Genomic DNA, 113273 nt, shown 5'->3' on the forward strand with positions numbered 1-113273 from the left:
CACTTGGTCGACAACAGAAAGTTTAAAGGCAAGAGAATAATCGCGCTGGGTGCGCTTACCATTTGATTTCATAACACCTCCCGATTTACTCATCGAAAAGTGTCAACGCTATTCAGGACGGGACACCAGGAAACAAAAAGCCGGCCTTGGAGGCCGGCTTTTTTGATGCCATCGCGACTTACAGCGTCGGGCCCGCAGCAACCAGGGCTTTGCCTTCGTCGGTGTCGGTGAAACGCTCGAAGTTTTTGACGAACATGTCCGCCAGCTTCTTGGCTTTGGTTTCCCACTCGCTGGCGTCTGCGTAGGTGTCCTGCGGGTTGAGAATGCCGCTGTCGCAGTCGTGCAGCGCCTGCGGAACGGCCAGATTGAAGAATGGCAGCGTTTTGAATTCTGCTGTTTCAATCGATCCGTCGAGGATTGCATCAATGATGGCACGGGTGTCCTTGATGGAGATCCGCTTGCCGGTACCGTTCCAGCCGGTGTTAACCAGGTAGGCCTGAGCGCCGGAGGCTTCCATCCGCTTGGTCAGGACTTCGGCGTACTTGGTCGGGTGCAGACTCAGGAAGGCGGCACCGAAACAGGAGGAGAAAGTCGGCGTCGGTTCGGTGATGCCGCGCTCAGTGCCGGCCAGCTTGGAGGTGAAGCCGGACAGGAAGTAGTACTGGGTTTGTTCCGGAGTGAGCTTGGAAACCGGCGGCAGCACACCGAAGGCGTCGGCAGTCAGGAAGATCACCTTGGTGGCATGTCCCGCTTTGGAGACCGGCTTGACGATGTTGTCGATGTGGTGAATCGGGTATGAGACGCGAGTGTTCTCGGTCTTGGAGTTGTCGTCAAAGTCGATCTTGCCGTCGGCCAGAACGGTGACGTTCTCCAGCAGAGCATCACGGCGGATCGCGTTGTAGATATCCGGCTCGTTTTCCTTGCTCAGGTTGATGGTCTTGGCGTAGCAACCCCCTTCGAAGTTGAACACGCCGTTGTCGTCCCAGCCGTGCTCGTCATCGCCGATCAGCGCGCGCTTGGGATCGGTGGATAGGGTGGTTTTGCCGGTACCGGAGAGACCGAAGAATACGGCTACGTCGCCCTCTTTGCCGACGTTGGCGGAGCAGTGCATGGAAGCGATTCCCTGCAATGGCAGCAGGTAGTTCATCATCGAGAACATACCTTTCTTCATTTCACCGCCGTACCAGGTGCCGCCGATCAGCTGCATTCGCTCGGTCAGGTTGAAGGCGACAAAGTTCTCAGAGTTCAGACCCAGCTCCTGCCAGTTCGAACAGGTGGTCTTGGCACCGTTCATCACCACGAAGTCGGGCTCAAAGCCCTTGAGCTCGTCCTCGCTAGGACGAATGAACATGTTCTTGACGAAGTGAGCCTGCCAGGCCACTTCAGTCACGAAGCGAACCTTGAGACGGGTATCTTCGTTGGCGCCGCAGAAGGTATCGACCACGAACAGGCGCTTGCCGGACAGTTGCTTACCCACAACTTTCTTCAGTTCGGCCCAGGATTCAGGAGAGAGCGGCTTGTTATCGTTCTTGCCTTGATCAGACCACCATACGGTGTCCCGGGTGGTATCGTCACGAACGATGAATTTGTCCTTGGGGGAGCGACCGGTAAAAATGCCGGTGTCTACGGATACTGCACCTAGCTCGGTGACCACACCGCGCTCATAGCCTTCGAGGCCCGCCTTGGTTTCTTCTTCGAACAGCAGTTCGTAGGAGGGGTTGTAGACTACTTCCAGGGCGTCGTGGATACCGTATTTGCTCAGGTCAAGATCCGAAGGGGTCATTGAAGTCACTTCCTCCTAGTGTGGACTTTATGAAACCGCGTCAATCCGGCTGGGTCTGGGAGTGGTAAGACACCGGGCGGCGGTATAGGCGCCCTGTTGGTCGGGCTTATAATTCGCTCTCGAAAGAGCCGCGGATTATATACTATTCGTGCGTTTCATCAATACAACGAAGCGCGTCTGTTGGTCTATGTGGCAGCGAATTCTCTGGCTTTGTAAGAAATCGAACACTAAGAAAAATATATTCGACACTCTGCCGTGTTCGATTGGCAACAATTGATCTTGTCCCCGCTGGGAGATCAATGATCAGCGCAATTTTACTGCGGACGGTGACAAGGTGACCTTGTCGGCTTTTAACAGGCGTCCAAGGGCTCGTTTATAGGCAGCCTTGCTGACGTTGTAGCGGGCGCTGATCGCTGCCGGCGAGCTTTTGTCAGTAAGGGGGGACTGGCCTCCGTTACGTTGCAGCTCTTCAAGAATTTGTTGGGTAAGATCTTCCCGGGCATCGGTGCCTTGACGCTGGAGCGCGACATCGATCCGGCCATCGGGGCGGATCTGTTTGATAAAACCGGGTAGTTGCTCGCCTATGCGAACCGGCTTGAACGCATCTCCGCGGAAGAGCAGCCCCAGGTAGGTGTCGTCGATAACCACTTTATAGCCGAGGTCGGTTCGGCCGCAGACCAGCAGTTGTACTGCCTGTTCCGGCTTGAGTTGTCGTGTTTCTTCGGAGAGAAAGTCGCGCAGACGGGTGGAACCGGTGAGGCGCTCGGTCTCTTGGTCAAGAAAAAGGTGTACCACGTAGGAGTAGCCGGCCTGCATCGGCTTGTCCTGTTCGTTGAAAGGCACCAGCAGGTCCTTGGGTAACCCCCAGTCCATAAAAGCCCCCACCCGATTGACATCGGCGACGCGAAGGTAGGCGCACTGTCCCAGCTCTATCCGCGGCTTTTCGGTGGTGGCGATCAGACGATCATCGCTGTCATGGTAGATAAACACGTCGAGCTGGTCATCGATGCTGCAGTTTTCGGGCACTAACCGGTTGGGCAACAGCAGCTCACCCAGCCCCTCTCCATCCAGGTACACACCGAAGCGTGATTCCTTGATCACGCGTAAACGATTGAAGGTTCCGATCTGTACCACGGTGGCAGGCCTCTCTGAGTAAACTCCCATTTTATCTCTTCAGCGTCGCCGGGGCGACCGCTGCAAGAGGAATGTCCGTGGTACTGCTATTTACAACGGCAGTCAGATTCATGACTATCTGTTGATCCGAACCGTTATAAAGGGTTAGAGGCGTGGATCTGTTGATGTATGGAGCGATGGTGGTGCTGGCAGGGGCTGCCGGCTATTTTGGTGGGCGCTGGCACGGTGCGCATTTGCTGGCGTCACTAAAGCAACAGCTTGCTCACGACACTGAGAAATTTATGGGCATGCTGGAAGAGCGTAATGAGGATTACACCCGCTACAAAAGTAATCATGCCGACCAGACCCGCGAACTGCGGCGATTGGAAGTGGAACTCGATAAAGCGGCACAGCGGCTGCAGAGTCAGCAAGAAGGTGAGCAGGCGCTGAAAGAGCAACTGGCCGAGCAGGATGAACGGCTACAGAAATTCAAAAGCGTGGCGGAAAAATGGAGTGAAGAGCGAGCCGATCTGCTGGCAACGCAAGGCAAGCTGCAGGCGGATATCGAACACCAGCAGCGCGAGTTTGCTCAGGTTCAGGGGCGCGTGCGGTCGCTGGAAGAGCGTTTTGAAACGGCGGTTAAAGAGAAGGCTACGCTGCAGGAGCAGTTGGTAAGTAAAGAACGGGAGGCGCGCGAACATCAGCGTCAGGCGCAAAAACTCGAGGATAGCCATGAGGCAAGCGAGTTTACCCTGTCGCAACTACGCGTGGCCAAAGAGGAGTTGGCCACACGCGTTGCCTACGCCGAGGGTCAACTGGAAGCGTTAAAAAATGTCAGGAGCGAGGCTCAATAGCAACGCGACTATCTTCTGCGCCGCCAACGGTGAGATAGCGCCATTTGTGGGTTAGCAGAAACTGCACGAAGGGCTTCGGGTCGGTCAGTCCGGTCAGGTGGAGGTAGCACTTGGTCGCAAAACGCTCGGGTGCGAAGGCCATGTATACTTCGCTGATGACATCGTTCACTTCCCAGGCTCCGACCCCTGCGGCGTCGATCACCTGCTGACGTTTAATGGTGGGTAATACCGCCATCTGTGTGGCATGCGCCAGGTACTCTTGGGCGGCATTGCTGATCTCCTCAAGACGGGTGTTTTGTTGCACCACCGCATGCGCGATTTCATGGGCAATGATCCCTAGATAATGCGCTTCATCAAGAGGTTGTTCATAGATGGTCGGTCGTGCCAGCGACCTCCTGATCGCGGACAGCGACATGATCCGTGCGATGTCGTCGGTGCGGTCATAGCTACCGTAAATCGGGTGCCCTTTGGTGGCCAAGGGGTGTTCCTCAACAGCAACCTTGATCGGCCGCTTGGCCGTCAATCCCAGCGATTGCAGGAATTTCAGTGCTGATGCGGCTCCGCTGCACAGGGCGCCGCGGTCTTCGCGGCGCACTTCATGCTGAAACAGGATCTTTGCTTCCGGACAGCTGATGGCTGCGGCCGTAACCATCTGGATCGGTAGCAGTATCAAGCTCATAGTTAAGCCAGTAGCTTGCATAAAGCGCATAGCATGGTGCCGGTTGACGGGTTATTAAACGAAGTATAGGGCTGGATGTGTGGTTATTGATAAAAGGCAGTTTTATGTCTGATAAGTTTTTGTTTGATAAAGATAAAATCGGGTATAAACTGAGTCTAATATTTGGAGTTGATTTAGAGTTGTTTCTCTGCAGAACATAAAAATGGGTCTATTCTTTCCCAGATGATAAATCTTGCACGATCTCTTTTGAGGGGTGATTTATGAAGATGCGCACCATCGTCGTCGCCATGTCTACAGTTCTGGTAATGGGTTCCGTACAGCCTGCTATGGCTATAAATGTTCAGAAAACCCTGCAAAAACAGGGTTGTCTGAAGTGTCACGCCATTTCTCGTAAGAAAGACGGACCCTCGATCAAGGAGATTGCGGAGAAATACCGCGAGCAGGAAAACGGTGCTGTTGCACTCCGGGAGCACCTTACCAGTGAGCCGGAGATCGAGGTCGACGGTAAAAAAGAGAAGCACAAAAAGTTTGAAGCTGACGAGCCGAGTGATCTCGACGCTGTCGTCGAATGGGTTTTATCCAAGTAACGCCGTCTTGTTGAGGGATTAGCTTATGTGGCGTAGGGCACGCGAATGGGTCGCTAAGTACGGTGTCGTACCGCTGCTTATTGCAGTGCTGGTGGGCGCAGGGGGTGTCGTTGCGGGTAACGCAGCGCTGGAATGGACCAATACCGAATCCTTTTGCATCTCGTGCCACGAGATGAAAGACAACGCTTACGCGGAATACAAAGAAACCATCCATGACCAAAACCGGTCCGGTAAGCGGGCCACCTGTCCGGATTGCCACGTGCCGAAAGAGTTCTTCGCTAAAATCTGGCGGAAAACGGTGGCGACCAAAGAGCTCTATTACCACCTGACCGGTAAGCTCGATACGCCGGAGAAGTATGAAGAACATCGCTACGAAATGGCGCTGAACGAGTGGAAGCGGCTCAAGGCCAATGATTCCCGCGAGTGTCGCAACTGCCATGACCAGAATGCGATGTCGGAAGACAAGCAGACGCCGGAAACGGTTGATCGTCATACCAAGGGCTTCGCAGAAGGAAAAACCTGCATCGACTGTCATTTTGCCATCGCGCATTTTGAACCGGACGGCGAGCTGGCACCGGAAGATTTGTAAAAGGTAAGTTTGTTCTAGGAAGTAAAACAAAGCGCCGGGGCCTATAGGTCGGCGCATAAACAGGAAGGGGATCTGTATGAAAACGTTGCGCGTTCGGCGAAGCTGGCTGAGCGGGTCGTTGTTGGCATTATTGTGTCTGTCGACGCTACCGGCCGTTTCATTTGCCGCAGAGGATGAACGGGGAGATTTGGTACTGAAAGAAGACGCCAAATGCACCCGTTGCCACGATGAATATGAGCTTTATCCGGTGCTTTCCATCGGTAAAACCAAGCACGGCACCATGGCCGATGGCCGTACCCCGTCCTGTACCAGTTGCCACGGTGATAGCCAGGCGCATATCGATGGTTCGGAAACCGAGTCAGAGCGCCCGCTGGTTGACGTTCAGTTTGGTGCCAAATCGCCTACGCCGGTAGCTGATCGAAACGCTACCTGTCAGAGCTGCCACAAGGGTGGTGAGCGAATGCACTGGGGAACCAGTACTCACAATGCCAATGACGTGGCCTGCACCTCCTGTCACCAGGTCCACACCGAGCATGACAAGGTGCGCGTTCGTCAGGACCAGGCTGAAGTCTGCTTCAACTGCCACAAGCAGCAACGGATGGACATTAACAAGTTCAGCCGTCACCCGGTCGAAGAGGGCAAGGTGGTTTGCTCAGACTGCCACAACGCCCACGGCTCCGCCGGACCCAAGAATATGGTTCGGGACAGCGTGGTTGAAACCTGTTATCAGTGTCATGCCGAAAAGCGGGGCCCCTTTATCTGGGACCACATGCCGGTGACCGAAGATTGCGGCAACTGCCATAACCCCCACGGCTCTAATATCGCCGGCATGCTGAAAGCGCGTCAGCCGATGCTCTGTCAGCAGTGCCACGAGGGTACCAGCCACCGCGGCCATGTGCCGGAAGTTGATGGGCGCTACACCGCCGGTCGTGGCTGCCTCAACTGCCACACCAATATTCATGGCAGTAACAACCCCACAGCGAACCGCGAATCGCGGTCGATGCGGCGCTAACAGGGAGGTTCCGGTATGAATACGCTAAGACCTATCATCGTATCCATGATGGCTGCAATGAGCGCATCCGCGGCCCACGCAGCGACTGACGAAGGCATGGAAGAAGTTAACAAACTCCGTACGCCGGTCAGCAGTGTTTCCGTGGGAGCGGGCTGGAGTAGCGACGACCTGCACGAACTGGCGCGTTACAACGGTCGCGACGAGAGTGGTATCTACGGGCTGTTGGATTTTGATATTAACAAGCGCGATGAAGAAACCGGCACCTGGACCCGGGTAGATGGTCAGTCGGTTGGATTCAGCAACCGCTCGCTACGCTATGAGCGCAATCGCCAGGGTTCCTGGAACTACTTCATCGAGTTCGACCAACTCGATAGCGTCAACCCCTACCTCTACGATACCGATTTGATCGGTTCCGGCACGAACGCGCAGGTGACAGGTGGTCCTGTTCATCGCGAGCAATATTCGCAGCAGCGCAAGAATGTCGAAGTGGGTATGAGCCGCTACCTCGACAAATGGTCGAAGGTATCGCTGCGCTACAAGCATGAAGATAAAGAAGGCAAGCGTGCCTGGGGAGCTAACGGCGAAACCAAATTCATGGTTGAGCCCATTGACTACCAGACTCAGGAGTTCGAAGCGCTGCTGGACTACAACCTGGATAAGCTGCAGCTACGGGCAGGCTATCTGTTGTCGCTGTTCGATAATCCGACTGAGTCGGTATCGCTTAGCGCAGAGCCTGACGATACCGCGACGCCACCCGACAACAAGTCGCATAACCTGTTTTTGAGTGGTGGTTACGACTTCTCGGACCGGACCCGGGCCACATTTAAGGTATCGCGGACTCGAGATCTTCAGGATGAGGAGTTTTTTGCGGTTAACACGTCGACGCCCTCGCGCACCAGTTTGGATGGCAAGATTGACACCACTCGGGTGAATTTTGGGTTGGTATCGCGGTTGTCGTCTCAATTGACCGTCAAGGCTAAGTACCGTTATGAAGATCGTGACGACAAAACGCCACAAACCATCTTCTACAGTTCGGAGCTTAATCAGCTGACCTCGCGAACCACGGTCAACGGTACGCTAGAGGGTACCTACCGCATGCAAGATGGCGTGTCGGTCACTGCGGGTGTTGATCAGGAAAACTGGAAGCGCATCGTTACCGATAATCCCAATATGGCCAAACGTCGGAAAACCGATGAAACCACGGTACGACTGAGTGCGAGAAAATCGTTGTCCGAAACGGTCAACGGCTCGGTGCGGATCAGCCATGCTAAGCGTGATGGCTCCGATTGGATTCCTGGCGCTGCCGATCCTGATATCTTTGTCAACCCGATCCAGTGGTCAGACCGGGATCGTAACGCTTTGCGCGGTATGCTGGATTGGTATCCCTCCGACCAGCTATCCATGCAGTTCGTACTGCAAGCGACTCGCGATACCTATGACGGGGTAGGATTACTGGGGCCGCAGGATGGTACCTCCTGGTTGGCATCGGTTGATTCCGGGTATGCGCTGAGTGACGAGTGGAGTTTGAATGGCTGGATAAGCTACAGCCAGGCTAAGCTGGATCAGTCGAGTCAGCAAACAGACCGCTTTGACCCCAATGAGTACATCCAGTGGGGTATCGATACGGAGGACACCTCTGTTGCTATCGGCGCCGGACTTAAAGGTCATCCGAGTGATGAGCTAGAAGTTGGAGCTAACGTCGAGTTGGCGCGGGATCGCTCGAAGTACCCGCTCTATACCATCGAAGTTGGCACCAGTGGATCGCCGTCGCCGCTGGCCAATGAGCTACCCACCATTACCTACCGTCGGGCGATGTTGAAGCTCTATGCCGAGTATGATCTGGATGAGCATACGGGAGTGCGGCTCGATTACCGCTATGACCGGGTGAAAAACGATGACTGGATGTGGAGTCAGTTTAACTACACCGGTACCACCGTTACCCAGTTGCCCCGTGAATCCAATCACTTTATCGGCCTGACCTATTACTATCGCGGTTGGTGATAGCTGATTAGGTAAACCTGTAACGGCGCAGCCTCAGGCTGCGCCGTTTTTATTTGGCGGTGCTGAGTCAGTTGCGCAGTTGGCAAGCGTCGGATAGCGGTGGATCGATGTGACAAGCTGGCCAGTGCCCAGGGTTCGGACCTGCTGTTCGAAAGTCGATGATGGACGAGTGTGGACTTACTTGGGTAATACCGCCTGCAGTTCGTCCATCGATATGCCCGCTTTCGCCATCAGCGAGCGCATATCCGAGAGTACGCGCTTGCCTTTGCGGTCCAGTTGCTCCTGAGCGCGAGCTTCTCGTTTGGCGTCAATCAGCTCCTGCAGGTTGGCTTGGGCATCCTGTAGTTGTTCCAGTGAGGCTTGGGATAAAGCGTGGCGGCAGTGTCGTGGGGATTGCAGCAGTGTTTCTAGTTCAGACATAGGCACAAAATATGACGGCTAGGTTACTCGGTGCGCTATATATCAGCGACTACGAATAAGCATAGACCAGTTGACCAAGAGAAAGTGCATTAAGGCCGACCAGTATAGCGCCTGGACAGCCCTGTGGGCAAAATTCGAGCAGAGGGGGGCGTAACCGCGAGCCGCTTAGCTAGCTACAGACTGAAGCCGTCTTTGGAAGGGGGAACAGGGCGTTTGAACTCCTGAACAAAGCTCTGTTTCTTCATGCCGCTCGATTTCTCTTCCGGCTCGGCGGGTTTCTCCTCGTCTTTCTTGTCGGAATCGGAGCTACTATCCTCGGCCTGATTAGCGCTGCTTGATTCTGCGGTGTCGCTTCCCAGCGCGGAAATCAACGCGTCTTTATGCTGGGCCAAGTAAAGGCAGAGATCAGTCCGTTGAGCTTCATCCATTTTCAACTCTGGCGGGTTGTCTTGCATCCAGGTATCAATGCGTTCGGCGGCTTCAAAGATGGCGTCCCAGCGGCTAGCTTCCTCCGGACTGGTGATGGTGACCTTTTCCTGGCCGTTGATCTCATAAATGTAGACCGTCTTTTTTTCGAACTTTTTCATTGTGATATCCGCCTTGCTTGCGACGCCGTTGGTAGGCGGCGCTCAGGTGATCAATGTCATTTGCCTCGTTGAGGCTCAGTATAGCTCTGATGTTGTGGGGATTGGTGGTGCGCCCCTGTCTAAATCACTCTGGTTTGACGCCGGGCAAGAAACGCTTGTTTGAATCAGGGCGTTATGGCGATCACCTGTGGTTCAGACGAACAAAAAAATGCTGTTGAAAACTGTTACTCTTGGCACGCTAATGACAGGAGATGCTTGATGACCGGCGAGACCAAACGGGGATTTACCCTGTATCTGATGTTTACCACCATGCTCTGCGGTGGGCTGGTGATGTTGCTGGAGTTGTTGGGATCACGGGTTATCGGCCCATTTTTTGGTGTCGGGCTGTTTGTCTGGACGTCCCTTATCGCGGTGGCGCTGGTGGCGCTGGCGCTGGGATATTCGGTGGGTGGCTGGTTGTCTGATCGATACCGAGATCCCGCCTATCTCTACGCGGTGATATCGCTGGCGGGTGTGTTGGTGCTCTGTATTCCTGTGATTCAGGCGCCGGTGCTTAAAGCCAGTCAGCAGCTGGGATTGCGTGGAGGGACCCTGTTCTCCAGCTTGGTGTTGTTTGGACCCTCTTTGTTTCTGCTGGGGTTCGTATCGCCCTACGTGGTGAAGATCGCTGTGGCAGAGCTGCGCGCGATTGGCAAAACCGTTGGGCGGTTCTACGCACTGTCGACCATTGGTAGCGGTGTGGGTACCTTGCTGACAGGTTTTTTTCTGATTCCGTGGCTCGGAGTAAAGGGGATTTTCGTGTTTGCCGGTGCGCTGTTGCTGGCGCTTGGCGCGGGATATTTTCTGTTGTTTGCGCGCCGTTGGGTCGCGCTGGCTTTGCTGCCGTTGCCTTTTCTGATCAGTGGTACCGACCCGGTACTGGAAAAAACCATGAGCGATGGCACTCGGGTTACGCTGGTCGAAGGCGAGGAAAGTTACTACGGCCGGCTCAAGGTGCTCGATTACAGTTACGGTTCGCAACGCATCCGTGAACTCACCATCGACAGTTTGGTTCAGGGCGGTGTCGATATGAGCAGCGGGTTGTCGATCTACGGCTATCCCTATGTGTTGCAGTTGTTGCCTCGCGCGCTGCACCCGGCTGGCGAGCGTGCGTTGATGATTGGTGTGGGGGCGGGGATCGTGCCTCGTTGGTATAGTGAGCAGGGGGTGTTGACTGACGTGGTCGATATAGACCCGGCGGTGGTCACCATGGCGGCAGAACACTTCGATTTTGCTACCAGTGGCGATGTTCACATCGAAGACGCCCGTTATTATCTTCGGCGAACGCGGGATCGCTACGATTATCTGCTACTGGATGTATTTTCCGGCGACAGTACGCCGGGGCACGTTCTCAGCCGGGAGGCGATGGCGTTGGTGGCGACGCGCCTGACTCCCGCAGGGGTGTTTGCGGCCAACCTCGTGGGTGATCTGGGCAATGATACCTTTGTTACCGCATCAATCGTAAAAACGGTGGCGGCCCACTTTGATCAGGTGGAGCTTTATCCGACATTTCGCGTCAGCACGGATAACCCCAGTGGCAATTACGTGCTGGTGGCTTATAACGGTGCCCCCCGTCATTTTGAGCCGCGTCGTGTGCTGGCGGGGGAGCCACTGCACCCGTTCGTACAGCGGGAGGTCGCAATGGCGCTAACACGCCCCTATCAGTTGCCGAGAGGTGCCGCTGGACTGGTGCTGACTGATAACTACAATCCGATCGAGTTCTACGACGTGGCGGTAAGAGAGCAGATTCGCCGCGATATTCTACGCGACTCGGATCCCGACATGCTGTTGTGAGCGCTGGCGCGTCAGCGCTCTGTATTTCCCAATCGCCGCGGACAGTTATCCCAGCGTTTATCGCTACAGGTATGGCGGGGGCAATCGAACTCGCAGGGAGCTGCTGTGCTCGGTACTTCCTGAACCAGAGCCGATTTAATCGAACGAAGCAGGTTATTGAGTGATGAGGGGATCTTGAGAGTCATGGTCGCTATCCTCAAAAGGCTTTGTATGAGACGCGTCCGTGTCACTTCGGAGTAGATTAGCAGGGGCTCATTCTGAGTTCATCGTCTGGTCATAAAAAAGGCGCCGGAGAGGGCGCCTTTTTTTAAACGATCGTTTATGCCAGTTACAATCCGAGTGCCTGTTCCGCCGATTGGTAGTCGTATCCCAGGTCTTGCGCCACCGCCTGGTAGGTGACCTTTCCGCGATGGACGTTAAGTCCGTTGCGCAGATGTGGATTATCCTTCAGCGCTTGCTGGTAGCCTTTGTCCGCCAGTTGCAGTACGTAAGGCAGGGTTGCATTGGTCAGTGCGAAGGTTGAGGTGCGAGCAACTCCACCGGGCATGTTGGCGACACAGTAATGAACCACACCGTCAATTTCGTAGGTGGGCTCCTGGTGGGTGGTAGCGCGCGAGGTTTCGAAGCAACCACCCTGGTCGATGGCTACGTCCACCAGTACGGCACCATCTTTCATCTGCTTGAGCATGTCGCGAGTGACCAGTTTGGGTGCGGCCGCTCCCGGGATCAGTACCGCGCCAACAATCAGGTCGGCTTCCAGGACGCACTTCTCCAGCGCATCGGTGGTGGAGTACAGGGTCTTCAGCGCCGGACCGTAAAGGTTGTCGAGCTCTTTGAGACGATCCAGCGAGCGGTCCAAGATAGTCACGTCAGCTCCGAGCCCGAGCGCCATGCGAGCGGCATTGGTGCCAACCACGCCGCCGCCGATAACGACAACTTTTGCCGGTGCTACGCCCGGTACGCCACCCAGCAGCGTACCATTGCCACCTTGCGCTTTTTCGAGCGCGTGAGCGCCTGCCTGAATCGACATCCGTCCGGCAACTTCGCTCATCGGTGCCAGCAGTGGCAGGCCGCCGCGTGCATCAGTTACCGTCTCGTAGGCGATAGCGACGGCGTTGGAGTTGACCAGCAGTTCCGTTTGGGTGGGGTCGGGTGCCAGGTGCAGGTAGGTGAACAGAATCTGGCCATCACGAAGCATGCGGCACTCTTGAGGCTGCGGCTCTTTAACTTTGACGATCATGTCGGCACGTTCGAAGATCTCATCTGCCGTGAGAACTATTTCAGCGCCGGCCGTGCGGTACGCTTCGTCACTCAGGCCAATGGCCGCACCGCCGTTGGTTTCGACCATTACACTGTGCCCATGGGCCACCAGTTCACGCACTCCGGCGGGGGTCATACCAATGCGGTATTCGTGGTTCTTGATCTCTTTAGGTACGCCGATCAGCATAACAATCTCCTCAAGTGCTTTTTGTAAGTTATAAGGCCTATGTTATTGCTGTTTTTAAAGAAATTGATCTTGAATTGTTTGTTTATTTGGTTTTTTTAGCTTTGTTTTTGTTTTTTTGTAGTGTTATTTTCTTTTGCGTTGCGGTAGGCGCTGTATTTGTCCGCCCGGCCGCGTACCAGATTCGCTGGGTACTTCTCTCTATTCTTGACCAGCTTGCGCTTCAGCGCATCACCAATATGGCAGTTGCAGACGTCCGCGAGGCAGAGCAGATAGGCCATGACGTCGGCCAGTTCATCTTCGATGGCGCTGCGCCCCTCCGGGTCATCGAGTTTGGCAGCAATTTGAGCTTCGTTGAGCCATAAAAACTGCTCCTGCAGTTCTGCTGCCTCGATGGCGAGTGCCGCAGCGAGCTGCTGAGGGGTATGAAACTGGCGCCAGTCACGCTCGTCGCGAAAGGCGGTCACCGCGCGTTGCAGTTCATTCAGGTTACTGTTGGCGCTCATCAGTTCAACCGTTGCAATAGCACCGAAGCCTGGTCCTGAACTGCCGAAGGCTCACTAACCAGCGCTTCTAGCAACGCCCGTGCTTCATCGGTTTGCTGGTTTTCCACCAGCGAGTGGGCCAGGTGATACTGCACCTCCTGATTCTGGGGCAGCGCTTGCGCTGCCTGGCGGAGCAGCGGCAGGCTCTCTGCTGCTTTGCCTGAATGCAGCAGAATCCACCCCAGCGTGTCCTGAATGTCGGGGCTGCCAGGTGCCAGACGGTGGGCCTCTCTGGCGTATTCAAGGCTGCGCTGGTTGTTGTCGTCAAGGTAGATCCAGGCGAGGTTGTTCCAGACCACCGGGTTTTGGGGTTGCAGGTCACGTAGGCGCTCGTAGTCTCTTACCGCCAGATCGAGTTTCCCCGACCCATGATGAAGAGAGGCGCGTTGCAGCAGTGCATAGCCGTCTTCTGGGTAGGCTGTCAGGTGCCGGTCAAGTAAGTTGATAACGCCCGCTTTTCCATGCAGCTGCTGCTGCGTTTGAATCATCAATAGCAGCATCTTGGGGTCGCGTTGGTCGGGATAAAGCTCGTCGATGTATCGCTGCGCGGTGTTCGGATCCTTGAGTGCCAGTGAGGCGGCAATCCGCAGACGTTTAATTACCGGAAGAGGCTGGCGCTGCTCTTGTTGCTGCAATAGTTTGTCGGCCTGCTGGGGGTTGCCGGTAAGGATCAGCAGCTCGGCGTGCAGGATTCCTGCGGGGGAGAAGATAGAGGTCTGCTTGGTCTGGGAGCTCGTGATTGCCAGGGCCGATTCAAACTCTCCCAGCTCTTTTTGCAGCTGCGCCAACATCAGTGCCAGTTGGGTGTTGCGGGCGTTCTGTTGATACAGCGGTTGCAGCACACTGGCGGCACGATCTGGCTGTCCGCTGTTGCGCAGCGCGCCGGCGTAGAGCATGCCTGCGGCAACGTCGTCGCTGTGCTGCAGGTGAAAGTTATGCGCTTCGGCTAAGGCGCGCTCGGGCTGTTGCCGTTTGACGAAATAACCGACCAGCAGGCGCACGGGGGCGATTGCATCCGGATGCTTCTGTTGCGCTTGCTTGAGTCGATCAACCACCGCTATCTGGTCGTTCTGCTGTTCTGCTGCAGCGGCCAGCCCCAGCAGGGCGCCCAGATGTTCTGGTTGCAGTCGCAAGGCTTGTTCCAGCAGCGTAATGGCACGCTCCGGCTGCTGGCGAGCGAGGGCCAGGCGTGCCTGGCCGATCAGCGGTGCCGGAGCGGAGGGGGCCTGTTGTGCAGCTTGCTTGAATACAGCGTCGGCGTCATCAAGTTGGCCTTGTTGCTGCAAGAGCAGCGCAAGTAACAAGGGATAGCTGAGCGCCTCGGGTTGCTCTTTGATCCGCAGATTTAGCAGCGCTTTGGCGTCGTCTGCCTGACCGTTACGCAGCAGTGCTACCACCTTTACCGTATCTGATTGCAAGGAGGCTGCGGTGCCCGAGGATTCCAGCAGCGACAGGGCATCGTCTCCCTGCCCTCGAAGGACACGACTCAGCGCCACCTGGTTAACGAGTGCGTTGTTCTCCGGCAGGGCTGCCATTGCTTCACTCAGCAGCGTTTCACCGGTTTCGAGGTTGCCGCTCATCAAATACGCGTTACCAGCCAGCGCTTGCAGTGCCGGATCGCTGACGCCGCGAGCAAGTAGCGGTTCGGCCAATGCGACTGCATCTGCTGCCTTATTCTGCCGCAGTAGAGTCGCCATCAGCAGCCTATTGGCGGCCAGATGATCAGGGTAGTTGTCCAGAACCGCTTGCAGCAGATTCTCGGCTTGTTTGAACTTCCCTTGATGGTAATTGGCGGTACCTGCCAGAAGCAGTCCCTGGGGATTATTGGGTGCCATCTGCAGCAACATTTGCGCCTGGGTGTTGGCGTCTTCGTAACGTTGTTCGGCTATGGCTGCCAGGGCGGCGAGGAGGCGGGTCTGCGGTGCCTGCGGTGCCTTTTCCAGAAGTACGTTGATGTCGGCGTTGGCGGTGTTGAGGTCTCCGGTTTCCAGCGCGGAACGGGCCCGCCCGACGCGGGCCGGCAGGTTGTCAGATTGCGCCGTAACCACTTGGTCAAACAGCTGTCGCGCCGGCTCCGGCTGGCCTTGCTGGAGTAGCAGTTCTGCTTCCAGCAGGCGTGCTTTGAGTTCGAGCGGGCCTTCTCCCACAATGGCCCGCAAGTGGGTTAAGGCCTCTTCGGCACTACCGTGCTGACGCGCAATCATTGCCAGGCCCAGCAGCGCGGTATTGTTGGGAGCCACTTCAAGGGAGCGGTAAAAGGCGTTCTCTGCATCCTGGAGCTGCTCTTTGCCCAATTGGGCGCGTCCAATCAGGGCCCAGCGTTGGTCCTGATTGGGGCCGTCACTACCCCAATCCAGGTACAGGGTATTGAGGCCATCGTCATAGCGTGCGGTGCCGATCAGCGCCTCTGCCAGCAGTGGCGCGATCTGTTTGCGGTCTACTCCGAGCTTCTGCGCGCGCAGAAGCTCTTTCTCCGCTTCAGCATAGAGGCCGTTCTCAACGTAGATCTTCCCCAGCAGCAACCGTCCCTGGGCATGTTCGGGGCTGTTCTGGAGCAGGTTTTTGAGCTGAATGATCGCCGCACGTGAATCGCCGTCGCGGTAATAATCCGTAGCCTCGTTAAAATAATCAGCGGCCCGTGTGGGGGTTACACTGATCGGGCTGACACTGATCAGCAGAGACAGCAGCATGGCTGTGAGGCCAGATTGACGGTGGCGCATGGCTCCTCCTTGAACTCTGTGGCGAATGCAGCGGTCAGTATGGAGCATGAACACCCGCGGCTCTAGTTTATTAGCGGGAAAACTCTACAATCACAGTTTTTATCACCGCTGCTCTCCGAGGATTGTCTATGTTGGGACGTTGGTTTGCGTTACTGCTCTGGTTGCCCGCAATGGCGGGTGCGCAGGAACGTGCGGATCTGTGGCAGCAGATCGGCTTTACTGCCACCGAAGTACTCATCTACACCGATCAGCTGCAAAAGCTTGACGCAACGGAATGCAACCAGGGCCCGGTATCTCCTTACAGCGTGGAAGCCACCCGCGACAAATGGTTACAGCGACTGGATGCTGACGCCCGTGAACGATTGGCGACGCTGTTTGACTCGCCGATGGTGCGGGGATTGCTGGAAGAAAACAGCAAGGGAATTGAGAGTCTGCTGGCTCAGCAGCAGCTGACCGGCAGCGGGCCGGATACAGCCAAGCGCACCCTCTGTTTAGAGCTGTCGCTGGGGTTTGCCGAGAACTTGCGCCAGGCAGAAGAGGAGCTTGGCGAGCTGATCGAGCGTTACCGTCAGCCCTGAATGATGTCGCTGGCGCGCAAGATTATTCACGTTGACTGTGACTGTTTTTACGCCGCAATTGAAACCCGTGATGCCCCCGCGCTGGCCGGTCGGCCTGTTGCGGTCGGCGGACAGGCAGACCGGCGTGGCGTGATCGCCACTTGCAATTACGAGGCGCGGGCATTCGGGGTGCGCTCCGCCATGGCTTCGGCGCAAGCGCTGAAACGCTGCCCTGATCTGCTTATACTGCCCGGCCGGATGGAGCGCTACCGTGAGGCGTCAGGTCAGATTCAGGCGATTTTTCGGCGCTATACGCCGCTGATTGAGCCGCTTTCTCTGGACGAAGCCTATCTCGATGTCAGTCGCTGTGACCATTTTTCCGGCAGCGCCACCCGCATTGCCGCGGCGATTCGTCAGGCGGTGCGTGAGGAGGTGGGGATTACCGTATCCGCCGGTGTTGCGCCGAACAAGTTTCTGGCCAAGATAGCCAGCGACTGGGATAAGCCTGATGGCTTGTATGTGATTACCCCGGAGCAGGTGGACGAGTTCGTGAGCAGCTTGCCGGTGGAGCGTCTGTTCGGCGTCGGACCTGCCACCGCCGCCAAGCTTCACCAGCATCAGTTATTCCTTTGCGGTGACTTGCGAGAACGTACGGAGCAGCAGTTGTGTGCGCTGTTAGGTAGTTTTGGTGAGCGCTTGTATCAGCTATGTCGGGGTGTTGATGAACGGCCGGTGCGCACGGAGCGGCAGCGCAAGTCGCTGAGTGTGGAACATACTTACGCCGACGACCTGCCCACTCTGGATGCCTGTCTTGAACGTTTGCCGGCGCTGCTGGAGGAGTTGCAGCACCGTCTGCAACGGTTGGATCCGCGCTATGCCATCGGTGGCGCGGTGGTGAAGGTGAAATTCAGCGACTTTGTCCAGACGACGGTGGAGCAGCGCGCCGAGGCGGTTGACCCGTTGATATTCTCCGCACTGATGCGGGAAGGGTTCGGGCGGCGGCAAATGCCCGTTCGCTTGCTGGGCCTGGGGGTGCGGCTGGAGCCCAGGCAGGAGGGTGAACCCCGTCAGCTGGGGCTGTTTTGAGTCGTTACGTGGCCCACTCGACCGATCCCGAGCAGGCGCTTGAGGTTTTCCAGCATGATCAGCAACGCCGGTACCAGCAACAGAATCAGTGCCGTGCCATAGGCCAGCCCGAATACCATGGAGGTGGCCATCGGGATCAGGAACTGTGCCTGCAATGAGGTTTCGAACAGAATCGGGCTGAGACCGGCGATGGTGGTTAAGGATGTCAACAGCACGGCCCGCAGGCGCTGACAGGCGGCATCGATAATGGCGGCTTCAGGCTCAATCCCCTGATCGCGCAGCTTACGGTAAAAGGACAACAGCACGATCGAGTCATTGATCACGATTCCTGACAGGCCGAACAGACCAAACAGCGACAGGATGGTGAGGTTGAGACCCATCAGCCAATGGCCGAGGATGGCGCCGGTTAACCCCAGGGGAATCGCGGCCATAACCGTCAGCGGCCAGAGGTAGGAGGAGAAGACCCAAGCCAGAATAATGAAGATCAGCGCTAGCGCCAGCCCCAGTCCTAGCAGCATGTCGGCGAGGGTTTCACGTTCGTCCGCTTTCTTGCCCTCGAAACTGGCACTGATGCCGTAGCGATTGCGTATCTCGCGCAAGGTGCCGTTTTGCAGTTCATCAATGATCTGGTTGGCGTTGGCGATCTTGTCATCCACGTCTGCCGAGACCATCAGTGCCAGCTCACCATCGACCCGTTTGAGCGTGTCGATACCGCGGCGTGCTTTAAACTCCACCAGGTTAGAGAGCGGTGCGGTGGAACCGCCCGGCAACAGTATGGGCAGGTTTTCCAGTCCGGCCAAGTGGTCTCGTTCGGCGTCCGGGAGCATAACCCGGACCTCTATCTCATCCTCATTACGGTGAAATATCTGCACCAGTTCGCCGTCGAATGCCGCCCGTAAACGTCCGCCGACGCTAGCCAGGTCAAGCCCCAGCGCGTTACCGGTGGCAGTCAACTCATAGATCCATTGTTCGGTGCCAAAGGGCAGGTCGTCGTCCACGTTGCTGACCCCGTCAAAGCTCTTTAACCGGGCTTGCAGTTCCAGTGAGGCGGCTTTCAAGGTTTCCACGTTGCCGCGTGTCAGTTTGATCTCGATCGGCTTGCCCGGAGGTCCTCCGGTCTGCTGGGTGATGCTGAGGCGTTCAATGCCAGCGGGCTCCACGATCTGGCTGCGCCATTGACGCAGCAGGGTGTCGTTGCTCACCGGCCGTAGATCACCACGTACCAGCTGCACCACCACCGAGCCGTACTCGTCCCCCTGATTACTGATGAGCGCATCACGGGTAAACAGGGCACGACGCTGGTGCTGCACCACCACGGTGGACAGCTCTACCCCCAGCTCCTTTTCGGCCGCATAGAGTGCATCTTCGAGGTGATCGAGAAAGGCATCCACTCGACGGTGAGGAGTGCCCGCGGTGAACTGCACGCTGGCCGTCAGTACGTCGCCGTCCACGACCGGGAAAAAGGTAAAGGGCACGCGCCCGCTCTTGGTTAGCGCCAGTGCGATCATCATCATCGCCAGCGCGGCACTCAAAGTGACCCAGCGGAAGCGGATTGCGCGACCGACCAAGCGGCGAAACTGGTGGTCGCGGAGGTGATTGAAGCGGCGGTCGATGGCGCTTCTCAGGCGACCGGGGCGTGCGTCTTCGGCGCGGGCGAAACTGTGGTGCAGGTGGCCCGGCAGAATAAGAAAGCACTCCACCAGCGAAGCGATAATCACGCAGATCACCACTGTCGGGATGTCGATCAGAATGTTACCGATGATGCCGCCCACCATGGTCAGCGGCAGGAAGGCTGAAATAGTGGTCAGCGACGACGCAATAACCGGGGCCAGCATCCGGTGGGCTCCCCCGATCGCCGACTGCATTCCCGGTTCTCCCTGCTGCACATGGGTGAGGGTGTCCTCACCCACCACGATGGCGTCGTCAACGATGATTCCCAGCGCCATGATCATGCCAAACAAGCTGATCATGTTGATGCTGCCGCCAATAAGGTAGAGCACGGCCAGCGCAGCCAGGAAGGAGATGGGTATGCCGGCGGTGACCCAGAACGCGACCCGAACATTGAGAAACAGAAACAGCGTGGCGATCACCAGAATGAGGCCGCCGAGGCCGTTCTTCAGCAGCAGCTGGATGCGGTCACGCAGCAGATGCCAGAGTTCGTTGTAGACCACGATCTCGACGCCTTCAGGCAACGTCGGGCGGACCTCCGTCAGCCACTCATCGAGTAAGCGGGCAGCGGCCAGAGTGTCGTCGTTTTCAGTACGCTGCAGTGTCAGCTCCACTGCCGGACGGCGGTCATATTCAAGGTAAGACTGGTGGTCGCGCGGGCGCTCGACCACAGTGGCGACGTCGCCCACGCGTATCAGGCGACCGTCAGCCTGGGTGATCAGCGGCAGCTGCTGGTAACCGCCGGCACTGCGTTGTTGACCCAGACTGCGCAGTTGGCGCGCACCATCTTCACTGCCGGCGGTGCCGGCGGGCAGGTCCTGGCTGCGCCCCTCGATGGTGGTGGCGATCTGGCCGAGGGTCATGCCCAGATCATGAAGTGCCTGATTGGGTACCTGAATGGCGATCTCTTTTTCCGGCAGGCCGTTGATCTCTACCCGCCGAACACCCCGGCTGAGCAAGTCGCGCTCCAGCTGGCGCACTAGTGGCCGCAGCTCTTCCAGGGTGCCGCGGCCACTGACAATCAGACTGGCGATAGCCTCGTAGCGAATGATCCGTTTGACCACCGGTTCTTCCGCATCGCTGGGAAGGGTGCGTAAGCTGTCGATCTTCTGCTTGACCTCATCAAGTACTTCGCCGGTGTCGACCGACTCCTCCAGCTCCAGCCTGATGGATGCCAGCCCCAGGTTGGCAGTGGAGTGAGTTTCCTTGATGCCGTTTACCCCTTTAAGCTCCAGCTCGATCGGGATGATCACGCTGCGCTCGATATCTTCGGCGGCGGCTCCCCGCCAGGGAACGGCGATGGTGATGATGTCGAGCTCAAAGGAGGGGAAGAACTGGGTGTTGAGTTTTTTTAGCCCCCAGCTGCCTGCCAATACAATCAGGAACATCAGCAGGTTGGCGGCCACCCGGTGCCGCGCGAATACGGCGATCAGACTGTTTTTCAGCGGGGCCTGGGAGGGGTTGTTCATGCTAGGGCGTCACTCGAACACGCAGGCCGGTCATGGCGTTGGGTAGCTGGGTGGTGAGGATGCGATCACCCGGTTGCAAGCTGTCGGCGGCCAGCAGCAGCCGGGGCTCGCCTGCGACCTGATGCTCGCCCAACCGCTGCACCGCTACGGCTTGCAGGCGATCTCCCTCGAGGCGATAGATGTGGTCGGTGCCGTACAGCGCTTGCGCCGGCAGCGACAGCACCGCTTCGACCGACGGCAGCCGCAGTTTCAGGCTGAGGGTGCGGCCAACGGCCAGCATGGAGGCCGGGTCTGCCAGGCTGAACAGGGCATCGACCCCGGCGCGACCGCTGCCGACATCCGCTGCCAGCCGATCAAGGCGGAGCTGAAGTGGCTGGCCGTCGAGCTCGGCGCTGGCGCTAAGCGGTTGGCCGCCAGCAAGTGCGGCGCGAAGGGTGGGTAGCAGGCGTGATGGAATTTGCGCTCTAACCTCCAGCGCGTCCGCCTGATACAGCGTTAACAGCGGGTCGCCACTGCGGACCCGGCTTCCGGGGGCGGTGTTGATACGGGTAATGCGAGCCTTGAACGGGGCCGTAATGCGGGTACGCTCCAGATCAAGGCGGGCGCTATCCAGTTGTACCTCGGCGCTTTGCATCAGCGCCTCAAGTTCGCTCTTGCGGGCGGGGTAGTCGGCTACCTCACGGCGGCGGCTGGTTAGTGCCAGGGCTTGCTGTTGATAGCTGCGTTGGGCATCTTCTAGCTGTGTTTCAGAACTGACGTTGCGCCCTTTTAACTGCTCGATACGGTCGACGGCGCGCTGGGATAACTGCAGCAGCTGCTCTTCGATGGCGAGTGCGTCCAGGTTGGCGCGATGGCGGATATCGAGGGCCTGCAGTTGTGCCCGAATCTGATTGCGCTGTGCTTCGCGGTTGGTAACGATCAGCTGGGCGTCGCGAGGGTCCAGTTCCAGTAATAACGTGCCGGCGGCCACCTGCTCCCCTTCGTCCACCTGTTGGCGACTGACGAACGCGGTGACCGCGGCGGTCAGGGTGGTGGTGCGGGGAGACTCCAGCCGCCCATACAAGGTTACTTCCGGTGCGGCGGTGACGAATTCTGCCGGTACTGCGTTAACGCTCCAGATGCGTTCACTCGGCGGCTTTGCCGGTGGCTGGGTCTTACTGTTAAGCAGCAGCGCGGCCACGCCGGTGGCGCATGCCAGCACCAGCAGGGCTAATGTGAACGAGAGGGGGAGCCTTAGGGGCAGCTTCACCGCGACATCCTGTGTTTGGTTTCTGTGGGTTCAGGGTCCGTCTACGCTTAAGCGATCATCCTAACCTTGTTCTGCGCTAGGATAAACGCTTATTAATCGGGATATTAGCTCGCTGCTACGGCCGAGCGAGCAGGTCCAAGGAGCCGATATGAGAACTGAGAGTTTTCTCGCCCTGAATCCCAAGGGTTTTCACCGGGTGGTGTATCACGAGTGGGGCTCGCAAGAGAATCAACGGGTGTTGGTCTGCGTGCATGGTCTAGCACGGAACAGCCGTGATTTTGATGAGCTGGCGCAGACTCTGGCTCGCAACTACCGGGTTGTGTGTCCGGATATTGTCGGGCGCGGCGAAAGTGACTGGCTGCCGGCCGGGTGTCGTTATGAAATCCCCCAGTATGTCAACGATATGGTCGCGTTGCTGGCGAGGTTGAAGGTGGATCAGGTTGACTGGTTGGGCACCTCGATGGGAGGGCTGATCGGCATGGTGCTGGCGTCACAACCCAACACGCCGATACGACGACTGATATTGAACGACATCGGGGCGTTTGTTTCGCACCAGGCGCTGGAGCGTATCGGTGGCTATGTGGGCACTCGCCAGCGGTTTGAGTCGCTGGATGAGTTCGAGGCCGAGTTGCGCCGGCTTTACCCGGCCTTTGAAGGCATTAGTGACCGCCAGTGGCGGTTGTTGGCGCAGCACGGTTGCCGCTCCTGCGATGATGGTAAACTGGTGTTCCACTATGATCCGGTGGTCGGTGATCATACTCGTGAAGGCGCGTTGGCTGATGTGGATCTCTGGCCGCTGTGGGAGTCCATTCGGCAACCGCAACTGCTGCTCTGGGGCGAGGACTCCGATGTGCTTGAACAGACTACGGTGGAGCGTATGTGTACTAACCCGGCGCTGTCCCTCAGTCGCTGGCCCGGCGTAGCCCACGCGCCATCGCTGATGGAAGCTGCGCAGATACAGACGATCGTCGATTGGCTGAGGCATCCCCGTTATTAACTTGTAAGCAGGAACCGATTGCATGAGCGTATTGACCCAATGGCCCTCCCACCAACTCTGTCTCAGCGAGGCTGAGCGCCGTCAGGCAGTTAACGCGGTTGAGGAGGCGTTTTCGTCAACGCTGGAAACTCTCAAGGTAGATATTGGTCTGGTGGAGATGCTGGAGTCGATCTACGTGCCCTTGGCCGCCTGGCTATATCGACGCCGGCTGGATCAGGAGGGGCCGCTGGTGGTAGGAATCAACGGTGCCCAGGGGGCGGGAAAATCGACTCTGTTTACATTGCTGGAGGTTACCCTGTCACAGGGCTTTGATCAGCGCGTGGTGGGTTTTTCTCTGGATGACCTATACAAAACCCGCGCCGAACGCCAGTTGATGGCACAAAAGGTCCATCCGCTGTTCCAGACTCGCGGTGTTCCGGGAACCCACGATGTGGGGTTGGGGATCGAACTGCTGCGTCAGCTGCGCGGTGCCAAGCCGGGCCAGATCACTAAAATTCCGGTGTTCGATAAGTCGATCGATGACCGCTGTCCCGATGCGGTGTGGCAGGAGTGGCTGGGGCCGGTGGATGTGGTGGTGCTGGATGGCTGGTGTCTGGGGGCCGAAGCGCAGCAGGAGGGGGTGCTTGAGACCCCAGTGAACGCGTTGGAAGCGGACGAAGATCCGGATGGCCGCTGGCGGCGTTACGTCAATGCACAGTTGGAGGGTCCCTATCGCGAGCTGTTTTCGATGGTTGATGTTCTGCTGATGCTCAAGGTACCAAGCATGAACAGTGTGTTTGAGTGGCGCACGCTACAGGAGAAGAAACTGGCCGAGCGGGTCCGCTACCTGGAAGCGACCGAGCGTCGGCGGGAGCCATTGCGAATCATGGATGAAGCAGCAATCAGACGCTTTATCATGCACTATGAGCGGCTGACGCGGGAGATGCTGGAATCGATGCCGGACCGAGCCGATGTCACCCTGCACCTCAACGAAAACCATAAAATCCATCAGATTCAGGTCAACTCGCCGCTTACAGACCGATAGGTAGCAGGGTGGTGGAGGCCACGCTGTGGATGACCGAGTTGATGGCGCGGTCATTCTGGTCGGCCACTACGCGGGCCATCATGTCCTGAATGACTATCATCTTGCCGAACAGACGCTCGAAGCTGAGGTTGGCTACGCCCTGCTGGAAACCGTTGCTGAGCAGATAGGGTTGCCCGGTGGAACTCTTGAGATTGTTCAGGCGCCAGTTGATGGTTTCCAGATTACGCGCGCTGTTGTACAGCGCCTGCTGATCCAGCCGGTCAAGCATGAACAGTTCGGTGCGCAGGCCGTAGGATGCGTGCAGCATGGTTTTCAGTCCCACCATAAAGGCGAACACCCGGTCTCCGCGATAGTCGGGAGCGAACGCGAGCAACAATGCGTCATTGCCCACCTTGCGGTCCAGTTCACGGTAGTAATAGATGCCGGGATCATCGAACAGTTGGGCCAGTCGCTGTTCGAGACTGTAGCCGCCTTTGGCCAACTCCCGTGGATTACGTTTGTAGAGTTTCACGCAGAGCCGGCGTACCAAGGTACGCAGTTCCTCGATGTGTGCATCAACCACAAGATCGACATCGCTTTTGGCCAACTGCTTGGGGTTGAAGGCACAACCACTGACAGTGAGCAGCGCGCCCATCGTCAGCAGCCGACATAGGCGGCGCCGGGCGGTTGATTGAAGCCGGTTGCGCGAGTTCATGAAGGGGATTTTAGAACTCCGCGGATAGAATGGAAACTGCCAGGGTTGGGGGCGCCGATTGAGTCATATTCATGCCCTGTGGCGGGAAAAACCAGTAGTTTTCATCCAATGGAAACTGTATTTTGTTGCAACGCACAAATATAGGTCTATGGTTAAGGGTAGTACGAATCCTCCTGGTAGGGCTTGCCCTGCGACCTTTGCCCTCTGCTTGCAGAGGGCCTTTTTTATGCGGTGCACCACGGCAATTTTGCCGCGGTGCCGCAGGCCTGATCAGCCGTTTAAATAGGATTCCAGATCATCGGCCCCACCGATGTGCTGGCCGTCGATATATACCTGAGGAACGGTGCGCCGACCGCTGACGCCGAACAGCCCGCCGTGGCTGATCTCTCGCCCCAGCTGTATCTCTTCATAGGCCAGACCTTTTTCACTCAGCAGTGCTTTGGCGCGTGCGCAATGCCCGCAGCCGGGGCGGGTAAACAGCGTAACAGCGGCGTCTTGCGTGGCGGTTGGGTTGAGGTAGCCGAGCATGGTATCGGCGTCGGACACCTGAAACGGGTCTCCCGGCAGATCCGGTTCGATAAACATCTTTTCGATCACCCCGTCACGTACCAGCATGGAGTAGCGCCAGGAGCGCTTGCCGAATCCCAGAGCTTGCTTGTCGACCAGCATGCCTACACCTGCACTGAAATCGCCGTTGCCGTCCGGTAAAAAGTCGATTTGATCTGCCTGCTGGTCCTGTTTCCACGCCTCCATGACGAAGGCATCGTTAACCGACAAGCAGTAGATGGCGTCTACCCCGGCTTCGCGCAGCTTGGGTGCCAGTTCGTTATAACGTGGCACGTGGCTGGAGGAGCAGGTGGGGGTAAACGCGCCGGGTAGCGCAAACAGCACTACTGTCTTGCCGGCAAACAGGCTGTCGGTGCTGCGGGGCAGCCACTGGTCCGCCTGGCGGCAGTTAAATGTGACCTGAGGTACTCTTTGTCCTTCGCAATTGGGTAACATGGTGTTGCTCCTGTTGGGGCGTTAGTGGGAATAGCGTCAGTGTACGGCGCGGTGGATTTAATTAAATTTAATTAATGCTATTTGCTTAATAGTTTTTAAGTATTTTTGGACTGAGAGAACCGGATGGCGGAACAAGGTGATTTGCGTGCGCTAAGGCGTGAGTATCAGGCGGAGGCGTTACTGGAGGCGGACGTCGCTCGCGACCCTATCGACCAGTTTGAGCGATGGTTTGAGCAGGCGTTGACCCTGCAGCCGGACAACGCCAACGCCATGGTGCTGGCAACCGCGTCGGCGGATGGCTGTCCGTCGGCCCGTGTGGTGTTGCTGAAACATTTCGATAGTGAAGGGTTTTGCTGGTATACCGATTATCGGAGCCAGAAGGGACAGGAGCTCAGTGAAAATCCCCAAGCAGAGCTGCTGTTCTACTGGCCGGAGCTGGAGCGTCAGGTCCGGATCTGGGGGCCGGTAGCGCGCCTTGACCACGCCGCAGCAGAGCATTACTTTGCCGCGCGGCCGCGGGGAAGCCAGATCAGCGCATCGGTGTCGCGGCAAAGCGCGGTAGTGGCCGGGCGGGAAGATCTGGTGGCTGCAGCGATGACACTCGAAGAGCAGTACCAGCATCAGTCTATCCCTTGCCCTGCGGACTGGGGGGGGTATCAATTGCGACCCGAGCGGATGGAGTTTTGGCAGGGGCGTGAGAATCGGCTGCATGATCGTCTGGTTTATGGCCGCCAACTGCAGGGTTGGCAGTTAGTGCGGCTGGCGCCATAAGGTGATGAACATGAGTGATCAGATGATTCGGCATGAGACCAGGGCCGATATTACCGCCACGGTGATCTGGTTGCATGGCCTGGGTGCCGACGGCCATGATTTTGTGCCGGTGGTGCCAGCGCTGCCGTTGCCGGATACCGGTGTCCGTTTTCTTTTTCCGCACGCACCGGTGATACCGGTTACCGTCAACGGCGGGATGCCGATGCGGGCCTGGTACGACATTCTGGCGATGGGGCAAACCCGTCGGGTTGATGAAGCACAACTGCAGCACTCTGCAGCGCGGGTGAGCACACTGATCGAAGCGGAGATTGCCGCGGGTATCGATCCGGCGCGGATTTTCGTGGTCGGGTTTTCTCAAGGTGGTGCGGTGGCCTACCACGCGGTGCTGCGGGGTGCGCACCGCCTTGGTGGTCTGGCGGTACTCTCCACCTACCGGATTAACCCGGAACGGTTTCCCACCTCGGCGACAGGGGCGCAGGTGCCAGTGTTCTGGGCCCATGGCGAATATGACGATGTGGTGCCGCTGTTGCTTGGCGAGCAGGCCAGAGACTCCTTACAGAGGGAAGAAGTCGTACACCAGAGTCACACTTACCCTATGGGTCACGAGGTATGTCTGCAGGAGATCGACGCGCTGGGGCGCTGGATCAGCACCCGGCTAACCAAACCCTGATCAGGGTCTGGTTGCTTGCTGGCGCTGCAGGGCGTTCAGTCCGCCACCGTTGAATACGGCACTGTAGCCGGCGTCGCGTAACATCCCCTCGGCGATTCCCGAGCGGTTGCCGCTGCGGCAGTAAACGACAATCTCACGGTCCTTGGCCACGCCCTTGGCGAACAGTGCGTCGACAATCTGCGGATAGGGTATGTTGGCCGCGCCGTCGAGGTGCCCCTGGGCGAATTCGCCTGGTGTGCGAACGTCGATCAGTAGTGCACCACCGGCTACTTTATCCAGTGCGGTCTGCTCCCGCTCGCCAGCCTGTGCCGACACAGTGCTCAGCATCAGCAGGGATACAGCCATCATTTTGAACCAAGACATGGTTACTCTCCGTGGGGTGAGATAGTTTAGAGAGCGCTTATTCTACGAGAGTTCCCGTCGGACACAACCGGGAATCGGGAGGGGAGCTGAGGGCAGTCTCAGCTCCCCAAGGCTTACAGCCCCGCGACGTCTTCCGCCTGTAGACCTTTTTCGGTCCGGACCAGTCCATATTCCACGGTCTGCCCTTCAATTAACGTCCGGTGGCCTTCACCCCGGATCTGGCGGTAGTGCACGAATACGTCGTTGCCATCATCTCGGACGATAAAGCCGAACCCTTTGGCGTCGTTGAACCATTTGACCGTGCCGGTTTCCCTTTCAGACATTGCGATACACCTTTTTTTGTTATCTGCACAGAAACTCACCGATCAGATCGGTGTGCGCTCAAAGCAAAACATTTTTTTAGCGAATGGTCCAGATGAAATTGAGGCCTAACTCGATGATATATATCAAGAAAACTGTCTTTGCTTATTTTGCGATGCAGCGTTTTTCAGCCGTTCCGGGTGCTGTAAACGGTGTTTTGCGGGCAGAGTTGTGGGCGGTTTTCGTGTAGCGCAGGTACCGTGGGCGCCGACGGGGGCAGGCAACCTGTGTGGGCACAGCGGCCGCTGGTGACAACGGCTGCTGCGCTGCACAAGAGCGGGCTTTAGAGCAGACCAAAAAACGGGTAGAGGCGCACGGGATCGCCGGTGGCAACGGAGCCGCGCTCAGGTTCCAGCTCGATCAGACAGTTAGCCCGGCTCATGGAGGTGAGTATGCCTGAGCCCTGCTGGCCGGTGGAGACCACCTGCAGCTGGCCTCTACCGTCGCTTATTACGCTGCCGCGGATATACTCGGTTCGGCCCGGCTTCTTGCGCATCGGCTCACCGGCAGGGAGTTCCATCACTGGTGTGCTCCACTGGGATTCACCCTCAAGTTTGCGCAGCGCCGGTTTTACAAATTGCAGAAAGGTGATCATCACCGCGACCGGATTTCCGGGCAGACCGAAAAACAGCGCATCGTTCAGACGTCCAAAGGCGAGTGGGCGACCGGGTTTGATCGCCATCTTCCAGAACGACACATGGCCGAGGCGATCGAGAGTGTCCTTGACGTAGTCAGCATCGCCCAGGGATACGCCGCCAGAGCTCAGCACCACGTCGGCCTGAGCGGCGGCCCCGGAGAAGGCTGCCTCGATGGCGGCAGCGCGGTCGGGAATCACGCCGAGGTCAATCACCTCGATACCCATGCTGGCGAGCAAGGCGGTGATGGTGTAGCGGTTGCTGTCGTAGATCTGGCCAGGCTCCAGTGTCTGGCCGAGCGAGCGGATCTCGTCGCCGGTGGAAAAGTAAGCCACTCGGGGACGGCGTTTTACCTGTACTTCACTTTGTCCCAGGGAGGCGATCATTCCCAGCTCCGCGGCTTCCAGGCGCTGGCCTGCGGAGATAGCGGGCGCTCCCCGGGTCAGGTCTTCCCCCGCTCGCCGCCGGTTCTGGCCGGGTTTGGCACCGCCTGGGAAAAACAACTGATCCCCTTCGCGGCGACAGATCTCTTTCATGATCACCGTGTCGAGCCCTTGTGGCATCTGCGCGCCGGTCATTATCTGGACGCATTGGCCGGGCTGCAGCAGGTCGCGGAAGGGGTGGCCCGCCAGCACGTTACCGACCACGGTAAAGCGTTGCTCGTGATCGTCGGTAAGGTCGCTACTGGCAACTGCATAACCGTCCATTGCCGAATTGTCGTAAGCAGGAACGTTGATCGGGCTGACCACATCGGTTGCCAGTACTCGACTCCGGGCGCGTCGTACATCCAGCACCTGCATGCCGCTAAGGGGAGAGACCGCGGCCAGAATGCGGTTGACTCCTTCCTGTACCGACAGCATGTCGCCGTCGTTTTGACCGCAGCACTGGTGTTGAGCGGAATTGGTTGGGGAGGCGGTCATAGGGCGAGGCTCGGTTTGTGTTGCAGCTGGCAGAACTGGATTACGAAGTCGGCGATGGCGTTCACATCGTTGATGTCCAGCAGAGGTAGCCGGGTTTCCCTGGCCAGTGCTTCATCGGTGGCAACAGCGACGATGTTCCTGTTGTCGGGAAACATCAGCGGTTGTCCGGTTGAGGGTCGGTGCAGTTCGATTTTAGGGAAGGCTTCACGCTTGAGGCCTTCCACAATGATCAGGTCCGCGAGGGCGGGATCAAGCTGGGCGATCAGGTAATTCAGATCCGGCTCCTCCTGATACGGAGTTTCGGTCATCAACGCCCAGCGATGACGTGAGCCTATCAGCATCTGTGCGGCGCCCGCCTTGCGCAGCTCGTAGCTGTCTTTGCCGGCATGATCGACTTCGAACCGGTGGTGGGCATGCTTGATCACCGCCGCGCGTATGCCCCGGGCGGCCAGAACCGGCAGCAGTCGGGTCAGCAGGGTCGTTTTGCCGGTACCGCTGTAGGCGGCAAAACCGATCAGTGGCAGAGGGCTGGTTATGGGGGTATCTGTCATCGCTATTCGAGCCCGGAACTGGTGTTAGCTGTTTAGAGTAACGCTTTCCAGCGCAACTTTCTCTTCGCGGGTGTTGATGTTCAAGAAGGCGTCTGCCTGATCGCTGAAGTCGACCGCGACCATGTCGTGCTGTTGATACCACAGGTCTATCTTGCGATCACCCCGGGCCAGAAACGCCTCCAGGCTGGGCAATAGGTCGTGGTGCAGCAGTGCGATAACCGGTTGCAGGCGCTTGCCGTCGTGGGCCACCGCGATGGGGTGGGTGCCGTCTTCTGTCGCCGCCAGCAGACGCTCGGCCAGATCTGCGGGCAGGCGCGGAGAGTCACAGGGAACCACCAGTAGCCAGCGGCTCGGACAGTCGCGCAGACCGGCAGCCATGCCGGCGAGAGGGCCCTGATAGTCGCTGAGCTCGTCGCTGACCACCTGATAGCCCAGTTGGCGATAGGTATCCTGGTTGCGGTTGGCGTTAATGCGTACGCTGCTGACCGCGTCGCCGAGCCGGTCAATGACATGGGCTACCAGCGGACGATTGTCGAGCGGTTCGAGGCCTTTGTCGGTGCCGCCCATGCGTTGGCCGCGGCCTCCGGCCAGAATCAGCGCGCTCAGGTGCTGGCTGAGAGTGGACGTTGCGTTCAAGTTACAAAAATCTCCGCTGTGATTGCTGAGGTGCTTCATGGGATAGATGCTGCCGTTCGGGCGTGGGGCTGGTTACCGCCTCGCCGCAGGGCTGCAGTTTACCCTGTTGCAGGAGCAGCGTCCGGGTCAGCATCGGGTGGTCGTTTCTGATCCCGTGGCTGGTCATCACCACCGCCATCCCTTCGCTCACCAATCGGCGCACTAAAAAATAGGTTTGTTCGCATGCTTCGCGGTCCATGTTGGCGGTGGGCTCGTCCAGCAGCAGCAGTTGCGGTCGCAGCACCCAGGCCCGGGCAAGGGCGATGCGTTGTTTTTCGCCACCCGACAGGGTTTTGGCATGGCGTTCGCCCAGGTGGGGCAGTCCTGACCACTCCAGCGCCTGTTCGATCCGGGTGTCCCGCTGATCAGCAGCGATGCCGAGGCTGCGCAAGCCATAGCCAATGTTGTCGCGGACGCTGCAATCAAACAGGTAGGGCTGCTGATGGAGATAGATTACCCGGCCACGCAGCCGATGCTGGATATTGCCTGTTAGCGGCCGGCTTGAGAGGGTCAGGGTTCCGCTGTCTGCTGAATCGATGCCTGCCATGATGCGCAGCAGCGTGCTTTTGCCAGCACCGTTGCTGCCAACCAGAAGCACCGCCTCAGCCGCTCGCACGGCAAAGTAATCAATATCGAGGATGGTTCGGCTGCCGTACTGTTTGCGCAGAGCGCTGAGCGTCAGCAGGGTGGGTTCCGATGGGGCATGCTGCGGGCAGACACTCATGGGATCATCTCGCTGCGACGGTGAAGAAAGGTGACGCCAAAATTGAGCATCAAGGCGAGTAACAGCAGAACCAGACCCAGGGCGATTCCCTGGGCAAACTCCCCTTTGCTGGTTTCCAGGGCGATGGCGGTAGGGATGTTGCGCGTATGGTTCATGATGTTGCCGCCGACCATCATCGAACAACCCACTTCGGCGATAATGCGGCCATAGGCGGCGATACCCGCGGCCGCCAAGCCGTAGCGGACTTCGTACATCAGGGTGCCGAAGGCGCGCAGCGGACGGGCACCGAGGGTGCGGGCGGTTTCCCAGGCGCTGCGGTCAGCGGCCTTGAAGGCGCTGAAGCTCATGGCAACCAGTACCGGAAAGGCCAGCAGCATCTGCCCGATCATCATGGCGTTTTGGGTAAACAGCAGCTGAAAACTTCCCAGCGGGCCGCTGCGCGACAAGCTGATATAGAGCAGTAGCCCGATCACCACGGTAGGAACGCTGAGCAGAGTGTTGAAAAAGGAGATCAGCGTCCAGCGCCCGGGAAAGCGGGTCATGGTCAGCACAAAACCGATCAGGAAGGCGGGCGGCGTGGCCAGCGCGATCGCTTTGATTGTGGTGCTGAAAGACACACCGATGATCGACCACAGGGTGGAATCACCGGTGACCAGTAGCAGCACCGCTTTAGTGGCGGTATCGCTGAAACTTTCCAAGTAGTTACTCCTGTCCAGCCGAGGGAACGAACAGCGGTTTGCCGTTGACCTTGAACTCGCCGATCAGTTTCTGGGTCGACGCCGAAACCAGCCACTGGCTGAAGGCAATGGCGCCCTTGTGATTCAAGTCAGCGTAACGCGCCGGATTAACCCGCATCACGCTATAGGGGTTGAATAAACGTTTATCGCCTTCCGCCACCAGCTGCAACTGTACTTTGGGCTCGTAAGCCAGCCAGGTGCCGCGGTCGGTCAGGCTGTAGCCCTGCAGTTCGCTGGCGATCTGCAGCACTTTGCCCATGCCCTGGCCGGCTTCGCGATACCAGTCGCCGGAGGGAGTGATGCCGGCATCCTTCCACAGCAGGCGCTCTTTCTTGTGGGTGCCTGAATCGTCGCCGCGAGAAACAAAGGGAGTCTGGCTGGCTGCGATTTTGGCCAGTGCAGCGGGGGCGTCGTTCATGCCGGCGACGCCGGCCGGATCAGCGGCGGGGCCAACGATCACAAAGTCGTTGTACATCACGCCCAATCGGTCAACGCCGTAACCTGCGTCCATAAATTTCTGCTCGGCGGTGGGGGCGTGCACCAGCAATACATCCGCATCGCCGTCCCGGCCCATGCGCAGCGCTTTTCCGGTGCCAACGGCAATCACTTTGACTTCGGTGCCGTGCTGGCGCGTGAAGTCGGGCAGGATGGCAGCCAGCAGGCCGGAGTTGTAGGTGCTGGTGGTGGTAGCCAGTTTAAGTGTGTCTGCGGCTAGCAAGGATGATGCACAGAGCGCAACGGCGACCAGCAGCAGTCTGAAACTCATACTCTTATCCTTTTTGTGGGGTTGACCGCAGATCGTTTAAGCAAATAAAGTGCCACCTCGATGGCTGGGGAAAATAGGCTGCATGCCACCGGGCAGAGCGCGGGTTGGGTGTCGGTCGGCTACACTGAACGAGACAAAAATACCCGGTCAAAAATAAAAACAAGGGTCAAAAAGATACGCAAGAGCGTACCTGTGGCCCGACAGGTTAGTGAAATAACCTATAAGTGCAGACTATTTGCCGAAGAGCGAAAGCTGTGCCGCATGTGTGAACATGTGTAAAACCATTAAAAAGCAGGGTGAGTATGGCCGTTATGCAGGAGGCGGCGTCGCTTGAGCGGACGTCCCAGGTAGTTCCCAGCGGAGCGTTGTCAACCAAGGCGCGGCAGGCGCTGTCGGTGCTGGTGGTGGATGACGAACCGGGCATTCGAGATTTTCTTCAGCGGGCGCTGAGCAAAGAGTACGGTCTGGTTGAAACGGCCAGCTCGGCCGAGGAGGCCGAGAATCTGCGCAGCCGCTGCCACTTCGATCTGATTATCTCCGATATCTGCCTGCCGGGCGATTCCGGGGTGGAGTGGTTGGCGCGGGTCGCAGATCAGGGGGGGCGTGCCGATGTGATCTTCATGACCGCCTTTGCTGACCTCGACAAGGCGATCGATGCCCTGCGTGCCGGTGCGTCCGACTTTATCCTGAAGCCGTTCCGGCTGGAGCAGATGTTGACCGCGGTGCGCCGCTGTATGGAGCGGAGGCAGTTGGCGCGGGAAAACTTTGTGCTGCGGCGCCAGGTTGATGCGCTCTATTCCATGCAGGGTATGGTGGGCAACAGCCCGGTGATGCAGGAGATTGGTGACCTGATCGCCCGGGTTGCGCCGACACCTTCGGTGGTTCTGATCGAAGGGGAGTCCGGTACCGGTAAAGAGCTGGTGGCGAACGCGATTCACCGCAGCAGCCGGCGGGGTGGTCCTTTTGTGCCAGTGAACTGCGGTGCCATCGCGCCGGATCTGATCGAATCGGAGCTGTTTGGGCATCTCAAGGGCTCTTTTACCGGCGCCCAGCAGAGTCGCGACGGGCTGTTCAGCTACGCCGATGGCGGCACCCTGTTTCTCGATGAGATTGGTGAGATGCCGCTGCTGATGCAGGCCAAGCTGCTGCGGGCGCTGGAGGAACGGCAGATTCGGCCGGTGGGCGGTGATCGGGAAATCCCGGTCAATGTGCGCGTGGTGGCCGCCACCAATCGCAATCTGGAGCAGGAGGTGGCCAAGGGCTGCTTCCGTGAAGATCTGTTCTACCGCCTTAATGTGTTGCGAATTCAGGTGCCTCCGTTGCGCCAGCGGCGCCAGGATATACCGCTGTTGCTGCACCACTTTTCCTCCCAGATGGCGCAATCGCTGGGGCTGCCGGAAATTCCCTTCACCCACGACGATATTCAGAGTCTCGCCGGCTACGACTGGCCCGGTAATGTGCGGGAGTTGAAGAATATGGTCGAGCGCTGCTTGCTGCTGGGGCGGTTGCCGGTGGATATGCTCTGTGACGCTGACAGCGATGCCGGTGGTGACAGCGGCTATCCGGCCGACTGGCCACTGGAGGCGGTGGAGAAGGAGCATATTCTCAAGGTGCTGGACGCGGCCGGCGGCAACAAGACGCAGGCGGCGCGTCAGCTTGGGGTTGCCCGCAAGACTCTCGATCGTAAACTGCAGGCTTGGGCTGCCGCTGCGGATGGTTAGGTCGCTGCTGGCGCTGATCGCTGGCAACCTGCGTTACAAGTTGCTGGTGCTGGTGCTGTTTCCGGTACTGCTGGTGATGCCGGTGGTGATCGGGCTGGCCTATCTCTGGAGTAACGAGGTCAGCTATCGCCAGCTGTTGATGAAGGTTAATACCGACCTGTCGGTGGCCCACGAGGCGTTTGTAGGTACCCAGCAGCGGTTGCTCGGGCAGTTGACCCTGATTGCCGAGTCCTATCCGTTTCAGAACGCCGTCCGGGCGATGATGTCCGGCTTTCCCGAAGATTACCTGATGGTTGATCAGCTGGAGCGGGTCAAGCGCGAGGGGGCGTTCGATTTTGTCCATCTGCTGGATCTTAACGGCTGCGACCTGATCGGTAACAAGGGCTGCCGTTTGCGCAACGGGCGGTTGATGGAGTTGGCAGCTGATGAGGGGCCGCAAGTGGGTATCGACATCTACCCGGCGGCCGCACTGGCGACCATCGACCCGAAGCTGGCAGAACGGGTGTATCTGCCGCTGGTGGAGACCCCCCGGGCGGTGCCTACGGAGCGGCAGGCCGAAGATCGGGGCATGGTGATCCGGGTGATCTACCCGATCATGACCAGCTATGGCGAGGTCTATGCCTACCTGTCGGCAGGTCTGCTGCTGAACGGTAACTTCGAGTTTGTCGATAGCCTGCGCGACCTGGTCTACTCCAAAGGCAGTCTCGCTGAAGACAGTCTCGGCACAGTGACGGTGTTTCTGGAGGATGTACGCATCAGCACCAATGTGCCCAGTCGGCTGGATTCGCCCAACCGCCGGGCATTGGGGACGCGTGTTTCGAAGGAGGTGCGTGATCGGGTGCTGGCCCAGGGTGAGCCCTGGATCGATCGGGCGTTCGTGGTCAGCGAGTGGTACGTGTCCGCCTATGAGCCGATAGTCGACGTCAATGGTAACCGCGTCGGTATTCTCTATGCCGGCTTTCTCGAAGCGCCCTTCAAGGCGAGCTACTATCAGGCCCTGACCTGGTTGCTGCTGTTATTCGCCGCGGTCACGCTGGTGAGCGTGGCGGTAGCGGTGGCAGGTGCCAAGGCGATATTTCGTCCGATTGAGGCGATGGCTCAGGTCATCCGCGAGGTGCGTGAGGGGCACGATCTGCGCATCGGTAAGCTGGATTCCCGCGACGAAATCGGCGAGTTGGCGGCGCGCTTTGACGACATGCTCGACCAGCTGCAGCAACAGCGCCAGCAGATCGAATTGGCGGCGGCTGTGCTGGAGCATAAAGTGGAGGAGCGTACCGGCGAGTTGCAGCGCAAGACCCGTGACCTGCAGGAAAACCTTGATCTGCTTAACCGCACCCGGCAGCAGCTGGTGGCCAAAGAGAAGCTGGCGGCGATTGGTGAGCTTACAGCCGGTATCGCCCACGAAATCAACAATCCGACCGCGGTGATTCTGGGGCATATGGATCTGCTGATGGCGGAGCTTGGGGAGGTGGCCAAGCCGGTCCAGCAGGATGCTGATCTGATCGTGCAGCAGGTTTACCGGATTCGCGCCATCATCAACAATCTACTGCAGTACTCGCGGCCGTCCGACTATATCAGTCAGGTGTTGCCGGTAGACCTCAATCAGGTGGTCAGTGACAGCCTGGTGTTGGTCAAGCATGATTTTGAGCGCAAGGCTGCCATTTTGCGCCTGGATCTGCGCGCGCGCACCCGGGTGGGGGGGAACCATCAGCAGTTCCAGCAGGTGTTGATCAACCTGCTGGTGAACGCCATGAATGCGATTGATAACGGCGGGAGGATCACCATTCGGACCCGCAACTGGCGCGACGACGGCGTGCTGTTGATGGTGCGTGACAACGGCTGCGGGATTGACGAGCGTATTTTGCCGCGCATTTTTGACCCGTTTTTTAGCCAGACCAAAGGCGGGACCGGGCTCGGGTTGTCAGTGAGTTACGGCATCCTGCAGCGTTTTGGTGCCGAAATCGAAGTTCGTTCGCGGGTAGGTGTGGGCACGGCGTTCTTTATCTGGTTCCAGGTCCGCCCGCCGCAGGATCTGGAAGGTGACGCATTGATCGAGCAGATCAGCTGAATTCAAGAGCTCCACACCAGTCTACCGCTCTCGCTGAAGTCGTAGCCGCCCAGCAGTTCGGCCTGGGCTCGACAGTCAGGGCTTTCCAGCTGCTGCATCAGCTCCTTGAACAGGTTGCGAAAGAATACGCCGCGAGTCATGGCCAGATCAAAGCTCTCCCAGCCGATGGGGACGAAATCGAGACCGAACTCGCTGGCAGTGGCCCGGGCAGCGGGCCCCGCGTCGGCCAGCCCCATGGCGATCTGGGAGGCGACTTCCCGCTCGCTGAGGGCGCTCTGGGTCTGATTAAGCTGTTCTGCTCGCGCGTTGCAGAGGGTCAGGGCCTCCTCCAGAAAACGTTGTGAGCCGGTGCCCGGCTGGCGCAGACTCCAGCGCATATTGGCCTCGAGCAGACGAGGCAGGGTGTCGAAGCGAATGCGGCTGCCAGGCGCAACCACCACGCCTACTTCTCGTTTAAATGCATGGACCAGCAGCCAGTGGCGGTGTTGCCGATGACGGCTGAGCAGTGCCGGGTGGCGGAAATGGCTCTCTTCAGCTGGCCCCCAGTGTATCGCCGCGACTTCCGCTCGCTGTTTTGCCAGCAGGGTCAGTCCCTGGGTGGTGCCGGTGCTGGAATAGCTGATTAGCGCCGCGGTGTGAAAGCTGTTGGCTACCTGGCTGACCACCCGGTGCAGAAGCGGATCATCGCTGCCGGCGATTACCAGGCGGTCATGGAGTACGCCGCCGTGGCTGGACTCCAGCAGCCACTGGTCTACCAGATCTCGGGGAAACAGCCACTTGCCGGTGACCTTGGTGGCGGGGATTTGCCCTTCACTGGCAAGCATGTAGATCTTCTTTTCGTTCAGTTGCAGGTAGTCAGCTACCTGGCGAATATTCATGAATTTGGGCGGTTCCATTGCAACCATCTCAGCGTCCATGACGATGTTCTCCGCGGGGTTCAGGCTGCTGGTCAAAAATGATCCGCTCGCCCTGGTTGAATACCAGAAAATGGCGGCCCTTGGCGCGGCCGATCAGGGTCAGTCCGACCCGACGCGCCAGATCGAGCCCCATTTCGGTCAGGCCAGAGCGTGACAGCAGCGTAGGGATGCCCATCTGGGTGACTTTGATCACCATCTCCGAAGTAAGGCGGCCGGTTGTGTAGAAAATCAGCTCTTCACCGCGGAGCCCCTGCAGCAGCATTTCGCCGGCCAGGGTGTCGACGGCGTTGTGGCGCCCGACATCTTCGACAAAACTGATCACTTCGGTGCCGCGGCACAACGCGCAACCGTGAACCGCGCCTGCGGTGCGATAAACCTCGTTCTGCTGGCCGAGATTACCGAGCAGGGTGTAGAGGTCGGACTGGTGCAAGCGGATCTCGGGTAATCGGACCGCTTCGATACGTTCCATCAGATCACCAAATACCGTGCCCTGGCCGCAGCCGGTGGTCACGGTACGGTGAGCCAGCTTATCGTCGATGTCGGCGTCAATACCGTTGGTCACCACCGCGGCCGCGTTTACTTCCCAATCCACCTGGATGGCCTTGACCTGCTCCAGGCTGTGGATGAAGCCCTGGTTCCAGAGGTAGCCCAGTACCAGTTTTTCCGGTCGGACACCGAGCGTCATCAGGGTCACTATCTCGCGTTTGTCGAGATAGATGGTCAGTGCTGACTCGCCCGCAATCTGGGTCTCGCGTGGCTGGCCGAACTCGTCCAGCGCCGTAACCCGATGAATGTTGGTCAGGGCGGCGTCGCTCATCAGCGGCAGATCTTTAGCCATGGTTGGGTCTCTGGGGCAGCGAATGACTCAGAGGCAGCAAGAACCATGCCCGCTGTGGATGCGGAGTTGGGCCTTTTAATACCGGTCTGGTGAGACATATCGTCCGTTTGGCCGGCTGCTGGGGGGTCAATTTGTCCCGGTTGTGCGTGGGATTGCGGCGGAGTGTTGGTCGTAACTGCCGTTATGGCTCGGTTTGTAGAGATCGTCATGATTGGAATGGTATTTGCGATGGCTTGTGGTTTGTGACTTGATCGACGGGATAACCAAATGCAGCAAGCTGAGCCCTATGACTGGACTGAAACTTTCTGGCCGCTGCGCGTGGTCCTGCGCCGTAAGACCGTGGCGCGAGGTTTGTGGGAGGTGGACAGCTGGTCTGCGGTGCGGGTTGAGAGTGTGCGTGATGAAGTTCATGAAACGCAGCAGGTGGAGCCGCTGCCGGCGCAGGAGGATAGTCAGGACTACTGCTGGACCGGGCAGGGGCTGGAGCTGTTCCTGGATGAGCGCGCAGCGTACCGGTTCAACCTCAGCGCGGAGAAGCCCAAGCTGTTCGTGATCTGCACCGAGGACGAAGAGATGGGCCGTGTGATGCGTCCCTATCTCGTCAGCGCTAGTCAGGATGCGGCCGCGTCTTATATGGATGGTGGCGAAGAGGATGTGTTTGCGGTGCCGATGCCAGATGCGATTCAGTGCTGGATCGAGGGTTTTATTGCCCGCCACGGAGAGCCGGATCTGGGGTTGCGCAGCGGCAAACGCCGTCGCTACCGAGGGGCGCGCAAACAGGAGAGCAATCATGACTGAGCATCGTGGCAGTGGCTTTCTGCGTCGCTGGTCGCGACGCAAGCAGCAGGATGGCGTCGGTGAGGCCAAACTAGCTGAAGAGCGGGTCGAGGCCGAGGATTTTCCGTTGGCGGCGCGCGCTACGGTTACCGATGAGCGCGAGGTTGACGCTGGCGCAGTCGAGCCCCGGGCGCCGGTGTCGCTGAGCGATGAAGATATGCCGGCTATCGAAACCCTGGGGCCGGATTCGGACTTCAGTCAGTTCCTGTCGGAAGGGGTCTCCGATGCGCTTCGCCGGCGGGCTCTGCGCAAGTTGTTTGCGCTGCCGGAGTTCGGCGTGCTCGATGGTCTTAACGATTATGACGATGATTTTACCCAGTTCGCCCCCTTGGGAGACACCGTCACCTACCAGATGAAGCAGTGGTTAAAACAGGAAGCCGAAGCTGCGCTGGAGGGCAAGAGCCGGGATGGCGTCAGTGATGGTTCTGCGGCTGACGTGTCGCCGGCAAGCGAATCTGACCCGGATCGAGAACCCGGTAATGATGATGCCGATGAGCTGGGTGAGGCGGACGGTTAGGTCGTTTTATCTGCGACTAAAGTCTCGTGCTGGACAAAATGTCCCTGGAGGGCGCGCGAGTTGCTTTGCAATCTTGGTTTCACCTGCATCCCTTGGATTTTGTTTCTACTAAAGCTGGTTCACCCCTTGCAAAGTTATCTGGAGATGAGGATCTCCGGGCTGGAGCAATGGGCACGGAGGATAAAGCTATCAACGACATAACAACAATGACCACAGCTTCTGCGCAGGAAAAACTCAACCGGCACGCGCGCGATTGCGCGCTGCAGAGTGTCAGCCGACCACTGAATCTGGCTGCGCCAACGGTTTCCTATCAGGCGCGCGGGCCGATTCTACTGCTCGGCCCGGAACACCTTTTACGTCTTGCTGGCGAGCATATAAACGGGCGGGTGGCGTTTTGTGCTCTGGTCACCGAGGCGATGCCCCAGAGCGTTACTGCCGAGATGGAAGCGGCGGCGGCCGTTGAGGCTGAATCGCGGTTGGTGCGGTTGCCACTGCGTGCGCTAACGGGTTATCTCGGCCGCTTTAGCGCTGAGGTGGAGGTGCAGGGCAATGCCGCCAACCTGGCTAAGCTGGAAGCCGGTTGTGACTATTTTGCCGCAGTGCTGGATCTCGGCGCTCACCCATACAATCAGGCGGTGTTAAAGCCGGCCGGTTATCAGGTGCTGGCTGACCCGTCTCAGCTTGCCGATGCGGTCGAAGCGGTTGTGGCGCTGCAGGGCGAATTTGAGAAGCCTCGCTATTTCACCATCAATAACGACCTCTGTGCCCACTCCGGCTCGGAGATGACCGGTTGTACACGTTGTCTGGATCTGTGTCCGGCCGATGCCATCCAGTCGCAGGCAGGCCAGATTCTGATCGATGCGCACCTGTGCCACGGCGCAGGCGGCTGTGCCAGCGCATGTCCCACTTCTGCGATTCGCTATGGCTACCCGCAACCCCAACAAACCCTGGATGCCTGTCGCCGTCTGCTGAAACAGTATGCCGATAGCGGCGGTATCACCGGACGCTTGCTGATCCATGACGCCAGCTTCGGAGCCCCGTGGTACCGTGATCAGCGCGACCATATTGAGTCTGGCTGGCTGGGTCTGGAGGTCGAAGAGCTGGGGGCCGCGGGGATCGAGCTGTGGTTGTCGGCGCTGGCATGGGGGGCGGCGGAGGTGGTGCTGTTACAGCCGCCGGAATTGCCCGACAGCATCGGTCAGACCCTGCGGCGTGAATGCGGTGTGGCCAATGCCATGCTTGAAGGCATGGGTTTGTCGGCGCGGATTCGGCTGCTCACGCCGGATCAGTTGGTCCCGTTGGAGCTGCCTGCGGGGCAGGCAGAGGTGGCGATCGAGCTGGCTGCAGGCCACGACAAGCGTCAGCAGCTGTCCGCTGCGGCCAGCTTTCTATTCAATCATTCGCCCTCCACCAGTGGACCCCATACCCGTATAGCGCTGCCCTCCGGGGCGCCCTACGGTCAGGTGGCGTTGCATCATGATCGCTGCACGCTTTGCATGGCGTGTGTCGCGATCTGCCCGACTTCGGCGCTGTCCGGCGCCTCTGATACGCCTGAGCTGTCGTTTACTGAAGATGCGTGTGTGCAGTGTGGCCTCTGCAGCCAGGCTTGCCCGGAAGATGCGTTGCAGCTGGTTGCCAGCTATCAGCTCGATCCGGTGCCCCGCCAGCAGCCGCAGCTGCTGAAAAAAGAGGAGCCATTCTGCTGCGTTCGCTGTGGCAAAGCCTTTGCTACCCAGGGCGCGGTGGCCCTGATGCTGGATAAGTTGGCCGGCCACAGCATGTTTGCCGATGGCGCTCTGGAGCGGTTGAAAATGTGCGGCGACTGTCGGGTTGCCGATCTGGTGATATCTGATCCCGGCGCAGACCTGTTTGAGTACGCCAAAGGGCGTGAGGCAAATGCTGGAGAGATCAATTTGGCCCAGGCACAGGACGCAAAACGATGAGCGAGATGATTCAGACCGTTGAGCCTCAGTCGACCCCGCAGATCGATGCAGATTACAGCCGGTTCCGTGCCGACGTATACGCCTTGCTCGGTTCGCTGCTGTCACGGGCTCCGGATGAGGGGCTGCTTGGCTGGCTGCGTGAAATAGAGCTTGAAGATGACGATACCTCGGCAATGCATGAGGCCTGGCTGGTGCTCAAACTGGCGGCTGAGCGTGCCGACCAGGCACAGGTGGCCGACGAGTACCAGGCGCTGTTTATCGGCATTGGTCGTGGTGAGTTGATGCCTTACGGCAGCTGGTATCTCACCGGTTTCATGATGGAGCGACCGCTGATTGCGCTGCGCAACGAGTTAAGCGCGTTGGGGTTCGAGCGCCAGAGCGAAGTCAAAGAGCCGGAAGATCATATTGCCGCGCTGTGTCAGGTCATGGCGATGCTGGTGCATCCCGAGGAGGACTATCCGCCTGGGCGCCAACAACAGTTTTTCAATCACCATATGCAGAGCTGGAGCGCGCAGCTGTTCCGCGATATGCAACAAGCCCAGTCGGCGCATTTTTACAGTGCCGTCGGGCGTTTTGGTGAGGTTTTTTTAGAGCAGGAAGCGCTTCTGCTGGAAGCGTGATACCGATAATAACGGAGGAGTTGGGGATGAGTGACGACAGCCAGACTAAGGCCGACAACGGCCGGCGGGATTTTCTCAAGACGCTTGGTGTTGCTGGAGGCGCTGTGGCGGTGGCCGGTGTAGCGGGTCAGACATCGGCGCAGACCGAACTGCGGGAGCCGGAAGGGCCGTTGAAGACCCGTGGCTATAAGAAGTCCGAGCATGTTCGGGCCTACTACGACTCGTGCCGTAACTGAGCGGTAACCGTTGGACCAAATACGAGCAGGTGAGGAACAACCATGAAACTAACGCCTAAAAAGCAGGATTCCGCGACGGTCGGCGAGGGTGCCGGCGGCTTTCTGAAAACCGGCCTGAGCCGTCGTAGCTTCCTGAGCACCAGCGGTATCGCAGCAGGCGGCGTCGCGGCCACTACGCTGCTGTCGCCGTCGATGATGAAGAAGGCTGATGCCGCAACGATGACAACTGGCGGTGACACAGAAACCAAACGTACCATCTGTACCCACTGTTCGGTGGGCTGTGGTATTTACGCCGAAGTTTCCAATGGCGTCTGGACCGGGCAAGAGCCGGCCTTTGATCACCCCTTTAACCGCGGCGCGCACTGTGCCAAGGGCGCCTCGGTGCGAGAGCATGGCCATGGCGAGCGTCGTCTCAAGTATCCAATGAAGCTGGTTGGCGGTAAGTGGCAAAAGATCAGTTGGGATCAGGCGATCAATGAAGTCGGCGACAAGATGATGGAGATCCGCAAGGAATCCGGTCCCGATTCCGTCTATTGGCTGGGTTCGGCCAAGTACAACAACGAACAGTCTTACCTGTTCCGTAAGTTTGCCGCCTTCTGGGGTACCAATAACGTCGATCACCAGGCGCGTATCTGTCACTCCACTACGGTAGCCGGTGTAGCCAACACCTGGGGCTACGGGGCGATGACCAACTCGTTTAACGATATCCACAATACCAAGTGCGCGATCCTGATCGGGTCCAACCCTACTGAAGCGCACCCGGTATCAATGCTCCATATTCTGCATGCCAAGGAACGCAACAAGGCCAAGCTGATCGTTGCTGATCCGCGGTTTACCCGCACTGCGGCCAAGGCCGACCAGCACTTGCCTCTGCGCCCCGGTAGTGACGTGGCGCTGATCTGGGGCCTGTTGTGGCATGTGTTCGAAAACGGCTGGGAAGATAAAGCCTATATCCAGCAGCGGGTCTACGGTCTCGACGAGATTCGCGAAGAGGTCAAAAAGTGGACGCCGGCAGAAGTCGAGCGGGTCACCGGTTTATCAGAGGAGCAGGTGTATACCGCGGCGCGTACGCTGGCCACCAATAAGCCGGGTACTGTGATCTGGTGCATGGGCGGGACTCAGCACACCACCGGTAATAACAACACCCGTGCCTACTGCGTACTGATGCTGGCGCTGGGTAACATCGGCAAGAACGGCGGTGGCGCCAATATCTTCCGTGGTCACGATAATGTCCAGGGGGCGACTGACTTCGGTGTCCTGTCGCACACGCTGCCCGGCTACTACGGTCTTTCCGGCGGCGCCTGGAAACACTGGAGCAAAGTGTGGAATGTGGATCATGACTGGCTCGCCGGTCAGTTTGACCAGGACAGCTATGAAGAAAGCAAAGGCAAGCCGCTGAAGCCGATGAATACCGCCGGTATTCCGGTGTCACGCTGGGTCGATGGCGTGCTGGAGGACAAGGGCAATATCGCGCAGAAAGACAATATCCGCGCGATGGTGTTCTGGGGCCATGCGCCGAACTCCCAGACCCGCGGTGCCGATCAGAAAAAAGCGATGGAAAAGCTGGATATGCTGGTCGTGATCGACCCGTATCCTACTGCAACCGCAGTCGTTCATGATCGTACCGATGGCGTTTACCTGTTGCCGGCCACCACCCAGTTCGAGACCTACGGTTCGGTAACAGCGTCCAACCGTTCGCTGCAGTGGCGTGACAAAGTGATCGAACCGCTGTTCGAATCCAAGCCTGACCACACCATCATGAACCTGTTTGCGCAGAAGTTCGGTTTTGCCGACAAACTGTTTGCCAATATCAAGGTTAATGGTGAAGAGCCGCTGATCGAAGATATCACTCGTGAATATAACCGTGGCATGTGGACTATCGGCTATACCGGCCAGAGCCCGGAGCGCCTGAAAGCGCACCAGCAGAACTGGCATACCTTTAACTTCACCAGCCTCAAGGCCGAAGGCGGTCCGGCTAACGGTGACACCTACGGTTTGCCCTGGCCCTGCTGGGGAACGCCGGAGATGGGCCACCCCGGCACCCATGTGCTCTATAACACCAGTCTGCCGGTGGCTGAAGGGGGGCTGAACTTCCGCGCCCGCTTCGGGGTGGAGCATGAGGGTAACAACATCCTCGCTGAAGCATCTTACCCCAAGGGCAACGAGCTCAAGGATGGTCACCCGGAGTTTACCGACAAGCTGCTGAAAAAGCTGGGCTGGTGGGACGATCTGACCGCCGAAGAGAAGAAAGCGGCTGAAGGCAAAAACTGGAAGACCGACCTTTCCGGCGGGATTCAGCGGGTGGCGATCAAGCACGGTTGTGCGCCCTTTGGTAACGCCAAGGCACGGGCGATCGTGTGGACCTTCCCGGACCGCGTGCCGATTCACCGCGAACCGCTGTACACCACGCGGCGGGATCTGGTAGCGGATTACCCGACCTACGACGACCGTAAGAGTCATTACCGCTTGCCCACCATGTACAAGTCGATCCAGGAGAAGGACTACTCGCAGGAGTACCCGATTATCCTCACCAGTGGACGCTTGGTGGAATACGAAGGCGGCGGCGACGAAACCCGTTCCAACCCCTGGCTGGCCGAACTGCAGCAGGAGATGTTCGTGGAGCTGAATCCTGTTGATGCCAATAATAATGGCGTTCGCGATGGGTCCATGGTCTGGGTAGCAACACCGGAGGGCAGTCGCATCAAGGTCAAGGCGATGGTTACGCGCCGGGTTGAACCGGGGGTGGCGTTCATTCCGTTCCACTTTGCGGGCGTATTCCAGGGCAAGGATCTGCGTAGCAAGTACCCTGAGGGTTCCGACCCGTTCGTGCTGGGTGAGTCCGCCAATACCGTCATGACCTATGGCTATGACTCGGTCACTCAAATGCAGGAATCCAAAGTATCCGTATGCCGGATCAGCGTAGCCTAGGAGGAACTGACAGATGGCACGAATGAAATTTCTCTGTGACGCGGAGCGCTGCATCGAATGTAACGGCTGCGTGACGGCGTGTAAGAACGCCAATGAGGTGCCTTGGGGCGTGAATCGCCGCCGGGTGGTGACTATCAACGACGGTGAGCCCAACGAGATTTCACTCTCGGTGGCCTGTATGCACTGTACCGATGCGCCCTGTATGGCGGTGTGCCCGGTGGATTGCTTTTATCAGACCGAAGACGGCATCGTTCTGCACAACAAGGATACCTGCATCGGCTGCGGTTACTGCTTGTATGCCTGTCCGTTTGGAGCGCCGCAATTCCCTCAGGATGGCGCTTTTGGCCAGCGGGGCAAAATGGACAAGTGCACCTTCTGTGCGGGCGGCCCTGAAGAGGACCACTCCGAGGCGGAGCGCGCCAAGTACGGCGCCAACCGTATCGCTGAAGGCAAGTTGCCGCTATGTGCGGAGATGTGCTCCACCAAGGCGCTGCTGGCCGGTGATGCTGACGATGTCTCTGATATCTATCGCGAGCGGGTCATCTATCGGGGCTCCAATAGTGGCGCATGGGGCCAGAATCTGGCCTACAACCCGGCGGGGCGCAAGAGTAACTAGCGCGCCGCCAGAGCGCACGGGTCGCGCTGCGGCCCGTGCGAGAAGTTGTCTGGCGCGCCTGCGCGCCATCAGATGATGGGTTGAACCATGGTTTATTTACTTAAAAGAGCCTGGAGCGAGTCGCCGCTGAATGCCGTTCTGGTACCGATGCTGTTGTTGGTGCTGTTGGTGACGCTGGCACCACTGGTGCAAGCCGCCGACCCGGTAGCTGATCCTGCGGTCAAGGGCAACGGCTATCAGGGGGCGGAGTACTGGCGTGACGTCACCCGGGGGGTGGCCGGCTACAGTGCGACACCCGGTAACGAAGCAGGGGTGCTGATCAATCGCAGTGGCGATGAGTGGCGCCTGGTTCGTAACCAGCAGGTGAAGCCTTACGGGGCTTGGCTGCTGGGAGGGACGCTGCTGGTGCTGGTGCTGGTGTTTATGCTGCTTGGGCGCAATAAAATCAAGGAGGGACGCTCCGGGCGCACGCTAAAACGCTGGGACCTGGTAGACCGGGTCTTGCACTGGTCGGTAGCTGGTTTGTTCGTGTTGCTGGCGTTAACCGGGCTTAGCATTCTGTACGGGCGTCACTTTCTGTTGGATGCGCTGGGCGGAGGCTTTGGCGGCTTCATGCAGTTTTCCAAGCTGGTACACAACTATCTGGGACCGCTCTTTGTTATCTGTCTGGCACTGATGCTGCTGAAGTGGCTCGGGCGCAATATTTTCAATGCCGTTGATCTGCGCTGGTTCGCCAGGCTGGGAGGGCTGTTTGGAGGCCACCCCAGTGCCGGCTATATGAACGGTGGCGAGAAGATGTGGTACTGGGTGCTGTTCTTTGGCGGGGTAGCGATCTGTGCTACCGGGCTGGTCATGGATTTCCCGAACTTCGGCCAGCTACGCGATACCATGCAGGATGCCAATCTGATCCATGCCGGTGTTTCGCTGGTATTGATCTGCGGCGCACTGGCCCATGCCTACATGGGTAGTCTTGGTACCGAAGGGGTGTTTGAGGGTATGGTGAGTGGTGAAGTTGATGAGAACTGGGCCAAGCAGCATCACAATCTCTGGTACGACGAGGCGAAAGGCCATAAGCCGCCTCAGTAACGCCAACAGGGCAGAGGTATAAAAACGGGCGCCGGACGGGCGCCCGTTTTTTTTTGCCGGCGGTCAGTTGTATTAGCTGGTAGTTATTTGTTTGTTAACGGCGGTTGGGTTAGTTTTGCCTCTGTTTGTGTGTACGTGTTCGATAAAACAAACGTTTCATAATTGTCCAATAAGTTTCATAAAGTGATGATAGTCTTGGTTAAATCATATCATTCGTTCGTTTGTTTAATGTCTTGGTGTACATCCGGTTAGCCGAGCGGGTGGCTGCATGCCTCGGCGCCAGGGAGGACCCGATTAAGACTGTACGGGAGCTCTATGCATAACAATAATAAATCAGTGAATACCGTCCGGCTGGCGTGGGGAATGCTGGCTGTCATGGTTCTGGCTCTGGTGGTGAGTCCGGCACTCAAGGCGGCAGAGAATCCTCTGGTTGTCGGTATTTTTCCGCGGCGTAACGCCACCCAGACCATGCGTCTGTTCCAACCGTTGGTCGCTCATCTGGAAGCCCAACTGCAGCGTCAAGTGCGACTGGTAACGGCAAAAGACTTTCCTTCTTTCTGGCAAGGGGTCGAAAACGGTAGTTTCGACCTGGTTCATTACAACCAGTACCACTACATCAAATCGTCTGCTGAGTATCAGGTGATCGCTCACAATAAGGAGTTCGGGCGCAGCACCGTGGCAGGTGCGCTCTATGTGCGCAAGGACAGCGGCATTACCGCGATCGAGCAACTACGTGGTCATCAGGTGGTGTTTGGCGGCGGCGAAGACGCCATGATGAGCTATATCCTCCCTCGTTATCTGTTACAGCAAGCCGGGCTGGGGCCGGATGATTATCGTTGGCGCTTTGCCAGCAATCCGCCCAACGTGTTACTGGCGCTCTATTACCAGCAGACCGATGCCAGTGGTGGGGGCGATATCCTTAAGGATATTCCGTTGGTCAAACAGCAAATCGATACCGAACAGCTGGTTCATCTGGCCACAACGGAGCAGTTGCTGCACCTGCCTTGGGCAGTAAAGCGCAGTATGCCGGAGTCGCTCAAACAGCTTATTCAGCAACAACTGGTGTCGCTGGAGCAGAGTGAAGCCGGGCGTGACATTTTGCGCCAGGCAAAAATGAGTGGCATTGGTGCGGCGGTCGATCAGGATTATGCACGTCATCGGGAGATTATCGCCGCGGTGCAGGCTGGACGGGAGTAGTGCAGCTGATGCTGAAGTGGCGGTTGGGCTTCAAATTTATCTTGATCGTGGTGCTGATCCTGTCAGTGACGCTGGGGTTGAATATGTCGCTGATGCTGCGCAATCAGCAACAGTTACTGGAGGATGAGTTAATCGAACGCGGGCGGGTGCTGGGGCACTTTATCTCCTTGATCAGCCCGGAAGCGATACTCAGTTTTGACTTTCTTCGTCTTAACGAATATGCGCGTGAAGTCACCCAGCAGCGCGACGTTGTGTACGGCATTCTAGTGGACCCCCAGGGGCGGGCGATGACCTCGTACGTGAACCTCGAAGACGCCCTGATTCGCCCCCTTGTGCCTGCCGAAGAGCAACATCCCAATCTGGGCGTGTTACTGCGCCAGTTGGACAGTCGTCCGGAGCTGATCACCATGAGCTTTCCGGTGGTGCACGATGGTCAGCCGCTGGCTCATCTGATGGTGGGTTTGAGTCGCTCGGCGTTGACCGCGCAATCGAGGCAGCAGTTACTGTATCAGTCACTGATCTACGCCACGGTTATTCTGGTTCTCAGTACCGGTATTTATCTGGTTTTTCGCTGGAATGTTCTGTTCCCGGTTCGTCGCCTGATGAACGCATCCCAGGAAGTGAGTCGCGGTGATTTCGTGCAACTGGATGTGCGCACCAAAGATGAGCTGGGCGCGCTCACGGAGACCTTCAATGCAATGGTGCGTGATATTCGGGAGGAGCGCGCCAAGCTGCATCATCAGGCCAACTACGACGTGCTGACCGACCTGCCTAACCGGATGATGGCGACCGAGCGACTGAGTTACAAAATCAGTCGTGCCCGTCGGGACGGGGAGCAACTGGCGGTACTGTTCATTGACCTTGATGATTTCAAGGTCGTCAATGACACCATGGGCCACGCCGTGGGTGACGAACTGCTGATAGCGCTGGGCGAACGCTTCAAGTCGAGGTTGCGGGAGGTCGACACCATCGCCCGGCTGGGTGGGGATGAGTTTCTGGTGCTGTTGCCAGAGCCCGGTACTGAAGAAGAGGTCAAACAAGTGGCTACACGGCTGACGGAAACCGTCGCTGAGCCGGTGCGGCTGTTGGGGCGCGATGTATCGGTGCAGTGCAGTGTCGGCATTGCCATTTTTCCCGACGACGGCGATAACGCAGAGACGCTGATGGCGAACGCTGACAATGCCATGTATCAGGCCAAAGCGTTGCCGCGCAGTTCTGTGTGTTTCTACACCCCGGAGATGAATCGACGGGTTCAGGAGCGCTTGCAGATGGAGCAGGATCTCAACCAGGCGCTGGAGCGAGGGCAGTTTCATCTTAATTTTCAGCCGCTGGTTGAAGCCCGTGGTGGTGCCCATTTGGGTGCCGAAGTATTGCTGCGCTGGAAGCACCCGGAAAAAGGCTTTATCAGTCCGGCAGACTTTATCCCCGTGGCTGAAACCACAGGGCAGATTATCGCCATCGGAGATTGGGTGTTGGAGCGGGCGGCGGCGTTCTGGAGTGAACTGCAGCGCAGCGGCATAGAGCCCGGGTTTCTGGCAGTCAACGTGTCCCGGGTGCAATTTGGCAACGCTATCTCCAAGCGGGTTGCGGAGGTGGTGGCGGACTATCGATTGCCGCCGGGCTCGTTGGAGCTTGAACTGACGGAAAGTGTGTTGCTGGATGACGTCGAGTTGGTTAAAAGCGAACTGCGGCAGTTGCGAATGATGGGAGTTAAGCTGGCGCTGGACGACTTCGGTACCGGGTATTCATCCTTGAGTTACCTGAAGCGATTCCGTTTCGATCAGCTCAAGATCGATCGCAGCTTTGTTTCCGGACTGCCCCACGATGCCGACAGCGCCTCACTGGTTAATGCCATTGTGGCGATGGCCCATGGTCTTGACCTGCAGGTGGTGGCCGAGGGTGTTGAAACGGTCGGGCAGCTCGAACAGATCGGGCGGTTGGGGTGCGACCTGGCCCAGGGGTTTCTGATCGCGCGGCCCATGGACGGCGCCAGCTATCGCAGCTATCTGCGCCAGCGGGATCAGCGCGCGGCTTTCTCGCCCCGTGAACAGGATGGAAATCGGCGGTCGTGAACCTGTATCGGCCCCCCTCACTAACCACACGCTGTCGCGACTGGATGGGACAGCAGTGGGCGGTGATTGGCGGTGTGCTGGTAGTGGTGGCGATCATTGTGGTGGCACACCGTTCCGCGGAGGTGTTTCGTGTCACTACCATTGAAGAGCCGGGTTGGGAAGCGTTCAGCCGTGCGCATGCGGTGGCGGAGTTTGGCGATGATGGCTACTTCGTGCGTGCGGTCCAGCATGGCTATAACCTGTTTTTTTATACCGAAAAATACGCCTGGCGCTTTACCCGTAAACGCGCCGGCGACGGCCATAATAGCTGCGCCAGCTGTCACACCGTGGAGCAGCTGGCCTACGCCTTTGTGAACAGTGATCGGGAGGATCCGGCGCTACAGCGGCGGGTTTCGTTTGAAGAGCGTGTGATGCGTTGTTACGCCGGTCAGATGGACGGTTTTGTACCGACCCGTTACGACCCGGCGGTACGGGATCTGCGGATTCTGGCAAGGATGGTGGCGCGTCACCTCAACCTAGGCGAAGGAGCGCTGCGGGATGAAACTTGATGTTGTCGAACCTGTTTCGTATCAAGTGGGTGCGCATCAGCACCATTATCACGTTGCTTGCCGGCTTCTATTTTGCGGCGGTGGTCGCGCATCAGCAGCGGGCCGCTCAACGTGAACAACCGGTTCTGCTGACGGATAACTGCCGTGCAAAACTGAGTCGTTACGGTCTAGAAGGCGGCGAGTATTATCGTTCGCCGTACCGCCGTGATCCCGGGACCATGGTTCCTGTACGGCGGGGCTACAGTGTGGCCGATATCCGGGCGATCGAGCGAGGATGCGTGATCATCGACGACCTTCAGGGGGAGCAGGCGCAGGCCTCGATCGAACGTTGGAATGCGACCCGGTTTGTCCGCGGGCAGCAGACCAGCTGTGATCATTGTCACCAAGGCGTAGGGGATAAGCAGGGCGCGGATGGACGCCCCCAGATTGGCTCCCTCAGTCTGGGGGCGTCATGGGTGATGGCGGATATGTACGACCGCTTTACCGGTTTGCTGCTGCCGTTCGAGCTTCGGCAGATGCAATGCTTTATCAATTCGTCCAACGGTTTTAAGCCCAATATCGCCGACGATCTGATCCGCGATGTGACCGCCTACTCGCGCTTCCTGTCCGCCGCATTGGATCTGCGTATCGGTCAGCGCTATCCGGAACAGGGGATCGATGAGGTCACCGTCAGTCAGACCCTCAAGCGCGGTGATGACTACGTTCGCGGCGAAGCCCTGTACCGGCAGAAATGTGCGCGCTGTCACGGTGCCCAGGGACAGGGACTGCGGCAGGACGGGCGCACTCTGGTGCCCGCAGTTGCCGGCCCCGATGCGTTCAACCTGCAGTCGCGTAATAACTTTTCTTTTGTTTCTACCATATTGCCAGGGTTTATCTGTCGCAACATGCCGCTTGGCGAGGAGGGCTCGCTGGAGCCGCAGCAGTGCCGCGACATCGCTTTCTTTGTCAGCAACCTGCCACGCCCGGCGGGGGATAAGCAGGGGCCTCTTCGCGCGGCCTGGCAGCAGCTGATGATGCACGGGATGCCTCCCTTGGTAGGCCTGATGTCCGAGCTCACGCACGGGACGGGAGCACCGTAACGATGAATATGGCGATTAATCCTGATAGCCTCCGGCCGGTCGCCGCGGACCTCAAGCGGGATCTGCTGGTGGGGCTTACCCTGGCTGTACTGGTGATTCCGCAGGCGATCGCGTTTTCCACCGCATTGGCCGGTTTGCCGCCGTACTTCGGTATCTACGCAGCGATCTGGGGAACCCTGTTTACCGCATTACTCAACCGCTCGCCGGTGTTTCATGGAGGTCCCAACAGCGCCATGTCCGCGGTGATAGGGGTCACTCTGTTGCCGGTGGCGCCGCAGTTCGGAGCTGATTATATCGGCTACGCGCTGACGTTGATCATGATTGCCGGCTTGATCCAGTTGCTGTTCTTTCTGATTCGACCGCTGGGGCGTCTGCTGGACTTTCTCAGTGAGCCGGTGGTCAACGGTATGATCTGTGGCATCGGGTTGTTTCTGATCTTCAAGTCGATGACCGGTTTTGCCGGATTGCCGGTCAACACCGAGGTGGAGTGGCCGTTGTGGATCGCATGGCAAACCTTCATGGCGGTGCTGGAGATAGGCAATCTGTATGCCATTCAGATAGGGTTGGTGACGCTGGGTACCATTCTGTGCGCCCGCCAATTTAGTCGCTTGCGTAACGTCTCAATACTGGTGGGGATCGTGGTGGGAACGCTCTATTCCGAGTGGCTCAATCATCGCTACGGGCTGGAGAACACGCTGGTGGAACAGACCGCTGACTTCTCCTCTCTGGGGCTGGTGTACCCCTCATTGCCACTGTTTAGTCAGGAGGCGATACCAGACATCATTGCTATCTTGCCCGGCGCGGTTACCCTGGCACTGTTAGGGCTTTTTCAGACCGTGGCCGCGATGCGGCGGATCAACCGTCAACGCGGTACCTTCATCGACAGCCGCAACGGCATATTTGCCGACGGGGTCAGCAATGCCCTGTTACCGCTGCTGTCCTCGCTCCCTACCTGTGCCTCCTTCAACCGAATGTCGGTGATGCAGAACATGGGCGCGACCAGCCGCCTGGCCGCGATCTCTTCAGCTCTTTTCCTGTTGTTGATGATGCTGTTTGTCGCCGACTGGATCGCCATTATTCCGATTCCCGCGATGGCCGCAACGATCATGGTAGTGGGCGCCAATATGATCAAATGGGACGAGATTCGCTACCATTTCAACAACAGGCCGGAGGCGGTCGTGTTTGTGGCGTCATTTGTTTCCGTGCATCTGTTTGGTCTGTTTGGCGCGGTTGTGACCGGAGCACTGTTGGCGCTGGCCTACGCCAAATGGGAGAAAGCTCATCCCAGAATACAGCTGCAGAACAATGTACTGAGAATCAAGGGCAATATTTACTACGGCTCGTTGCCGGTGATCGAAGGCACGTTCCATCAGGCGGCGCGGCGTTATAGTGAGTTGGTCCTGGATTTCTCTCAGGTCCATCATATCGACCCCGAGGGGATCCGGTGGCTGGTGTCAGTCAAGGATTTGCCTGAGGTTACCTTGATCGACCGCCGTTCCGGAGGTGAGCGTCGCCAGGGAGGGCGTTCGCGCCGTTCGGACCGTCGCCGTGAGGTCTGTCTGTAACCCATTAAGGCAGGTTGAGTGGGGCGGTTGTTGAAGGCTGATCAGGTACCCATATAGTCTGTTGTGCGGTGCGGTAGGGTTGCTCACAGAGAGCGAGGCTGTGCCACGGGACCACGAATGTTAAGGGTTTGCGACAGGTACCCACAATGCCTGTGGATAAACCTGTGCATTCATTCTTTGTAAGCGCTCTCAGGCCCCGCTATTACGTTCTTGGTTACAGATTGGTTAAAAAACGATCAGTTCTTTTAGTTGCAATAAAAACAATAGCTTGTGTCCTATTGTAGGGATATGTCAATCGCTCTTAGTTGTGATTTTGCTGATATGCCAAGCCCTGGTTGGATGCACCTAGTTTGTGCATAAATTTCATTGTCAAGACTTGACCTGAGGCCCGTTATCCTTTCGCCGCACAGACAGCGACTCACCCTTTGGGTAGCATCTGCTCAGCCGTTTTTATCCCGATTGAGTTAAGGAATGACTGCCCGACCCGACCCCTTCCCCGTGTGTGCGCTTTGCAGGAAGCCAAGCGTCACCCAGCCAGCTGCGGCTTCGTCGCCACTGCCGGTGGCGGACCTCGATACCCGTGGCTCGCCACGATTCTCTCAATACCGGCTGTCCTATTGCGATAGTTGTGGTTACTGTGCCTACCGGTTGGATCGCGGTGGCCGATTAGAGAGCCAGTGGGTGGCCAGCAAACCCTATCGCGGGCAGTTGCATGACCCCAGCTTTCCGGGACTGGCCAATCGTTATCTTTGTATGGATATGATCGCCCAGGCGCAGCAGCAGTGGTCCAGTTCGTTCTGGTCCTGTGTCCAGGCGGCGTGGGTCTGTGATGATCAGGGTGAGGCAGTACGTGCCCGTGATTGCCGCTTATGGGCGCTCAACCGGATGGGCCAGGCGCAGGCGGCCGGAGAGGCGATTACATCGCAACCCGGCTCCGATGTGCTGCTACGCCTTGACCTGCTGCGACGTTCGCAACGCTTCTCTCAGGCGATCCGACTGCTGGAGCGCTATGGACACACCGTGTCCGAGCCCATGCTGGAGCGGATTCTGGCTTACCAATCGCAGTTGATCCGCCAGCGCAATGATCGCCGCCACAATCTGGCCGACATGGAGCGTTGGGAGCGAGCTGTTGCTCAGTGACCGCGCAGCGCGCACTCGCGCTCCGAGGGGATCCCCAGCTTCTTGAATATCCACGTCGCCGGGCAGAAGCCGGTAAAGCTGTTCTGGATCAGATTGGCACCGATAAACAGGGTAAACCAGTAAAAGTTCGGGTGGACCCACTGGGTTAGGGCCACAGATACCAGCACCATGATGCCGGCAAAAAGATAAAGGGCGCGTTCTCTGGTCATTGCTGTGCTCCTGTAGCGCAATTATCGATCAATTGTAAATTAGATATATCTAAATTAAAAGTGCCGGTGTAGGTCTAGAGGAGCAGCGGGCTGTCTGTTATCGTGCCCGTGAATTGAATAGGCGGAGACTATGGATGACCAGCGAGCGCTACCTTTGGTTTGTCGGAGACCGGCTCGTCGTGGATGCCGAAGGCAACTACCTGCATGACCAGCCCGCCGAGCAGGCACGCTTTACGTTGCCGGTCAGCCGTGCCGGCGATGATCCCGCCCTGTGGCTTTGCTCGCTCGACTCCGACGGCCCTGTGACGCCCTCCTGCCGGAGCGAATCCTTGCGTGCGCTGCTTGGCAACGCCGACGAGGGCGAGTTTGCCCGTCTGTCGCGCGCCGCTCAGCTGAATACCTGGCACCGTCATCACCGTTTTTGTAGTCGCTGTGGTGCACCCACCCGGCTGCACAATGATGATCTGGCGGCCCACTGCGATCAGTGCAACTACGCCCAGTATCCGCGTATATCTCCCTGCATCATCGTATTGATCCGCGACGGAGAACGCTGCCTGCTGGCCCATGCCGCTCATTACGGTCCGGGTCGATACAGCACGCTGGCCGGTTTTATCGAAGCCGGTGAAACCGCCGAAGAGGCGGTGCGTCGAGAGGTGAAAGAAGAGGTTGGGGTTGACGTTGACAATGTTCGCTATGCGTTCAGCCAATCCTGGCCGTTCCCGCATGCGCTGATGCTGGGCTTTTACGCCGACTACGCGGGTGGCGAGATCACCCCGGACGGGGTTGAAATCCTCGATGCGCAGTGGTTTGGCAAGCAGCCGCTGCCGGACCTGCCACCGCCGTTTACCATTTCACGACGGCTGATTGATGGTTTTCTTGCCAGTCTGGATTAACGCTTAAACAAGCTGCCGAGGCGGGTGGCCAACATCACATTGCCTTCGGCCCGCAACCGGCCGCTGAAGAAAGCACTGGTGCCGCCAAGCTCGCCGTCGATGATATCGACGAAAGTGTCGCCATCCATGATCAGCGTGACATCCGGGTCATCATGCTCGCCGGCGATGACCTCGCAGCAGCCATCGGCAATGCAGATGACCCAGGGTGTACCATCCTCGATGTCGATCTGAAAGTTTGCGTGCAGGTCGCCCGCCTGGTCAGGTTGGAATTTGGTTGCCAGTTTGTGCATTACTTCGGTGACACGGCTCATGAACGCGGTTCCTGCCAGCTGCAATTGAAACGAAGGAGCATGATAACAGCCTGTCGCGGAGACTGGCATCCTGGTGCGGTACTGTCTGATTTGGAAGCAAAATGAACCCCCTGCGCCTGGCACTGTCCATCTGCTACAATCCGGCGGATGTATTCCCCCATGAGCCCTTAACACCGGAGGCTGTGTGCTCGAATTTTTGTACGAATACGGTTTGTTTGTCGCCAAGGCGGCCACGCTGGTGGCTGCGATTCTTCTGGTGATCGGGGCCAGCGCTCAATTGGCCCAGCGCCGGCGCGACGACGGAGGTCACATCGAGGTGACCAAGCTCAACGAACAGCTGGAGGAGAACAGTCTGACCTTGCGCGAATCGGTCCTGGAGCCGGCTGTTCTCAAACAGCAGCAAAAGGCGGAGCGCAAGCGTGAAAAGGCCGAAGCGAAAGCGCTGGCCAAGCGAATCAAGAAGGGCGAAAACGTCGAGGAAGAGCACAAGAAGCGAGTATTTGTTCTCGACTTCGACGGCGACATCAAGGCCAGCGAGGTCGAGGCCTTGCGTGAAGAGATCACCACCGTGCTGGATGTAGCCAGCGACAAGGATGAAGTGCTGGTGCGCCTGGAAAGCGGTGGCGGTATGGTTCACAGTTATGGACTGGCCGCGAGCCAGCTGCAACGGATCCGTGATCAGGGCGTACCGCTGGTGGTCTGTGTTGATCGGGTGGCTGCCAGCGGTGGTTACATGATGGCCTGTATCGCCGATCGACTGTTGGCGGCGCCTTTTGCGGTGCTGGGCTCTATCGGCGTGGTCGCTCAGATGCCCAACTTTCACCGGTTGCTCAAGAAGAACGACATCGATTTTGAACTGTTGACCGCCGGCGAATACAAGCGCACCCTGACAATGTTCGGCGAGAATACTGATAAAGGCCGACAAAAATTTATCGAAGATCTGGAAGATATTCACGAGCTGTTTAAAAGCTTTGTGGGAGAGCATCGTCCGCAGCTTGATCTGGCGACCGTCGCAAACGGCGACGTCTGGTTCGGGCGGCGGGCGCTTGAACATGCGTTGATCGACGAGATCAGCACAAGTGATGAGTATCTGGTTAAGGCCTGCCGGGACGCAGAGGTTTACCAGGTGCGCTATGTTGAGAAGAAGTCGTTGCCGGAACGGTTTGGTATTTCCGTATCGTCCGTTCTTGATCGGCTGTTGCTTACCTGGTGGGATCGGGCGCAAAAGTCGCGCTTCTTCTCATAGGAGATTACTGTGACCCAAACCACGGTCCATAAGATTTTGGATGCCGCGGTTGCGCTCTTTGCTGAGAAGGGATTCGAAGAGGCGTCCGTGAGGGATATTACTCGCCGTGCCGGCGTTAACCTGGCGGCGATCAACTACCACTTCGGCTCCCGCGACGCACTGGTGCAAGCCGTGGCGGAGCGCTATTTCACGCCGTTATGTCGTGAACTGGAGCGGCGTTTTGACGAACTGGCGGCAGAGCGCCGGGGGCCGGAAGCCGAAGAGCTGGTTGAGGCGGTGATCCTCTCCATGCTCAAGGCGGTTGCCCGTGATCCCCAGGGGATTAGCTTGTTTCTGGCCCTGATCAACTACGCCTACCAAGGCGGGCAGGATGATCTGCGCCAGTTCCTGCTGCGGCGATACGCGTCGGCGTTCAAGCGTTTCCTGTTCCATCTGCGCAAAGCGATGCCGCGTCTCAGTGACGACGAGTTTATCTGGCGTTGTCATTTCCTGCTGGGCACTCTGGTGCTGCCCTTGAGCTGCCATGAGGTAGTCGGGCAGATTGAGGAGTCCTTCAGTCAGAGTCGTAGCAACCTGTCGCTGACGCTGCACCGTCTGGTACCCGTTCTGGCGGCCGGTTTGCGTGCTGAAGCGGATATGGTCAACCGGCGTGGTGAGGAGCTCTGGTGAGCGCCACGCGCGTCGAAGTCTCCCTTTCCGAGCAAACCCTGACTCTCTGGCGATCACAGCAGCCGCTACGGCGGTTTGCCGTCTCAACGGCGGCTAATGGCGCCGATGAACGAGAGGGCAGCGGCGGCACCCCCCGCGGCCAGCACCGGATCCGGGCGGCGATTGGCTCCGGGCTTCCGGCCGGTACGGTGTTTGTCGGCCGTCGTGCTACCGGGGAGTGTTACAGCCCTGAACTGGCAGCCGCCTATCCCCGGCGAGACTGGATTCTGACCCGTATTCTCTGGCTCTGCGGTTGTGAGCCCGGGCGCAATCGCCTGGGATCGGTTGATACCCAGCGGCGTTATATCTACATCCACGGTACTCCCGATAGCGAACCGATGGGGGTGCCGCGTTCCCATGGCTGCATTCGGATGCGCAATGACGATATTATCTGGCTTTTCGAGCAGGTGGCCTGCGGCACACCCGTACTGATCAAGGAGTAACACCATGAGCGTAGCTGGTCCGCTGATGCTGGATCTGCAAGGGCAGGTATTGACCGAGCAGGAACGCAGCCTGCTGCTGCAACCTGCGGTGGGCGGCGTCATCTTGTTCAGTCGCAACTACCAGGATCCGATACAGCTGCGGCAACTGACGGCGGCTATCCGGGCGCTGCGGCCGGAACTGCTGATCGCCGTGGATCACGAAGGTGGCCGGGTGCAGCGTTTTCGGTCAGGTTTTACCCGGATTCCCGCGATGGCGGCGCTGGGGCGTCTGTGTGCCGAGGACAGCGGCGCGGCGCTGGCGCTTGCCCGTGATTGTGGCTGGTTGCTGGCGGCGGAGCTGATCGCCAGCGGCGTCGATTTCAGCTTCGCCCCGGTGCTGGACCTGGATCATGGCATCAGTGCGGTGATTGGCGACCGCGCCTTCGGTGCGCAGCCCGAGCAGGTGATTGCGCTGGCCGGCGAACTGATGGCCGGCATGCATGAGGCGGGGATGGCGACCACCGGCAAGCACTTTCCTGGCCATGGCGGCGTTGAGGCCGACTCCCATGTGGCGATTCCGGTCGACAACCGTGATTACGCCACCATCGAGCGCCAGGACCTGCGCCCCTTTGCCCGCTTTGCCAGGCAAGGGATGGACGCGGTGATGCCGGCACATGTGATCTATGCCGAGTGCGATTCGCAGCCCGCTGGCTTTTCGTCGTTCTGGCTGCAGCAGGTGCTGCGCCAACGCCTGGGATTCGATGGAGTGATCTTCAGCGATGACCTCAGTATGGAAGGTGCGGTGGTGGCCGGCTCTTACCCCGAGCGTGCGTGGGCGGCGCTGGATGCCGGCTGCGATATGGTGCTGGTGTGCAACCAGCCGCAAGCCGCTCGCGAGGTGCTGGACTGGCTGCAGCAGCAGGACGTAAGGCCCTCCTCGCGGCTGACGCGGATGAAGGCGCGGCCGGCGGAGTCCTTTGCCAACCTCGCACAACACCCCCGTTGGCAACGCTGCGTAGCGCAACTGCAGCAGCTGGACGCAGAGACCGTTTAAGGAGAGAACAGATGGCGTGGCGGCAGTGGTTTAATGACAGCGGCTGGTTGAAGCCCGAATACCTGTGGGTATTGGAGGTTTTTGTCGCGGTTTTCCTGACCTTGCTTGCTAACCTGGTGCTGCGCGGGGTGTTCAATCGGCTGGAAACCAAGCTCAAGGCCACCCGTAACATCTGGGATGATACCCTGCTTGAAGCGGCACGCCGTCCCGCTGCCATTGGTGTCTGGGTCGTCGGTCTCGCCTGGGCGGCCAGCATCGTTGATGCCCGCACAGAGACCACGCTGCTGGCAATCATAGAGCCGGTTCGCGATGTGGGCGTTATCCTGTTGCTCAGTTGGTTTCTGATACGCCTGGTCAAGGGTATGGAGCAGGCGCTGCTGGAGCCCGAGCGCAGCGAAAAACCACTGGATGAAACCACCGCCCAGGCGATTGGCAAGCTGTTGCGGGCGTCGGTCATTATCACCTCGGTGCTGGTTATCCTGCAGTCGCTCGGTTATAGCATCTCCGGGGTGCTGGCTTTTGGTGGTATCGGCGGTATTGCGGTGGGCTTTGCCGCCAAGGACCTGCTGGCCAATTTCTTCGGCGGGTTGATGGTGTACCTGGACCGGCCCTTCGCCGTCGGGGACTGGGTGCGCTCGCCGGATCAGGAGATCGAAGGCACGGTCGAATATATCGGCTGGCGCCAGACCCGTATCCGCACCTTCGATAAACGGCCGCTGTACGTGCCCAACGCCACGTTCACCAATATCTCGGTGGAAAACCCGTCGCGTATGACCAACCGTCGCATCTACGAGACTGTCGGCGTGCGCTACGACGACGCCACGCAGCTCAAGTCGATCATCGATGCGGTGCGTGACATGCTGCGTCAGCACTCCGCCATCGACACCAGCCAGACGCTGATCGTCAATCTCAACAAGTTTGGCCCGAGCTCCCTCGATTTCTTTGTCTACTGCTTTACCAGAACCACCGACTGGGTCACCTTTCACGGCATCAAGGAGGATGTCATGCTGCGGATCATGCAGATCATTGACGACCACGGCGCCGAGATCGCTTTTCCCACGACCACCGTCCATCTGCCCGACCTCGAGAGCGGCGTTTCGGCTGAAAAAAGACAATCAGAATAAGCTAATACGGCAGCCTCTAATTGATTGGGCGCAATAAAACGGGTGTTTCGTCGAGTCGACCAATTATTTAAGACTTTTTCTTATGTGAGCAAAGTTTGAACAGCGCGAGAATGGCGCCAAACAATAACCCGTTCTCTCGCTGTTCACGGAAGTTGGTAACCTGGTTACCGCGTGATGAGTTCTATCGCTCCCCCCCTCCGTGCTCAGCGCTGACCCTTAATCGAGGTATCGAGCGCTTCCGGCCGGCCGCCGGAACAGGAGCTAAATCATGGACAGATTGTTTCAAAACCTGCGTGTGCGCACCAAGCTGATTCTGCTTGCCCTGGTGGCGGCAATCGGCATCGTAGCGCTGCAGGCCGCATCGCTGAACGAGCTTTATCACGATCTTAACCGCGCCAAACAGGTCGAGCTTAAGCATTTGACCGAGGCGGCGTACTCGCTGATCGACCGCCAGCAACGGATGATCGATGCCGGCGAGAAAAGCCGTGCTGAGGGGGTGGAAGAGGCGTTAGCCGATATCCGTGAACTGCGTTACGGCGACGGCGAGTATTTTTTCATTACCGATTCCCGGCAGCGGATGCTGATGCACCCGATCAAGCCGGCTCTGGAGGGGCGTGACCTGCGTGACCTTGAAGACGCTACCGGGGATACGTTCTTCCCGCGCCTGGTGCAGGGGGCGGTTGCCGACGGTGAGAGTTTTACCCGTTACTACTGGGCTCGTCCCGGTAGCAACGAGCCGGTTCCCAAACTGAGCTACGCCCGGTTGCACAAAGAGTGGGACTGGATCGTTGCCACCGGTGTCTACGTGGATGATATCGACACCGCGTTCTGGCAGGAGGTGCGGATCAGCGCCGCCTTTGGTGGTTTCATTCTGCTGCTTACCCTGAGCCTGGTTGGCCTGATCGCACGCTCTATCAACAACCCCCTGCGGGTATTGCGCAAGGCGATGGTCAAAGCGACCGAGGAACGTGATCTGCGGGTGCGATCCGGTCTTGAGCAGCGTGATGAGATCGGCGAGATGGGTCAGGCGTTCGATCAAATGATGACCACCTTTAACGATCTGGTACTGGAGATTAATGCCGCCACCACCCAGGTGACAGGGGCGGCCAGCGAGTTGTCGGCGACTACGGTGCAGACCAGTCAGGGGATGGAGGAGCAGCGTCACGAGACCGTGCAGGTGGCCACCGCCATGAACCAGATGAATACCACCGTGCACGATGTCGCTCATAACGTGGCGGAAGCCGCTCAGGCGTCATCGGAAGGCGCGGCGGCCGCCGGTCAGGGCCGCGCGGTGGTGGAGCAGGCGGTAGCCGCGGTAACCCAGTTATCGCAGCGTCTCAGTCAGTCGGCGGAGCTAACCCATACGCTGGAACAGGAGAGCGCTAATATCTCCTCCATTCTGGAGGTGATCAACGGTATTGCCGAGCAAACCAATCTGCTGGCGCTGAACGCGGCCATTGAAGCGGCCCGCGCCGGTGAGCAGGGGCGAGGCTTTGCCGTGGTGGCCGATGAGGTGCGCACGCTGGCGCAACGGACCAGCGACTCCACCGCAGAGATTGATGGGGTAATTCAGCGTTTGCAACAGGGGGCGGGTGCGGCAGCGCAGGCGATGACCCAAAGCAGTAATGAAGCGGCCGGTGCGGTCGAGTTGGCCGCCGAAGCGGGGCGTGCACTGGCACAGATCGCCACGGTGATCGAAAAGATCGACGCCATGAGCCTGCAGATTGCCAGCGCCTCGGAACAGCAATCCTCGGTGGCGGATGAGATCAATGCCAACATCGAGCGGATCAGCATGGTGACGCGGGAGAGCACCGAGGGCGCCGCGCAAACGGCCCGCGCCAGCGAGGAGCTGGCCCAGCTGGCCGATCATCTGCATGAGCTGGCACATCGCTTTGCGGTTACGGCCTGAGTGGCATAGACCCGCGTGATAGTAGTAACAAGGGCCTCCCGCGGGAGGCCCTTTTTTGTGCCCGTTGCCTGTCTAGGGATCCTCGCCGGCTTCGTCTTCCGCCAGCACTTCACTCTCGGCGCGGCCGGCACTGATCCACTGTTGCAGGTGCGGATCTGCCAGCACGGTCTGGCAGTAGGCGTGGGTCTCTTCGGTCAGCGTCAGCTCGTAGGCCTGGAATCGCAGCACTACCGGCGCAAAAAAGGCGTCGGCAACCGAATAGCGGTCAAACAGCCAGGGGCCTTCACTACCGTACTGCTCGCGGCACTGGCGCCAGATCGATTCGACCCGATCGATATCGGCCCGGCACTGATCGGTGATCGATATCCGGCGATTGCGTGCGCGGCAGTTCATCGGCAGTTCGTTGCGCAAGGCGTTGAAACCGGCGTGCATCTCGCTGCAGACCGCGCGGGCGATGGCGCGCGCCTGTGGCTCGTCGGGCCAGAGCTCAGGGCGCAGTTCGGCAACGTATTCGCAGATGGCTAGCGACTCCCACAGCGTCAGTCCGCCATCCTGATAGACCGGAACCTTGCCCGCTTCGGAATACTGTGTGATCTCGGCTTTGAAGGTGTCGGTAAACAGGCCGATACGTCGGGTATCGAAGGCGATACCGGCGTGCTTGAGTAGAATCCAGGGACGTAGCGACCAGGAAGAATAGTTTTGATTACCGATGATCAGGGTAGGCATGGCCGCTCCTCAGTTCTGGTTCAGCGGGTGGTCAGCGGGTAACTGGTGACTGATCCATAAGGCCAGTTTATGGCGGATATGGGGTAGATCGTTCTGATGATCCCGGGCTAGCGGCTGGATCAGTTTGTCGGTCACCAGCAGTCGGTAGAGGGCGATCATCTTGTCGTTGGCGCTGTCGGTGGGATCAAACTCGCCGGCGCCGCGTTTCTTGAAGTAGATCGCGCCGATACGCATCGCTTCCTTCAGTAACTCTTTTTCATGCTTGAGTTTTTTCATCGCAGGTTTCCCTCTGCCGAATAGAAGGCCTAGCCTAAACCGAGCGTGACCGGTTGTCGATGGGCGCCCCAGTTGCCGGGGCGTGGATCAAACACCCCGGCTGCGGCGGCTCCGCACTGATCACAGCGTCCTGCGGCATCCAGCCCCCAATGTCTCAGTCGGTACCAGTCGCGCTCTATCAATAGTGCTCCACACTGGTGGCACCAGGTGCTGCCGCCCTCGGGATCGTGCACGTTTCCGGTATAGACGTAGCGCAGCCCCTGGTCGCGTCCGATAGCGCGGGCACGGGTGAGGGTTGCGGCCGGCGTTGCGGGGTGGTCGCGGAGCTTCCAGTCGGGGTGAAAGGCGCTGAAGTGCAGCGGCACATCCGGTCCGAGATTGTCGGCGATCCAGCGGGTCAGTTGCTGCAGTTCTGCGTTGCTGTCGTTCTCGCCGGGGATCAGCAGGGTAGTGATCTCGAACCAGACCGAGGTGTCGTGGCGTAAATAGAGCAGGGTGTCGAGGACGGTGTCCAGATCGCCCCCGCACAGGTGGCGATAGAACTTCTGGGTAAAGGCTTTCAGGTCGATATTGGCGGCATCCATGGCGGCAAAGAACGCGCGTCGCGGCTCCGGAGAGATGTAACCGGCCGATACCGCCACGCTATGGATGCCCTGTTCGCGACAGGCGGTGGCGACATCCACCGCGTACTCCATAAAGATCACCGGATCGTTGTAGGTGAACGCTACCGAACGGCAGCCGTGGCGCACCGCTGCGGTGGCCAGTTGTGCTGGCGTGGCCCGGTCCATCAGCCGGTCCATCTGGCGCGACTTGCTCACATCCCAGTTCTGGCAAAATTTGCACGCCAGGTTGCAGCCGGCAGTACCGAAAGAGAGTACCGGAGTGCCGGGCAAAAAATGGTTGAGGGGTTTCTTTTCGATCGGGTCGATACAGAAGCCGCTGGAGCGTCCCCAGCTGTAGAGTACGATCTGCCCCTGTTCGCAGCCACGCACAAAGCAGAGTCCGCGCTGGCCCTCGCGCAGTTTGCAGGCGCGGGGGCAGAGATCACACTGAATCCGGTCGTCGTCAAGGCGGTGCCAATAACGAGTCGGGTGCGGTGTGATTATTTCGCTAGTCATCCGCGCCGCTCCGTTGCTATAACTGACAGTAAGAATAATAACGATACGGGAGACCTGCCATGGAGGTCAGACACCCAGCTGTAGCCGGGGTTTTCTACCCCGACAATCCGCATCTGCTGAGTCAGGCAGTAGATCGCTATCTCAGCGATAATCCCTGCAGCGGTCCACCACCCAAAGTGCTGGTGGTGCCCCACGCCGGGTATGTCTATTCCGGCCCGGTGGCGGCACGGGGCTATAACCTGGTAGCGCCGGTCGCCGGACGTATCCGGCGGGTAGTACTGCTGGGCCCCTCCCATCGCTTCCCGCTGCAGGGGATGGCGCTGCCGGGGGTCGATTGCTTTGAAACGCCGTTGGGCGAGGTCCAGATCGACAATCTGCTCAGCTATAGCCTTGAGGGGCTGCCGCAGGTATCGGTGTTGTCGCCCTGTCATGCCGCGGAGCATAGCCTGGAGGTACAGCTGCCGTTTCTGCAGCGGCTGATTCCCCAGTTCAAGCTGCTGCCGCTGCTGGTCGGTCAGTGTCCGCCGCGCCAGGTGGCGGAAGCGCTGGAGATGGTCTGGGGCGGTGACGAGACCCTGATCGTTATCAGCACTGACCTCAGCCATTACCACCCCTACGATGAAGCGCAGCAGATCGACCGCCAGACCAGTCACGGCATCTGTGCCTGTCGTAGCGATCTGGCCGGCGATGAAGCCTGCGGTTGCGCCCCTCTCAACGGCATGTTGCTGCTGGCACGTGAGTTAGGGCTGCAGGTGGAGCTGTTGGATCTGCGCAACTCCGGTGATACCGGCGGTGAGCGCGATCGCGTGGTCGGCTACGGCGCCTATGCGCTCTACTGACACCCTTGATCCGCAACAGCGTGGCTGGCTGCTGGCTCATGCCCGGCGGGCGATTGCACAACGCTTGCAGGCGGCTACCGAGCCCGAGGCGGAGCCCGCTCCGGCCGGGCTCGATCAGCCCGCTGCCTGCTTTGTCACCCTGACCCGCAAGGGCAAGCTACGGGGCTGCATAGGTACGCTGGAGGCGCAGCAGCCGCTGGCTGACGCGGTGGCCCACTACGCTGAATCGGCTGCCTTTGATGACCCCCGCTTTCCACCGCTGGAGCGCCAGGAGTGGCCGGATACCGAGGTGGAGCTTTCGGTGTTGTCGTCGCCGCAGCCCTTGGCGGTGGCCAGTGAGGCCGACCTGCTGGCGCAGCTTAAACCACACCTGCACGGCTTGATCATCGAGCATGGCCACCACCGTGCCACCTTTCTGCCGCAGGTGTGGGAGCAGCTGCCGGAGGGGCGCGACTTTGTGCGTCAGCTGAAGCGCAAAGCGGGATTGGCGGACGAGTTTCCCTGTGAGCGCTTGAACTGCTCGATTTATACCGTTATCTCCATTAGACGCTGAGCCGCGTCTTCGCTGTACCCGGGCGCAGGGCGCACGCTATGATAGGCAGATCACGAACAGCAGGGGTGGTCATGAGCGCCGAGCGCACACCAGATCCCAACGCGGCATTCCGCATACACACCGACGGTGATTCACTGCAGCTCGATACCGCCGCTGAAGCGGCCTGGGTCGATGTGGTGCATCAGATGGAGGAGGTTTACTCCGATCTGATTCGCTATCAGGTGGAGATCGAGCAGAAAAACGAAGAGCTTGAAGATACCCAGCAGTTTGTCGCCAGCGTTCTGGCTGCCATGACCGATGTGCTGATTGTCTGCGACACCCAGGGACGGATCGTGCAGGTCAATCAGGCGTTGGAGGAGATCGTCGGCTTACCGGAGCGTGCTCTCAGCGGACGCCCCTTTATCGACCTGTTTACCCCGGAATCCCGTGACGAAATCGAAACCAAGCAGCAACGGGGACCGCTGGTGCTGCAAGACTGCGCGGTGGAGTTGTTGACCGCTCATGAGCCGGTACCCTTGTCGATGAACTGTACCCGCCGCTTCGACGCACGTGGGCGCAGCCTGGGCCAGGTGCTGATCGGCCGCCCCATCGGCGAACTACGCCGCGCCTATGACGAACTCAATCGCAGCCACGCCGAACTCAAGCGCGCCCAGCAGCAACTGATCGACTCGGAAAAGATGGCATCGTTAGGGCGGCTGGTGGCCGGGGTGGCCCATGAACTCAATAACCCGATCAGCTTTATCTACGGCAACGTACACGCGTTGAGCGGTTACAGCGAGCGACTGCAACAGTATCTGGAGCTGCTTCACCATGCGCCGCAGGACACTGCGGTCGCAGAGGCGCGGCGACAACTGCGGATCGATAAGCTGCTGCAGGATCTGCCCTCGCTGATGGCGGGTACCATGGAGGGTGCCGAACGGGTACGGGATATTGTCATGGATCTGCGCCAGTTCTCCTCCGGGCAAAAGCAGCACGACGAATCCTTCGATCTGGTGCACGTGATCCAGACAGCGGTGCAGTGGGTAACCCGCGATGCGCCGATCAAGCTCCGTATCGGTTATGAACTGCCGCGCGCGCTGCCACTGAAAGGGCATCCGGGACAGATACAGCAGGTGCTGATCAATCTGGTGCAGAACGCCGTTGACGCCATGGCAGAGGTTGATTCCCCGCGCCTGAATTTAAGCCTGGAGCAGAGCGCAGCCAAAGTGCGTTTTCGTATTCGCGATAACGGCCACGGTATCCCTGAAGCCCACTTGTCGACGCTGTTCGAACCCTTTTTCACCACCAAGCCGGTGGGGCAGGGCACCGGTCTCGGGTTGTCGCTGAGCTACGGTCTGGTGGCTGAGCATGGTGGCCGCCTGTGGGCAGAGAACGACCCCCGTGGCGGGGCGGTATTTGTAATGGAGTTGCCGCTTGGTGACAGCGCGGAGGCCAACAATGTTTAACCTGCTCTGGTTGCAATCCGGTGGTTGCGGCGGTTGCAGCATGTCGCTGCTCAACGCTGAGTCGCCGGATCTGCTGACCGCGCTGGAGGTGGCGGGGATTAACCTGCTGTGGCATCCCGCGCTCAGCGAAGCCACCGGCAGCGAAGTGCGCACCCTGCTGCAGGCACTGGTGGATGGCGAACAACGACTCGACGCCCTCTGTATCGAAGGTGCCGTCGTCTGCGGCCCCGATGGCAGCGGCCTGTTCCACGTACTCTCGGGCACCGATACGCCGATGCGCGACTGGATCGTGCGTCTGGCGGCGCGGGCGCGCTATGTGTTCGCGGTGGGCAGTTGTGCCTCTTTTGGTGGGGTCTCTTCTGCCGGCGCCAATCCCGGCGAGATGCGAGGCCTGCAGTTTGACGGCCAGCAGCCGGGCGGCGCGCTGGGTGCGGGGTTCGAACCCGCAGCCGCGGGCCGGGTGGTGAACATTGCCGGTTGCCCGCCTCACCCCAACTGGGTGCTGGAAGCGCTGATGAGCGCAGCGCTGGGCGAGCTGCAGGCTGAGGCGCTGGATGAGCTGGGTCGGCCGCGCTTTTATGCCGACCACCTGGTGCATCACGGCTGCCCGCGTAACGAGTTCTATGAGTACAAAGCCAGCGCTTCCAGGGCCTCGGACGGCGGCTGTTTGATGGAGCATATGGGTTGCGTCGCCACCCAGGCTCACGGCGACTGCAATATTCGCCTCTGGAACGGTGAGGGTTCCTGTACCCGTGGCGGCTACGCCTGCATCAACTGCACTGCGCCGGAGTTTGAGGAGCCGGGGCACAGTTATCTGCAGACGCCCAAGCTGGCCGGTATTCCGGTCGGCTTGCCCACCGATATGCCCAAGGCCTGGTTCGTGGCGCTGTCGTCGCTGTCAAAAGCGGCGACGCCGGAACGACTCAAGGTCAATGCCCACAGCGACCACATCAAGGTGGCGCCCAAAATTCATCCCGTTAACAAGAAGCGATAACCCCGTGAGCAGACTGGTCGTTGGCCCCTTCAACCGTGTCGAGGGCGACTTGGAAGTAAAACTGGATATTGATCAGGGGCGGGTGAGCGATGCCTGGGTCAACTGCACGCTTTATCGCGGTTTCGAGCAGATCATGCGTGGCAAGCCCGCCGCCGACGCGCTGGTACTGACCCCGCGCATCTGTGGTATCTGTTCGGTGGCCCAGTCCGCTGCCGCCGCCCGGGCGCTGGCGCAGCTGCAGGGCTGTGTGGTGCCGCCCAACGGTGAACGCGCCGCCAACCTGGTGCAGGCGTGCGAAAACCTGGCCGACCATCTCAGCCACTTCTATCTGTTCTTCATGCCGGACTTTGCCCGGCCCCAGTACGCCGGCGAGCCCTGGTATGACGACACCGCGGCGCGGTTTCGCGCCCTAAAGGGCAGCGCGGCGCGTCAAGTGCTGCCGGCGCGCGCCGCGTTTCTGAACCTGATGGGGCTGATGGCGGGCAAGTGGCCCCATACGCTGGCGATCCAGCCCGGCGGTTCTACCCGTGCGATCCAGCCGCAGGAGCGGCTGCGCATCGTGGCGATTCTCAAAACCTTTCGCCAGTTTCTGGAGCAGGCCACCTTCGGCGACCGGCTGGAAAACGTGGCGGATATCGCCGACCTGACGCAGCTGGAACGCTGGCAGCAGCGCCACCGCGACAGTGATCTCGGGCGCTTTCTGGGCTTGTCCCGGGCGCTGGAGCTGGAGCGTTTGGGACGCGCTGCCGACCGCTTCATGAGCTTTGGCAGCTATGCCGAAAGCGGCACGCCGCTGCTGCGTCCCGGCCTCTGGGATGGTGGCTGGCAGGCGCTGGATACCGATCAGATTCGTGAAGACGTCAGTTGCAGCTGGTTGCAGGACAGTGTGCCGTTGGCGCCCGCTCTGGGCGAAACCCGGCCACAAGCCGATAAGGCCGGTGGCTACAGTTGGTGCAAGGCGCCGCGGCTGGATGGCCGGGTGATGGAGGTCGGCGCTCTGGCGCGGCAACTGGTCGATGGTCACCCGCTGGCGGAGGCGCTGGTGGCGGATTCCGGCGGCAACGTGCGCAACCGGGTGGTGATGCGGTTGTTGGAGCTGGCGCGGGTGTTGATCCAGATGGAGCACTGGGCGCTGGCGCTGGAACCCGGAGAGCCGTTCTACCGGGATGGCGGTGAACCCCGTGACGGTGTCGGCGTCGGTCTGGTGGAGGCCGCCCGTGGTAGCCTTGGCCACTGGGTGGATCTGCGCGACGGCAAAATCCACAACTATCAGATTATCGCCCCCACCACCTGGAACTTCTCGCCCCGTGATGGCGACGGTCAGCCCGGCGCGCTGGAACTGGCGCTGCGCGACACGCCGGTGCAAGAGGGCGAGGTGGATCCGGTCGCGGTTCAGCACGTGGTACGTTCGTTCGATCCCTGTATGGTCTGCACCGTTCACTGAGCCGCGCTGGTCGCCGGTAATGCTGCATACATTGGCGCGCTGCCTTGGCTATAATGGCGGCCCCAACTCATTCAGCCGGAGTGGCCGTTTTGACCCAGTTTCGTCCGTGCATCGACCTGCATCAGGGGCAGGTGAAGCAGATCGTCGGTGGTAGCCTCAATGACCAGGGCGCCGACACCAACTTTGTCAGCACCCATGGCGCTGCTTATTACGCCGATCTCTATCGTCAGCACGGGTTGACCGGGGGGCATGTGATCGCCCTGGGGCCGGGCAACAAGGAACAGGCGCTGCAGGCGCTGGCGGCCTGGCCGCAGGGGCTGCAGTTTGGTGGCGGGATCAACCCCGGTAACGCCGCCGAGTTTCTCGAAGCCGGCGCCTCTCACCTGATCGTGACCTCCTACCTGTTCGAAGGTGGCCAGTTCTCCTGGCAGCGGCTGGAGCAGATCAAGGCTGCAACCGGCAGTGAACGGCTGGTACTGGATCTCAGTTGCCGCCGTACCGCCGATGGCTGGCGCATCGCCACCGATCGCTGGCAAACGGTCACCGAGCTGGCGATCACCGCCGATACTCTGCGTGAGCTGGAATCCCACTGCGCCGAATTTCTGATTCACGCTGCGGACGTTGAAGGGCTGCAGGGCGGTATCGATCAGGAGCTGGTCCAGCTGCTCGGTGAGCACTGCCGCATTCCGGTGACCTACGCCGGCGGCGCCCGGTCGCTGCAAGACCTGCAGCAAGTGGCCGATCTTTCCGGCGGCAGGGTGGATCTCACCATCGGCAGCGCACTGGATATCTTTGGCGGCAGCGGGGTGACACTGGCGCAGTGTATCGACTGGAACCGGGCGCAATAGGGTGCTCGGCGGCGCCGCCCTTGATTCGGTCGCAAAAGGCCTTTAAGTTCTCAGAATCGACCGGGTGAATGGCCGCTCCCGCGGCCAATGGCCAACAGGAAGAACCGAGCATGGATTGGCCTTTCCTCATACATTCAGTACGCGCCATGGGTCCATCTCCCGATACCTCTGTTATCGGGCCTTGCGCCTGTTTTTTTCGAACGCAGGCTGACGAGGCTACAGAAAGCAGCGGTATTTCAGCAGGTCGTAATCGCTGTATTTGAGCGCGACTGAAACAGTGGTGCACCTGAAAATAATTATTATGAGGCCTTTGGCCTCATAAACGGGCTGTTAACTGCATAGGAGGGATTCGTGCACTTTTTCTACATGGATGAAAGTGGCTGTACTGGAGCCAATCTTGAAGATGCCAATCAACCTATCTTTGTTCTTGGTGGTATCTCTGTCGCAGATCAAAAGTGGAATAACACCCAGACATCCTTTTCAAAGATCATAAGCAGCTATTTCGAAGGGAAAGTCCCAGAAAATTTCGAGCTTCATTCGCTTGAATTGCTTAGCCCAAAAGGTGAAGGGCCATTCGCCGGTCACGATATAGAAAAGCGGCTTCAACTTGTCAGGGATGTATTGGGGTTGTTAGATGATCTTGGCCACGATGCCTTCTTCTACGCGATTGAAAAAGAGGTATTAAATGGCCGGGAGTGTGACTTCGATTTTCCTTTTGACTATAAAACACCGTATCTATGCTCCTTTGATTATCTCGTGACCTACATAAATTGGCATGTGAAGAAAAACTTAGGGCATACAGCCAGAGGTTTAATAGTTCTTGATGAGAAAGATAATCTTCATGCAGATATAGAGCGAATAGTTCATAACCGAAGATTTGAAGGCGCAGCGACCAATCGGGTGAAATGGATTGTAGAGTTCAGTTACCCTGTAGACTCAAGAAAGAACCCTATGATTCAAATGTCAGACTTAGTTGCACTATGTCTGCGCAGATTTCTGGAAATAGATAAAGGCTACAGAGACAAGTGGCCTGTTGTTGTAAAGACATTTTACGCTGAGTGCTACAAAACCATTGATTCTCGCGTCAGGAGAAAAAAGATAGTCGAACGCACCGGAAAGAAGTCAAAAAACCTAAATGATTTTATGACAGAAATTCAGTGCAAACCCCGTACACGCTGGAAGAGTCACTATGGCGTGCAGTAAAGCAGTTAACAAGACCAGCCAGAGGGACAGCCAAACCGCTACGCGCTTTGTCTGCCCCTGCTGGAGGCGTTAAATGCCGATGAATAATATCGTAGCCTTCAACATAGCAGTCGCCGAAATATTCGGTCAGTGCTACAGGGAATTCCCAATCCGAGTGACCATTTCAAAAATGGATGTAGGCATTGGAATCAAAGAAGCAATGGGGGACGACCCGGATGGTTATTTCGATCTTTCTGAGATCGAATATCAGATTGCAGAGGAAGCTATGGAGTGGCTAATACAGGCTGGCTATTTATGGTGTAAGAACCCTGGTCGCCCAATCAGTTTCGAGGGTGTAACGTTAACCCCCTAAGGTCTTGAAGTCTTTAACGCTGTACCTGATGAGCTTCAATCTAATGTGTCTTTGGGAGAACAACTGAGCAAAGGGATCAAGGCGCTGGGGAAAGACACAGCATCTACAGCCGTTAAAATAAGGTTAACATACGGTGCCAAAATGGTTATCGGCACTTAACAAGTGACGGCGGCCCTCCCGTCAACGCACAGCCCAACTGCGGTGGGCTCGGTCCTTCGCTGCTATGCAGCAGCCTCTCCTTAGCAGAGCGCTAGCTGGGACAAACAATACCCTGGGCCGATAACGGGCGGTTGACGGTAACAACAGCGCAGCCGCCCGGTCAGTCTCCTATCCTATGTTGTCAGGCAACTCCGGAGTCAGTATCGGCATGCACCCTGTTATCCAGCAACATCCCACCGGCTGTGGCATCGCTGCTAGCGCACTGCTGGCCGGCGTCGGTTATGCCGAGGCGAAGGCGGTTGCCAGCGCGCTGGGGATCGATGCCTCGGACCCGGCGCTGTGGTCGGATCCGAACTCCGTTCGCCGGCTGTTGCGGCAACTGGGCGTGGCACTCGCGCCCGACCAGACCCCGTTCGACTCCTGGGAGCATCTGCCGGACAAGGCGCTGCTGGCGATCAAGTGGCGGATGGAGGGTGACAGACCCTTCTGGCACTGGGTGGTTTTTGTGCGCGACGGTGACGGTGCACGGGTGCTGGATTCGAAGGCGTCGCTGAAGTCCAACGTTCGCCGGGATTTCGGCCGGATAAAACCCAAGTGGTTTATCGAGGTGTGCGGCTGATATCGCGCTTAGTTGCTGCCTCTGCTTGTTGCTTGCCCCCGTTTTCTCTGTGATTACCGCGCTCCGCGTTACCCTAGGCTCTGACTAATCCGTCAACTGAACGCAACCAACCCAACCCAACCCAACCAGGCCGTGCCGGCGCGGCAGGGGGCTGGCGCGATATATGCTGCAAATACCGAGTGTAACGCTAGGTATTATTCTGGCATTAATAAAATCAAGTTGTTAGCAAGAGTGATCTATCCCGACCACAACAAGAATCGCTCCGTTGTGGCGCCGTGGTTACCGGTTCGCACTACGGCGGTGCGTCTAACGGGGCAATGGAGGACGTAATCATGCTGACGTTTAAAGATTGTGCCGATTACTGCGATCTGTCCGATGACGAGATCCAGGGGCTGCTGCAGGGCACTCATGTATCACCAATCGAGGTGTGTGCGCTGGTGCAACAGTACGCCGATGACCCCAGGGAGTGCCGCAAGATGGTGGGCTTTCTGCAGGAGTATCTGGAGAAGGTTGAACGCCAGGCCGACGCCAAGCGTGCCCATGAGGTGCACCAGGCGATCAACCACTTTGTTGCCAATCACCCTATGATCTGACCCGCAGGTCCAGCCGCTCAGATACTACGGCGCAGCACCGCCGCCAGATCGGTCACTCCGGGCGGCAGGGTCTTGCTTTTGCCGGCGACGTCGGTGAGCGGCACCTGTACCAGCTGGTGCCGGGCGATGCCGAGCATGATATTGGAGTCGCCGGCGAGCAGATGGCGGATCGCCATGGCGCCCAGATAAGAGGCCAACATGCGGTCGTGCCCGGTGGGTGCGCCGCCCCGTTGGGTGTGGCCCAGTATACAGACCCGCGGTTCCAGCCCGCGCTCAATCAAGGACTGGGCCAGCGCCTGGGTGCGCCCCGGCACGGCGCCCTCGGCCACCAGCACCAGACTGCTGCTCTTGCCGGCCCGGTGGCTCTTGACCAGTTCGTCGTAGAGCCAGTCCGGGTCGAACTGGTTTTCTGGCGTCATTACAAACTCGGCCCCACCGGCGATGCCGGCGTAGGCGGCGATAAAGCCGGAATTGCGTCCCATCACCTCTACCAGAAACAGGCGATCGTGGGAGTTGGCGGTATCGCGGATGCGGTCGATGGAACCGAGGGCGGTGTCTACAGCGGTGTCAAAACCGATGGAATCCTCGGTACCGTAGATATCGTTGTCGATGGTGCCTGGCAGGCCGATCACGGGGAAGCCGGTTTCCTGTTGCATCAGCATGGCGCCGGTCAGCGAGCCCTCGCCGCCGATCACCACCAGTGCCTCGATACCGGCATCCCTGAGCTGCTCAACCGCTTGCCAGCGTACCGCCGGATCGCGAAACGCATCGCAGCGGTCGCTTTTCAGTATGGTGCCGCCCCGCTGCAGGATATGCGCTACTGCGCGAGTGCTGAGGGGGCGGACGTCGCCCTCCACCAGGCCGCTGTAGCCGCGCTGAATACCAAAAATATCGACATCTTCGCTGTGGCCCGTGCGCACGATCGCGCGGATGGCGGCGTTCATTCCCGGTGCGTCGCCACCGCTGGTCAGTACCGCGATACGGTTGAAATCACATTTTTTGGGGAGTGACTGCAGTCCGAACATGAACACGCCTCGTGGTGGTGATGCGGGGCCGGACGAAGTGGCCCGCGGTTAATTTACATTAGCATGAACCGTTGCAGCGGGGCAGGCCAGCTCCGTGCTTTGGCGCAAATTTGTGATTGTTTTCAGTCGGCTAGCTGTTCTGTCTGGAAAGCCCTCGGGGGGCTTGCGTGCTTTTTGACCCCGCAGGGTAACGAATCGGCGTTCTGCGGCTCTAATAGCGCAAGGTCTGCCGCGGGCGGACTGTTGATGATCACTTGGGGCCGGCAGTGGCCGGCAGCATGAGGACAGCGATGAGTGACTACCGTAAAACCGACGATGCGGTCGCCCGGCTGACGCCGGAGCAGTATCAGGTAACCCAGCAAAACGGCACTGAACGCCCCTTTACCGGTGCTTATACCGACCATACCGAGCCGGGGTTGTATGTGGATGTGGTCTCGGGCGAGCCGCTGTTTGTATCGACCGACAAGTACCACTCCGGTTGCGGCTGGCCCAGTTTTACCAAGCCGGTGGAGCCGGCCAATGTAACCGAGCTGCGCGATACCGGCCACGGGATGATTCGCACCGAGGTGCGCTCAACCCATGGTGACAGCCACTTGGGGCACGTATTCCCCGACGGTCCGTCAGACCGGGGCGGGTTGCGTTACTGTATCAATTCGGCGTCGTTGCGGTTTGTGCCGCGCGCGCAGATGGCAGCCGAGGGTTATGGGGCTTATCTGGATCAGGTGGAGGGTGATTGAATGACACAACGTGCGGTTCTCGCCGGCGGCTGCTTCTGGGGTATGCAGGAGCTGATTCGTAAACTGCCGGGCGTGGAGCAGACCCGGGTCGGCTATACCGGTGGTGATGTGGCCAATGCCACCTATCGTGATCACGGTACCCATGCTGAAGGGATCGAAATTCTGTTTGATCCGGCCCAGATCAGCTATCGCCAGTTATTGGCGTTCTTCTTCCAGATTCATGACCCTACCACCTTGAATCGCCAGGGCAACGATCGGGGGCTCTCCTATCGCTCGGCGATCTATTACACCGACGAGGAGCAGCGGCGGATCGCCGAGCAGACCATTGCCGAGGTGGATGCCTCCGGCCGCTGGCCCGGGCCTGTAGTGACCGAGCTGGCCCCGGCGGGTGATTTCTGGGAGGCGGAGCCCGAGCATCAGGACTATCTGCAGCGCTACCCTCAGGGCTACAGCTGCCACTTTCCCCGCCCCGACTGGGTGTTGCCGCCGTCGGACTGAGTTGGTGGTAAGATCCGCGCCTCAGTCGACGGTTGCGGTCGCCTCCGGCGTGGTTCGCGTCGCCAGCCTGAGCAGAAAGCGCGCCCCGCGGGGGTGGTCGCTGTTGTTGGCCGCGCAACGCAGCTCGCCGCTCAGGCGCTGGGTCGACAGGTTGTAGGCGATATGCAGTCCCAGCCCGGTGGACCCCTGATGGCGGCGGGTGGTGAAGAAGGGGTTAAACACTTTGGGACGGATCGTTTCGTTGATGCCGCGGCCGTCGTCGCGATAGTCGATCAGGGTGGTGTCGCCGTCGCTGCGTGCGCGGATGGTGATGGTGCCCCCCGGGCGTTCCTCGAAGCCGTGAATCAGCGAGTTCTGGATCAGGTTGGACAGAATCTGGTACAGCGCGCCGGGGTAGCTGTAGAGCCGCAGATCCGGCGGGCAATCGATCTCGATCTGGGGCTGGCTCTGTTTTAACCGCGGTGCCATCGACAGCAATATCTCATCCAGATACTCCCCCAGCATGAAGTGGCGCGCCTGCTCGCTCGACTGGTCCGCAGAGACCTGTTTGAAGGCGTTGATCAACTGTGCGGCGCGCTTGAGGTTGGCGGTGATCAGGTCGCTGCTCTCCGCGGCGATGGCCACCAGCGGGTGCTGGTCCTGACGCTGCCGGAAGCTGACCGCCTGATCCTGCAGGTAGGAGGCTGCGGTCAGACCGATGCCGATCGGGGTGTTGATCTCGTGGGCAACCCCGGCGACCAGATTACCCAGCGCGGCCATCTTCTCCGACTCCACCAGCTGACTCTGGGTGTTGCGCAACTGGTCGAGGGTGTTGCTGAGTTCGGTGTTGGCCTGTTGCAGTTCGCGGGTGCGCTGTTGAACCCGCGCCTCCAGGCGTTCGTTGAGCTCCGCCAGTGCCTGCTCCGCCTGAATTCGCTGGCTGATATCCTCCTTCAGGGATTCGCGCATGGTATTGATGGCGCTGACCACTTCTCCCAACTCGTCCCGCTGCTGGCGGCGGCGGGGCAGAACCAGAGGTTCATCGAGGGCGTGGGGTGTCAGCGCGCGGGCGTAGCGCGACAGCGTGCCCAGGTGCTGGGTCACCAGCTTCCAGAAGATGTAGAGAATAAAGATCGACACCAGAAAGGTCTTGATCCCCTGGGTGGCAAAGATCACCAGCACCCGGTCCTTCAAATTGCGGTACACCCGCTCCAGGCTGAACATCACCGTTAACTCGCCCAGGCGGTACTCCTCGCCCTCGGCGGTGGTGTGGCTGAGCGGGTAGCGCCGGGTCAGCAGCGGTGTGTCGGCGGCCGGTTGGCGGCCGGCGGTGAAACGTTCATCGAACTGGGTATCCAGCAGCAGGTACTGCAGGTCGGGTAGCTGCGACAGGCCGTCCAGTTGCGCGCGAATCCGCTCGTCGTTGATCAGCCACACCTGGCTGGCGATCTCGTTGAGCGAGGTGGCTTCCAGCTGGCGGATGCGATCCTCGATCAGTTCCAGATCGTTGCGGTAATCAAGGTAGATCTGGGTGGCGGTGGAGGTGAGGGTGATGACCGAACTGAATAGCAGGATGTACGCCAACAGGCGCACTGCCAGCGGGTTCTCTTTTCGGTACTGTCGGAGTTGGTAAAGCCAGCGCATCATCTGCTCGGTTCCTGCGGTCGCGGCCGCATGGTAGCGCATTCCGGCGAGGGAACGACACTTTGCGACTCAGCGGCATTGCAGTGGGTTTAGCGCAAGGAGCTGCCGGAGTGGGTAAAAAAAGCCGGAAAGGCACGCAAGGAGGTGTTAATGGCGCGTATGGCGTACGCGCTGGCATCGCTGTCTATCTAAGATGCGTCCACCCTGTCGAAAACGGTCGGCCCGGCAGCAGTTGGGCGGTCGGCCAGCAATCGGTGTGTTAGGGGCGTCCGGCGCCATCACCCCGGCGGACATAAGAACCATAAGATTGATAAGGATAAAGCGATGAATCTAAAGAATATTGTTGCCACTACCGCGCTTTCTGCCGGTATGGCGCTGTCTGCGCTCAGCGGCTCTGTTTCTGCGGCTGAGCAGCGTTTCGTGACTATCGGTACCGGCGGCCAGACCGGCGTTTACTACGTTGTTGGTCAGTCCATCTGCCGTCTGGTTAACCGTGGCTCCGACGATCACGGGATCAAATGTACCGCCCCCTCGACCGGTGGTTCGGTCGCCAACCTGAACGCCATCCGTGCCGGCGACCAGGACATGGGTGTGGCCCAGTCCGACTGGCAGTACCACGCCTACAACGGCACCAGCAAGTTTGAAGATCAGGGCGCCAACCCCGATCTGCGGGCGGTGTTTTCCGTGCACCCCGAGCCCTTCACCGTGGTGGCCCGTGCTGACTCCGGCATCAATACGTTCGACGACCTGAAGGGCAAGCGCGTCAACGTCGGCAACCCCGGCTCCGGTCAGCGCGGTACCATGGAAGTACTGATGGGTGCCAAGGGGTGGAGCATGGATGACTTCAAACTGGCTTCCGAGCTGAAGTCTTCCGAGCAGTCCCAGGCCCTGTGCGATAACAAGGTGGACGCGATCATCTTTACCGCCGGTCACCCCAACGGCTCCATCAAGGAGGCGACCACCTCCTGCGATGCCAAGCTGATCTCTGTGACCGGTGCTGAAGTCGACAAGCTGGTGGGTGACAACGCCTACTACGCCGTCGCCACCATTCCCGGCGGTATGTACAACGGTACCGATGCCGACACCACCACCTTCGGTGTGGGCGCGACCTTCGTGTCGTCTACCCAGGCCGATGCGGATACCATCTATCAGGTGGTGAAGGCGGTGTTCGACAACTTTGACCGCTTCAAGCGTCTGCACCCGGCGTTCGCCAATCTGGACCCGGCCAAGATGATCAAGAACAACCTGTCTGCTCCGCTGCATGAAGGCGCGGTACGTTACTACAAGGAACGCGGCTGGATGTAATTCCGCCGGTAGCTGCGCGGTCGGATAGTTGCTATCCGGCCGCGTTGGCGTACCTGTCCCCGGCTCCGTTCTGCGGAGCCTGTGTTTCGGATCGGAGCTTGTTATGAGCGACCTGAAGACGACTTCTTCTAATAAACTCAGCGACGCTGAGCTTCAGGATCTGGTGGCGTCCACTGACGCCGGTGCCCGTGACCCGCAAGGTGTCCAGCGTGTCCTGATTCTCGGGGCCGCCTTGTGCTGGTCCCTGTTCCAGCTGTGGATCGCTTCACCGCTGCCTTTTTACGATTGGCCGCTGGTCGGCAGCTTTGGGGTGTTCAACGATACCGAAGCGCGCTCGATTCACCTCGGTTTTGCCGTTTTTCTGGCCTTCATGGCCTATCCCGCCTTTGGCGGCTCGCCCCGCGAACGGGTGCCGCTGGCAGATATGATCATGGCGGTGCTGGGCGCGTTCTCGGCCGCCTACCTGTTTATCTTTTATGTTGACCTGTCCGCCCGTCCCGGTGCGCCCATTACCCAGGATCTCTGGGTCGCCTGCATCGGCGGCGTACTGTTGCTGGAGGCCACGCGGCGAGCGTTAGGACCACCGCTGGTGGCGGTGGCCTCGGTGTTTCTGATCTACACCTTCGGCGGCCCCTATATGCCGGAGATTATTGCCCACAAGGGAGCCTCGCTGTCGCAGGTGGTCAACCACCAGTGGATCACCACCGAAGGGGTGTTCGGTATCGCCCTCGGGGTCTCCACCAGCTTTGTGTTCCTGTTTGTGCTCTTTGGTGCGCTGCTGGATAAAGCCGGCGCCGGTAACTACTTCATCAAGGTGGCGTTTTCGCTGCTGGGTCATATGCGGGGCGGACCGGCCAAGGCGGCGGTGGTCTCCTCGGGCATGACCGGGCTGATCTCCGGCTCCTCCATCGCCAACGTGGTGACGACGGGTACCTTTACCATTCCGATGATGCGTCGGGTGGGCTTCAGCGCTGAGAAAGCCGGCGCCGTGGAGGTGGCATCCTCGGTCAACGGCCAGATCATGCCGCCGGTGATGGGTGCGGCGGCGTTCCTGATGGTGGAGTACGTCGGCCTCTCCTACGTGCAGGTGATTACCCATGCGTTTCTGCCGGCGCTGATCTCCTATATCGCGCTGGTCTACATCGTTCACCTTGAAGCGCTCAAGCAGGGAATGCGTGGTCTGCCGCGTCGCGGTACGGTCAAACCCTGGCAGGCGCGCCTGATCGGGGTGCTGTTCGGCTTTCTGGCCACCGCTACCATCGCCTTCGCGGTTTATTTCGGTATCGGCTGGATCAAGCCGCTGGCGGGTGACTACGCCAGTATGGTGATCGCCGTGCTGCTACTGGCGGTCTATGTACTGCTGGTGCGTTTTGGGTCCCAGTTCCCGGATCTGGAACTGGACGACCCGGAGTCCGAGGTGGTCGAGTTGCCGGAAACCGGGCCAACGGTGAAATCCGGTCTGCATTTTATTCTGCCGGTGGTGGTGCTGGTCTGGTGTCTGATGGTGGAGCGCTTGTCGCCTGGGCTGTCGGCGTTCTGGGCCACGGTGCTGATGATGTTCATCCTCATCACCCAGCGGGCCCTGTTTGCCTACTTCCGGGGTCAGGGCAAGGTGAAGCGCCAACTGCGTCGCGGCTTTAACCAACTGATCGACGGCCTGATCGTCGGTGCGCGCAATATGATCGGTATCGGCATCGCCACTGCCACCGCCGGTATCATCGTCGGTGCCGTATCCCAGACCGGGGTTGGTTCGGTGCTGGCGGATCTGGTTGAGGTTCTCTCCATGGGCAATCTGCTGCTGATGCTGCTGCTGACCGCGGTGCTCAGCCTGATCCTCGGTATGGGCCTGCCGACCACCGCCAACTATATCGTGGTGTCGTCGCTGCTGGCGCCGGTGATCGTGACCCTGGGGCAGGAATCGGGCCTGATTGTGCCGCTGATCGCGGTGCATCTGTTCGTGTTCTACTTCGGCATCATGGCGGACGTGACCCCGCCGGTGGGGCTGGCCTCGTTCGCCGCCGCCGCGGTATCGGGCGGCGATCCGATCCGCACCGGTTTTGTGGCTTTCTTCTACAGTCTCAGAACCGCCATTCTGCCGTTCCTGTTTATCTTCAACACCGACCTGCTGCTGATCAACGTGACCTGGTGGCAGGGGATCGTGGTGTTCGTGGTGTCGACGGTGGCGATTCTGCTGTTTACCGCCGCGACCCAAGGCTACTTCTTTGCCCGTAACCGGTTGTATGAAGGTGCGCTGTTGATCCTGATCGCGTTCTCGCTGTTCCGCCCGGGGTTCTGGATGGACATGATCGCGCCGGCTTATGAGGAGCTGCCTCCGGCGGCGCTGATGAGTGACCGCGCGGCGGTGGAGGGCGGTGCCAAGATCCGCGTCCATATTCACGGTGAAGACGCCGTCGGTAACCCGCGCAGTTTTGTCACCCTGCTGACGCTGCCGGAAGGAGCGACACTCAAGGATCAGCTGTTCGACGCCGGACTGGAACTGATCACCAACAAAGACGACGTGGTGGTCGACATGGTGGGCTTTGACAGCAGTGCTGAAAAAGCGGGGTTTGCCTTCGATCAGGTGATCGACCGGGTAGAGCTGCCGCAGTCACAGCCGCCTAAAGAGCTGATCTTTATCCCCGCGCTGCTGTTGCTGGTACCGATCGTACTTATGCAGCGGCGCCGGCGCGAGGCTGACGACGCAGCGGTCGCCGCAACTTAACGGAGCAGGGAAGCCGGCCGGGCCGGCCAAGGAACCTAACTATGTTCAAGCACATTTTGATTCCGGTTGACGTCGAAGAGCCACAATTCTCCGAACAGGCGATTGCGGTGGCGTTACGCGAGGTGGATAGCGAGGGGGGCGAGATCCATCTGATGACGGTGATCCCCGGCTTCAGCTCGCCGCTGGTTGCGTCCTACTTCAAGAAGTCGGCGGTGGACAAGGCCCATGAGGCGGTTGAGCAGCACCTGGTTGATTTTGCCAAGGCGCACCTGCCGGAAGGGGTGCACTACAACCTGTCGGTGCATCAGGGCAATCCCGCCGAGCGGATCATCAAGCAGGCGCGACGGATGGACGCCGACCTGATCGTAATGACCGCCCATCACCGCAGCAAGGTGGATCACGTGTTGCTCGGATCCAATTCGTCGCGGGTGGTGGAGCGGGCCGGCTGCTCGGTACTGGTGCTGCGACCCAACAATTAACCCGGCGGGTGCCCGGTACTTCAGGTTCTGGGGCACCCGCGTTTTTGATCTGATCTACTCACTCGAGGCTAACCGCTTTTATATGTTCGATTCACGCAGCAGCGTCAAACAGAAGCTGCTCTCCAAGTTGTCCGAACTTTTCACCACCAAACTCGAAACCCAGATTGCCGAAGAGCTCAGCCGCTTCGCCCGGCTCTACTACCATGTGACACCGGTGGATGAGCTGGCCGAGCGCCGGCTGGAGAATCTTTATGGCGCGACGCTCTCCTGTTGGCACTTTCTGCAGCAACGCAGCGACGGTAGTCCCAAGGTGCGGGTGTTCAATCCCGATGTGGAGCAGCATGGCTGGCACTCCAACCACACCGTGATCGAGATCCTCAATGGCGATATGCCGTTTCTGGTGGACTCGGTGCGGATGGAGCTGAACCGTCAGGGGCTGTCGATTCACGCCATTCACAACGCCATCATCGCGGTGGAGCGGGATGCCAAGGGGCAGCTGCTGGGCGTGTTCGACAGCAGCGCCGCCGCCGGCAAGGCGCGGGAATCCGCCATCTATCTGGAGGTCGATCGTCGCAGTGATCGCGACGAGCTGAAAGCGATCGAAAGCGATCTGCTCGATGTACTGGGCGATGTGCGCGCGGCGGTGACCGACTACCCGACCATGCAGCAGCGGGTGCAGGAGGCGGCAGAGCGCTTGACCCACCTGCCAGCCGCTATCGACGCGGAACAAGCCGCTGAAGCGCGCGCCTTTCTGGAGTGGCTGCTGGCAGACAACTTCACCTTTCTGGCCTACGACGAAGTCGAGCTTAGCGGCAGCGGCGACGAGCTGGCGCTGGCGCGAATCAAGGACAGCGAGCTCGGCACCCTGCGCGTGCGTGGCAACAAGGGTAAAGGGCGCAAGGCGCTGCAGGGGCTGCGTGATAACGAGCGGGTCTTTATTCAGACCACCGACCCGGTGATGTTCGGTAAGGACGGCTTCCGCTCCCGTGTTCACCGTCCGGTCTACCGCGATCTGGTGGTGGTCAAACGCTACGACGACAGCGGCAGCGTGATTGGCGAGCAGCGTTTTTACGGGCTTTACACCTCACCGGTGTTTGCGGTGTCGCCGCGGACGATTCCGCTGCTGCGGCGCAAGGTCGCCTGGGTGGTGGAGCAGGCCGGCTTTGAACCCGGTGGTCACAGCAGCAAAGAGCTGGCCCAGGTGATCAAGGATCTGCCGCGTGAGGAGCTGTTCCTTACGCCGGCGGCGGCGCTGTTCGAGACCGCCATGGGGATCTTCAACCTGCAGGAGCGGCGCAAGGTGCGGCTGTTCGTGCGCCCCGACCCCTGCGGCAAGTTCTTCTCCTGTCTTTACTATGCGCCGCGGGATATCTACAGCACCGACCTGCGTGGTCGGGTACAACGGCTGCTGGAGCAGCAATTTGGCGCCCTGGATACCGAGTTCACCACCCATTTTTCCGAATCGGTGCTGGCGCGTACCCACTTTGTACTACGGGTCGATCCGGACCAGCCCACCGATTGGGATCTGGCCAATCTGCAGGCGCAGGTGGTGGAAACTTCGCGCGCCTGGGATGAAGAGCTGCATCACGCGCTGATTGACCGCTGTGGTGAAGAGCAGGGTAACCGCTACGCCACCCTTTACCGGGGTGCCTTCCCCAGCGCCTACCGTGAGCACTTTACCCCCAGCAACGCGGTGTACGACGTGCAGCGGCTGGCGGAGATTGAAGCCGGTCAGCCGGTGGCGATGAGTTTTTACCGGATGCTGGAGGAATCCAGTGACCTGCTGCGCTTCAAGCTGCTCTGTGAAGGCGAACCGTTGATCCTGTCCGATATCATTCCGGTACTGGAGAATCTCGGTATGCGGGTGGTGGGCGAACACCCCTACGAGGTTCGCCGCAGCGACGGACGTGAGTTCTGGCTGCACGACTTCACCCTCAGCTATTACAGCAGCGAGCCGGTGGAGCTGCAGGAGGTGAAGCAGCTGTTTCAGGACGCCTTTGCGGCGATCTGGGACGGTCAGGCGGAGAATGATGAATTCAACCGGCTGGTGGTGGGCGGCAAGCTGAGCTGGCGTGAAGTGGCGCTGCTGCGCGCCTATACCCGCTATAACCGCCAGTTGCGGTTCGACTACAGCCAGCCCTACATCGCCGATACCCTGGCGCGTCATCTGCAGGTGACCAAACTGCTGGTGGGGCTGTTCCGCGCCCGCTTCGAGCCGGCCCGGCAGAGCAGCGACAAGGTGGATGCGCTGGCCAAACGGCTGGAAGCCTCGGTAGCGGATGCCATCGAGCAGGTGGACAACCTCAATGATGATCGTATCCTGCGCCGCCTGTTGGAGCTGATCAAGGCGACCCTGCGGACCAACTATTTCCAGTGTGATGGCGATGGCGGCTTCAAGCCCTATATGTCGTTCAAGCTCAACCCGCGCGAGATCGCCAACATTCCGCGCCCGCGACCGATGTTTGAAACCTTTGTCTATTCGCCCCGGGTTGAGGGGGTGCACCTGCGCGGCGGCAAGGTCGCTCGCGGCGGCCTGCGCTGGTCCGACCGACTGGAAGACTTCCGTACCGAAGTGCTGGGGCTGGTAAAAGCGCAGCAGGTCAAGAATGCGGTGATCGTGCCAGTGGGTGCCAAGGGCGGCTTTGTCGCCAAGTGCCTGCCGGAGGGTGGTTCCCGCGATGAGATTCAGGCCGAGGGAATCGCCTGTTACCAGACCTTTATTCGCGGCCTGCTGGATCTGGCCGACAACCTGGTGGGCGGTGAGGTGGTTCCGCCCCGGGACGTGATCCGCCACGACGATGACGACCCCTATCTGGTGGTCGCCGCCGACAAGGGCACCGCCACCTTCTCTGATATCGCCAACGCGCTGGCCGAAGAATACGGCTTCTGGCTTGGCGACGCTTTCGCTTCCGGCGGCAGCCAGGGCTACGACCACAAGGGGATGGGCATTACCGCCAAGGGTGCCTGGGAATCGGTCAAGCGCCACTTCCGCGAACGCGGACTGGATACCCAGACCGAGCCCTTCACCGTGGTCGGTATCGGCGATATGGGCGGCGACGTGTTCGGTAACGGCATGCTGCTGTCGGAGCAGATTCGCTTGGTGGCGGCGTTCAACCACCTGCATATCTTTATCGACCCCGAGCCTGATACCGCCGCCAGCTTCGCCGAACGTCAGCGGCTGTTTGCGCTGCCGCGCTCCAGCTGGGCCGACTACGACGCCAAGCTGATCTCCAGGGGCGGCGGGGTGTTCGACCGCAGCGCCAAGTCGATCAAGATCAGCGCCGCGATGAAGCAGCGCTTTGCCATCGAGGCCGACAGCCTCAGCCCCAACGAGCTGATCTCGGCGCTGTTGCAGGCGCCGGTAGATCTGCTCTGGAATGGCGGCATCGGCACCTATGTTAAAGCCAGCAGTGAATCCCACGCCGATGTTGGTGACAAGGCCAACGACAGCCTGCGGATCAACGGCAACCAGCTGCGCTGCAAGGTGCTGGGCGAGGGCGGCAACCTCGGCTTTACCCAGTTGGGGCGGATCGAGTTTGCCAAAATCGGTGGTAGCTGCAACACCGACTTTATCGACAACGCCGGCGGGGTGGACTGCTCCGACCACGAGGTCAATATCAAGATTCTGCTCAATGAGGTGGTGGCCAACGGCGACATGACGGTCAAGCAGCGCAACCGCCTGCTCAAGGATATGACCGACGACGTCTCCCGCCTGGTACTGCGCAACAACTACAGCCAGGTGCAGGCGTTGAGTATCGCCCGCGAGCACGCCGAGCGCGATCCGGAGGAGTATATCCGCCTGATCCACAGCCTCGAAGCTGACGGCAAACTGGATCGTGAACTGGAGTACCTGCCCGGCGATGACGAACTGCAAAGCCGCAAGCAGCTGACTACCCCGGAGCTGTCGGTGCTGATCTCCTACATCAAGGCGGAATTGAAAGAGGCGCTGGTATCACCGCGGATCTACGCCGACCCGGTGATCGCCGCGGAGGTGCGGGGTGCCTTCCCGGCCCGCATCAGCAGCGATTTTCCTGAAGCGGTGGCGGGCCACCGCCTGCGTGCCGAGATCATCGCCAATCAGCTCGCCAACGGCATGGTCAATCGCATGGGGATCACCTATCCCCACGTGGTGCGCCAGGCCAGTGGTGCCGATTATGACGAAGTTGCGGTCGCTTACGTGATAGCACGTGATGTGTTCGCGATGGATGATAGCTGGAGTCAGGTGGAGCAGCTCGACGGCCAGGTGGATGTGGCCCTGCAGCGCCAGATCATGGCCGAACTGCAGCGCTTGATCCGCCGCGCCAGCTATTGGTTCCTGCGCAACCATCGTTACGAGCTGGAGCCGGCGCGTTGCATCGCGCGCTACCGCGCGGGTATTGCCGAACTGGCGCCCCATATCGGCACGTTGGTGCAGGGTAGTCGGCGTGAAGACTGGCAAAACAAACGTGATGCCATGCAGGCGCAGGGTGTTTCCGAGCCTCTGGCGGAGCTGGCGGCGAGCGCTGACAGTCTGTTTTCACTGCTGGGGATCATTCAGGTGGCGGAGCAGACCGGCAAACCGCTGACTCAGGTGGCCGAGGTCTACTTCGGCCTCGGTGACCGCCTGCAGCTGCACTGGTTCGATCAGCAGGTACGCGGCTATGAGGCCCGCAATCACTGGCAGTCGCTGGCCTGCGACAGCTACCGTGACGACCTTAACAGCCAGCAGCGGCTGTTGACCAAGCGGGTGCTGCAGAGCGAACTGGAGGCGGCCGATGACGCCGAGCGGGTCAGTCGCTGGCTGGAACAATACGCGCTGCCTGCCGCACGCTGGGGTCAGATGCTGGAGGAGATTCGCGCCACCAAGGTGCGTGATTGCGCCATCTTCTCGGTGGCCCTGCGCGAACTGATGGATCTGTCTCAGGCGGCTCTGCCGGGCTGAGTCCCACGACCGGATTTTTAACCGGCGGAGTGCGCTCCGCCACTACAACGCAAGAGGTTATATCAGTAATGAGTAAGGTTGTTTACCTGCGTCACGACGCGCCCGTTTCCGAGCGCTACGTGATCGAACCGCAGGGCACCAACAGTTGGTGGGTCCGTTGTCAGGCTGTGGCCTGGGATGGTACCCCGGTTCCCGCCGATCGGGTGGTGTTCTTCGCCCGCAGCGAAGCGGAAGCGCGCGCCTGGGTTGACGCCCGCGTTCCCACGGCCCGGCCGGCGGCAGAAGCGGTCGGCTAAGCCCTAAGCCCTTGGGTAAGCCCTAAGCCTCTGGCGGAGCCGTCGCGTCATCACTGGCCGGCGGGGCCGCCAACGGCGCTCAGTTGCCCGCGCAGCTGTTCGGGAATCTCGATTCCCAACCGCTGTCGGGTGGCTTCGTTGTAGAGGATCAGCGGTTGATCGACGCTGATCGGTGTTGTGTCCAGCGCCTGTTCGCCGGAATGCAGCAGCGTTACCAGCCGTTCCCCCAGCCGTTCGCCCATATGGCGATAGTCGGGTGCGATCGCCAGCAGCGCGCCATCAGCGACGAAGGTTTCGGTCGCCCCCACCACCCGGTAATCGGTATCCTCCAGCGCCGCCATGATGGTGGCCGACTGACTGATCAGGTAGCTGTCACTGGGCAGGTACACCGTATCGATCCCCAGCCCGCCGGCCCGCAAACGTTGCAGCTGATTGGCCAGACTGCGACTCTCCGGGGCGACCCGCAACACGCTCAAGGTGATCCCCAACTGTTCACAGAGTTGCTCCATTTCGTCCAGCTGCACGCGCGCGTTGCGTTCGCGGGCGTTGAACAGCATGGCGATATGGCGGATCGGAAATAGCTGCCGGGCGGTGCGGATCTTCAGTTCGGCGGCGATGGCGTCGGTGGTGCCGGTGATCGGCGCGGGGCCGGTACGCTGCATCAGGCCGGCCTCCTGCGGGTCCGAGACCATGCTGTAGAACTGCGGAATGCGCCCGCGTACCAGCGAGTGGGTCATGACCGAGGCGGTGGTGCCAAAGCTGTAGACCGCGTCGTAGGAGAGCACCCCATTTCCCAGCCGCCAGAAGTGGTGGGCCAGGTTTTCCCGATCCTGACCGGCGTCGATCCGCTCAATCTCCAGGCTGATCTGGTGGGCGTGCAGGGTGTCGAGAAAACCCGCCTCGGCGGCGGTTTCGCCGCGCCACAACACCATCAGCAGACGCAGGGGGGCGGCATCGCCAGCGCTGCTGTCTTGGGTGGCGCTGCTGGCGGGGGCGGGTAGGGCCAGCAGCGCCAGCAGCGATATCAGCGCAAGTACAGGACCAGAGTCTGGCATGTCGCTTCCTTCAGGGGTGCCGGCGTACGCCGACGCTGGCGTTGATCAGTAACTGCTCCGGGGCGTCGGCCAGTACCTCAAAGCTGCCGCCGGACTGCTGGCATAGGCGTTCGCACGCCGGACGCAGCTGCTGTTGCCAGTGTTGACGATAGCGGTCCTGCTGCGGGTCGGCGGGCACACCGCCGCCACTGGCGCTGATACTGAGCTGCAGCAGCTCGCCCGGTTCGAGGTAGCGCAGCTGCCAGTGCTGGTCGAGGCTGTTGTTGGCGCTCAGGGCATGGGCCAGCAGGGCGTTCCAGAGCGCGCCGAGGCTGTCGGCGGGAGCGAACAGGCGCGTCGGCAGCTCCGGTTCGATCCGAAGGTCCAGCAGCCGCTGCTGTTGGCGGGACAGCGGCAGCCAGTTCTCCAGCAACTGTTGCAGCAATTGCTGCGGGTCCAGCGCGACCACCGGACTGGCGGCCATATCCCCTTGCAGGCAGAGGGCCTGCAGCCGGTGCTGGTTGCAGTCGATCTGGGCCAGCAGATCGCGCGCCATCGGATTCAGCTCCAGCTGCCGCAGCCGGGCAACGCGCTGCTGGTTGCTGTCGAGCAGCGGAACTAACAGCGGCTGCAGCGCCGCGTCGGCGCGAGCGGGCGCGGCAGGGTCAGATTGCGGTTGCCGGCGGGCACCGACGATGTCGCGGTAGGAGCGCAGTGCCACCAGTACCGAGGTCAGCAGGCGTGACGCAGAGAGCTCCGCCTTGCTGAGGTAGTCGTTGATGTCGTAACGGATAATGACATCGGTCTCCGGCGCAAAGCCGGGGTGGCCGGTGCGCAGGATCAGCCGCATATCGCGGTTGCCCAGGGTGTCGCGAATATGATCCACCAGCCGTAACCCTTCGTCGTCCGACTCCATCACCACATCCAGCAGCGCCAGGCAGATATCATCGTGTTGTTGCAGCAGGTCGCGCGCCTGGGCACCGCTCAGGGCACTGATCAGCTCGACCGGGCGGCCTTCAAACTCGTAATCGCGGAAAATCATCCGGGTGATGCCGTGAATCCCCTCTTCGTCATCAACCACCAATACCCGCCAGGGGGTGTTGTGCTCCATTACCGATCCTCAATGATCTCCGTTAGTTACGGATGTTGTTGTGATGGCGTCATTCTAAACCCTGCGCCGCCGGTTGCCACTGCCGGGTAGCCGCGCCGCCACGCTGATAGGCGCGGTTAGCTTCGCGCTGCAGCAGAAGCGCCAGCGCCGGATGTCGTTGACGCTCCCAGAAACGGGCGTAGCGTTCGCGGCCGAGGGCGGCCAGCCACCAACCGCTCTGTTCACCGGCCTCAAGGGCTTGTTCAAAGGCCCGGGTGGCGGCCTGCTGCTCGCCGGCCAGGGCCGCCCGCTCTGCTTCCAGTAGCGCCGCCGGCAACGCAAACAGCGCCGGATTATGGTCGGCCCAGAGGGCGAACCGCAGCGCCTGGTGCGCCAGCCCGCGCTCATGCCAACGGCGTTCGGCGTCGCTGGCAACGGCACCCAGTTCTGCCTGCAGCAGGGCACCGAACAGCAGCAGCTGCGCCTCGGCCAGCAGACCGCCAAGGGGCTCTGCCCGGCCGGGGTAACTGCTGGCCCAGGCCGGCCACAGAGACCGTTGCTGCTTCAGCCAGGCGCTGGCGATGCCGCCAAGGGCGTGCCAGGGGGAGGCCGCAGTCTCTTGGGGCGCTGGGGGGAGTTGCTCTGCGAGCGCGGGATCCAGCGCGCCGAGCCAGGGCCGAATGGCCATGCCCAGCGGTGACGGGGTGCCAAGGGTGTCGGTCTGCTCGCGCCGGTATTCGTGCAGCAGCGCCGCGGACAGGGAGGGCAGAGGCTCGTTACTCCACAGCCGGGCGCTGAACCAGGGGGCCAGCAGCGAGCGGGCTGCGGCTTCGTCACCGCGGTCACGCGCCTGTTGCAGCGCGCTGGCGATGGCCTCGACCTGTTCCGCCAGCGGCGCGCACCAGGGCAGGTACCGGCTATACAGCAGACGCTGGTCGCTGTCCGACAGCGTCTGCGGGGCCGGAGCCGGTGGCAGTGGCTGGTTAAGGTGATGGTGGTGCAGCAGCGCCTGCGCCAGGGCTTGCGTTGTAGCATTGCCCCGCTGCGTGCGGAGCAGCAGCGTGGCGTGCAGCAGCGGCAGCTCACCGGTCTGTTCAGCCAGGGTCTGCAGCTCTGCCAGCAGTGCGTGCTGGGGATCGTTCAGAGGGCTGTTGGCCGGGCTCTCGTCGTCGGCGGCCCGGCCGGCAGTCAGCTGCAGCACGGCGGCGGCCTGTGGACCCGGTTGCAGTACCAGGCGGATACCCTGCCCGGCGAGCGCGTCCAGCAGACACTGGCGCGCCTCCATCGGTCGTTCGCTGCCCTGCAGCTGAGTGGCCCGGGCGATGGGTAACAGCGCGACCAGCGGTTGCGGCAGTGGACGCGGCAGGTCGGCATCGAGGCGTCGCAGCCAGCGCTCTAGACGGGCCGGATCGCGCCACCGCAGCAGCAGCCGCAAGCCGTCCCGGCAGAGGGTTACGATGGTGTTGTCCGGTACCTGCAGCTCTTTTTGCCGCAGCAGTGCCAGCGCCGCATCAAGTTGCCCCAGACTGGAGCGGCGATCACCCTGGCGCTGCAGCTCCAGCGCGGCCTGATGGTGCAGTTTCAGTAGCGTGCGGCGATAACGTGGCTGCGGGCGCAGACGGTAGGCATGGGCCAGTTGCTCGGCCCTCAGGGGCGCGGAGGTGGTGTCCGGAAGCGCCAGCGCCAGCCGCCAATAGCGCTCTGCAGCCTGCTCCGGCGATAGCTGGTTCAGCAGGTGCTGGCGTAGCTGCGGGTGACTGAAACAGAGCCACTGTTCGCCGTCGGGGCGGATCAGACCTGCCTGCTGGGCCGGCCACAGGTGGATCTCAATCCGCGCCTGCGGGTCACCGCGACCATCGGCCAGCACTGCCGGATCGAACCGTTCACCGCCGATTGCCGCCCACTGCAGCAGTTCGTGGGTGGCCGCTGGCAGTTGTTGCAGAGCATCGATCAACGCCTCGGCAAAGGGTTGTGACAGCTCGGCGGGCAGTTGTTGTGGCAGCCAGCACCAGCGCTGCTCCGTGTCGTTCCAGACCAGTTTGCCGGCATCGCGCAGCGTCCCCAACTGGGCGCTAATGGCGGCGGGCAGGCCGCCGCTTTGGCGGTGCAGCCAGTCTGCCAGCACCTGCGTTTCCGCGGTTAGTGGGCCCAGTAGTTGCTGCAACAGCTGCTGGCTGTCCGCCGCCGTCAACGGCTCCAGTGTCATCCGTTCGCTTTGACGGTGGTTAAGCAGCAGGGGCAGGCTCTGCCTGAGTGCCGGGTTGGCATCCACCCGGGCGGGGTCGTAGGAGGCCACCAGCAGCAGCGGTTGGCGCCCCAGCTGCTGGCGCAGCAGCATGAGTAGCTCCAGCAGTTCGGGGCTGGCGTAATGGAGATCGTCGAAGAACAGCAGCAGTGGATCCCGTGGTGCCGTCAGCAGGCTGGCGAGAGCCTGCTGCAGCGCCTCGCCGCCGCGGGGAAAAACGGGGGGCGTCGGCTCCAGGCTACGCCCCAGCAAGCTGCGCAGCTCCGGCAGCAGTGGCAGCAGCACCCGTGCGCGCCCCCCCAACTGGCGCTGCAGTTGCTGCGCGAGGAGTTCCTGTCGCGCCGGCGGGGTGGCCAGGCGGTTGCGGAGCAGCCGCCGCAGCGCCGGGAACAGGGGGTCATAGCGGCGTTCGCTGTCGCCGGCCGCGAGGGCGATCCGCAGTTGGGCGCCCTGGGAGCGATACAGGGCGATGCGCAGGCTGTCGAGCAGCGCACTCTTGCCGCTGCCGCTGGCACCTTCCAGCAGCAGCAGGCGGCCGTCGTTGTGCCGACTGCGCTGCAGCAGCGCTTGCAGTTGCTGTAGTGGCTCATCACGTCCCACCAGCAAGGCGGTGGGTATCGGCTGGTCGGGCGGGTCCTCTGCGCCGGCGCTGAAGTCGTGGGGATTGCGGTTGTCTACGTACAGCCGCTGCGCCTGGCGCAGGTCGTACTCCAGCCCGCCAAGGGAGCGATAGCGTTGGGTAGGATCGATCTGCAGCAGGCGACGCAGAATTCGCCGCAGCGGTCGGCTCAGTTGCTTGTTGAGCAGCGGGGTGTGTTGCAGTTGGCTGCGCAGCAGGGCGCTGGGGTCACGCTCGGCAAGCGCGGCGCTGCCGTGCAGCACAAAGTAGTAGAGGCTGCCAAGCTCGTACAGCCGGGTTGCGGTCTGGGGGCGCTCCGGCAGCAGACCGTTGCTTTCCGGCGCGCTGAAGCTGAGCTGCTCGGCCAATGGCTGAGCCCAGCCCTGGCGGTTGTCACCCAGGCTTAGCTGCAGGGCGCCGCTGTCGTCGTTGGCGACGCTGACACATCCCGGGCAGCAGCTGGGGATCACCCCTTTGTGCAGCGCCTGCTGCATCTGCTGCAGCAGTTGCAGCGCCAGCGGATAGAAGCGCTCTTCACCGACGCCCTGGTCAGCTACCAGTTCGCCGAGGGTGCGTGGCAGCGCATGTTCGGGGACCACCGTCTGGGGGCGATGGCTGTCGCGGTAGCGGCCCGGTGACTGGCCGGTCCAGCGCTTGAACGCCTTCTGAAACGCCGACAGACCGGAAAAGCCGAGCTGAAAGCCGATCTCGCCGAAGCTGCGGTCGCCCCGATGCAGCATCTGCAGCGCCAGGTCGCGGCGGGTCTGATCGTAGAGGGCCTGAAAATGGGTCCCGTGCTGGTCCAGTTTGCGCTGCAGTGTGCGCAGGCTCAGGTTGAGCTCGCGGGCCACCTGCTGGCGGCCGATCTGGGCGTTGCCCTCGGCGATCTGGTTGCGGATCAGGCTTTTTACCTGCGCCACCAGCGCCCCGTCGCGGCCGGCGCTGGACAGCAGTTGGTCGGCAAACTGCTGGTGATGGCGGTGCAGCTCGTCGTTGGCGTCGAGACAGGGTTGATCGAGGATGGCGGCGTTAAAGCGGAGTTGGTTGCGGGCCGCTTCATACTGTACTTCTGCGGCGAAGAACTGTTCATGCAACGCTGGGTCGGCGGGTTGGGCAAATGCCAGCTCCACCCGTAGCAGCGGCATCTGTTTGCCGATCAGCCAGCGTGGCCAGTTATGCAGGCAGGCCAGCAGCCACTCCGCCAGCAGGCGGTCGTCGTCGTTTTCCAGATCCAGCGCCAGCGTGGCGCCCTGGTCGTCGCGGTTGAGGCTGAGGTGCACGCCGTCGATCAGCAGCGGCAGGTAGTCGTTCAGCCGCTGCAGCGCGTCGCCCAGGGTCGGTGCGGTGGAGATCAGAAAGCCGACCGAGCCCAGCATCCGCGGCTGGGTCACCTCTCCGGTACGCAGGGCGATGCGCGGGTTGTCGGTAATCTGCGCCAGCTCCTGCAGCAGGGCTGAGAACAGCGCCGCCGGTATGCGCGCACCGGCCGGTTTGATCGCATCGGCGCTGATACCGATTCGACCCAACAGGCCGTGGGGGTCTTGCTGAAAATGGCGCGCCACCAGCAGAGCGGGATCGAGCAGCTTGGCGGAGGCGGTGGCAGCGGACATGGTGGCTGTGTCGGAGCGCGGCAGGGCAGATTAGGAGCCGGGAGTATAGCATGCAGATGTGCTGTCAGGAGGTCTAAATGGCACGCAGGGATGTGTGGGCTGGCGCTGCCGGCCCGTACCCTGTAATCGGTGCGAAAGCCTGCCTCCGCAGGCGCTGTAACTCTGGAGCCGAACCTTTTCATGCCCGTCGTTGATTCCCTCCGGCAGCTGCTGGCGCTGCTGCTGAGTTACGGTTTTCTGTTGCTGGCCAACGGCCTGTTCACCACCTTGCTGAGTCTGCGCGGCGGCCTTGAAGGCTTCTCGGCGCTGCTCACCGGGGTGGTGATGAGCTGCTACTACCTGGGGCTGTTTCTTGGTGCTCGCTACGCCGCGCTGGTGGTCAATCAGGTGGGCCATATCCGCGCCTTCGGGGTGTTCGCCTCGCTGCTGTCGGTGACCCCGCTGATCCATATGCTGCTGGTGTCGCCGGCGCTGTGGGTGGTGCTGCGGGTGGTGGCCGGGTTCAGCATGGCGGGTCTGATCGTGGTCACCGAAAGCTGGATCAACGCCCGGGCCGAAAACAGCAATCGCGGCACCATTCTGTCGATCTACATGTTTATCAACTACCTTTGCGCCGGTTGCGCCCAGCTGCTGCTGATGCTGGATGATCCCGGTGGGTTCCGGCTGTTTACTCTGGCCTCGATCGTGTTCTCGTTCTCGCTGATTCCGGTGCTGCTGACCCGCACTCAGGCACCCCTGCCGGAAGCACCGGGTGCGCTCAAGATCACCCCGGTACTGCGGGCGTCGCCGGTGGGCTTCTTTGGTGCCATGGCGGCAGGGCTGATCAACGCCAGCTTCTATACCATGGGGCCGCTGTTCGCCACCGGGGTCGGATTCGAGCTGGATGATATCTCGCTGTTTATGGCGCTGGGGATTCTTGGCGGGCTGGCGCTGCAGACGCCGATCGGCAAGCTGTCGGACCGGATCGAACGGCGCGCGGTAATCGCCACCGTGGGGCTGGGTGTCGCCCTCTGCTGCCTGACGCTGGTGCTACTGTCCCGCAGCGGTATGACGGTCAACGGCTTTCTGCTCGGCAGCTTTGTTTACGGCAGTCTGTCACTGACGCTCTACTCCCTGAGTGGCGCCCACGCCAACGACTGGGGTGACCCGGCACGGCGGATGCAAACCTCCGGTGCGCTGCTGGCCGGGTTTGGTATCGGTGCGGTGGTGGGGCCGCTGCTCGCCGGTTGGTTGATGGGCTGGATGGGGCCATCAGGGCTGTTCGCCTTTAACGGGGCCGTGGCGTTGGCGCTGGCACTGTTCGCGCTGGCCCACGCCTTTCGTCCGCGGCGGCGCGCCAAGGTGCCGTTCGTACCGCAACCGGCGGCGCAGTTCACCTCAGAGCAGCTCTACAACGCCGCCCAGCAGGAGCGTGAACAGGAGGCCGCCACCGCGGCCGCAGACGGCGGCGTTAGCGAGGGCAGGGATAGCGGTCGCTGATCCCGCGCGCCAGCAGCGCCAGCCCGCTTTTTTCCGGCGCCACCCGGTTCTCCTCCAGCCAGCTCACCAGCTCGTTGCGCAGACCGGGCAGGGTGATCTCAGCGGGAAAGCAGTGCTTTTCCGTGGTGAAGTCGGGGTGGGTAGTCAGGTCCAGCGCCGCCTGCAGCATCCCTTCGCAGCGGGCCTGGTCCAGCGGCTGTTCGCTGCGGCACCAGTGCAACAGATCCCAGCGCGTACTGGCCTCGGCGTGGGGTAGGGTCAGTATCAGCAGCAGGCCAGCCGTCGCAATGGGTCTCATGGCGCCATTCCGCTTCAGGAGACCAACGGATTGCAGGCCGCTTTGCCCGCCACCGTAGTCCACTCCCGCACCCGCCAGCCGGTCACTAGCCCGTTGATCACGTAGGGATCGCCCTGGGCGAAGTCTTCTACCACCGCCGCCGAGTCGGCGTTGAAGATGATCGCCGCACCATCGGCCGGGTTGGCAAAAGCGCCACCGAGCCAGAACTCGCCGCGGTCAATGGAGGCTTTGGCCCAGGCCAGATGGGCGTCGCGGAACTCGCCACGGCGCTCGAGGTAATCAGGGGCGTAGTCGTAGAACAGAATAAAGTGCATCGGGGATCCTTCACTGGGCGGCATCACGCGCTGTTGATCAACAACTTGGGTCGCCTCATCATCTTCGCCGCTGGGCCGGATTGAGGCAACCCCGGTGCGGGCTCATTCAGTGCGGCTATGATGCCGGTAGCCGAACTCTATTGGGATTTATCGGCGGTGCTATCTATACCTAGGACTACGCCCATCACCTCCCGAGCAGGAGTTTATTATGAGTAACAGTGGTCAATGTCCCTTTCATCACGCTGCCGGTGGCGGTACCCGCAATCAGGACTGGTGGCCCAACCAACTGAATCTGAGCGTATTGCACCAGCATTCCCCCCGGTCCAACCCGCTGGGCGAACAGTTCAACTACCGTGAGGCGTTCAACAGCCTCGACTTTGACGCCCTGTGTCAGGACCTGCACGCGCTCATGACCGATTCGCAGGATTGGTGGCCGGCGGACTTCGGCCACTACGGCCCGTTCTTTATCCGCATGGCCTGGCACAGTGCCGGTACCTACCGTACCGGTGATGGCCGCGGAGGAGCTGGCAGTGGCAGCCAACGCTTCGCGCCGCTCAACAGCTGGCCTGATAACGGTAACCTCGACAAGGCGCGGCGTTTGCTGTGGCCAATCAAACAGAAATATGGCCAGAAGATATCCTGGGCCGATCTGATGATTCTGGCCGGTAACGTGGCGCTGGAATCGATGGGATTCAAGACCTTCGGGTTCGGTGGTGGTCGTGAGGACGTGTGGGAGCCGGAAGAGGATATCTACTGGGGCACCGAAGGCGAGTGGCTGGGCGATAAACGTTACAGCGGCGACCGCGATCTGGAAAACCCGCTGGCGGCGGTGCAGATGGGGCTGATCTACGTGAACCCGGAAGGCCCCAACGGTAACCCCGATCCGCTGGCCTCTGCCCGTGATATTCGCGAAACCTTCGCCCGCATGGCGATGGACGATGAAGAGACGGTGGCGCTGACCGCCGGTGGTCACACCTTTGGTAAGGCCCATGGCGCCGGTGACCCCGCCCACGTGGGGCCGGAGCCTGAGGCGGCAGGGCTGGCCGAGCAGGGCCTCGGCTGGCGCAGCAGCTACGGCAGTGGTAAAGGCCGCGATACCATCACCAGCGGCATCGAAGGGGCCTGGACGCCCAACCCCACCCAATGGGACAACGGCTATTTTGATGTGCTGCTCGGCTATGAATGGGAACTGAGCAAGAGCCCGGCTGGTGCTCATCAATGGGTACCGAAGAACCTCAAGGCCGCAGACCATGCGCCGGATGCCGAAGACAGCAGCCAGCGGGTCGGCATCATGATGACCACCGCCGATATGGGGCTGCGGGAGGATCCGGCCTATCGCAAGATCGCGGAGCGCTTTCATAAGGATCCGGCCGCCTTTGCCGACGCCTTTGCCCGCGCCTGGTTCAAACTCACTCACCGTGATATGGGGCCGCGCGCGCGTTACCTGGGGCCGCAGGTGCCAAGTGAGGAGCTGATCTGGCAGGATCCGCTGCCGGCCAAACCGGCGGCCAACATCAACGCCGCCGATGTGGATGCGTTAAAGCAGCAGATTCTGGCTACCGGCCTCAGCGTCAGCGAACTGGTCAGCACGGCCTGGGCCTCGGCGTCTACCTTCCGCGGTTCCGACAAGCGCGGCGGTGGCAACGGTGCTCGTATCCGGTTGGCACCGCAGAAGGATTGGCCGGTTAACCAACCGGCACAACTGGCCAAAGTATTAACCGCACTGGAGGGGGTGCAGCAGCGATTCAATACTCCGGGCGGGGTACAGGTGTCACTGGCGGACCTGATCGTACTCGGTGGTTGTGCCGGCGTGGAACAGGCAGCTAAAGCGGCCGGTCACGCGATCATGGTGCCGTTTACCCCGGGTCGGGTGGATGCCAGCCAGGCGCAAACCGACGTCGATGCCTTTGCGGTGCTGGAACCGGCCGCCGATGGCTTTCGCAATTACCAGAAACAGCAGTACGCGGTTAGCGCTGAGGAGTTGCTGGTCGACCGTGCCCAGCTGCTGACCCTGAGCGCGCCGGAGATGACCGTGTTGGTGGGTGGCTTGCGAGTGCTGGGAGTTAACACCGACGGTAACGCCCAAGGGGTATTCACCGACCGGGTCGGCACCTTGAGCAACGATTTCTTCGTCAACCTGTTGGATATGGGGACCGAGTGGGTCGCTACCGATGACAAGGAGCAATTATTCGAGGGGCGCTGCCGCAGCAGCGGCGCGGTCAAGTATCAGGCCAGCCGGGTAGATCTGGTGTTTGGCTCCAACTCGCAGCTGCGCGCCATCGCCGAGGTCTACGCCCAGAGTGACGCTGAAGGGCGCTTTGTGCGGGACTTTGTCGCCGCCTTTGCCAAGGTGATGGAGTTGGACCGCTTCGATCTGCAAACCTGAGGCTAACTCCTTAATGCGGAAAACCGCGGCCTATGCCGCGGTTTTTTGTGCCTGCCTTACACGCGTTGGTCAGAGTAGGGTGTCGATCAGGCGGCGGGTGGCGGCGCTACCCTCGGCGGTCAGCAACCAAGCGAAGCCGGCAGCGTTCAGCAGCACCGTCAGCCAGCAGAGCAGGCGGAACGGCTGTTTGCGCGATTTGTGCCGCAGCTTCTGCTGCGCCACCAGCGCCCCGGGCCAGCCGCCGGCCAGCGCCAGCAGGTGCAGGGTGCTCTCCGGCGTGCGCCACTGACCCTGCTGCGCGGCGGCCTTGTCGGCGGCATAAAAGCCGAAGGTGATCAGGCTGAGAGCCAGATAAATCACCAGCAGAGGTGTTGGCAGCTTACCGGACAGGGTCGCCAGTGCCACCAGCAGCAGGAACACGCCGGCCACAACCAGCGACAACGAACCGTTACCGCCTTTGGGTGGTCGCTTGGGCACGAGCGCGGCGCGATCTCCGGCCAGTACCGCCCCGGTGGCGCAGGGACGCCCCTGTTTGTCGCTGCCGAGGCTGTAGGTGACCAGTTGCCCCACCTGCGGGCGGTTGCCGCGGTTACGCAGCGCCTTGATATGCAGGAACACTGGCTTGCCGCCGCTGCAGGGCTCGGCAAAGCCGAAGCCCTTGTCGTCGTTCCAACGGGTTATCTTGCCTTTGATTTTCATCGCTTGGTTCTAGGACCTAGTTGACGGGAATTACTCCCCGGTCAACACCACGTTGATCTTGTCCATATCGGCGTACTGGGCGTAACCGGTGAGGGCGTTACCCACCCGCTGGTGGGTCATCAGCTCCTGCATCGCTACCTGACCGACCAGCTCGAACGCCTGCTGGATCGCCCGCGGATCGGTGTTGTTGGCGCTGCGCAGCTGGGCCGCGCAATCCTCGGTGAGCAGGCGAGTGATCAAGGTGCCGACGTAGCTGTCGGTAGCGTTGATATCCGCGTTGCTGATATTGGCGTAGGGCGAGATCTCCGGATGCGCGGCCATGGAGATAAAGATCCACTTGGCCAGTTCCTTGCGCTCCTTGCCGTTAAGGGAATCGATCAGGCAGGTGCCCAGCTGCTGGGAGGGCGTATCGGCAAGGGTGACCGGTGTGGTGACGGTGGCTACCAGCAGTGCTGTGGCGATCAGTAGTTTTTTCAAAATAACGTCCTTGTGTTGTGATGGGTGAAAGGGGATGTTTAACGCGTAGCTTTGCGGCAGCCCGTGGTGAATCCACGCTCCAGGCCGGCTGGCGAACGCTGCAAAGAGCACAAGAGCCGTTTGTTATGTGCCACTTATCTAGTGCCCCATATTTTTGAAACAGCACCATTCGAGCCAAGCGATCCTACAACGAGGGTGACTAAGCCGATACAAAAGAAGACTACCACAGGAATAAATGAGCCGAATCCATCACTTGAACTGGCAGCCCAGGCTGAGCCAAGGGAAAGGATCATGAACAAACCGCCGAGTATATTCAGGGTAACTCTGTGAGACTTCTTATAATTGGCTGGTTCTTCCTCTGTTTCGAAGAACTTTAATATTGGCCAAAATGATTTTGTTAATGTTTCTCTCATTTGATGCTGGCCTTATTTGACAGTGCTATTTCGATCTATATGAATACATAACGCCGCGTTAACGGGCCGGAAAAACGCGCAGCGTTTTGGAGGTCCTAGCCCGTAGGTCGATCGTTGAATGAATTGCTATACTTATTTTATCGTTTCTTTGAACATGTTTGAATATGACTTTATGATCGCCTGTGTGGAGTTATTAACAGAAAAAGCGACATCTTCTAGGTAGCCTTTCTTACTAAATACTGCATAATTCTTAGATTCTGATAACTTGGCGTATTCTTCATTCTGAGACAGTTCTTCTGAATCTTCTACTCCAGAACTTATACTCATTACTATGTTTTCTACTTCAGATAATATCAGTTGCTTAGTTTCTGGATTATAAGAAAGGCTATCAATAATTGTTCTACCGTTTTTTGCGATTATTACCGAGAAAAACTTTATTTTTTGATTCTTATAATCATCGCCGTATATGTCACTGCCTGTTCTATAAGCTAATGCCCAGTCATCTGTGGTATCAATGTGATTTGTTACCACATCAATAATTGTTGATGTCGTATTTTTCTGTATAGACAATGCTGACGTTATTTTTTCTCTTAATTGAGAAACTCTTGAATCACTCCCTAACCCTTCCGCCATTGCTGAAATTGATAGAAATGACAAAAAAGCGAACGGAATAATTTTTTTCATTATACTCTCCTTAGTTTAAGTTTTATTTTAAATATAACAGTCCGTTTACGAGGCCAATGGCCTCATAACAATTATTATCGTGATTCCATGTTAATGGAGTTTTTATGTTGGCGCCTATCTGTAACGCATTGAATATGAATAATTATTCTTTCTGCGTCGATAGGCGAGCAGGAAAATCGTGAAAAATTCACGATAATAAGATGAGTGCCAGGAAGGCACGCACCATCAACGCGCCGGGGAGGGGCTTCCATGTCGTCATCTCCATTGTTGCAGTCCATTGGCGAACATAGGGCGGTACGCCGCTATAGCCCCAGAACCATAAAGGCCTATCGTTACTGGATCAAGATTTTCATACGCTTCAATGGTCGCCGTCATCCGCGAGAGCTGGGGCGGATGAGGTGATTGTGACACCCGTGCGGCTTGCACCTGTTGCCCCTTTTACGCGCCGAGCATGGGTCGGAGAATCCGCTTAAGGCCCGCAGGGGAAAGCGCCGGATGCGCGGCAAGGCAGCGCCCATCCCACCGCGACGCCCTGCCTACGCCCTATCTCAGAAACCGATATTCACACTCAGATTCAGCCGTAGCTCCTCGTTATCGTCATTGGCGATCAGCCGGCTGACGCGCGCATCCATGCGGGTGCGTTCCGACAGCGCGGTTACCAGCCCAAGGGTGGCTTCACCGTAGCTGTCATCCTCGCTGGTGACCGGCAGGCTGAAGCTGTTGTCGGGCAGGCTGGCCAGCGCCACGTTGACCGCGTCCGGATCACCGCCGATGCGGCGTTCCCAGCTTAGTTCGCCGTAGGGCTGCCAGGTGCCGTTGGTCATTCGCAGCTGCCAGCCAATATTGGCGGTGCTGTAACTGTGGCTCTGGCTACCGTACTTCATGGCGGTGGAGCTGCCGGCGGTGCTGGATTCGGTAAAGCCCTCGATGCTTTGCAGGTGGTGGGCCAGTCGCAGGCGCGGGCCGTGCTGCAGATTATGCTGGCGGAAGTTGTAACCAGCACCCGCTTCGGCGCTGATCTGCACGCCGCTGGTGCTGCCTTTAACGGTGCGGGTGGCCGGGCCGAGGCGAACCTTGCGTTCGGTGTCGTAGTCGCCGGCCCCGACCGCCAGTGCCGCGGACCAGTTGAAGGCGTCGTGCTCCCAGGCACTGAACAGGGTCATCGACTTGGTAAAGCTGTCCAGCTCGCCGCCGGGCAGGTCGCTGTCGTCGAGGCTCAGGTGTAGGCCGAAGCCAACGGTCTGGTTCGGCTCTACCCGTTTACTGACGCCGATGCCGATCTGGCTGCGGGCGCCTTCCAGCTCACCGCTGTCGTAGCCACCCTGGCCGTTGATCCAGAGGTCCGTGCCGGACTCCGGCAAGTCGCGGGCGGCGTCGATCTGGTGGTGCACGGTGCCCAGCACCGTGCGCTGCTGGTAGCGGGCGCTGCGGGCGATCCCTTCGGCAAACGCCGGTGCTTGCAGCAGCGACACCATGTAATCGCTGATGATCCGGTGAGCGCCGGTGGTGGGGTGGACGCCATCGGCAAACAGGAAGGTCTGCTCCTGGCCAGCGGTGAAATCGACGCCGGGCAGGCAGATCAGCGAGGCGGTGGCACCGCAAACGGGCGTGGTGACGTTAATGAAGCCGTAGGTGGTTGGATCGGCCTGGATCTCACTTAGCAGCGAGAACATATCGGCGGGTATCACCGTGACGTCGTTGCTGTTGAGACCGCGCATCAGGGTTTCGTTGTAGATCCGGGTCAGCGAGGTGACGCTGGCGGCAGCGGCCGCCCCCAGCGACTGACCAAAGGGCGAGGCACCGATATCCGGCAGTGTCGGTACGATGACATAGCGCGCCCCGGCGGCTTGCAGGGTTGCGAGGGCCTGTACCTGTTCGCCAGCGGTCTGGCTCAGGTAGTTGATGATCGCTGTCTGGGTGGGGAAGGTACCGGCATTGGCCGGATCGATGGCGAAGAACAGGTCGTTGGCTCCGCCCCATAGACTGTAAAGAGCGTCGGCGTCGGCCACTCCGCCAGTGGCAGTGAGATAGTTGCTCACCTGGGTGGCAATGGGGGTGGCGGTAGACGCGGGAAAGGCTCCCACGCCGGGCGTGCCGGTGATCCGTGCGCCGCCCTGGGCGTAGTTGTCACCGCCAACGTTGGCGGGGGTCAGCGCGATGCCAAACTGACTGGCCATCACCTCCGACCAGACCGGTCCCGGGTTGGTAGTGAAGCGACCGGTACCCGGTGGCAGCAGCGCGGCGTAGGTGCCGGAGTCGGTGAGGCTGTCGCCAAAGAACAGGGTGTTGGAAAACTCGGCCGCCTGGGCCTGGGTGAGCAGCATGGCGGACACCGCCGCCGCGAGGGGGAGCTTACGCATCATTGGTCAGTACTCTTTGTTGTTGTTATTAGTCACCGACGCTACGAGTTGCGGGGTTGTCCATCAATTGCGAAAGCGCGCTTTTGCGCTGACAAAAACGTGCAAAAAACAAACAGCGGTTGGGAGGTTCTGGCGGGGGCGGTAAAGGGGGGCGGCAGGGAGGGATGGTGTAGAGGAAACAACAACCCCGGCACTTGAAGAGTACCGGGGCTGGGTGAACGCGAATGGCTTACTTGCGCTCCATCGCCGTAATCATCTTCTGCACCGCGTCCAGGTGTTCCGGTTCGTTGTGGCACATGCCCTGGAAGCAGGCGCAGATATCGAGAAAGTCCTTCAGTTCGGTGCGCTGGGCCAGCTTCATCAGCCGCTTGGTGAGGCGGGTGGCCTTGGGCGGCTGGCTGGCGATACGGCGGGCGAGGGTGAGGGTCTCTTCCATCAGGTCCTCGGGCGCGGTCACCTCCAGCACGATCCCCAGCTCCTTGGCTTCACGGGCGTCGATCACCCGACCGGTGAGGGTCAGCTCAAAGGCACGCTGGTAGCCGATCAGCCGCTGCATCAGCCAGGCGCCGCCGTCACCGGGGATGATCCCCAGGTTGAGGAAGGTTTCGCCGAAGCGGGCCTTGCCGGAGGCGATGCGGATGTCGGCCATGTTGGCCAGATCAAAGCCGGCGCCGATGGCGGGGCCGTTGACGGCGGCGATAATCGGTACCTCGACCGCCTGCAGCGCCAGCGGAATGCGCTGGATGCCGGCGCGGTAACGGGCTTCGCATTCGGCCACGTCGCCGGCAAAATCGCCGGCGCGGTTGGCCATATCGTGGATGTTGCCGCCCGCGCTGAAGGCGCTTCCGGCACCGGTGATCACCAGCACCGAAACATCGCTGCACTGGTTGACCCACTCGGCGGTGGTGACGATATCCTCGATCAGGTTGCAGCCGGTGAGGGCGTTGCGCAGGTCGTCACGGTTGAGGGTCAGCACCGCGACGCGCTCTTCCAGCGTAAGCAGGGCATCGGTAAGTTGTGGCAGTTGCAGGGACATTAAAGGCTCTCCTTGTTGACGATCACGCGCGCGTCCACCACGGCGTAGCCGTTGTTGTAGGCGATTACCGGGTTGAGGTCCAGTTCGGCGATCTCCGGATGGGCGTCGACGATGGCGGAGATGGTCAGCAGCAGTTCCATCAGCGCGGCCTTGTCCACCGCCGCCTCGCCGCGGGCGCCGTGGAGGATCTGGCGCGCCTTGATCTGGTCGATCATGGCGCGGGCGTCGTCGCGGGAGAGGGGCAGGGCGCGGAACGCCACGTCTTTCAGAATCTCGACGAAGATGCCGCCAAGGCCGAACATCAGCACCGGGCCAAAGATCGGGTCACGGCTCATGCCGATGATCACCTCGGTGCCCTTGGGCGCCATGGGGGTGACCAGCACGCCCTCAATCTCGGCCTCCGCCTTGTAGGCGCGGCAGTTGGCCAGAATGGTGTCGCGGCCGGCGCGCAGCGCATCACGACCTACCCGGTTGAGCAGCACGCCGCCGGCATCGGATTTGTGCAGGATATCCTTGGACACCACCTTCATCGCCAGCGGGGTTTCGCCAAAGGTGTCGATGGCGGCATCGATGTCTGACTCGCTGCGCAGGATCCGTTCTTCCGGCACCTGAATGCCGTAGCGGCGCAGCAGGTTCTTGGCCTCATATTCATAGAGATCCCGCCCCTCGGCGCGGGCGGTAGCGAAGCTCGCACTGACCGCCGGATCGACACTGACGGTTGCTGCCAGCTGTTCGCCCTGGCGGCGGGCCAGGTAGGCGCCGCGATCGGCCAGTGCTTTCAGCACTTGCACCCCGTGCTCGATGGAACCGGTCACCGGCAGGCCGGCGCGACGCAGGCGCAGCAGTGGCTCCGGTTTGACCGGGGTATAGAGGCTGTAGACCACCAGCGGCTTGTCGATGCTGCCGGCGACCTGCGCCAGCCCGTCGGCGGTGCGCAGTTCGGCGTCGGTCAGCTCTTTGGCGAAACGCAGCGCGTAGCCGCCGAACATCCCCACCAGAAACACCATGTCCACATTGGCGTCGGCGGCGAGGATCTGCAGACACTGGATAAAGAGTTCCGGATTGGCGTCGGTGCTGCCGGCCACGTCGATGGGGTTGGCGAGCGCCGCCTGCGGAAACAGGATCGCTGCCAGCGCGTTGCGGGTGGTGGAGCTAAGCTGGGCCAGTTCCAGCCCGGCTTCGCTCAGACGGTCGGAAGCGATGGTGGCCTGACCACCGCCGTCCGAGAGGATCGCCACCCGCCTGCCGGCGGCCTGCTGCATCAGCCCCAGGCCCTCCGCCACCGGCAGGATCTCGTCGGACTGTTCCACCAGATTGACGCCGGCCTGACGCAGCAGGTCGGCGGTCATGGCATAGCTGCCCGCCAGCGAACCGGTGTGCGAGGCGGCCGCTTTCTGGCCCGCTTCGGTGCTGCCGGATTTGTACACCACCACCGGCTTGGTGAGGGCGACTTCGCGGGCGCTGTCGAGAAAGCGGCGGCCGTCCTTGAACCCTTCCACGTAGAAGGTGGCAACGCGGGTGTTGGCTTCTTCGCCCAGGTACTGCAGGTAATCGGCAAAGCCGACGTCGGTCTGGTTGCCGGGGCCGACGTAAGTGCTGAAACCGATGCTGCCGTGGGCCTGTGCTTCCAGCGCCAGCGCCAGCAGCATATTGCCGGACTGGGAGATGATGCCGATGTCGCCGGGTTTGACGCCTTCCAGCGCCAGCAGATCCAGCTTCTGGTGCAGGTTGAACAGGCCGGAGGTGTTGGGACCGACCACGCGGACCTTGGCTTCCTGAGCGGCGGCCAGCAGCTCGGCTTCCAGTTTGGCGCCCTCGGCACCGGTCTCGCCGAAGCCGCTGGCCAGGATCACCGCCCCCTTGATCCCCACCTTGCCGCATTCGCGCAGCAGGCCGGGAATGGAGGCGGCCGGGGTGCACATCAGTGCCAGATCGGCAGCTCGCGGCAGCTCGCCCAGCGAGGGGTAGGCGGTGAGGCCAAGAATCTCGCTGGCCTTGGGGTTGATCGGGTAGATCTCGCCCTCGAAACCGCCCTCAAGCAGGCCGACGATCGCCTTGTAACCGCGCTTGGTGGGGTCGGTAGACGCGCCGACGATGGCGATGCTGGCGGGGGCCAGAAAATCGTGCAGGGTGCTGGCTTGGGTTGAAGTGGTCATGATCAGCAACCTTTGAAGTTGGGGGCACGTTTTTCGGCGAAGGCGTCAACGCCCTCCTGCCAGTCCTCGGAGAAGGTCACCGCGTAGAGGCCGTCCAGTTCGCGGGTCAGCTGGGCGTCGAGGGTGGACTCGTCCGAGGTGTTGAGCAGCTTCTTGGCAAGCGCCATCGACAGCGGCGCTTTGCCCGCCAGCTTGGCGATAAAGGTTTCGGCCTCAGCCTGCAACTGGTCGTCGGCGACCGCGCGGGTGGCCAGGCCGATACGGGCGGCTTCGTTGCCGTTGATCCGCTCGCCAAGAAACATCAGTTCGCGGGCCTTCGAAAGTCCGACTAAACGTGGCAGGAAGCGGGTAACCCCGCCGCCGACGAAGGTGCCGATGCTCACTTCAGGCAGCCCCAGCTGGGCGTTTTCGGCCATCAGCACGAAGTCACAGGCGATCGCCATCTCGGCTCCGGCACCCAGGGCGTAACCGTTGACGGCGGCCACCACCGGCTTGTTGAGACGAAAGATGGTTTCGCAGACATCGTTACCCAGCTGGAGGTATTGGCGTCGCTGATAGGGCGTGCGCTCTCCCGCTGCGTGCTCCTTGAGGTCGGCGCCAACGCAGAAGGCGCGACCCTCGCCGGTCAGCAGCACCGCCCGCACTGCGGAGTCGGCTTCGGCGGCTCGCAGCGCGTCGATCAGTTCGCGGTAGAACTGTTCCACCACCGCGTTGAGGCGGTGGGGGCGGTTGAAACGAAGCTCGAGATAATTCTCGTGAGGTTGAACGATCAGGGTTTGGTAAGCGGTCATGGTGGCCTCTGAATGCGACACTGAACTGCCGGGCGGCGGTTTGAAGTGCTATCGGGGTGTTTGTTTCGTTTGTGTTATCTGTGTTTTTAAAATAATACGAACGTGATATTTGCGGAGCATAGGCGAAACGATTGCTGGTTGGCAATACGTTTGTGTCGAAAATGGAGACAAAATGAACGTAATGTGTTTTTCTGGTAGGCTGCCGCTGCCAGCGCGTACTTATCGAGGAGTTTCGCCCATGTCCCGTCCAACCGCCCCTATCATTCCTGACGATGCCCAGAGTGCGTTGCAGGCGCTGGGCGCGGTCTATCCCCAGTTGACTCAGCAGCTGCAGTTGGCGGCGGACTACGTGCTCGATAATCCGGTCGAGGTGGCGCTGCTGTCGATCCGCAAGACCGCCGAGGCAGCCGGAGTGACCACCTCCACCCTGACCCGGCTGGCCAAAACCCTGGGATTCGACCGCTACGACCAGTTCCGGCAGATGTTCCAGCAGGCGGTGCAGGAGCGGGCCCCCAGTACCTTTGGTGATCGCGCCCAGAATCTGCAGGAGCAGGCGCGGGCCCATCCCGACAGTCAGCAGTTTTTCAATTTCGCCTCAGCCGCCTATCAGGATCTGGGGCAGCTGTTTCAGGAGGAGACCCTGGTGCTGCTGCAGGATGCCGCCGCCCGCCTGACCAAAGCGCGGCGAGTCTACGCGCTGGGGTTTCGGGATGCCTACGCGCTGGCGCATCACTTCGCCTACGTGGGGCGAATTGCGTTCCCGCGCTTCAGTCTGATTCGCGGCGGTGAGGGGATGCTGCTTAGCGAACTGGCGGCGATCGGTGCGGGTGATGTGGTGGTGGTGTTCGGTTCCGACCCCTATACCGCCGAGACGGTAAAAGCGGTGGAGATCATTCGCGGCACCGGCGCCGAGCTGATCGCCGTTACCGACAGTCTGCGTTCGCCCCTGGCACAGGGGGCGGCGGTGGCCTTTACCCTGGCCAACGATACCCCGCACTTCTTTCCCAGCATTCTCACCGCGGTGGCGCTGGTGGAGGCGTTGCTGGGCGAGTGCGTGGCCGCCGGCGGCAAGCCGATGCTGCGCCATATCGCTGCCTACGAAGAGCGGCTCAACCAGTTGGGTGGTTACACCCGCTAACCGCGCGGCTTTAACCGGTTACGCTAACCTATCCGGCATAATGTGCCCATACTTCCTTGGCTTAGTGATTTTTTAGGATCTGTTTATGCTGCTGCGCTTGCAAACCGTGCTGTTGTTGTTTCTTACCTTCATGCCTGTGGCGATCCAGGCGGAAGAGAGCGCCTCCCGTTTCCAATCCTTGACGCTAAATCTCAATGATCTGGCGCCGGCCTGGTGGGAGGGCTATGTCGATGCCTCGGCGGCCGAAAAAGCGCGCTTTCACCAGTTACTGGAGACTGAGCTGAAGCGGGTCATCCCCGCGGATTCACGCTACCTCGCGAATAAAGCGTTGCTGCTGCAGCTGGCTGCCGATCTGCAGCGGCAGTCGACGATGGACGATGAAACGCTGAGTTTGCCTGACGTGCAACAGCGTTACAGCCTCGACGAGTGGGTGCGCGTGGTCAGTCGTAGTCGAGAACTGGAGCGGCAGCAGGCCGAGGTCGGGCAGAAACTTAACCAGTTGGCGACGACGATCGGCTTTCACCGTAAGTCAATTGCGGCGGCGCTGCTGCGTTATCGCGAGCTGTCGGTGCAGGATGCCGACAAGAAAGCGCTGGCGTTGACGATTTTGCGTGAGCAGCTGGAGTTGTTGGCGGCGCGTAGCGACGAACAACGGTTGAAAAAACATATTTCCCAACTGGACAACGCGGCGGCGTTGGTCAAGGAGCAGGCACAGATCGGCCTTGGGCGGCTGGATCTGAGCGATGATGACCGGCAACAGCTAGCGGAGAAGCTGGAGGCTCTTCGTACTAAGATCGAACAGCAGCTCAAACAGCAGGCGGATCTGCGACTATCGACCCTGCAACAAGCCGGGTCTGATTCGTTGCAGCAGCCGGTGGCCGGTGCGTTGCTGGCCGCTAATCTGCTCGTTAGCCGCGCCGAGGAGTTCAAGCTGGAGCGGCTGCAGGGGATCGTGCTGAGGCTGAGTGGCTCCGCGCCCGATGCGGCCAGCGGTCAGGGGCTGTCAGCTGACGAACTAGCGCTGGAGAATACCCGGCTGCGCAACGAACTGAACCGTATTCAGGAACAGGTACTGGGGCGCGAGGGCTACTCCGACCGCCAACGTTACGGCATGCTCGGCTTACTGCAGCAGGCCCGGACGCAGTCCGATGAGGCAACCAAGGAGCTGGCAACGGCGCGCAGCCTGCAAGCCTATCTGGTCGATCTGGAGCGTTCGGCGCAAACATGGTGGCAGAGCCCGTTGCAACAAGCCGGTGTACTGTGGGACCGCTCCGGTGCGCTGTTACTGAAATGGCTGAACTACCCACTATTCAGCGTCAACGAATCCCCGGTCAGCAGTTTTGATATCTTTTGGATGATCCTGATCGTTACCGTGGCGGGTTTTGTTTCACGTCAGTTGCGGCGCTTGATCATCCGCATCGGAACCACCCAGCAGACCTTCTCCGATGCGGCGGCATTTACTATCAGCCGGATCCTCCACTACGTAGTGATGGCGATTGCGGTGGTGTTGGGGCTGAGCTCCATCGGCTTGGATCTCAGTAATGTTGCGCTGGTTGCCGGGGCCTTGAGTGTCGGTATCGGCTTCGGTCTGCAGTCGATCTTCAACAACTTTATCTCTGGCCTGATTCTGCTGTTTGAGCGTCCCTTTAAGGTGGGCGATCTTGTCGAGCTGGAATCGGGCGTGCGCGGGCGGATTCGCTCCATCAACGTGCGTAGTACCCATATCAATACGTGGGATAACGTTGATGTATTGGTGCCCAACTCCGAGTTCATTGGCGGTCGGGTAACCAACTACACTCTCTCAGATGATGTGCGCAGGTTGCACATATCCTTCGGTGTCGCTTATGGCAGTAACAAGGAGAAGGTTCGCCAAGCGGTGCTGAATGCGGCTAAAACCGTCCCCTACACCCTTTACGAGGATAAGCGTGAGCCGGACGTGTGGCTGCTCAATTTTGGTGACAGCAGCCTCGACTTTGAGTTGGTGGTATGGATTCACCACAACCGTCTGCCCGCCGGGCACAATCCCACCACCGACTACCTGTGGGCGATCGAAACTGCGTTGGGTGAGGCAGGGATTGAAATTCCGTTCCCGCAGCGGGATCTGCACCTGCGCAGCGTCGATGGCAAACTGCTGGCCCGGGTGACACCGCCTACTTCGTCGAGCGCCGGTACCGATACCGATTGATATTTCGCAATTTCGCTTGACCAGCGCTTGCGCGCTGACACAATGCGCCACCTAGCGCACTACCGACAGGATCTCTGCCGTGACCGATGAACTGAATCAAGTGATAGACCGGCTGCAGCAGGCCGCCGAAGGGGAACGCCCGACGGTGATGGAGTCGGCCCTCGACGAGATGGACGCCGAGCAGCTGGCACTGTTGCTCGAAGCGCTACCCCAGGAGGAGCGCTATCGGCGCTGGCAACAGATCCCCGCCGATGAGCAGCCCCACGTGCTGGTGGCGCTGCGTGGCGAGGCGCGCACCACCCTGTTCCATGCGATGGCCGAGGAGGTGCGGGAACAGCTGCTGGCTGGGCTCGATGCTCAGGACCTGATCGAACTGGCGGACTCGCTGCCCGACAGTGCGGTCGAGGCGGCGTTGTCACGCATGGATGAAGAGCAGCGGCGCTATTTCGAGCGCTCGCTGCAGTACGACAACCACCAGGTCGGGCGTTACGTAGACCACGAGCTGCTGATTCTGCCCGCCTCCGTGCGGGTGCAGGACGCTGATCGGCTGTTGCGCCGCGAGTTGCCGGCCTATACCGATAGCCTCTATCTGTACGACCGCTCGGGCCGATACAGCGGCACCGTGCGTACCGGAAATCTCTATACCCTGCCCGGGCACCTGCCGTTGAGCGGTGAGGCCGATGAAGAGGCCGAAGTCCTGCGGGGTGATATTGAACTGGGCGACGCCGCCGAAGCGGTGATGCGCTGCGGCTGGGCGGCGTTGCCGGTGGTCGATGAACAGGGCCGGCTGCTGGGGCGGATCACCCTGCGCGATGCGATGGATATTCAACGCGAACAGTTCGAAGCGCAGCTGATGGCGCAGGCGGGCATGAACGAGGAGGAGGATCTGTTTGCGCCGGTGCTGCGCAGTTCCCGCCGTCGTGCCACCTGGCTGGGTATCAATCTGCTGACGGCGTTTCTGGCTTCCTGGGCGATCGGGTTGTTTGAGGCCACGTTGCAGCAGGTGGTGGCGCTGGCGGTACTGATGCCGGTGGTCGCGTCGATGGGGGGGATTGCCGGTAGCCAGACGCTCACCCTGATGATTCGTGGTTTAGCGCTGAATCAGATCTCGCGTGGCAACCTGCGGCAACTGCTCTACAAGGAGGTGGGGGTCGCCTCGGTTAACGGCCTGCTGTGGGCGTTGTTGATCGCGCTTGTGGCCGCGGTCTGGTTCTCCAGTATTCCACTGGGGCTGGTGATCGGGGTGGCTATCGCGGTGAATATTCTTGCGGCCGCGCTGGCAGGCGTGCTGATCCCGATGATTCTGGATCGAATGGAGATCGATCCGGCACTTTCCGGATCGGTGATCCTAACCACGGTGACCGATATCGTGGGGTTCGTGAGTTTTCTGGGTTTGGGTGCCCTGGTGCTGGTGCCATAGCGGGGCGCTACGCCATCTACTATTTTCAGAGCGCCTGAGGCGCACATACCGGAGCTAAACCATGGGCGATGGCCTGATCTGGCTGGGTATCCTGTTCTGTATCTCGCAGTCGGCCTGTTTTTCCGGATTGAATCTGGCGTTCTTCAGTCTTAGCCGGATGCAGTTGGAGATCGAGTCGGCGCGTGGCGACAAGCAAGCGGCTAGAGTTCTGCTGTTGCGACAGGATACCAACTTTTTGTTGACCACCATTTTGTGGGGCAACGTGGGTATCAATGTACTGCTGACGTTGCTTTCCAATTCTGTGATGACCGGGCTGGCTGGTTTTTTGTTTTCCACCTTTGCGATTACGTTGTTCGGGGAGATAGGCCCTCAAGCGTACTTCTCACGCAATGCCAAAATCATGGCCTCGTGGCTAGCCCCTCTGTTGCGCTTTTATCAGCTGCTGCTTTGGCCCCTGGCAAAGCCCTGTGCGTTGCTGCTTGACAGTTGGCTGGGCAAAGAGGGCATCGACTATATGCTTGAACGCGATTTGCGGGCGATGTTGCGCAAGTATGTGGAATCGGCAGATGCCGAGGTCGATGCACTTGAAGGTGTCGGCGCACTAAATTTTCTGGCCATCGATGATCTTCCCGCCAGTCTGGAGGGAGAGCCGATCGACGCACTTAGCGTAATCCCGCTGGTGGAGAAAAACGGTCGATTGGATTTTCCTGAATTTCAGCGTCGTGCCGAGGATCCGTTTTTGCAGGCGGTCAATCGTTCCGGTTATTCCTGGGTGGTACTGACCGATGGGGAAGGGCTGCCGCACTGGGTGCTCGACGCCGATGGTTTTCTGCGTCACGCGCTGCTGGAGCCGGACAAGCAATTGCCCCCGCTGGCTTACTGCCATCGTCCGCTGGTGGTCAACCGAGAGACCGAAACCCTCGGAGCGGCTATGCTGGAATTGAAACTGACTGAGAGCACTGGCCATAACGGTGACGAGGCGATCGTCAAGGATGTGATTCTGGTCTGGACCGACAGCAGTCGGCGGATTATCACCGGAGCCGACATCCTTGGCCGTCTGCTGAAAGGAGTGGATCGCTACGTTAGCGGACCGGCACGGAGGCCGCAGGCCGGATGAACCTAACCGTGGGAGGAACGGCGGTGGAGCAGCCGCAACAATCAGGACGTTGTTGGTG

Annotated in this window: 101 protein-coding genes and 1 pseudogene (1 of these 102 running past the window's edge); 60 read left to right on the forward strand and 42 right to left on the reverse strand. The window is 59.9% G+C overall.

Translation table 11 applies throughout. The annotated features are described in order from the left end of the window. Positions 1–178: 178 nt before the first annotated feature. The 3 genes and pseudogenes from pckA to JJQ76_RS18310 all read right to left on the reverse strand — a co-directional run. Positions 179–1783 (reverse strand): phosphoenolpyruvate carboxykinase (ATP), encoded by a 1605-nt coding sequence (gene pckA, locus JJQ76_RS00005; protein WP_210394538.1) that lies wholly within the window; start codon positions 1781–1783, stop codon positions 179–181. 303 nt (positions 1784–2086) lie between these two features. After that, positions 2087–2368 carry a S1 RNA-binding domain-containing protein gene (locus JJQ76_RS18305; protein WP_425515219.1) on the reverse strand — a complete coding sequence of 94 codons (282 nt, stop codon included), beginning with the start codon at positions 2366–2368 and terminating at the stop codon, positions 2087–2089. A 372-nt stretch (positions 2369–2740) separates the two neighbouring features. After that, a pseudogene (locus JJQ76_RS18310) lies at positions 2741–2947 on the reverse strand (S1 RNA-binding domain-containing protein); the annotation flags it as partial. Between the two features lie 122 nt (positions 2948–3069). Between JJQ76_RS18310 and JJQ76_RS00015 the strand changes: the two are divergent. Beyond that, positions 3070–3750, forward strand: coding sequence for a hypothetical protein (locus JJQ76_RS00015; RefSeq protein ID WP_210394539.1), 681 nt, complete (start codon positions 3070–3072; stop codon positions 3748–3750). Here JJQ76_RS00015 and JJQ76_RS00020 read toward each other — a convergent pair. Continuing rightward, positions 3731–4429, reverse strand: coding sequence for a DUF6639 family protein (locus tag JJQ76_RS00020; protein ID WP_210394540.1), 699 nt, complete (start codon positions 4427–4429; stop codon positions 3731–3733). The two genes, JJQ76_RS00015 and JJQ76_RS00020, sit on opposite strands and share 20 nt — an antisense overlap. A gap of 260 nt (positions 4430–4689) precedes the next feature. On the opposite strand from JJQ76_RS00020, the gene JJQ76_RS00025 reads away from it, so the two are divergent. From JJQ76_RS00025 to JJQ76_RS00040, 4 genes are all read left to right on the forward strand, one after another. Continuing rightward, complete coding sequence (locus JJQ76_RS00025) at positions 4690–5016, forward strand: c-type cytochrome (protein WP_210394541.1); 327 nt, start codon at positions 4690–4692, stop codon at positions 5014–5016. Positions 5017–5041: 25 nt separating this feature from the next. After that, the gene (locus JJQ76_RS00030) at positions 5042–5605 is read left to right on the forward strand and encodes a NapC/NirT family cytochrome c (protein WP_210394542.1); all 564 of its coding nucleotides are present in this window, start codon (positions 5042–5044) and stop codon (positions 5603–5605) included. Positions 5606–5681: 76 nt separating this feature from the next. Further along, the gene (locus JJQ76_RS00035; protein WP_210394543.1) at positions 5682–6617 is read left to right on the forward strand and encodes a DmsE family decaheme c-type cytochrome; all 936 of its coding nucleotides are present in this window, start codon (positions 5682–5684) and stop codon (positions 6615–6617) included. A 15-nt stretch (positions 6618–6632) separates the two neighbouring features. After that, positions 6633–8618, forward strand: a complete 1986-nt coding sequence (locus tag JJQ76_RS00040) for an MtrB/PioB family decaheme-associated outer membrane protein (RefSeq protein ID WP_210394544.1) — start codon at positions 6633–6635, stop codon at positions 8616–8618. A gap of 177 nt (positions 8619–8795) precedes the next feature. On the opposite strand, the gene JJQ76_RS00045 is transcribed toward JJQ76_RS00040, so the two are convergent. Next, on the reverse strand, positions 8796–9038 hold the full coding sequence (locus JJQ76_RS00045) for an H-NS family histone-like protein (RefSeq protein ID WP_210394545.1): 243 nt from the start codon (positions 9036–9038) through the stop codon (positions 8796–8798). 173 nt (positions 9039–9211) lie between these two features. Next, positions 9212–9625, reverse strand: a complete 414-nt coding sequence (locus tag JJQ76_RS00050; protein WP_210394546.1) for a YebG family protein — start codon at positions 9623–9625, stop codon at positions 9212–9214. Between the two features lie 258 nt (positions 9626–9883). Here JJQ76_RS00050 and JJQ76_RS00055 point away from each other — a divergent pair, with 258 nt between their 5' ends. Continuing rightward, positions 9884–11458 carry a fused MFS/spermidine synthase gene (locus JJQ76_RS00055; protein WP_210394547.1) on the forward strand — a complete coding sequence of 525 codons (1575 nt, stop codon included), beginning with the start codon at positions 9884–9886 and terminating at the stop codon, positions 11456–11458. A gap of 328 nt (positions 11459–11786) precedes the next feature. Here the strand turns inward: JJQ76_RS00055 and ald are convergent, their stop codons facing one another. The 3 genes from ald to prsT form a co-directional block, all read right to left on the reverse strand. Next, positions 11787–12905: an alanine dehydrogenase gene (ald, locus tag JJQ76_RS00060; protein ID WP_210394548.1), complete on the reverse strand. Its 1119-nt coding sequence runs from the start codon at positions 12903–12905 to the stop codon at positions 11787–11789. Between the two features lie 95 nt (positions 12906–13000). Continuing rightward, on the reverse strand, positions 13001–13408 hold the full coding sequence (locus tag JJQ76_RS00065) for a MazG-like family protein (protein ID WP_210394549.1): 408 nt from the start codon (positions 13406–13408) through the stop codon (positions 13001–13003). Next, entirely contained in the window at positions 13408–16167 is a 2760-nt protein-coding gene (gene prsT / locus JJQ76_RS00070) for an XrtA/PEP-CTERM system TPR-repeat protein PrsT (RefSeq protein WP_210394550.1), read from the reverse strand. The genes JJQ76_RS00065 and prsT overlap by 1 nt, the downstream gene beginning before the upstream one ends. 128 nt (positions 16168–16295) lie before the next feature. Here prsT and JJQ76_RS00075 point away from each other — a divergent pair, with 128 nt between their 5' ends. Both JJQ76_RS00075 and dinB read left to right on the forward strand, forming a co-directional pair. Further along, the gene (locus JJQ76_RS00075) at positions 16296–16745 is read left to right on the forward strand and encodes a hypothetical protein (RefSeq protein ID WP_210394551.1); all 450 of its coding nucleotides are present in this window, start codon (positions 16296–16298) and stop codon (positions 16743–16745) included. After that, complete coding sequence (gene dinB, locus JJQ76_RS00080) at positions 16746–17810, forward strand: DNA polymerase IV (protein ID WP_210394552.1); 1065 nt, start codon at positions 16746–16748, stop codon at positions 17808–17810. Here the strand turns inward: dinB and JJQ76_RS00085 are convergent. Continuing rightward, a complete protein-coding gene (locus JJQ76_RS00085; RefSeq protein ID WP_210394553.1) occupies positions 17792–20947 on the reverse strand; it encodes an efflux RND transporter permease subunit in 3156 nt (1051 codons plus the stop codon). The genes dinB and JJQ76_RS00085 overlap by 19 nt on opposite strands. Position 20948: 1 nt before the next feature. Further along, on the reverse strand, positions 20949–22196 hold the full coding sequence (locus JJQ76_RS00090) for an efflux RND transporter periplasmic adaptor subunit (protein WP_210394554.1): 1248 nt from the start codon (positions 22194–22196) through the stop codon (positions 20949–20951). 148 nt (positions 22197–22344) lie between these two features. Here JJQ76_RS00090 and JJQ76_RS00095 point away from each other — a divergent pair, with 148 nt between their 5' ends. Next, on the forward strand, positions 22345–23193 hold the full coding sequence (locus JJQ76_RS00095; protein WP_210394555.1) for an alpha/beta fold hydrolase: 849 nt from the start codon (positions 22345–22347) through the stop codon (positions 23191–23193). Between the two features lie 22 nt (positions 23194–23215). After that, positions 23216–24217 carry a hypothetical protein gene (locus tag JJQ76_RS00100; RefSeq protein WP_210394556.1) on the forward strand — a complete coding sequence of 334 codons (1002 nt, stop codon included), beginning with the start codon at positions 23216–23218 and terminating at the stop codon, positions 24215–24217. Here the strand turns inward: JJQ76_RS00100 and JJQ76_RS00105 are convergent. Beyond that, on the reverse strand, positions 24204–24851 hold the full coding sequence (locus JJQ76_RS00105) for a hypothetical protein (protein ID WP_210394557.1): 648 nt from the start codon (positions 24849–24851) through the stop codon (positions 24204–24206). The genes JJQ76_RS00100 and JJQ76_RS00105 overlap by 14 nt on opposite strands. Before the next feature lie 330 nt (positions 24852–25181). Beyond that, the gene (locus tag JJQ76_RS00110) at positions 25182–25913 is read right to left on the reverse strand and encodes a glutathione peroxidase (protein ID WP_210394558.1); all 732 of its coding nucleotides are present in this window, start codon (positions 25911–25913) and stop codon (positions 25182–25184) included. Between the two features lie 123 nt (positions 25914–26036). Between JJQ76_RS00110 and pdxH the strand changes: the two genes are divergently transcribed. Then, entirely contained in the window at positions 26037–26684 is a 648-nt protein-coding gene (gene pdxH / locus JJQ76_RS00115) for a pyridoxamine 5'-phosphate oxidase (protein WP_210394559.1), read from the forward strand. Between the two features lie 10 nt (positions 26685–26694). Next, a complete protein-coding gene (locus JJQ76_RS00120; protein ID WP_210394560.1) occupies positions 26695–27354 on the forward strand; it encodes an alpha/beta hydrolase in 660 nt (219 codons plus the stop codon). Here the strand turns inward: JJQ76_RS00120 and JJQ76_RS00125 are convergent, their stop codons facing one another. From JJQ76_RS00125 to JJQ76_RS00160, 8 genes are all read right to left on the reverse strand, one after another. After that, positions 27355–27717, reverse strand: a complete 363-nt coding sequence (locus JJQ76_RS00125; RefSeq protein ID WP_210394561.1) for a rhodanese-like domain-containing protein — start codon at positions 27715–27717, stop codon at positions 27355–27357. It lies immediately after the preceding gene. A gap of 113 nt (positions 27718–27830) precedes the next feature. Continuing rightward, a complete protein-coding gene (locus JJQ76_RS00130) occupies positions 27831–28040 on the reverse strand; it encodes a cold-shock protein (protein ID WP_210394562.1) in 210 nt (69 codons plus the stop codon). Positions 28041–28360: 320 nt separating this feature from the next. Beyond that, the gene (gene moeA / locus JJQ76_RS00135; protein ID WP_210394563.1) at positions 28361–29632 is read right to left on the reverse strand and encodes a molybdopterin molybdotransferase MoeA; all 1272 of its coding nucleotides are present in this window, start codon (positions 29630–29632) and stop codon (positions 28361–28363) included. Continuing rightward, positions 29629–30183, reverse strand: coding sequence for a molybdopterin-guanine dinucleotide biosynthesis protein MobB (gene mobB, locus JJQ76_RS00140; protein ID WP_210394564.1), 555 nt, complete (start codon positions 30181–30183; stop codon positions 29629–29631). Before mobB ends, moeA begins: the two co-directional genes overlap by 4 nt. Before the next feature lie 24 nt (positions 30184–30207). Next, positions 30208–30819 carry a molybdenum cofactor guanylyltransferase MobA gene (gene mobA, locus JJQ76_RS00145; RefSeq protein WP_246479989.1) on the reverse strand — a complete coding sequence of 204 codons (612 nt, stop codon included), beginning with the start codon at positions 30817–30819 and terminating at the stop codon, positions 30208–30210. Between the two features lies 1 nt (position 30820). Continuing rightward, positions 30821–31582 (reverse strand): energy-coupling factor ABC transporter ATP-binding protein, encoded by a 762-nt coding sequence (locus JJQ76_RS00150; protein WP_210394566.1) that lies wholly within the window; start codon positions 31580–31582, stop codon positions 30821–30823. Beyond that, a complete protein-coding gene (locus JJQ76_RS00155; protein ID WP_210394567.1) occupies positions 31579–32280 on the reverse strand; it encodes an ABC transporter permease in 702 nt (233 codons plus the stop codon). The genes JJQ76_RS00150 and JJQ76_RS00155 overlap by 4 nt, the downstream gene beginning before the upstream one ends. 4 nt (positions 32281–32284) lie before the next feature. Further along, on the reverse strand, positions 32285–33085 hold the full coding sequence (locus JJQ76_RS00160; RefSeq protein WP_210394568.1) for an ABC transporter substrate-binding protein: 801 nt from the start codon (positions 33083–33085) through the stop codon (positions 32285–32287). Between the two features lie 302 nt (positions 33086–33387). Between JJQ76_RS00160 and JJQ76_RS00165 the strand changes: the two genes are divergently transcribed. Together JJQ76_RS00165 and JJQ76_RS00170 are read left to right on the forward strand one after the other, a co-directional pair. After that, positions 33388–34806 (forward strand): sigma-54-dependent transcriptional regulator, encoded by a 1419-nt coding sequence (locus JJQ76_RS00165; RefSeq protein WP_246479990.1) that lies wholly within the window; start codon positions 33388–33390, stop codon positions 34804–34806. Next, positions 34799–36874 carry a sensor histidine kinase gene (locus JJQ76_RS00170; protein WP_210394569.1) on the forward strand — a complete coding sequence of 692 codons (2076 nt, stop codon included), beginning with the start codon at positions 34799–34801 and terminating at the stop codon, positions 36872–36874. Before JJQ76_RS00165 ends, JJQ76_RS00170 begins: the two co-directional genes overlap by 8 nt. A gap of 2 nt (positions 36875–36876) precedes the next feature. Here JJQ76_RS00170 and JJQ76_RS00175 read toward each other — a convergent pair whose 3' ends face one another. Further along, complete coding sequence (locus JJQ76_RS00175) at positions 36877–37827, reverse strand: helix-turn-helix transcriptional regulator (protein WP_246479991.1); 951 nt, start codon at positions 37825–37827, stop codon at positions 36877–36879. After that, a complete protein-coding gene (locus tag JJQ76_RS00180) occupies positions 37781–38629 on the reverse strand; it encodes a formate dehydrogenase accessory sulfurtransferase FdhD (RefSeq protein WP_246479992.1) in 849 nt (282 codons plus the stop codon). Before JJQ76_RS00180 ends, JJQ76_RS00175 begins: the two co-directional genes overlap by 47 nt. 267 nt (positions 38630–38896) lie before the next feature. Here JJQ76_RS00180 and JJQ76_RS00185 point away from each other — a divergent pair, with 267 nt between their 5' ends. From JJQ76_RS00185 to JJQ76_RS00250, 14 genes are all read left to right on the forward strand, one after another. Then, on the forward strand, positions 38897–39427 hold the full coding sequence (locus JJQ76_RS00185) for a DUF3305 domain-containing protein (protein ID WP_210394570.1): 531 nt from the start codon (positions 38897–38899) through the stop codon (positions 39425–39427). Continuing rightward, complete coding sequence (locus JJQ76_RS00190) at positions 39420–39983, forward strand: DUF3306 domain-containing protein (RefSeq protein ID WP_210394571.1); 564 nt, start codon at positions 39420–39422, stop codon at positions 39981–39983. Before JJQ76_RS00185 ends, JJQ76_RS00190 begins: the two co-directional genes overlap by 8 nt. A 206-nt stretch (positions 39984–40189) precedes the next feature. Then, positions 40190–41926 (forward strand): 4Fe-4S binding protein, encoded by a 1737-nt coding sequence (locus JJQ76_RS00195; protein ID WP_210394572.1) that lies wholly within the window; start codon positions 40190–40192, stop codon positions 41924–41926. After that, entirely contained in the window at positions 41923–42546 is a 624-nt protein-coding gene (locus tag JJQ76_RS00200) for a TorD/DmsD family molecular chaperone (protein ID WP_246479993.1), read from the forward strand. Before JJQ76_RS00195 ends, JJQ76_RS00200 begins: the two co-directional genes overlap by 4 nt. Before the next feature lie 26 nt (positions 42547–42572). Further along, a complete protein-coding gene (locus JJQ76_RS00205) occupies positions 42573–42782 on the forward strand; it encodes a twin-arginine translocation signal domain-containing protein (RefSeq protein WP_210394573.1) in 210 nt (69 codons plus the stop codon). A 42-nt stretch (positions 42783–42824) separates the two neighbouring features. After that, on the forward strand, positions 42825–45710 hold the full coding sequence (locus JJQ76_RS00210; protein ID WP_210394574.1) for a formate dehydrogenase subunit alpha: 2886 nt from the start codon (positions 42825–42827) through the stop codon (positions 45708–45710). A 13-nt stretch (positions 45711–45723) separates the two neighbouring features. Beyond that, positions 45724–46326, forward strand: coding sequence for a formate dehydrogenase FDH3 subunit beta (fdh3B, locus tag JJQ76_RS00215; RefSeq protein ID WP_210394575.1), 603 nt, complete (start codon positions 45724–45726; stop codon positions 46324–46326). Between the two features lie 87 nt (positions 46327–46413). Further along, complete coding sequence (locus JJQ76_RS00220) at positions 46414–47412, forward strand: formate dehydrogenase subunit gamma (RefSeq protein WP_210394576.1); 999 nt, start codon at positions 46414–46416, stop codon at positions 47410–47412. 315 nt (positions 47413–47727) lie between these two features. Continuing rightward, the gene (locus tag JJQ76_RS00225; protein ID WP_210394577.1) at positions 47728–48609 is read left to right on the forward strand and encodes a PhnD/SsuA/transferrin family substrate-binding protein; all 882 of its coding nucleotides are present in this window, start codon (positions 47728–47730) and stop codon (positions 48607–48609) included. An 8-nt stretch (positions 48610–48617) separates the two neighbouring features. Next, positions 48618–50681 carry a putative bifunctional diguanylate cyclase/phosphodiesterase gene (locus tag JJQ76_RS00230; protein WP_210395467.1) on the forward strand — a complete coding sequence of 688 codons (2064 nt, stop codon included), beginning with the start codon at positions 48618–48620 and terminating at the stop codon, positions 50679–50681. After that, positions 50678–51229 carry a hypothetical protein gene (locus JJQ76_RS00235; RefSeq protein WP_210394578.1) on the forward strand — a complete coding sequence of 184 codons (552 nt, stop codon included), beginning with the start codon at positions 50678–50680 and terminating at the stop codon, positions 51227–51229. Before JJQ76_RS00230 ends, JJQ76_RS00235 begins: the two co-directional genes overlap by 4 nt. Then, positions 51229–52308, forward strand: coding sequence for a c-type cytochrome (locus tag JJQ76_RS00240; RefSeq protein ID WP_210394579.1), 1080 nt, complete (start codon positions 51229–51231; stop codon positions 52306–52308). The genes JJQ76_RS00235 and JJQ76_RS00240 overlap by 1 nt, the downstream gene beginning before the upstream one ends. Before the next feature lie 2 nt (positions 52309–52310). Continuing rightward, the gene (locus JJQ76_RS00245; RefSeq protein WP_246479994.1) at positions 52311–53873 is read left to right on the forward strand and encodes a SulP family inorganic anion transporter; all 1563 of its coding nucleotides are present in this window, start codon (positions 52311–52313) and stop codon (positions 53871–53873) included. A 471-nt stretch (positions 53874–54344) separates the two neighbouring features. After that, positions 54345–55013: a hypothetical protein gene (locus tag JJQ76_RS00250; protein WP_210394580.1), complete on the forward strand. Its 669-nt coding sequence runs from the start codon at positions 54345–54347 to the stop codon at positions 55011–55013. Here JJQ76_RS00250 and JJQ76_RS00255 read toward each other — a convergent pair. Continuing rightward, positions 55007–55222 carry a YgaP family membrane protein gene (locus JJQ76_RS00255; RefSeq protein WP_210394581.1) on the reverse strand — a complete coding sequence of 72 codons (216 nt, stop codon included), beginning with the start codon at positions 55220–55222 and terminating at the stop codon, positions 55007–55009. The genes JJQ76_RS00250 and JJQ76_RS00255 overlap by 7 nt on opposite strands. Before the next feature lie 134 nt (positions 55223–55356). Between JJQ76_RS00255 and nudC the strand changes: the two genes are divergently transcribed. Further along, on the forward strand, positions 55357–56115 hold the full coding sequence (nudC, locus tag JJQ76_RS00260; protein ID WP_210394582.1) for an NAD(+) diphosphatase: 759 nt from the start codon (positions 55357–55359) through the stop codon (positions 56113–56115). On the opposite strand, the gene JJQ76_RS00265 is transcribed toward nudC, so the two are convergent. Next, complete coding sequence (locus tag JJQ76_RS00265) at positions 56112–56426, reverse strand: SCP2 sterol-binding domain-containing protein (protein ID WP_210394583.1); 315 nt, start codon at positions 56424–56426, stop codon at positions 56112–56114. The two genes, nudC and JJQ76_RS00265, sit on opposite strands and share 4 nt — an antisense overlap. 184 nt (positions 56427–56610) lie before the next feature. Here JJQ76_RS00265 and sohB point away from each other — a divergent pair, with 184 nt between their 5' ends. The 6 genes from sohB (at position 56611) to JJQ76_RS00295 (ending at position 62889) form a co-directional block, all read left to right on the forward strand. Continuing rightward, on the forward strand, positions 56611–57672 hold the full coding sequence (gene sohB, locus JJQ76_RS00270; protein ID WP_210394584.1) for a protease SohB: 1062 nt from the start codon (positions 56611–56613) through the stop codon (positions 57670–57672). A gap of 9 nt (positions 57673–57681) precedes the next feature. After that, positions 57682–58341 (forward strand): TetR/AcrR family transcriptional regulator, encoded by a 660-nt coding sequence (locus JJQ76_RS00275; protein ID WP_210394585.1) that lies wholly within the window; start codon positions 57682–57684, stop codon positions 58339–58341. Continuing rightward, complete coding sequence (locus tag JJQ76_RS00280; protein WP_425515215.1) at positions 58338–58823, forward strand: L,D-transpeptidase family protein; 486 nt, start codon at positions 58338–58340, stop codon at positions 58821–58823. Before JJQ76_RS00275 ends, JJQ76_RS00280 begins: the two co-directional genes overlap by 4 nt. A gap of 4 nt (positions 58824–58827) precedes the next feature. Continuing rightward, positions 58828–59856 carry a beta-N-acetylhexosaminidase gene (nagZ, locus tag JJQ76_RS00285; protein ID WP_246479996.1) on the forward strand — a complete coding sequence of 343 codons (1029 nt, stop codon included), beginning with the start codon at positions 58828–58830 and terminating at the stop codon, positions 59854–59856. Between the two features lie 11 nt (positions 59857–59867). Then, positions 59868–60980, forward strand: coding sequence for a mechanosensitive ion channel family protein (locus tag JJQ76_RS00290; RefSeq protein WP_210394586.1), 1113 nt, complete (start codon positions 59868–59870; stop codon positions 60978–60980). Positions 60981–61248: 268 nt separating this feature from the next. Further along, positions 61249–62889, forward strand: coding sequence for a methyl-accepting chemotaxis protein (locus JJQ76_RS00295; protein ID WP_210394587.1), 1641 nt, complete (start codon positions 61249–61251; stop codon positions 62887–62889). A 72-nt stretch (positions 62890–62961) separates the two neighbouring features. Here JJQ76_RS00295 and JJQ76_RS00300 read toward each other — a convergent pair whose 3' ends face one another. Genes JJQ76_RS00300 through amrS form a run of 3 tightly spaced genes read right to left on the reverse strand, consistent with a single transcriptional unit; the run spans position 62962 to position 65009 of the window. After that, the gene (locus JJQ76_RS00300; RefSeq protein ID WP_210394588.1) at positions 62962–63615 is read right to left on the reverse strand and encodes a glutathione S-transferase family protein; all 654 of its coding nucleotides are present in this window, start codon (positions 63613–63615) and stop codon (positions 62962–62964) included. 9 nt (positions 63616–63624) lie between these two features. Beyond that, positions 63625–63891 carry a DUF5062 family protein gene (locus JJQ76_RS00305; RefSeq protein WP_210394589.1) on the reverse strand — a complete coding sequence of 89 codons (267 nt, stop codon included), beginning with the start codon at positions 63889–63891 and terminating at the stop codon, positions 63625–63627. Positions 63892–63920: 29 nt separating this feature from the next. Next, positions 63921–65009, reverse strand: a complete 1089-nt coding sequence (amrS, locus tag JJQ76_RS00310; RefSeq protein ID WP_210394590.1) for an AmmeMemoRadiSam system radical SAM enzyme — start codon at positions 65007–65009, stop codon at positions 63921–63923. Between the two features lie 59 nt (positions 65010–65068). Here amrS and amrB point away from each other — a divergent pair, with 59 nt between their 5' ends. The 10 genes from amrB to JJQ76_RS00360 all read left to right on the forward strand — a co-directional run bounded on the left by amrB (position 65069) and on the right by JJQ76_RS00360 (position 74058). Beyond that, positions 65069–65848, forward strand: a complete 780-nt coding sequence (amrB, locus tag JJQ76_RS00315) for an AmmeMemoRadiSam system protein B (protein WP_210394591.1) — start codon at positions 65069–65071, stop codon at positions 65846–65848. Beyond that, on the forward strand, positions 65835–66401 hold the full coding sequence (gene amrA / locus JJQ76_RS00320; RefSeq protein WP_210394592.1) for an AmmeMemoRadiSam system protein A: 567 nt from the start codon (positions 65835–65837) through the stop codon (positions 66399–66401). The genes amrB and amrA overlap by 14 nt, the downstream gene beginning before the upstream one ends. 71 nt (positions 66402–66472) lie before the next feature. Continuing rightward, positions 66473–67846: a sensor histidine kinase gene (locus tag JJQ76_RS00325; RefSeq protein ID WP_210394593.1), complete on the forward strand. Its 1374-nt coding sequence runs from the start codon at positions 66473–66475 to the stop codon at positions 67844–67846. Continuing rightward, positions 67839–68840 carry an NADH-quinone oxidoreductase subunit B family protein gene (locus tag JJQ76_RS00330; RefSeq protein ID WP_210394594.1) on the forward strand — a complete coding sequence of 334 codons (1002 nt, stop codon included), beginning with the start codon at positions 67839–67841 and terminating at the stop codon, positions 68838–68840. Before JJQ76_RS00325 ends, JJQ76_RS00330 begins: the two co-directional genes overlap by 8 nt. A gap of 4 nt (positions 68841–68844) precedes the next feature. Beyond that, the gene (locus JJQ76_RS00335; RefSeq protein WP_210394595.1) at positions 68845–70284 is read left to right on the forward strand and encodes a nickel-dependent hydrogenase large subunit; all 1440 of its coding nucleotides are present in this window, start codon (positions 68845–68847) and stop codon (positions 70282–70284) included. An 89-nt stretch (positions 70285–70373) separates the two neighbouring features. Beyond that, positions 70374–71132 (forward strand): phosphoribosylformimino-5-aminoimidazole carboxamide ribotide isomerase, encoded by a 759-nt coding sequence (gene hisA / locus JJQ76_RS00340; protein WP_210394596.1) that lies wholly within the window; start codon positions 70374–70376, stop codon positions 71130–71132. 351 nt (positions 71133–71483) lie between these two features. Beyond that, positions 71484–72335, forward strand: a complete 852-nt coding sequence (locus tag JJQ76_RS00345; protein ID WP_210394597.1) for a DUF3800 domain-containing protein — start codon at positions 71484–71486, stop codon at positions 72333–72335. Positions 72336–72414: 79 nt separating this feature from the next. Further along, a complete protein-coding gene (locus JJQ76_RS00350; RefSeq protein ID WP_210394598.1) occupies positions 72415–72687 on the forward strand; it encodes a hypothetical protein in 273 nt (90 codons plus the stop codon). 367 nt (positions 72688–73054) lie between these two features. Continuing rightward, the gene (locus tag JJQ76_RS00355; RefSeq protein ID WP_210394599.1) at positions 73055–73465 is read left to right on the forward strand and encodes a hypothetical protein; all 411 of its coding nucleotides are present in this window, start codon (positions 73055–73057) and stop codon (positions 73463–73465) included. Between the two features lie 332 nt (positions 73466–73797). Continuing rightward, positions 73798–74058 carry a hypothetical protein gene (locus JJQ76_RS00360; protein ID WP_210394600.1) on the forward strand — a complete coding sequence of 87 codons (261 nt, stop codon included), beginning with the start codon at positions 73798–73800 and terminating at the stop codon, positions 74056–74058. A gap of 17 nt (positions 74059–74075) precedes the next feature. On the opposite strand, the gene pfkA is transcribed toward JJQ76_RS00360, so the two are convergent. Beyond that, positions 74076–75083: a 6-phosphofructokinase gene (gene pfkA, locus JJQ76_RS00365; protein ID WP_210394601.1), complete on the reverse strand. Its 1008-nt coding sequence runs from the start codon at positions 75081–75083 to the stop codon at positions 74076–74078. A 290-nt stretch (positions 75084–75373) separates the two neighbouring features. Between pfkA and msrB the strand changes: the two genes are divergently transcribed. Further along, a complete protein-coding gene (gene msrB / locus JJQ76_RS00370; RefSeq protein WP_210394602.1) occupies positions 75374–75820 on the forward strand; it encodes a peptide-methionine (R)-S-oxide reductase MsrB in 447 nt (148 codons plus the stop codon). Next, positions 75821–76318: a peptide-methionine (S)-S-oxide reductase MsrA gene (gene msrA / locus JJQ76_RS00375; RefSeq protein ID WP_210394603.1), complete on the forward strand. Its 498-nt coding sequence runs from the start codon at positions 75821–75823 to the stop codon at positions 76316–76318. A gap of 21 nt (positions 76319–76339) precedes the next feature. On the opposite strand, the gene JJQ76_RS00380 is transcribed toward msrA, so the two are convergent. Continuing rightward, positions 76340–77944 (reverse strand): sensor histidine kinase, encoded by a 1605-nt coding sequence (locus JJQ76_RS00380; RefSeq protein WP_246480007.1) that lies wholly within the window; start codon positions 77942–77944, stop codon positions 76340–76342. 321 nt (positions 77945–78265) lie between these two features. Here JJQ76_RS00380 and JJQ76_RS00385 point away from each other — a divergent pair, with 321 nt between their 5' ends. The 5 genes from JJQ76_RS00385 to JJQ76_RS00405 all read left to right on the forward strand — a co-directional run bounded on the left by JJQ76_RS00385 (position 78266) and on the right by JJQ76_RS00405 (position 87664). Continuing rightward, the gene (locus JJQ76_RS00385; RefSeq protein ID WP_210394604.1) at positions 78266–79246 is read left to right on the forward strand and encodes a TAXI family TRAP transporter solute-binding subunit; all 981 of its coding nucleotides are present in this window, start codon (positions 78266–78268) and stop codon (positions 79244–79246) included. Between the two features lie 103 nt (positions 79247–79349). Further along, a complete protein-coding gene (locus JJQ76_RS00390) occupies positions 79350–81968 on the forward strand; it encodes a TRAP transporter permease (RefSeq protein ID WP_210394605.1) in 2619 nt (872 codons plus the stop codon). 41 nt (positions 81969–82009) lie between these two features. Continuing rightward, complete coding sequence (locus JJQ76_RS00395; protein WP_210394606.1) at positions 82010–82447, forward strand: universal stress protein; 438 nt, start codon at positions 82010–82012, stop codon at positions 82445–82447. Positions 82448–82529: 82 nt separating this feature from the next. Further along, on the forward strand, positions 82530–87368 hold the full coding sequence (locus JJQ76_RS00400) for an NAD-glutamate dehydrogenase (RefSeq protein WP_210394607.1): 4839 nt from the start codon (positions 82530–82532) through the stop codon (positions 87366–87368). A gap of 68 nt (positions 87369–87436) precedes the next feature. Next, on the forward strand, positions 87437–87664 hold the full coding sequence (locus JJQ76_RS00405; RefSeq protein ID WP_210394608.1) for a hypothetical protein: 228 nt from the start codon (positions 87437–87439) through the stop codon (positions 87662–87664). A 50-nt stretch (positions 87665–87714) separates the two neighbouring features. On the opposite strand, the gene JJQ76_RS00410 is transcribed toward JJQ76_RS00405, so the two are convergent. The 3 genes from JJQ76_RS00410 to JJQ76_RS00420 are packed head-to-tail and all read right to left on the reverse strand — an operon-like array spanning position 87715 to position 94262. After that, positions 87715–88719: an ABC transporter substrate-binding protein gene (locus JJQ76_RS00410; RefSeq protein ID WP_210394609.1), complete on the reverse strand. Its 1005-nt coding sequence runs from the start codon at positions 88717–88719 to the stop codon at positions 87715–87717. Positions 88720–88729: 10 nt separating this feature from the next. After that, positions 88730–89809, reverse strand: a complete 1080-nt coding sequence (locus tag JJQ76_RS00415) for a response regulator (RefSeq protein WP_210394610.1) — start codon at positions 89807–89809, stop codon at positions 88730–88732. 49 nt (positions 89810–89858) lie between these two features. Further along, the gene (locus tag JJQ76_RS00420) at positions 89859–94262 is read right to left on the reverse strand and encodes an AraC family transcriptional regulator ligand-binding domain-containing protein (protein ID WP_210394611.1); all 4404 of its coding nucleotides are present in this window, start codon (positions 94260–94262) and stop codon (positions 89859–89861) included. Positions 94263–94442: 180 nt separating this feature from the next. On the opposite strand from JJQ76_RS00420, the gene JJQ76_RS00425 reads away from it, so the two are divergent. Next, positions 94443–95741, forward strand: a complete 1299-nt coding sequence (locus JJQ76_RS00425; RefSeq protein WP_210394612.1) for an MFS transporter — start codon at positions 94443–94445, stop codon at positions 95739–95741. Here JJQ76_RS00425 and JJQ76_RS00430 read toward each other — a convergent pair. Together JJQ76_RS00430 and JJQ76_RS00435 are read right to left on the reverse strand one after the other, a co-directional pair. Continuing rightward, positions 95713–96039, reverse strand: coding sequence for a Rap1a/Tai family immunity protein (locus JJQ76_RS00430; protein ID WP_210394613.1), 327 nt, complete (start codon positions 96037–96039; stop codon positions 95713–95715). The two genes, JJQ76_RS00425 and JJQ76_RS00430, sit on opposite strands and share 29 nt — an antisense overlap. A gap of 14 nt (positions 96040–96053) precedes the next feature. Then, positions 96054–96353 (reverse strand): YciI-like protein, encoded by a 300-nt coding sequence (locus JJQ76_RS00435; RefSeq protein ID WP_210394614.1) that lies wholly within the window; start codon positions 96351–96353, stop codon positions 96054–96056. Positions 96354–96561: 208 nt separating this feature from the next. Between JJQ76_RS00435 and katG the strand changes: the two genes are divergently transcribed. Further along, complete coding sequence (gene katG / locus JJQ76_RS00440) at positions 96562–98739, forward strand: catalase/peroxidase HPI (RefSeq protein WP_210394615.1); 2178 nt, start codon at positions 96562–96564, stop codon at positions 98737–98739. Between the two features lie 69 nt (positions 98740–98808). Here katG and JJQ76_RS00445 read toward each other — a convergent pair whose 3' ends face one another. The 3 genes from JJQ76_RS00445 to JJQ76_RS00455 all read right to left on the reverse strand — a co-directional run bounded on the left by JJQ76_RS00445 (position 98809) and on the right by JJQ76_RS00455 (position 101012). Beyond that, positions 98809–99438 (reverse strand): DUF1294 domain-containing protein, encoded by a 630-nt coding sequence (locus JJQ76_RS00445; protein WP_210394616.1) that lies wholly within the window; start codon positions 99436–99438, stop codon positions 98809–98811. Positions 99439–99468: 30 nt separating this feature from the next. Continuing rightward, positions 99469–99915, reverse strand: coding sequence for a hypothetical protein (locus tag JJQ76_RS00450; RefSeq protein WP_210394617.1), 447 nt, complete (start codon positions 99913–99915; stop codon positions 99469–99471). 545 nt (positions 99916–100460) lie between these two features. Beyond that, entirely contained in the window at positions 100461–101012 is a 552-nt protein-coding gene (locus JJQ76_RS00455) for a hypothetical protein (protein WP_210394618.1), read from the reverse strand. Positions 101013–101261: 249 nt separating this feature from the next. On the opposite strand from JJQ76_RS00455, the gene JJQ76_RS00460 reads away from it, so the two are divergent. Beyond that, a complete protein-coding gene (locus JJQ76_RS00460; protein WP_210394619.1) occupies positions 101262–101414 on the forward strand; it encodes a phage integrase N-terminal SAM-like domain-containing protein in 153 nt (50 codons plus the stop codon). A gap of 146 nt (positions 101415–101560) precedes the next feature. Here JJQ76_RS00460 and JJQ76_RS00465 read toward each other — a convergent pair whose 3' ends face one another. The 4 genes from JJQ76_RS00465 to JJQ76_RS00480 form a co-directional block, all read right to left on the reverse strand. Next, positions 101561–103375: an autotransporter domain-containing protein gene (locus JJQ76_RS00465; protein ID WP_210394620.1), complete on the reverse strand. Its 1815-nt coding sequence runs from the start codon at positions 103373–103375 to the stop codon at positions 101561–101563. 226 nt (positions 103376–103601) lie between these two features. Then, on the reverse strand, positions 103602–104408 hold the full coding sequence (locus JJQ76_RS00470; RefSeq protein WP_210394621.1) for an enoyl-CoA hydratase-related protein: 807 nt from the start codon (positions 104406–104408) through the stop codon (positions 103602–103604). Continuing rightward, a complete protein-coding gene (locus tag JJQ76_RS18050; protein ID WP_210394622.1) occupies positions 104408–106564 on the reverse strand; it encodes an acetate--CoA ligase family protein in 2157 nt (718 codons plus the stop codon). The genes JJQ76_RS00470 and JJQ76_RS18050 overlap by 1 nt, the downstream gene beginning before the upstream one ends. A 2-nt stretch (positions 106565–106566) precedes the next feature. Continuing rightward, positions 106567–107355 carry an enoyl-CoA hydratase/isomerase family protein gene (locus JJQ76_RS00480; protein WP_210394623.1) on the reverse strand — a complete coding sequence of 263 codons (789 nt, stop codon included), beginning with the start codon at positions 107353–107355 and terminating at the stop codon, positions 106567–106569. Between the two features lie 238 nt (positions 107356–107593). Between JJQ76_RS00480 and JJQ76_RS00485 the strand changes: the two genes are divergently transcribed. From JJQ76_RS00485 to JJQ76_RS00505, 5 genes are all read left to right on the forward strand, one after another. Then, complete coding sequence (locus JJQ76_RS00485) at positions 107594–108493, forward strand: MurR/RpiR family transcriptional regulator (protein WP_210394624.1); 900 nt, start codon at positions 107594–107596, stop codon at positions 108491–108493. A gap of 85 nt (positions 108494–108578) precedes the next feature. Next, positions 108579–110678, forward strand: coding sequence for a mechanosensitive ion channel domain-containing protein (locus JJQ76_RS00490; RefSeq protein WP_210394625.1), 2100 nt, complete (start codon positions 108579–108581; stop codon positions 110676–110678). Between the two features lie 79 nt (positions 110679–110757). Further along, positions 110758–112098: a magnesium transporter gene (locus JJQ76_RS00495; RefSeq protein ID WP_210394626.1), complete on the forward strand. Its 1341-nt coding sequence runs from the start codon at positions 110758–110760 to the stop codon at positions 112096–112098. 61 nt (positions 112099–112159) lie between these two features. Further along, positions 112160–113215: a DUF21 domain-containing protein gene (locus tag JJQ76_RS00500; protein WP_210394627.1), complete on the forward strand. Its 1056-nt coding sequence runs from the start codon at positions 112160–112162 to the stop codon at positions 113213–113215. Beyond that, a protein-coding gene (locus tag JJQ76_RS00505; protein WP_210394628.1) for a hypothetical protein crosses the window boundary here: on the forward strand, positions 113212–113273 show its start. Its footprint extends 775 nt past the window's final position; 62 of the gene's 837 nt are visible here — the first part of the coding sequence; it begins with the start codon at positions 113212–113214; its stop codon lies off the right edge, out of view. The genes JJQ76_RS00500 and JJQ76_RS00505 overlap by 4 nt, the downstream gene beginning before the upstream one ends.

It is taken from the genome of Motiliproteus sediminis (genome assembly GCF_017912535.1).
Lineage (GTDB): Bacteria > Pseudomonadota > Gammaproteobacteria > Pseudomonadales > Balneatricaceae > Motiliproteus > Motiliproteus sediminis.

What these genes read in the sequence shown, in the direction of transcription:
- pckA (WP_210394538.1), bottom strand. Translation starts at nt 1,783, where the DNA reads ATGACCCCTTCGGATCTTGACCTGAGCAAATACGGTATCCACGACGCC.
- JJQ76_RS00020 (WP_210394540.1), bottom strand. Translation starts at nt 4,429, where the DNA reads ATGAGCTTGATACTGCTACCGATCCAGATGGTTACGGCCGCAGCCATC.
- JJQ76_RS00025 (WP_210394541.1), top strand. Translation starts at nt 4,690, where the DNA reads ATGAAGATGCGCACCATCGTCGTCGCCATGTCTACAGTTCTGGTAATG.
- JJQ76_RS00030 (WP_210394542.1), top strand. Translation starts at nt 5,042, where the DNA reads ATGTGGCGTAGGGCACGCGAATGGGTCGCTAAGTACGGTGTCGTACCG.
- JJQ76_RS00035 (WP_210394543.1), top strand. Translation starts at nt 5,682, where the DNA reads ATGAAAACGTTGCGCGTTCGGCGAAGCTGGCTGAGCGGGTCGTTGTTG.
- JJQ76_RS00040 (WP_210394544.1), top strand. Translation starts at nt 6,633, where the DNA reads ATGAATACGCTAAGACCTATCATCGTATCCATGATGGCTGCAATGAGC.
- JJQ76_RS00045 (WP_210394545.1), bottom strand. Translation starts at nt 9,038, where the DNA reads ATGTCTGAACTAGAAACACTGCTGCAATCCCCACGACACTGCCGCCAC.
- JJQ76_RS00050 (WP_210394546.1), bottom strand. Translation starts at nt 9,625, where the DNA reads ATGAAAAAGTTCGAAAAAAAGACGGTCTACATTTATGAGATCAACGGC.
- JJQ76_RS00055 (WP_210394547.1), top strand. Translation starts at nt 9,884, where the DNA reads ATGACCGGCGAGACCAAACGGGGATTTACCCTGTATCTGATGTTTACC.
- ald (WP_210394548.1), bottom strand. Translation starts at nt 12,905, where the DNA reads ATGCTGATCGGCGTACCTAAAGAGATCAAGAACCACGAATACCGCATT.
- JJQ76_RS00065 (WP_210394549.1), bottom strand. Translation starts at nt 13,408, where the DNA reads ATGAGCGCCAACAGTAACCTGAATGAACTGCAACGCGCGGTGACCGCC.
- prsT (WP_210394550.1), bottom strand. Translation starts at nt 16,167, where the DNA reads ATGCGCCACCGTCAATCTGGCCTCACAGCCATGCTGCTGTCTCTGCTG.
- JJQ76_RS00075 (WP_210394551.1), top strand. Translation starts at nt 16,296, where the DNA reads ATGTTGGGACGTTGGTTTGCGTTACTGCTCTGGTTGCCCGCAATGGCG.
- dinB (WP_210394552.1), top strand. Translation starts at nt 16,746, where the DNA reads ATGATGTCGCTGGCGCGCAAGATTATTCACGTTGACTGTGACTGTTTT.
- JJQ76_RS00085 (WP_210394553.1), bottom strand. Translation starts at nt 20,947, where the DNA reads ATGAACAACCCCTCCCAGGCCCCGCTGAAAAACAGTCTGATCGCCGTA.
- JJQ76_RS00095 (WP_210394555.1), top strand. Translation starts at nt 22,345, where the DNA reads ATGAGAACTGAGAGTTTTCTCGCCCTGAATCCCAAGGGTTTTCACCGG.
- JJQ76_RS00100 (WP_210394556.1), top strand. Translation starts at nt 23,216, where the DNA reads ATGAGCGTATTGACCCAATGGCCCTCCCACCAACTCTGTCTCAGCGAG.
- JJQ76_RS00105 (WP_210394557.1), bottom strand. Translation starts at nt 24,851, where the DNA reads ATGGGCGCGCTGCTCACTGTCAGTGGTTGTGCCTTCAACCCCAAGCAG.
- JJQ76_RS00110 (WP_210394558.1), bottom strand. Translation starts at nt 25,913, where the DNA reads ATGTTACCCAATTGCGAAGGACAAAGAGTACCTCAGGTCACATTTAAC.
- pdxH (WP_210394559.1), top strand. Translation starts at nt 26,037, where the DNA reads ATGGCGGAACAAGGTGATTTGCGTGCGCTAAGGCGTGAGTATCAGGCG.
- JJQ76_RS00120 (WP_210394560.1), top strand. Translation starts at nt 26,695, where the DNA reads ATGAGTGATCAGATGATTCGGCATGAGACCAGGGCCGATATTACCGCC.
- JJQ76_RS00125 (WP_210394561.1), bottom strand. Translation starts at nt 27,717, where the DNA reads ATGTCTTGGTTCAAAATGATGGCTGTATCCCTGCTGATGCTGAGCACT.
- JJQ76_RS00130 (WP_210394562.1), bottom strand. Translation starts at nt 28,040, where the DNA reads ATGTCTGAAAGGGAAACCGGCACGGTCAAATGGTTCAACGACGCCAAA.
- moeA (WP_210394563.1), bottom strand. Translation starts at nt 29,632, where the DNA reads ATGACCGCCTCCCCAACCAATTCCGCTCAACACCAGTGCTGCGGTCAA.
- mobB (WP_210394564.1), bottom strand. Translation starts at nt 30,183, where the DNA reads ATGACAGATACCCCCATAACCAGCCCTCTGCCACTGATCGGTTTTGCC.
- JJQ76_RS00150 (WP_210394566.1), bottom strand. Translation starts at nt 31,582, where the DNA reads ATGAGTGTCTGCCCGCAGCATGCCCCATCGGAACCCACCCTGCTGACG.
- JJQ76_RS00160 (WP_210394568.1), bottom strand. Translation starts at nt 33,085, where the DNA reads ATGAGTTTCAGACTGCTGCTGGTCGCCGTTGCGCTCTGTGCATCATCC.
- JJQ76_RS00165 (WP_246479990.1), top strand. Translation starts at nt 33,388, where the DNA reads ATGGCCGTTATGCAGGAGGCGGCGTCGCTTGAGCGGACGTCCCAGGTA.
- JJQ76_RS00170 (WP_210394569.1), top strand. Translation starts at nt 34,799, where the DNA reads ATGGTTAGGTCGCTGCTGGCGCTGATCGCTGGCAACCTGCGTTACAAG.
- JJQ76_RS00180 (WP_246479992.1), bottom strand. Translation starts at nt 38,629, where the DNA reads ATGGCTAAAGATCTGCCGCTGATGAGCGACGCCGCCCTGACCAACATT.
- JJQ76_RS00185 (WP_210394570.1), top strand. Translation starts at nt 38,897, where the DNA reads ATGCAGCAAGCTGAGCCCTATGACTGGACTGAAACTTTCTGGCCGCTG.
- JJQ76_RS00190 (WP_210394571.1), top strand. Translation starts at nt 39,420, where the DNA reads ATGACTGAGCATCGTGGCAGTGGCTTTCTGCGTCGCTGGTCGCGACGC.
- JJQ76_RS00195 (WP_210394572.1), top strand. Translation starts at nt 40,190, where the DNA reads ATGACCACAGCTTCTGCGCAGGAAAAACTCAACCGGCACGCGCGCGAT.
- JJQ76_RS00200 (WP_246479993.1), top strand. Translation starts at nt 41,923, where the DNA reads ATGAGCGAGATGATTCAGACCGTTGAGCCTCAGTCGACCCCGCAGATC.
- JJQ76_RS00205 (WP_210394573.1), top strand. Translation starts at nt 42,573, where the DNA reads ATGAGTGACGACAGCCAGACTAAGGCCGACAACGGCCGGCGGGATTTT.
- JJQ76_RS00210 (WP_210394574.1), top strand. Translation starts at nt 42,825, where the DNA reads ATGAAACTAACGCCTAAAAAGCAGGATTCCGCGACGGTCGGCGAGGGT.
- fdh3B (WP_210394575.1), top strand. Translation starts at nt 45,724, where the DNA reads ATGGCACGAATGAAATTTCTCTGTGACGCGGAGCGCTGCATCGAATGT.
- JJQ76_RS00220 (WP_210394576.1), top strand. Translation starts at nt 46,414, where the DNA reads ATGGTTTATTTACTTAAAAGAGCCTGGAGCGAGTCGCCGCTGAATGCC.
- JJQ76_RS00225 (WP_210394577.1), top strand. Translation starts at nt 47,728, where the DNA reads ATGCATAACAATAATAAATCAGTGAATACCGTCCGGCTGGCGTGGGGA.
- JJQ76_RS00230 (WP_210395467.1), top strand. Translation starts at nt 48,618, where the DNA reads ATGCTGAAGTGGCGGTTGGGCTTCAAATTTATCTTGATCGTGGTGCTG.
- JJQ76_RS00240 (WP_210394579.1), top strand. Translation starts at nt 51,229, where the DNA reads ATGTTGTCGAACCTGTTTCGTATCAAGTGGGTGCGCATCAGCACCATT.
- JJQ76_RS00245 (WP_246479994.1), top strand. Translation starts at nt 52,311, where the DNA reads ATGAATATGGCGATTAATCCTGATAGCCTCCGGCCGGTCGCCGCGGAC.
- JJQ76_RS00250 (WP_210394580.1), top strand. Translation starts at nt 54,345, where the DNA reads ATGACTGCCCGACCCGACCCCTTCCCCGTGTGTGCGCTTTGCAGGAAG.
- JJQ76_RS00255 (WP_210394581.1), bottom strand. Translation starts at nt 55,222, where the DNA reads ATGACCAGAGAACGCGCCCTTTATCTTTTTGCCGGCATCATGGTGCTG.
- nudC (WP_210394582.1), top strand. Translation starts at nt 55,357, where the DNA reads ATGACCAGCGAGCGCTACCTTTGGTTTGTCGGAGACCGGCTCGTCGTG.
- JJQ76_RS00265 (WP_210394583.1), bottom strand. Translation starts at nt 56,426, where the DNA reads ATGAGCCGTGTCACCGAAGTAATGCACAAACTGGCAACCAAATTCCAA.
- nagZ (WP_246479996.1), top strand. Translation starts at nt 58,828, where the DNA reads ATGAGCGTAGCTGGTCCGCTGATGCTGGATCTGCAAGGGCAGGTATTG.
- JJQ76_RS00290 (WP_210394586.1), top strand. Translation starts at nt 59,868, where the DNA reads ATGGCGTGGCGGCAGTGGTTTAATGACAGCGGCTGGTTGAAGCCCGAA.
- JJQ76_RS00295 (WP_210394587.1), top strand. Translation starts at nt 61,249, where the DNA reads ATGGACAGATTGTTTCAAAACCTGCGTGTGCGCACCAAGCTGATTCTG.
- JJQ76_RS00300 (WP_210394588.1), bottom strand. Translation starts at nt 63,615, where the DNA reads ATGCCTACCCTGATCATCGGTAATCAAAACTATTCTTCCTGGTCGCTA.
- JJQ76_RS00305 (WP_210394589.1), bottom strand. Translation starts at nt 63,891, where the DNA reads ATGAAAAAACTCAAGCATGAAAAAGAGTTACTGAAGGAAGCGATGCGT.
- amrS (WP_210394590.1), bottom strand. Translation starts at nt 65,009, where the DNA reads ATGACTAGCGAAATAATCACACCGCACCCGACTCGTTATTGGCACCGC.
- amrB (WP_210394591.1), top strand. Translation starts at nt 65,069, where the DNA reads ATGGAGGTCAGACACCCAGCTGTAGCCGGGGTTTTCTACCCCGACAAT.
- amrA (WP_210394592.1), top strand. Translation starts at nt 65,835, where the DNA reads ATGCGCTCTACTGACACCCTTGATCCGCAACAGCGTGGCTGGCTGCTG.
- JJQ76_RS00325 (WP_210394593.1), top strand. Translation starts at nt 66,473, where the DNA reads ATGAGCGCCGAGCGCACACCAGATCCCAACGCGGCATTCCGCATACAC.
- JJQ76_RS00330 (WP_210394594.1), top strand. Translation starts at nt 67,839, where the DNA reads ATGTTTAACCTGCTCTGGTTGCAATCCGGTGGTTGCGGCGGTTGCAGC.
- JJQ76_RS00350 (WP_210394598.1), top strand. Translation starts at nt 72,415, where the DNA reads ATGAATAATATCGTAGCCTTCAACATAGCAGTCGCCGAAATATTCGGT.
- JJQ76_RS00355 (WP_210394599.1), top strand. Translation starts at nt 73,055, where the DNA reads ATGCACCCTGTTATCCAGCAACATCCCACCGGCTGTGGCATCGCTGCT.
- JJQ76_RS00360 (WP_210394600.1), top strand. Translation starts at nt 73,798, where the DNA reads ATGCTGACGTTTAAAGATTGTGCCGATTACTGCGATCTGTCCGATGAC.
- pfkA (WP_210394601.1), bottom strand. Translation starts at nt 75,083, where the DNA reads ATGTTCGGACTGCAGTCACTCCCCAAAAAATGTGATTTCAACCGTATC.
- msrB (WP_210394602.1), top strand. Translation starts at nt 75,374, where the DNA reads ATGAGTGACTACCGTAAAACCGACGATGCGGTCGCCCGGCTGACGCCG.
- msrA (WP_210394603.1), top strand. Translation starts at nt 75,821, where the DNA reads ATGACACAACGTGCGGTTCTCGCCGGCGGCTGCTTCTGGGGTATGCAG.
- JJQ76_RS00380 (WP_246480007.1), bottom strand. Translation starts at nt 77,944, where the DNA reads ATGATGCGCTGGCTTTACCAACTCCGACAGTACCGAAAAGAGAACCCG.
- JJQ76_RS00385 (WP_210394604.1), top strand. Translation starts at nt 78,266, where the DNA reads ATGAATCTAAAGAATATTGTTGCCACTACCGCGCTTTCTGCCGGTATG.
- JJQ76_RS00390 (WP_210394605.1), top strand. Translation starts at nt 79,350, where the DNA reads ATGAGCGACCTGAAGACGACTTCTTCTAATAAACTCAGCGACGCTGAG.
- JJQ76_RS00395 (WP_210394606.1), top strand. Translation starts at nt 82,010, where the DNA reads ATGTTCAAGCACATTTTGATTCCGGTTGACGTCGAAGAGCCACAATTC.
- JJQ76_RS00400 (WP_210394607.1), top strand. Translation starts at nt 82,530, where the DNA reads ATGTTCGATTCACGCAGCAGCGTCAAACAGAAGCTGCTCTCCAAGTTG.
- JJQ76_RS00405 (WP_210394608.1), top strand. Translation starts at nt 87,437, where the DNA reads ATGAGTAAGGTTGTTTACCTGCGTCACGACGCGCCCGTTTCCGAGCGC.
- JJQ76_RS00410 (WP_210394609.1), bottom strand. Translation starts at nt 88,719, where the DNA reads ATGCCAGACTCTGGTCCTGTACTTGCGCTGATATCGCTGCTGGCGCTG.
- JJQ76_RS00415 (WP_210394610.1), bottom strand. Translation starts at nt 89,809, where the DNA reads ATGGAGCACAACACCCCCTGGCGGGTATTGGTGGTTGATGACGAAGAG.
- JJQ76_RS00420 (WP_210394611.1), bottom strand. Translation starts at nt 94,262, where the DNA reads ATGTCCGCTGCCACCGCCTCCGCCAAGCTGCTCGATCCCGCTCTGCTG.
- JJQ76_RS00425 (WP_210394612.1), top strand. Translation starts at nt 94,443, where the DNA reads ATGCCCGTCGTTGATTCCCTCCGGCAGCTGCTGGCGCTGCTGCTGAGT.
- JJQ76_RS00430 (WP_210394613.1), bottom strand. Translation starts at nt 96,039, where the DNA reads ATGAGACCCATTGCGACGGCTGGCCTGCTGCTGATACTGACCCTACCC.
- JJQ76_RS00435 (WP_210394614.1), bottom strand. Translation starts at nt 96,353, where the DNA reads ATGCACTTTATTCTGTTCTACGACTACGCCCCTGATTACCTCGAGCGC.
- katG (WP_210394615.1), top strand. Translation starts at nt 96,562, where the DNA reads ATGAGTAACAGTGGTCAATGTCCCTTTCATCACGCTGCCGGTGGCGGT.
- JJQ76_RS00445 (WP_210394616.1), bottom strand. Translation starts at nt 99,438, where the DNA reads ATGAAAATCAAAGGCAAGATAACCCGTTGGAACGACGACAAGGGCTTC.
- JJQ76_RS00455 (WP_210394618.1), bottom strand. Translation starts at nt 101,012, where the DNA reads ATGAAAAAAATTATTCCGTTCGCTTTTTTGTCATTTCTATCAATTTCA.
- JJQ76_RS00460 (WP_210394619.1), top strand. Translation starts at nt 101,262, where the DNA reads ATGTCGTCATCTCCATTGTTGCAGTCCATTGGCGAACATAGGGCGGTA.
- JJQ76_RS00465 (WP_210394620.1), bottom strand. Translation starts at nt 103,375, where the DNA reads ATGATGCGTAAGCTCCCCCTCGCGGCGGCGGTGTCCGCCATGCTGCTC.
- JJQ76_RS00470 (WP_210394621.1), bottom strand. Translation starts at nt 104,408, where the DNA reads ATGTCCCTGCAACTGCCACAACTTACCGATGCCCTGCTTACGCTGGAA.
- JJQ76_RS18050 (WP_210394622.1), bottom strand. Translation starts at nt 106,564, where the DNA reads ATGACCACTTCAACCCAAGCCAGCACCCTGCACGATTTTCTGGCCCCC.
- JJQ76_RS00480 (WP_210394623.1), bottom strand. Translation starts at nt 107,355, where the DNA reads ATGACCGCTTACCAAACCCTGATCGTTCAACCTCACGAGAATTATCTC.
- JJQ76_RS00485 (WP_210394624.1), top strand. Translation starts at nt 107,594, where the DNA reads ATGTCCCGTCCAACCGCCCCTATCATTCCTGACGATGCCCAGAGTGCG.
- JJQ76_RS00490 (WP_210394625.1), top strand. Translation starts at nt 108,579, where the DNA reads ATGCTGCTGCGCTTGCAAACCGTGCTGTTGTTGTTTCTTACCTTCATG.
- JJQ76_RS00500 (WP_210394627.1), top strand. Translation starts at nt 112,160, where the DNA reads ATGGGCGATGGCCTGATCTGGCTGGGTATCCTGTTCTGTATCTCGCAG.